This window comes from Rossellomorea vietnamensis (genome assembly GCF_008180415.1).
In the GTDB taxonomy this organism is placed as follows: domain Bacteria; phylum Bacillota; class Bacilli; order Bacillales; family Bacillaceae_B; genus Rossellomorea; species Rossellomorea vietnamensis_C.
In genome coordinates this window covers 459,082-574,424 of sequence record NZ_VTEI01000003.1, presented here as the reverse complement: position 1 = coordinate 574,424, position 115,343 = coordinate 459,082, and the positions used below count along the sequence as shown (strand labels likewise).

Genomic DNA, 115,343 nt, shown 5'->3' with positions numbered 1-115,343 from the left:
CTTCAAGAAGCCGAAGCTGGCAGGGGTGCTTGTGTCGGTGGCGGGACCGCTGAGCAATTTCCTCATAGCGTTCATCGCGTACGGAATTTTTTATTTTATCATCACTTTTGGTTTCGGCACGGTCGTTCCCCAGTTTTTCATCGACCTGTTCAATATGATTGTATACCTGAACATCCTTTTGTTCATATTTAATCTATTGCCGTTTCCTCCATTGGACGGCTATCGGATTATCGAGGACCTTGTTTCGCCCCGCCTGCGGTCACAGATGTCGCAGTATGAACAATATGGCGTTCTGCTGTTTTTGATTTTGGTCATTACCCCTCTTGACCGTTACACGATCTGGCCGGTGATCAACGGCGGGATGAGTGCTGTGGGACAGACGTTCAATACGATTTACTATGCAGTATTTTCATTATTTTCATAGGGCTCTTTTCGTGAAATTTGTTGCTATTTGATACTAATTTTGAAAAAATAATCATATTAAGAAGGGTGAAAACTGGTAAAAAGAAAAGAGCTGCTCTCCCTCGATGAAAGATAAAACCCTTAGTACCCGGGGATATCTTAAAGCAACAATATATACGAAAACAGCCTTTCAGAAAGCAGAAGGAGCGATATAGATGGATGAAAAAAAGAAGAGCAAAGTAGGCTTTAATATTATCAAAAATGACCCGACAGACGGGCACGGCGGCTTCGGAATCGGTTCATTGAGCCTGGATAATGTCTCCCCTGTATTCGTTGATGTGCAGGAAGGAGAAGCTTTTGTCGACATAGGTGCGATGCATGCCCGCAGTTCCGTGGAAAAAAGAATCAAATTCACGACTAATCGTGAAGATTCCGAAGGCGGTAAACCTTACTGGCTTGTCTGGGTGACCATCGACCGTAAAGCGGACGGCCCTTACTATGCCGGCGTGACAGCGTGTGAAATGGTCGTCAATACGGAAAAGCGAAGAGGCTATAAATCCCTGCCTGAACACGTGAACCGGATGGATAAATCAATCAAGCGCCATATCATTGTCGATGACATGGATGACCGTTCAAAAGGCATCTTAAAAGACTACCTTATCAACCATGATGAAGGAATGTGGGAGAGATCTGAAGATAAGCTGAAAGAAGGACTTTCTGTCTGAAAAAACTTACAGATTATTACAATAGTTTGAACGAAATGTGACAGTTATGAGAAAAAATCGTTCACATCTTGCTCATTGGCGAGAAAAAAAGTAAACTTAAATCACAGTTTGCACAAATCAAACTAGGACATGAAAGACCCCGGGTTCGCACAAACCCGGGGTTTTTCTTATGTTTTTTAGATGGCTTAGATTTATTGATTTACTTTTCAGCTGCGCGGCAAGGTGCCGTGCGGCCTCCCGGACAGCACCTTGCCGCTTATGAAGAATCGCGCCGGCTAATTGGCTAATTGTTGGCGGGCAGTTCGGCAGCCTCTGTTACGGTTGCATTCTCATACGGCGACCCTCATCCAGGAAACCAGCTTAGAACCACTCTGTCCATTTTTTATACCACGGTGTTTTTTCCTCTTTCGGCTCGGCCGCCGGCGGTTTAGCCGGAATCTCTTCATGAAGATGCTCATCGCAGTATTCAGTCGGTTCAGTTCCTTTTACAAAGTACGTGAAGCGCTGGACCGGACACCCTTTGGTTGCGAGCTTTCCGTTATGCGGATTGACGAGATAGCCTTTGACATTTTTGGTGGGCTTGAATGCTTTGACAGGTTCGCCTTTTAAAGCCTCTTCCATGAAGTGGACCCAGATGTTTTTGGCATAGTATTTATCCTCTACCAATGAAATTTCTTTTCCTTTATCATAACCGGTCCACACACCGGCCGTGAGCTGGGGAGCAAACCCGATCATCCAGTTATCTGAATTGGTTGTGCCTGATTTCCCGGCATAAGGCCTGGTCGCATCTTTGCGGATGGTGATTCCTGTAACCGTAGAATAATCGTTCAGCTTCGGGTCGAAGATGCCGCTGAGCATGTGTGTCATGACATATGCGGCATCCCTGTCGAGAACCTGTTCTTTTTCCCATTTGTTTTCATAGATGGTTTCCCCGCTGAAGCCTTCCACCTTTGTAATAAAGACGGGCCGGATTTTATACCCGCCATTGGCAAACATTCCATAAGCATTGACCATATCGATGACTCTTGCTCCAGAAGTTCCAAGGGCGGAGGACGGCACCTTTTTAACAGGTGTCGAAAGGCCGAATTTTTTGGCTGTATCGGTAAGCGTTTCTTCACCAAGGAAGAGGTGGGTCTTGACCGCATAGACATTATCCGAAATCGCAATTGCCTGAGCTAGTGTAATGTCATCTCCTGCATACTTGTTGTTAAAATTATGCGGGGTGTATTCGCTTTGTCCTTCATCGAATTTGAACGTAGTCAGTTCGCTCCTCATTGTTGTAGAAGGGGTGAAGCCTTTCTCGACCGCCGCATAATAAAGAAGCGGCTTGATGGTTGATCCCGGCTGCCTGACTGCCTGGACAGCTCGGTTAAAGGGACTTTCCTCATAATTCCTGCCCCCGACCATTGCGGTAACATGTCCGTTTTTCGGGTTGATGGCCGTGAACCCAACCTGGATATCAGATTCCGGGCCGATTTCTCTTTCAATTACGTCTTCTGCTGCTTGCTGATGCTGCGGATTCAGTGTTGTGTATACTTTCAGGCCGCCAAGCTCGATGGTGCGCTCATCAATACCCAGTTGGTTTCTTAGAATGTTTTTAACAACATCCTGAAAATAGGGAGCGGTTTCCAGTGACTCATGCGGGTAGTGCCCGACAATTGCCAACGTTCTTGCTTTAGCCTGAGTGGCTACCTCATCTGTAATCATTTTATCTTCCTTCATGGCCTTGAGGATGAGTCCCTGGCGTTCTTTTGCTTTTTCAAAAGAGTCAATCGGAGAGTAAAGGCTCGGTCCTTTCGGAATCCCGGCAAGCATGGCGGCTTCAGCGACAGTCAATGTGTCGGCAGCCTTTCCAAAATAAAACTGGCTGGCGGCCTCAATCCCGTATGCGCCGTGGCCATAATAAATCGTGTTCAAGTATCCTTCAAGAATCTCTTCCTTAGAATAATTCATCTCCAGACGCAAAGTGTAAAGAGCTTCTGAAATCTTCCTTTTCCATGTTTTATCATGAGTCAGAAAGAGGTTGCGGGCATACTGCTGTGAAATTGTCGAAGCGCCCTGGACTTTGGCCATTGCCTTTAAATCGGCTAATCCGGCCGCTGTGATTCGTTTGAAATCGAAGCCGTGGTGGGAGAAAAATCCCTTATCCTCAATGGCCAGCGTTGCATCGATCAAATCAGGGGAAATATCCTCAAGGGGGACCCAGTACCTCTTTTCGCCGCTGTTGCTTTCACCGATAATTGAACCATCCGCCCCGTAGAACAGAGTGGATTGGGGAACAGCAAGAGGGGGAGGCCCCTTGATTTTGGCATATGTCAATAAACCCGCTAATCCGGCCAGGATTAACAGGGTGGAGAGCAGGCCCAAGATGATGGCGGCGCGCAAATATTTTTTGGTTTTTTGTATACGGGAACTTGTGATGATTTCCAAGTGAATCCCTCATTTCCTATGAATCTGCCGTTTTTACTAGTATTCATTATGGAAAGCAGGGGTTTTTTTTAAACATATAGGAAGAAAATTAATAATTATTCTTGTATTTTCGCCAAATTAGACTATACTTTTTCTCATGTTTGTATTTATGCTGTTGGGGAAGGATATTTATGATGATGTTTGTCCCCGGCCGCGAGAATTAATTAGAAAAGGAATGAAGTAAAATGGGTGGATTCTGGTTCACAGAGAAACAAACGGAAAACTTCGGAATTACAATGAAAATTAACAAAACTTTACATACAGAGCAAACGGAATTTCAAAAGCTGGATATGGTCGAAACAGAAGAGTGGGGGAACATGCTGCTTCTTGATGAAATGGTCATGACTTCTCAAAAAGATGAGTTCGTTTACCATGAAATGGTCGCACACGTGCCATTGTTCACGCATCCTAACCCGGAAACTGTTCTAGTTGTCGGCGGCGGAGACGGAGGCGTAATCCGTGAAGTGCTGAAGCACCCGTCTGTTAAAAAAGCCGTACTTGCGGAAATCGACGGCAAAGTCATCGAGTACTCGAAAAAATATCTTCCTGAAATTGCGGGCGAGCTTGAAAATGAAAGAGTGGAAGTACAGGTAGGCGACGGCTTCATGCACATTGCAAAAAGTGAAAATGAGTATGATGTCATCATGGTGGATTCCACTGAGCCTGTTGGCCCGGCCGTGAACCTGTTCACAAAAGGATTCTACGCAGGAATCTCTAAAGCATTGAAAGAAGACGGAATCTTTGTTGCTCAATGTGACAATCCTTGGTTCAAGGCAGATTTGATCCGCCAGGTACAAAGCGATGTAAAAGAAATCTTCCCGATCACGCGCCTGTACACGGCAAACATCCCGACTTATCCAAGCGGCCTGTGGGCATTCACAGTCGGCTCCAAGAAACATGACCCGCTGGAAGTAAGCGATGACCGTTTCCATGAAATCGAAACGAAATACTATACAAAAGAGCTTCATAAAGCCAGCTTTGCACTGCCTAAGTTTGTGAAGGATTTGACAGAGTAATATAAAAAGCGGAAGCGGCCTGATCAGCCCCGACAGGCAAATGTTCCAAAGCGAAAAAAAGGCGGGCTTTCCTTTTATTCGCTTTGGGTTATTTGATCCCGAGGGGCTGGCCGCTGGAGCTGGATTGAATAAAAAGCGGAAGCGGCCGTTCAGCGCCGTACTGATTAATAGGATCTGCATTTAACCTAACAAATTTTTAAAGGAGTGAAAAAAATGCGCTTTGATGAAGCTTATTCTGGTAATGTGTTTATCGGCAGCCATCCATCCTATGAAGACTGCCAAATTGTGCTGTACGGCATGCCGATGGATTGGACGGTCAGCTACCGTCCTGGTTCCCGTTTCGGCCCAGCCCGTATCCGCGAAGTGTCGATCGGCCTGGAAGAATACAGCCCGTACCTGGACAGGGAACTTGAAGAAATCAAGTATTACGATGCCGGGGACATCCCGCTTCCTTTCGGGAATCCGCAGAAAAGCATCGATATTATTGAAGATTACATCGATGGCCTGATGAAGGATAACAAAATTCCGTTTGGCATGGGCGGCGAACATCTGGTATCATGGCCTGTCATGAAAGCTGTTTATAAAAAACACAATGATTTGGCCATCATTCATTTTGATGCCCATACAGACCTTCGAGAGAATTATGAAGGCGAGCCATTGTCACACTCTACGCCAATCAGGAAAATCGCCGAGCATATCGGACCCCATAACGTATACTCTTTCGGAATCCGTTCCGGCATGAAAGAAGAGTTTCAATGGGCGAAGGAGAACGGCATGCATATATCCAAGTTTGAAGTGCTGGAGCCGTTAAAAGAAATCTTGCCAACGCTCGCAGGACGTCCGGTATATGTAACGATTGACATCGATGTTCTTGATCCTGCGCATGCGCCAGGAACAGGCACGGTTGATGCAGGTGGAATCACCTCCCGTGAACTTCTGGCCTCCATCCATGAAATTGCCCGTTCAGAAGTGAATGTAGTAGGAGCCGACCTTGTTGAAGTGGCCCCAATCTATGACGCATCCGAACAAACAGCCAACACCGCCAGCAAGCTCATCCGTGAAATGATGCTTGGCTGGGTGAAATAATACTTTAGATTTGTAACTGCCCTGGAGAGTCATGGATTCATTGGGGCAGTTTTTTTGTTTGGGTGACAGTCACCACCCGGAGTTTGTCAGGAATTGTCGATTGGGCCGATCGGTTGATTGACGTCTGTCCAAGAGGGTAATGAAGCGGCACAGCGCTGAGGGAAAAGCCTATTCGCCGATAGGAAAGCAGATTTCGTTGATAGAAGAAGAAGACCATTTTTCGTCGATAGAATCCCTTATTTCGTTGATAGAACGCCCAAGTGGCTGATAGAACTCTAAATCGAGTCAAAGGTGAAGCAATCACGTTGGAGAAGCCAGACCCGTTTCAGAAGCGCTGCAGCCACTTGGAAAGTATCAGAAATAACCGAATTCCGCCCGTTTCATTGCAATTTTAACCGATTGTTCATATACTTAATGGGTTAAGGACGTACGTTTAGGGCGAGCCAAATTTTACAAAGGATGTGAGAGGTTTGAAAGGTGGAGGAATTGAACAGACTGAGGTCAAAATTCACTTGAAAACCCGCATACAGCATGGTGAGGAAATAGACTCTTTTGAATTGTTCTCAGATGGCAGATACTATGAAAAAGGAGATTCATTTTTCCTGAAATATGATGAAGTTCAAGAAGAAGGAACGATACATACAATCGTCAAGATGAAACAAGGCGAAGAAGCTTTGATCTTGCGCAGCGGAGCGGTGAAGATGAGGATGGTTTTCAAGGAGGACGAAGAGCTGGCCGGCTCTTATGAAAGCCAGCTTGGAACGTTGATGATCACGACAAAAACATCTAAATTGACACACACTGCGGATAGAACCCGGAACCACGGTGAAATAAGATTGGCCTATCAGTTATTTATGCAGGGAAACCCGGTTGGAAAGTATGAGATGAATATTTCGTACAAGGAGGAAGGAAGAGAGTAATGAATATCGCAGAAAAAGTACAAGAGAAATTAAAATCAGAGATCAGAGCGGCGGTCCTGAAAGCGGGACTGGCGACGGAAGATCAACTGCCTGATGTTATTTTGGAAACACCAAAGGAAAAGTCACATGGAGATTACTCGACTAACATGGCGATGCAACTTGCACGTGTCGCGAAGAAAGCTCCGCGAATGATTGCGGATGAGATTGCGGCGAATATCGATCAGGGAGAAGCATCGATTGAAAAAATCGATATTGCCGGCCCTGGATTCATCAATTTTTTCATGAGAAATGAGTATCTGACAGAATTGGTCGCAAACGTTTTGCAAGCCGGGGATGAGTACGGACGGTCAGAGGCAGGCAAAGGAGAAAGAATCAACGTCGAGTTTGTTTCGGCCAACCCGACTGGTGATTTGCACCTTGGACATGCCCGCGGAGCTTCTGTTGGTGACTCCCTGTGCAATGTGCTTGATAAGGCAGGCTATAAAGTAACCCGTGAGTACTATATCAATGATGCTGGTAATCAGATCCACAATCTGGCATTATCTGTTGAAGCGCGTTATTTCCAGGCAGTGGGCCATGACAAGGCGGTTCCTGAAGACGGCTACCAGGGTGTTGATATTGTCGGCATCGGGAAAAAGCTGGCGGAAGAATTCGGTGATAAATATATCGAATCTCCTGAAGAAGAGCGCTATACATTTTTCCGTGAGTACGGCTTGAAATATGAAATGGAGAAATTAAAAAAAGATCTAGAAGATTTTCGTGTGCCGTTTGATGTCTGGTACTCTGAAACATCGCTTTATGAAAATGGCAAAATCGATGATGCTTTAAAAGCACTCAGAGACAACAATCATGTATTTGAAGAAGGCGGTGCAACCTGGTTCCGCTCCACTGAATTGGGCGATGATAAGGACCGCGTGCTGATCAAGAATGATGGTACGTACACTTATTTGACACCGGATATCTCTTACCACCGCGATAAGTTCGAGCGTGGACATGATATTTTGATCAATATCTGGGGAGCTGACCATCACGGATACATTCCACGGATGAAGGCGGCTATTGAGGCGCTTGGCTATAACCGTGATCAATTAGAGGTTGAAGTGATTCAGCTTGTCCACTTGTTTAAAAACGGTGAAAAAATGAAGATGAGCAAACGTACAGGAAAGGCTGTGACGATGCGTGACCTGGTGGAAGAAGTAGGCCTTGATGCAGTACGTTACTTCTTTGCGATGAGAAGTGCCGATACCCATATGGATTTCGACCTTGACCTTGCTGTGTCCCAGTCGAATGAAAATCCTGTGTATTATGCGCAATACGCTCATGCCCGCATTTGCAGTATCCTGCGCCAGGCGGAAGAACAGGGAATCAGTTTTGAAGAGGGTGCGGACCACTCCCTTCTGAAAGCTGAAAAAACAATCGAGCTGCTGAAAAAACTGGGAGATTTCCCGGGAATCGTTGCGGATGCTGCTGAAAAGCGGACACCGCACCGCATCGCTAACTATATCAATGAGCTGGCATCCACATTCCACAGCTTCTACAATGCAGAGAAGGTGTTGGATATGGAGAATCCGGAATTGACGAAAGCCCGCTTGTCCTTGATCAAAGCGGTGCGCATCACAATGAAAAACGCGCTGAAACTAATAGGCGTGTCTGCTCCAGATAAGATGTAATAGCCAACATACAACTTATAAAAAAAGACGGCTGAAGAGCGTGCTTCACCGTCTTTTTTTAAAGATAGAAAGTATAAAATTTTCAATTCGAAAATTAGGAAGTGTATTTCTGAATCCAGCTCCAGCGCCCAGCCCCTCGGGGTCAAATAACCCCCGGAGAATAAAAGGAAAGCCCGCCTTTTTTTCTCCGGGGAACATTTGCCTGTCGGGGCTGATCAGGGCGCTTGCGCTTTTTATAGCACCATGAAATCACACCATGATACGGATCTGTTATATGGAAAATAGTTTGCCCTTCATTGGGTAACCTAGGAACATAGACAACGATGGAGGTTTCATGATGAAAACAGTATTATTAGCAATATTAACAGGCTTTATTGTCGGCTTCATATTTGCTCTTTTTAAACTGCCGATCCCGGCACCGCCGGCTTTTGCTGGGGTGGCAGGAATCATCGGTATTTACCTTGGCTTTAAAGTGTACGCCTGGGCACAGCCGATGATTGAGTCGATGATGAAATAAGTGGCAGGCGGGAGAAGCCTTCCTCAATAATGGGAGCAATTCCAAAAGCTGATCAGGCCAAGCCGAGATGCAGCAAAGATTTCTCCCTTGATACCAAAACCCCCCGGCAGATGATTCCGCCGGGGGGTTCGACTATATTTTTCGCTATGGAACATTTGCCTGTCGGGGCTGATCAGGGCATTTCCGCTTTTTAGTCAATCCAGCTCCAGCGGCCAGCGCCTAGCAGATTTTGGTCTCTCTCCTTGCGATAAGTCAACATCGACTCACTGCGTTCGTCGTGTTTCCTTTATCTCATGCGAGATCCCATAAATCTGTACGGCGCTGAACGGCCGCTTCCGCTTTTTAGTCAATCCAGCTCCAAGGCCCAGCCCCTCGGGGTCAAATAACCCAAAGAGAATAAAAGGAAAGCCCGCCTTTTTTTCTCTTTGGAACATTTGCCTGTCGGGGCTGATCAGGGCCTTTCCGCTTTTTATTCAACATGCAAATAATGAAACCTTTCAAACTTTTTGATGGTTTCTAGCTTGTTGAATTCGACTGGCTTCTTAAACAGCGGGCCATCATAGACAAATGTATGGAATTCGCCGTTTTCTCCGCAGGGGTCGACACTGCTTGGCAGATCACGCAGCAGGTCTTCATCGTATTCCCGGCCGAGGAAAGAGGGGTCGAGCTGGGATTCGTCCACACAGATTAAAATGGCTTTGTAGCCTTTTTCAATGAACTCCCGGCTTAAGTTTGAGGTCGTATCTCCCCATAGAGGAAAAACGGGTTCCAGCTGAGTTTGACTCATCTGACTTTCCCGGTATGCTCTAATATCTTTTAGATAGATATCGCCGAAAGCCACCGCTTGAATTACCTGGGCACTAAGTGATCCCAATGCGGAGCTCATGCCAGCTTCGTATTCTTCATTGCCGGCTCCCTGTTTCATTAATACCGGAAGCAGGGGAAGGTTCAGAGCTTCTGACTGTTTTTTTAGAAGGGGAAGCGGGATATCGTGCATCATGACCCGTTGTTCTTCTTCTGCCAGTGTGGTCAACAGCCTGGCAGGGTTCCATTCTGGGGAGTAGTGGAGACGGTCGAGCATGACCATGCTGTCGCGTCCGCCGCTCCACGATAAGCAAATATTCTTTTTCATATCGTATCCTTTCTGTTACCAATTCAAGGTGCCGCCGCCTACTCTTTTCACTCCGCGGATTTTTGCGATATCTTCGGTCAATTTCAACATGGCGATATCTTTATTCTTCGCTTCAATCATGATATCGGTGTCCTCATCCAGCTCTTTCAACATCTTCAAGTAAGACAGAACGAAGTCGATATCCACATTATCCGCATGGGAACGGAAAGCTTTTTCAGATTTAGGTGAGGACACATGGATTTTCGGGCGGAGATCCCGGTGTTTCCATGTGTCGAAAATTCTCGGTAAATACGTTTGCAGCGGCTCAGAGCTTTGATTTGCTTGATGATGATGGACATCGAGAATCATAGGGATCCCTTCTTTTTCACACACTTCGAGGGTTTCCTCGACAGTATAGGTTTTATCATCATTCTCAAGGGTCATGATTTCTTTAACATGAGAAGGAAGCTTTTGCAGGTTTTGATGAAACCGGGCCAAGGCTTCTTCCTTATTGCCATAGGTTCCGCCGATATGTATGTTGATCAGCGACTGCTCGTGAACGTCCATGGCTTCAAGCATTTTGTAGTGAAAGACCATATCCTCGACCGCATTATCCGTCACAGATTCCTTAGGGCTTGTAAACAAGGTAAATTGGTTTGGATGGTAGCTGGTCCGTATATTGAACTTCTTGATTAAGCGGCCAAGTTCCTTCCACTCTTCTTTAAAAGGAGAAACGAAATCCCATTTGACCTCAGGATGCGTGGCCAGCGGAACCATGGAGCTCGACATCCGATAAAGGGGGATTTCATGTGAAGCCAGATAATAAAGAATCCTTTTCGTGTGTTCCAAGTTTGCTGATGTCACCTCAAGGAGCTTCCTATTCCGTTCCTCTTCTGAAAGCTCCCCGTATCTCTTGAATGTCATCGTCTTGGAGGGGCTTGCATCCCATAGGGACAGGGCATTGGCAACAAATCCAAGTCGTAGCTGCATCGTTTCACTCCCGGAAAAAAATTCACCCTCACTATTGGAGGGTTATTATAATAATATCGAAACCAGAGAAGCGAGTCCTTCTTTAAATCTGGTGAATATGCTGACAGAATTAAGCTCATTCAATGAAACTTTTTTTGATCCTTCGATATCCTTCTGGACTTCACGGCGTACTTCATCAACAAAGGATTGGGTATACGTGAAGTTATTCAGCTCCAGATTTACGTAAAAGCTCCTTAGGTCAAAATTTGCGGTTCCAATGTCGCAGAATTCATCATCGAGAATAATTAATTTTGAATGATAAAAGCCGGTCTGATAGTGAAAGATATCTGCGCCTAAGGGGATTAGTTTTCGGAAATATTTAAATGAAGCTTCCTTGACCAAGGGATGATCGGGTTTTTCAGGACTTACAATCGTAATTTTTATTCCGCGGTTCAATGCCTTGATCAGCGCATCCATCACTTCCTCGGAAGGAATAAAGTAGGGAGTGCCGATGAAAATCGATTTTTTGGCTGTGCTTATGAACTCAACAAACTGGCTTTCAATCTTGAATCCTTCTGAAGGAAAGAAGCGGTGTTCCATAGCGCCTTTTTTCAAATCTGAAGGAAAATAGTCGGGCTTATTGATGATGTCCTCGCCGGTTGCCCGCTTCCAATCCACGCCAAACTCCCTTTGGAGATCAGACGTTCCTTCTCCAATGATTCTCATGTGATAATCTCTCCAGGGAGAAAGCTTGGGGTCCTCATCGATATAGGCTTTGCCGACATTATAACCCCCAAGGTATCCAATTTTTCCATCTAAAACGGTAATTTTCCGATGGTTCCTTTGCTGAGTAGAGAAGAAAAGGTAAGGAAGCTTCGGCTTTTCGGCAAAGTAAACAGCTATGCCATTATCCTGCAATTCATTTACCATTTTCTTTTTAATTTTGAAACTTCCGACCCGGTCCATCAAAAGCCGTACTTCCACGCCTTCTTTGGCTTTCTGCTTAAGCAGGTCAAAAAACTGCCGTCCCAAATGGTCATTCTCAACGATATAGAAGAGGCAGTGAATGGAGGAAGTCGCTTCTTTTATATCAGCAAACAACCTTTTAAAAAAAGCAGGCCCAGTTGATATAAGCTCCATATCACTTTGCCTCTTTTGGTAATCACGCCTATAGGCTGTCCTGACAAAAGCTTTCCTTCCAAAGTGAAAGTCCAATATGCACCACAGTACGATGGCCGCCAATATAATAAAAATGGTTAAAATCCACATAGTATCACTCTTTCATTACTGATAAGGATTAGTATGTCCAATTATCCTTTATTCATCTTTTCCCCTTTATAAGCTTGTTGCAAACGTATGTGGAAGGGAAAGCAACAATAAAGGCGAAAAAAATTTCGTTGACTTTGTAATGTAAGATAAGAGCTCGTTTCAGAATTGAGAAACATGCTAGGAGTTCTGCAGCTTTCTTGGGGAAGATTGGGTTGAGTAACATAAAAGGGGAGTGAGAACGGATTAATTTGAAAGAAAGATTTTTGTGCTTAAGCAGAGTCAATTGGGTGGAGGTATGTACGAAGAGGTGCCGGTGCTGTGTTAATGAAAATAGTAGAATTTCATAAGGTCAGGTGTTGAATCACAGATCTAGTTCTAGGGAGCTGCAAATCAGCTGTAGTAGTAAGGCTCATATGTCCTGAGGTAATAAGCTTACTTACAAAAGCTTATTTTGGGCTAATATATGCTGTGTTGATCGGAGTCGCACACCTGTAGCGGAAATCAACTTTCATATCCTCTAAGTAACAAGGTTTGCTGTACTCAGCTCGTAAATTATTGACAAAAAAACAGCAGGAAAATCATTGACTGAATGCTCATTCAGTATATAATGGGAGTAGGGAACATTCTGAATATTAATTCCTTTTAAAATTTTGCGGCAAAGGGATAAGAAATCACGAAGAAGAGGGGGAGTCTGAAAGATGGATGTTTTGTTATGGATTAACTGGATTGCATTCATTCTTGTAACCGCTTACGCTGTCGGTTTGTTTGTATATGTTGTCAAGACAAGGATCGAGTTTATTAAGCTGGGGAAAAAGACTGAGTTCGACAATAATGTGAAAGAAAGAATGAAGAATATTGCTGTTAACGTTTTTGGACAGAAAAAGCTCTTAAAGGATAAAAAGAGCGGAATTATCCACGTCATGTTTTTCTATGGCTTTATCTTGGTGCAGTTCGGGGCAATCGATTTCATTTGGAAGGGACTGGCTCCGGGATCTCATCTGCCATTAGGCCCGCTGTATCCGGGATTCACGTTCTTCCAGGAGATCGTTACATTGATGATCCTTGTTGCGGTTGTGTGGGCTTTCCACCGCCGTTACGTTGAGAAGCTTGTCAGATTGAAGAGAGGATTCAAATCCGGGCTTGTCCTGCTGTTCATCGGCGGATTGATGCTTTCTGTACTTGTCGGAAACGGTATGGGGCTGATCTGGCACGAGCATGAACTGGGATGGTCTGAACCTGTAGCGTCATTAATTGCCGGAGGACTTGGCTGGATTGGTGAAACAGCTTCCATCGTCATTTTCTATGTATCCTGGTGGATTCACTTGCTGTTCCTGCTCGCATTCCTTGTGTATGTTCCGCAGTCCAAGCATGCTCACTTGATTGCCGGTCCGGCTAATACTTATTTTCAGCGTTTGGACAATCCGGGGAAACTGCGTCCGATTGATTTTGAAGATGAATCAGCTGAAAGCTTCGGTGTAGGAAAAATTGAAGAATTCAATCAGCTGCAGATGATCGATTTCTATGCGTGTGTGGAGTGCGGCCGCTGTACGAATATGTGTCCGGCTACCGGCACAGGCAAAATGCTGTCACCGATGGATTTGATCGTTAAGCTTCGTGACCATTTAACGAACCATGGGGCGGCGGTTACATCGAAAAAACCTTGGGTTCCAACGATGGCATTCAATCATACAAAAGGAAACCAGCTGGCAATGGCTTCTGCCGGGCAGGGTGCTGAAGAAGCAGCAGCTTCACTTGAGTACAGCCCGAGCCTTATCGGAGATGTTATCACAGAAGAAGAAATCTGGGCTTGTACTACTTGCCGTAACTGTGAAGATCAATGTCCGGTAATGAACGAACATGTTGATAAAATCATTGACCTTCGCCGTTATCTTGTACTGACTGAAGGTAAAATGGATGCGGACGCCCAGCGTGCGATGCAGAATATCGAACGCCAGGGAAATCCTTGGGGACTTAACCGCAAAGAGCGTGAAAACTGGCGTGAGGGACGTGAAGATGTTCACATCCCGACTGTGAAGGAAATGAAGAAAGCCGGAGAAGAGTTTGAATACTTGTTCTGGGTGGGTTCAATGGGCTCTTTCGATAATCGAAGCCAAAAAATCGCCCTTTCATTTGCAAAACTTTTAAACGAAGCGGATGTGAAATTCGCAATCCTTGGAAATAAAGAGAAAAACTCCGGGGATACACCGCGCCGATTGGGTAACGAATTCTTATTCCAGGAACTTGCGACAAGCAACATTGCGGAATTCGAAAAGAACGAAGTGAAGAAAATCATCACGATTGACCCGCATGCTTATAACATTTTCAAAAATGAGTATCCGGACTTTGGCCTCGAAGCAGAAGTGTATCATCACACGGAGGTGCTGGCCGAGCTTGTGAGAGAAGGACGCTTGAAGCCTCAATATGAAGTTAATGAAACGATCACGTTCCATGACTCCTGCTACCTTGGCAGATACAACGAAGTCTATGACCCGCCGCGTGAAATCCTTAAAGCGATCTCAGGCGTCAGCCTCGTTGAAATGGAACGAAACAGACAAAACGGAATGTGCTGCGGTGCCGGCGGCGGCTTGATGTGGATGGAAGAAGACAAGGGCCACCGTGTCAATGTTGCTAGGACTGAACAGGCGCTTGAAACCAATCCTTCCGTTATCAGTTCAGGATGTCCTTACTGCCTGACCATGCTGTCAGATGGTACGAAAGCGAAGGAAGTTGAAGATAATGTATCAACGCTGGATGTGGCGGAACTTCTTGAAAAAGCGGTCTGCGGCAATCCGAGTGATACAACAATTGCTTCCTGATGAGCAAATAGTAATAATTTTCAGGTTAGTTGTTCCATTCATACTATTTTTAATTTAGAATAGAATGGTAAAGGCTTACAAAAGGTAGTTAGAATTTAGAATAAAAAGGGTCTGGTCCCGGATAGTATCGATTCGATGTTATGGCTGCCAGGCCCTTTCTTTACTTGCTGGCCTTGAGCGAGCGTTCAGTCGAAATTTTTGTAAGCGGTATCAATTGTGAGAAAATTATAGATTGATAGAAAAGGAGAGATAGAAATGGGGAAAACAGTCATTCTTGATGGTGCTCGTACACCTTTTGGTAAGTTTGGTGGAAGTTTGAGTTCTTTTACAGCATCTGAGCTGGGAGGATTTGCGATAAAAGAAGCGTTGAAAAGAGCTGGTGTCGAAGGAAGCGAAGTAGAAGAGCTCATTCTTGGGTCGGTTCTTCAAGGCGGACAAGGACAGCTCCCTTCCCGCCAGGCTGCACGCCATGCAGATCTTCCTTGGAATGTACGGACCGAAACGATCAATAAAGTATGTGCTTCCGGCATGAGAAGTGTGACAATGGCTGATCAAATCATCCGTGCTGGGGATGGTGAAGTGATTGTAGCCGGAGGAATGGAATCCATGTCCAATGCTCCTTACATTTTACCGAAAGCGCGCTGGGGAATGCGCATGGGTGATTCACAAGTGAAAGATTTGATGGTGCATGACGGACTGACTTGCAGTTTCAATAAGGTTCACATGGGCACATACGGAAACAGCACGGCAAAAGAGTTTGATATTTCCCGTGAAGAACAGGACCGCTGGGCTAAGCGAAGCCACGAATTTGCAGTAAAGGCTGCTGATGAGGGAAGGCTTTCCGAAGAAATAATTTCAGTTGAAGTGCCTCAGCGCAAGGGTGAGCCAGTTACGATAAGCCAGGACGAAGCACCACGAAAAGACACATCTACAGAAAAACTATCCAAACTGTCCCCTGTTTTTGGCTCAGATGGAACGATTACAGCCGGCAATGCACCAGGAGTAAATGATGGAGCTGCCGCTATGGTCCTGATGAGTGAAGAACGTGCCTCTAAAGAAGGAAAGGAACCGTTAGCTTACATCCTCGGCCATACGGCTATAGCATTGGAAGCGGAAGATTTCCCGCAGACTCCAGGATTAGTCATCAATGAATTATTGAAAAAGACAGGAAAACAACTTGAAGAAATTGATTTATTCGAGATAAATGAAGCATTTGCCGCAGTTGCCTTAACAAGCGGTAAAATCGCCAACCTTGATGAAAATAAAGTGAATGTCAACGGAGGTGCCGTTGCTATCGGCCACCCAATCGGAGCCAGTGGTGCCCGGATCATTTTGACACTTGCCTACGAACTGAAGAGACGCGGAGGCGGAATCGGGATTGCTTCCATCTGCTCCGGCGGCGGCCAAGGAGATGCCATCATGATCGAGGTGCCGAAGAAGTAGGCATAGCGGTGTGCTGGATAGGGCGATGTCGGTGTCGGATTATGTCGCTTGGCCGATAAATTCTAAAAATCGCCGATAACTGTCTGATTTTCGCCGATAAAAATAAAAAAACGCCGATAAACAGCCTGTAATCGCCGATAAACATTCAAAACCGCTGACACAAACAACAAAATCACCACTCAAGTTCCAAACAAAGGGGAGAACAAATACATGAGTATCAAAAAAGTAATGGTAGTGGGAGCGGGACAAATGGGCTCTGGAATCGCCCAAGTCTGTGCCCAGGCTGGATTCAAAGTAAAACTGAACGACTTGAAAGAGGAGTTAGTACAAAGAGGGATGGGTGTCATCACGAAGAACCTTTCCCGTTCTGTAGAAAAAGGAAGAATGACAGAAGAAGAGAAAGATAAGGTGCTGGCGAATCTTACTCAGTCAACCGATCTTAATGACGCAGGCGATGTCGACCTTGTAATAGAAGCCGCTGTTGAAAACATGGAAATCAAGACAAAGATTTTTAAACAGCTCGATGAAATTGCTCCTGAACATGCCATCCTGGCGACTAACACTTCATCACTTCCCATAACGGAGGTGGCAGCCGCGACAAGCAGACCGCAAAAAGTAATCGGAATGCATTTCATGAATCCGGTACCTGTGATGAAGTTGGTGGAGATCATCCGCGGCCTTGCTACAACGGATGAAGTATATCAAGAGATCGAGGAAATGACGAAAACATTGAATAAAGTCGGCGTCGAAGTGGAAGATTTCCCTGGATTTGTTTCTAACCGGGTATTAATGCCGATGATCAATGAAGCAATTTACACACTTTATGAAGGGGTCGCTACGAAAGAGGCCATCGATGAAGTGATGAAGCTTGGGATGAATCACCCAATGGGACCGATCACACTGGCAGATTTCATCGGCCTTGATACTTGCCTCTACATCATGGAAACCCTGCATGAAGGGTTCGGCGATGATAAATACCGTCCGTGTCCGCTGCTCCGCAAGTATGTAAAAGCAGGCTGGCTTGGCAGGAAGACAGGCAGAGGCTTCTACAGTTACAAGTAACTTTTGGAATTGAAGGCTTTGGCTACCTTATATAGCAGTAATGAATACTAAACAGGTTTTTTTAAAAAAAAGGCTCTGTTAAAGAGTGTTGTTGTTTTTCAAAGGGTATGTTGACTTCCACTCCGGGTGTACGACTCCGCGGGGCGGGCGCTGAGCCTCCTCAGCTTCGCTTCCGGGGTCTCACCTGTCCCGCTAGTCCCGCAGGAGGTCGAACACCCTCCGCTCCAGTCAACATATCTGGAGGAAATGAGAATCCATTGTAAATTGGAAGAATCAATTTTTCTATACAAACACTGGGTAGATTCACAATAGCATTAATTGGGGACCAGCAAATTGATTAACTCCCATTCTTTTGGTTCTTAATTGGTATGAAACCAAAACATCTAATAACAACAATATTAACTAACAGAGCCAAAAAAAGCCGGACTAAAAACCCGGCACCACTTGTACAAACATCGGGGAGGAAAACAGAATGGATTTACGGTTCACAGAAGAACAGCAAATGATGAGAAAGATGGTCCGCGATTTCGCGCAGACAGAAATCGCACCGTTTGTTGAAAGAATGGAAGCGGGAGAGTTTCCCAGGGAGATTCTCAAAAAAATGGCCGACCTCGGCTTGATGGGAATAACGATTCCTGAGAAATACGGCGGATCTGAAATGGATTTCACTTCGTATATCAGTGCCATCCATGAATTGTCGAAGGTAAGTGCAACGGTCGGGGTCATCCTGTCAGTGCATACATCGGTCGGAACCAACCCGATCCTTTACTTCGGGACCGAGGAGCAAAAACAGAAGTATGTGACAAAGCTGGCATCCGGAGAGTACCTCGGAGCTTTCTGCCTGACAGAACCGAGTGCGGGGTCTGATGCGGGAAGCCTGAAATCACGGGCGGTGAAAAAAGACGATCATTATGTGATCAATGGCTCTAAGGTTTTTATCACAAACGGAGGCGAGGCGGATGTATACATAGTCTTTGCTTCGACTGATCCGGATAAAGGCGGGCGCGGGGTTTCAGCGTTTATTGTTGAAAAAGATACACCTGGACTCATCATCGGAAAAGATGAAAAAAAGATGGGGCTCCACGGTTCCAGAACAGTGCAGCTTACGTTTGAAGATATGAAAGTTCCGGCGGAAAACCTTTTAGGAGAAGAAGGGAAAGGGTTCAAGATTGCGATGGCCAACCTGGATGTCGGCCGTATCGGCATCGCTGCACAAGCGTTAGGAATCGCTGAGGCAGCCCTGGAGCATTCAACCTCCTATGCGAAAGAACGAGTTCAATTTGGAAAACCGATTGCAGCCCAGCAGGGAATCGGGTTTAAGCTTGCAGACATGGCAACGAGCGTGGAAGCGGCCAAACTGCTGGTCTACCGGGCGGCCAATATGAGAAGTGAAGGTTTGAACTGCGGAAGAGAAGCATCGGTCGCAAAGCTTTTCGCCTCTAAAGCAGCTGTAGATGTAACAACCGAAGCGATCCAGGTGTACGGCGGATACGGCTACACAGAAGAGTATCCGGTAGAACGACTTTTCCGTGATGCCAAAGTAACTGAAATCTACGAGGGAACAAGCGAAATCCAACGAGTCGTCATCAGCAAACATCTCTTGAAATAAATAGCACATTAACACACTAAAGCACTAAAAGAGGCTGTCTAAGCTCCAAAACTAGAACTACTACCTAATAATCAGACAAACGGGGGAAGAGAAATGAATTTCAAACTATCAGAAGAACATGAAATGATCCGCAAAATGGTGCGTGACTTCGCAAAGAATGAAGTGGAACCGACTGCTGCAGAACGTGACGAGGAGGAGCGCTTTGACAGAGAGCTTTTCGATAAGATGGCGGAGCTTGGTCTGACAGGGATTCCCTGGCCGGAAGAGTACGGTGGAATCGGCAGTGACTACCTTGCTTATTGCATCGCGGTTGAGGAGCTTTCAAGAGTATGTGCTTCTACAGGCGTAACATTATCAGCTCATACTTCCTTGGCTGGGTGGCCGATCTTTAAATTCGGTAATGAGGAGCAGAAGCAGAAGTACCTTAAACCCATGGCGCAGGGTGAAAAAATCGGCGGCTACGGTCTGACTGAACCAGCTTCAGGATCCGATGCAGGAGGAATGAAAACGACTGCCAAGCTTGACGGTGACGATTATATTTTAAACGGATCAAAAATCTTCATTACTAATGGAGGTATCGCTGATATTTATGTGGTATTTGCATTGACGGATCCTTCTCAAAAACAAAGAGGAACATCAGCGTTCATTGTTGAAAGCGGCTTTGAAGGTTTCTCAGTAGGCAAGAAAGAAAAGAAACTCGGAATCCGTTCTTCACCAACAACGGAAATTGTGTTCGATAACTGCCGCGTGCCAAAAGAAAACCTCTTAGGACAGGAAGGAGAGGGCTTCAAAATTGCTATGATGACGCTTGATGGAGGGCGTAACGGAATCGCAGCCCAGGCAGTCGGAATCGCGCAGGGTGCACTTGATGCTTCCATCGCCTATGCCAAAGAACGTGAACAGTTCGGAAAGCCGATTGCAGCAAATCAGGGAATCTCATTCAAAATCGCGGATATGGCAACAGGCATCGAAGCTTCCCGCTTACTGACATACCAGGCAGCATGGCTTGAGTCAGAAGGACTTCCTTATGGAAAAGAATCTGCGATGTCCAAGTTGATGGCCGGAGATACGGCTATGAAGGTGACAACAGAAGCAGTTCAGATTTTCGGAGGCTACGGCTATACAAAGGATTACCCAGTTGAGCGTTATATGCGCGATGCGAAAATTACGCAGATTTATGAAGGAACCCAAGAAATCCAGCGTCTAGTCATTTCCCGTATGGTGACGAAATAATTTCTTTAATTTGCAAGATGTTGGACGTTTTCTATAGGTGCCAATGAAAATTTTTCAACTTTTTATTAATATGTGTTAATTGGAGTGGAAGGTGTGGAATCTAACGGGAAAAAATGTGACGTCTAGTTCCAGCGCCTAGCCCCTCCGGGTCAAATAACCCTGAGAGAATAAAAGGAAAACCGCCTTTTTTTCTCTCAGGAACATTTGCCTGTCGGGGCTGATCAAGGCGCTTCCACTTTTGGTATTAAGGGAGAAAAGGTGGTCAAATAAAGGCGGTCGGTTAATGTGAATAAGAAGAGGGAAGTTCATGCTTCTGTCAAAGATGAACGGCTTGTCGAAAAAAGGCGGGACGAAATGATCCGCGGAGCAGTCTCGCTTTTTAAATTAAAGGGGTTTCACCGAACAACAACCAGAGAGATTGCCAAAGCAGCCGGGTTCAGCATCGGCACACTGTACGAATATATCAGGACCAAGGAAGACGTCCTTTACCTGGTTTGTGACAGCATTTACGAGCAGGTTCGGTTACAGCTGCAGGGAATGGATACAGATCAGGGGACGCTTGTCAGCCTGAAGCTTGGCATCGATCACTATTTCCGGGTCATGGACAGTCTGCAGGATGAAGTGCTGGTCATGTACCAGGAGGCTAAATCACTGTCTAAGGACGCCCTTCCGTATGTCCTGCAAAAAGAGCTTGAAATGGTCGGGATGTTTGAGGCCCTGATCAAAAAATGCTGTGAAAATGGCGAGCTGGCACTGGATGAAGACAGGATTCACATGCTGGCACAGAATATTTTCGTCCAGGGGCAGATGTGGGGATTCCGCCGCTGGGCGCTTCAGAAAAAATATTCATTGGAAAAGTATATCGAGCTTCAGACTGATCTGCTGTTTTCGGGAATTAACGGCTTTTTAGACTAGGCTCTTTTCGTAAACTTTGGTGCTTTTCAATTTGAAATTGGCAGGTAGGATAACACCATAATTCACCTGAAATATCCTAGTAAGCAAGAAAGAAAAGAGCTACTCACTCCGATTAGGGAGAAACCTTAGTATACGGTGATATCCGAAAGCAACAATTCCTGCGAAAATAGCCTTAGACTAGTATGCGAACAGGGGGAGAACTATGAGCACTGTTGAAATTTATAAACCAAAGCATCATGTCCGTTTCGTTACGGCATCCAGTTTGTTCGACGGGCATGACGCATCCATCAATATCATGAGAAGAATCATTCAGGCGAGCGGGGCAGAGGTGATTCACCTTGGTCATAACCGTTCCGTGGAAGAGGTGGTCAATGCGGCGATCCAGGAAGATGTCCAAGGGATTGCGATTTCTTCTTATCAGGGCGGCCATGTTGAATACTTCAAATATATGTACGATCTATTACAGGAAAGAGGCGCTTCACACATCCGGATTTATGGAGGAGGAGGCGGTGTCATCATCCCGCGGGAAATTAAGGAGCTTCATGCTTATGGAATTGCGAGGATCTTCTCTCCTGAAGACGGAAGGACCAAAGGCCTTCAAGGGATGATCAACGGAATGATTGAAGAGTGTGATTTTCCAACGGTCACTTCTTCTGTTGGTGAGCAGCTGGAAAAATTGCAGGCGGGAGATATCAATACCGTTTCAAAGCTGATTTCATTGGCAGAATACCAGATCAATTCCAATGAAGAAGCAGCTGCGACGGCCCAATCCGTACTCAGTGAAGTGAAGTCGCTGGCAGCATCCGTTCCTGTTGTTGGGATTACAGGGACAGGGGGCGCGGGGAAAAGTTCACTTACAGATGAATTGATCCGCCGCTTCTTGAATGAAATTCCGGAGAAAAAGGTTGCGATTCTTTCTATCGATCCGACAAAGCAAAAAACAGGCGGAGCCCTTCTTGGCGACCGTATCCGTATGAATGCCATCTTCAATAAACGTGTATTCATGAGGAGTTTGGCGACACGCGGATCGAAGACAGAGCTTTCCTTGGCGATCAAGGATTCTATCAACGTCGTGAAAGCGGCAGGCTATGATCTTGTAATTGTCGAGACATCCGGTATCGGGCAGGGGGATGCGGAAATCGCGGAAATCTGTGACCTGTCCATGTATGTCATGACAAGCGAATTCGGTGCCCCTTCACAGCTGGAAAAAATCGATATGATTGATTTTGCCGATTTGATTGTCATCAATAAGTTTGAACGCAAAGGTTCAGAGGATGCAAGAAGACAAGTGCAGAAGCAGTATCAGCGCAGCCACATGCTGTTTGACAAGGATCTGGATGCAATGCCGGTGTACGGAACAATTGCCAGCCAGTTCAATGATCCAGGCACAAACGCGTTATTCGCCGCACTGGTTGATAAAATCAACAGTAAACTAGGCTTGGAGTGGTCAACGCCATTTTCAAAAGATGTCGATGTTGAAAAGCAAAATGTCATCATTCCGAATAACCGCCGTTATTACTTGAGAGAGATCTCCGAAACGGTGAGAAATTATCATAGAAAAGCGGAAGAGCAGGTTGGCTTCGCACGCAAAATGTTCCAGCTTCAAGGAGCAATTGAAGCAGTGAAGGAGCAGGAAGCAGATGAAGAAGTGCTGACTTCCCTTGAAAACCTTAGAAAAAATGTGGAAGAGAAGCTGACTGCTGAATCCAAAAGGATCCTTGATGGCTGGGAAGAATTCAAAGAGAAATATGGTGCAGACCAGTATATAACCAAAATCAGGGATAAAGAAATCATCACTGAATTGAAGACAAAGAGCCTTTCGGGGCTGGATATTCCAAAGGTTGCTCTTCCAAAATATAAGGACCTTGGTGAAATCCTCGGCTGGGTTTATAAAGAAAATGTTCCTGGGGCATTTCCTTATACAGGAGGGGTATTCCCGTTCAAGCGCAAAGGTGAAGATCCGAAACGACAATTCGCCGGTGAAGGGACGCCGGAAAGAACGAACCGGCGCTTTCATTATCTCTCCAAAGATGATGATGCCAAGCGCTTAAGTACGGCATTTGACTCGGTAACACTGTATGGTGAAGATCCGGATCACCGTCCTGATATTTATGGTAAAGTCGGGGAAAGCGGTGTCAGCATCTGTACACTGGATGATATGAAGAAGCTGTATGATGGCTTCGACCTATGCGCGCCTTCAACTTCTGTATCGATGACAATCAATGGCCCTGCGCCGATCATTTTGGCCATGTTCATGAATACAGCCATCGACCAGCAGGTGAAAAAGAAGGAAGAAGATCTGGGCAGAACGCTGAATCTGGAAGAATTCACAGAGGTGAAGGAAGCGACACTGAACGTAGTGCGGGGGACGGTTCAGGCAGATATTTTAAAAGAGGACCAGGGACAGAATACGTGTATCTTCTCAACTGAATTCGCTTTAAGAATGATGGGAGACATCCAGCAGTACTTCATCGATCACAAAGTAAGAAACTATTACTCTGTTTCGATTTCGGGCTACCATATTGCAGAAGCGGGAGCCAACCCGATTTCACAGCTGGCTTTCACGCTTGCCAACGGATTCACGTACGTGGAGTACTATTTGAGCAGGGGCATGGATATCAATGACTTCGCTCCGAATCTATCCTTCTTCTTCTCGAATGGACTTGATCCAGAGTATACTGTCATCGGAAGGGTGGCACGCCGTATCTGGTCGACCGTCATGAGAGATAAGTATGGTGCAAATGAACGAAGCCAGAAGCTGAAGTATCACATCCAGACTTCCGGGCGCTCCCTGCATGCACAGGAAATCGACTTCAATGATATCCGTACGACATTGCAGGCGCTGATGGCTCTGCAGGATAACTGTAACTCGCTTCATACGAATGCATATGACGAAGCGATCACGACTCCGACAGAGGAATCGGTCCGCAGGGCTATGGCGATCCAGATGATCATCACGAAAGAGCACGGATTATCAAAAAATGAAAATCCGCTGCAAGGATCCTTCATTGTGGAAGAGCTGACAGATCTTGTGGAGGAAATGGTGCTGACAGAATTTGAACGCATCAACGACCGCGGCGGTGTACTAGGGGCGATGGAGACGCAATATCAACGAGGCAAGATACAGGAAGAGTCCATGTTTTATGAAATGAAAAAACACAGCGGCGAACTTCCGATTGTCGGAGTGAACACTTACCTCAATCCAAACCCGCCGTCGGAAGATCAGATGGACAGCATGGAACTTGCGCGTGCTACGAAAGAAGAAAAAGAAACACAGATTACGAACTTGAGAAGCTTCCAGGGATGCAATCAGGACACGACAGAAGAATCATTGAAGAAGCTGAAGGAAGCGGCAGTCAATGATGGAAATATCTTCGCTGAACTGATGGAAACCGTCAAAGTCGCCAGCCTTGGCCAGATTACAAGGGCCCTGTACGAAGTGGGCGGCCAATACAGAAGAAACATGTAATTCCTCATCACCAACTGATCCAAAGGATTCCTCCTTTGGATCAGTTTTCCTCTTATCTGGAAACTTTAGTCCTTTAAAGCATAAAGAGGGACTGTCCCTCTTTATGCTTTAAAGGACTAAAGTGCCGGAGTAATTCCAATTTTTTAACACAGATTTAATATTACGGAGGGGAATTTTCTACTATAATAGGAGAAGAGTAATGTTTTGAAGCACAGGACATATGGCAGGGAGTGACATTGTGAAATATTTGCTTAGATACGGCCTGTTCTTGGCAGGGTGCGGCCTTTCATTTTATTTATATCAACACCTTTTGGGAGCAATTCCGTTGCTGCTGCTGGCTTTCTACTTCTTTTACGAAGCTTTCAGCGAAATATACGCTAATGCAATGAAACAGCGTCATACTGAACTAGAAAAAGGGGAAACGCCCTAAAGCCCGGAACCTGCGGAGTTTTTAAAGGTAATTCCCTTTTCATAACCCCTATCTTTTCCCCACCCATACTATCACCGTGAACACTTGATTTCCCTTATGATGAAACATGGAAAAAAATAAAAGAAAAATGGCATAAATCTAGCATAAACCCATTCATATTGTTTATAATGAATAATATGGTTTCAGGCAAATTCGTGAATTATGCCCTTTTATTCATTCTATCAGGCTCTTTTCGCAAAGCTGCTGCTGTGAATATCCAGATTGCTTTTTATGCTATCCATGGGAAAAAAAGCAGATGCAGCGATAACCAGAATACCCTTTTAATAGAATGTGAAATAGAGAAAGGAAGTGCGTCATATGAAATTAAAGCAATTATCGACTGAAGAATTGCGTCAAAAATCCTTCATAGAATTAGCATTTGAATTGCTTACAGAAAAAAAGCAGGCTGTGACATTTAATGATTTGCTGAAAGAAATGGGAAAATTGCAGGAATTATCACAAGAGGAAGTCCGTTCCCGCATGGTTCAGTTTTACACTGACCTTAATGTTGACGGCCGTTTTATTGCAATGGGCGAGAACCGCTGGGGAATCAGGGCATGGTATCCTGTTGACCAGATTGAAGAAGAAACGGTTCCGACAATGAAAACCCGTAAAAAGAAAGCTAAAAAGGCTGATGTTGAAGATCTTGATGAGGATTTTGAAGAAGAAGATCTGGACTTTGATGACCTCGATGACCTGGATGAAGAAGATCTGACAGCTGTTGATGATGACGACGATGATGACCTCGACGACGATGAAGATCTGGACGCGGATGATGAGGAAATCGACGAAGAATTGATCGATGAAGATGAGTATGATCTTGAAGATGACGAAGAGGATGAAGATCCCGAAGAAGAAAGTGAAACAGAAGAAGACAAATAATCAGTTCTTGACATCTCATGTCGAGGAAGGTAGTATGTTATTTGGGCTCCTTTTAAAAGGATCAGACTATTAACTCAACGCTCCCCTTACTACGGTAAGCGGGGGCGTTTTTTGTTTTTTGCACCCCTTTCATACTGTTTCATAATGAGAATGCTCCAACGTTCCCTGGTTGATCTTGGATGAAGGCCGCCGGGCAGGATGTATGAGTATTTTTATAAGGATTTTTTAAGAGATTGATGTTTTTTCAGCTCTGCCGCTAGTCCCTGGAGCGAAAATCAACTATCTTTTTTAGAATGTACACCTCCATAATGAAACAGTCCTTGGATTAATTTCATCGTAAGAGATTAATGTTCAGCCATGCTGAACATACTTTTTTTAGACACTAACTTGAAGAAGGGGGTACTTTGCATGACAAAGTATATTTTTGTAACAGGCGGTGTAGTTTCATCGTTAGGAAAAGGAATTACAGCTGCATCACTTGGAAGACTATTAAAAAACCGCGGGTTGAAAGTGACGACCCAAAAGTTTGATCCTTATATCAACGTGGACCCTGGTACAATGAGTCCTTATCAGCATGGAGAAGTTTTCGTGACAGATGATGGTGCCGAAACGGACCTTGACTTAGGACATTACGAACGTTTCATCGATATTAACCTGAATAAATACAGCTCTGTGACAACAGGTAAAATTTACTCCACTGTATTGAAAAAAGAACGCCGCGGAGACTATTTGGGCGGAACCGTTCAGGTTATTCCACATATAACAAATGAAATCAAAGAAAGAGTTTTCCGTGCGGGTAACGAAACCAATGCGGATATCGTCATCACGGAAATCGGCGGAACAGTAGGGGACATCGAATCCCTTCCATTCCTGGAAGCCATCCGCCAGATCAAAAATGATGTCGGACGCGACAATGTTATGTACATTCACTGTACGCTTGTTCCTTACATTAAGGCTGCCGGTGAAATGAAAACAAAACCGACCCAGCACAGTGTGAAAGAACTGAGAAGCCTTGGTATCCAGCCGAATGTCATCGTCGTGCGTACTGAAATGCCGATGACTCAGGATATGAAAGATAAAATTGCCTTGTTCTGTGACATCGATGAACGTGCCGTTATTGAAGCGATGGATGCGGATACTCTATATGCTGTTCCGATTGCCCTTCAGGAACAAAAACTTGATCAGCTTACCTGTGATCATTTGAAGCTTGACTGCGGTGAAGCGGATATGGCTGAGTGGAATGAACTCCTTCACAGAGTCCGTAATTTAAGCAAAAAAACAAGAATTGCCCTTGTCGGTAAATATGTCGAGCTTCAAGATGCTTATATTTCCGTTGTGGAAGCACTGAAGCATGCGGGTTATAACTTCGATACGGATGTAGAAGTGAAATGGCTGAACTCGGAGCTGGTGGATTCTGAGAATGTCGCCGAGCTGATGAGCGATGTAGATGGCATCCTGGTACCGGGTGGATTCGGTGACCGTGGTGTCGAAGGGAAAATCATCGTGACTAAATATGCACGTGAGAACAAAGTACCTTTCCTTGGCATCTGTTTGGGAATGCAGCTGGCGTCTGTTGAGTACGCCAGAAATGTTCTGGGATATGAGACAGCCCACTCCGCTGAGTTGAACGCAGAAACCCCTTATCCGATCATCGACTTGCTTCCTGAGCAAAAAGATATCGAGGACCTTGGCGGAACTCTTCGTCTTGGGTTGTATCCATGTAAACTCATTCCGGGAACAAAAGCGTATGAGGCTTATGCAGGCGAGGTAGTATACGAGCGCCACCGCCACCGTTATGAATTCAACAATCACTACAGAGAAGAAATGGAAAAGGCTGGATTCATCTTCTCAGGGACAAGCCCTGACGGCAGATTGGTGGAAATCATCGAGCTTGCGGATCACCCGTGGTTTGTGGCATCACAATTCCATCCGGAATTCACTTCACGCCCAACCCGCCCGCAGCCGTTATTCCGTGATTTCATCAATGCGGCTTTGGAGAATGCTGAATAATAATTGTGCAGATTAGAAAGAGCCGGTTCCCTGCGGGGGCCGGCTCTTTTGGTTCATAGTCCTGAAAACCACGGACCATGCCGGGGTTCCAGAGAGGTTATAAGGTGGTGTGGGAAATCTCCCTCATAATAGGATAAGCAGATTTCCCTATCATTTGGTTTCGTTCTAGCAGGAAATATTCCCTGTGGCAGCCATGAGTAGTTGTATCTATAAGCGGAATTTCCCACTTAAATACAGCAAAATCTATCTCCGCATGATTTTTAGAGAATAACGGAATTTTCTCCGCTTATTTCTAACTGTTTTTCGTGCTTTTTTCTTAAATAAGCGGAATTTCTCCCCTTATTTCGTAAAACTTTTTTACAGGGATTAAATTGCTAGAGAATACCCTTCATTGGGTCTTATAGGCCGAGTCCGGTAAGGTAGGCTTCCAGCGGCAGAACAAACCACCAGCTTACAGGTGGTCTGCCGAGTATATGAGCACTATTTTTATTAAAGGAATGCTTGGTATCAATACTCCTCCAGCATTTCTTCGAACGAAAATTTTATCAGGAAGTAGATATAAAGTGCGGCCATACTGGATGGGAACCCTACGCGCTCGCCTAATTCCTCCCCGGGAAGCATTCCCTTTATCAATTTGGTATCGATGTGGATATCGGCCAGTTCTGCAAGGCTGTCTCCCTCTGTCGAAACGGTGCCGGAAATTGCCGCGAACGGAACCCCGTTATCAACGAGCTGATTCGCAAGTGAAACGGCTTCTTCATCAGTGGAAAAACGGGAAATCAGCAGCACCCTGTCCGCTTCAGAAACATCATCCACAGTGTCCAGGGCTTTAGCTCCCTGAAGCGGTTCGCGGCCGTGAACCGCTTCGAGAGTAACACTTTCCATTTCGGCAAACCCTTTGATGAAAATATTTCCTTCACCAATGGAGGCCTGTGCAAGAAGGCGCGCGCCGTCTTCAATCGAAAATTCTTCTTTATCGGCTATCCGGTTAAAAAGTCCCGATAGCTGTGTAGTAAACATTTTGATCATGGTATGTACTCCTTTGAAATGATTGATTTTTTTCTATCCGGCAGTGAATTAACTGCTTCATATGTACTAAATTATAAAAGCGGAGGATCTGGATGTAAAATTATCAGGAGAAGAAGGATTATGCTTGTCTTTTGTAGAAGTATACTTGAGGGTTAATATACATTATACTTATCATTTTTAATAGATGCTGTTCTCTGAAAAGGTGTTTAAATCCGCCTGAGATGGCAGTGACCTGGATTCGCATGCTGATCACAAAAGTATACTGCCGGCTGGAAGCAGCAATGTTGAAGACTATAATTATAATATGAGGCATCCGGAATGGAACTAAAGACGGAAGCTTTTACCACGTTTCAGTTGTTATTAAGAGGGGAAGAGGTGGATTAGATGAAGGAGAACATCCTCATTGTAGATGATCAATTTGGTATCCGAATCTTATTGAACGAAGTATTGCAAAAAGAAGGCTACAACACTTTTCAAGCGGCCAACGGTCTTCAGGCTCTTGATATAGTTGATAAACATTCCCCTGATCTGGTCCTGCTTGATATGAAGATCCCGGGAATGGATGGCATTGAAATTTTAAAAAGGATGAAGGAAAAGGATCCTGATATCCGCGTTATCATCATGACGGCTTATGGTGAACTTGATATGATACAGGAAGCTAAGGACCTTGGGGCGATTACTCACTTCGCCAAGCCGTTTGATATTGACGATATCAGACAGGCAGTGAAACAGTACGCTACGATGTAACCCCTTCCAAAAAATTGAAAATAATGAATAATACTTCTTTTTATAAAAATAGGGCAGTCCGTTGGTAAAATGTTGACCTTTTTGGTATTATACAGATGAAATTGCAAACACTGAGAAACGGGTAACAGTTTACATACTGACTCAATAAAAGGAGGAAAAATTTCATGCCTTTAGTTTCAATGAAAGAAATGCTTATCAAAGCAAAAGATAACAGTTATGCTGTCGGACAGTTCAACCTAAATAACCTTGAGTTCACTCAAGCGATCCTTCAAGCTGCGGAAGAAGAAAAATCACCGGTAATCCTTGGTGTTTCCGAAGGTGCAGCACGCTATATGGGCGGGTTCAAGACTGTCGTCAAGATGGTGGAAGGCCTTCTGGAAGACTACAGCATTACAGTACCTGTAGCTATTCACCTTGACCATGGTTCCAGCTATGACAAGTGTAAAGAAGCGATCGATGCAGGCTTCACATCTGTCATGATCGATGCGTCACACGGTCCTTTCGAGGAAAACATCGAAATCACTTCCAAAGTGGTTGAGTATGCACACTCTAAAGGCGTTTCTGTAGAAGCTGAACTTGGAGTTGTCGGCGGTCAAGAGGACGACGTTGTAGCTGACGGCGTTATCTACGCTGACCCTAAAGAGTGCCAGGAGCTCGTTGAGCGCACTGGTATCGACACATTGGCACCTGCCCTTGGTTCTGTTCACGGACCATACAAAGGCGAGCCTAACTTAGGATTCAAGGAAATGGAAGAAATCGGCGCGGCTACAGGAGTACCACTGGTGCTTCACGGCGGTACGGGAATTCCAACGAAAGATATCCAAAGAGCGGTATCTTACGGTACAGCGAAAATCAACGTAAACACTGAAAACCAAATCGCTTCTGCGAAAAAGGTTCGTGAAGTGCTTGCTGAAGATGCTGAAGTATACGATCCACGTAAATATCTTGGGCCTGCACGCGAAGCCATCAAGCAAACGGTTATCGGCAAAATGCGTGAATTCGGTTCTTCAAACCAAGCATAATTTTATAAAAATCTATAGACTTTGCAGAATCGCATAAACAACCCTTATAGAAACCGCCTTACATCATAAGGCGGTTTCCGTTCATTTTAAAAGTTTTGAAAATTTAGTCGAAGAAAGAGGGATGGGGAAATGAAATTTTTTATTGATACGGCTAATATGGAAGAAATTCGCGAAGTTTTTGAATGGGGAATCATCTCTGGGGTGACAACAAACCCTTCATTGGTTGCGAAAGAAGAAGGGGTATCTTTTCACGACCGCTTAAAGGAAATAGCAGACCTGGTACCTGGATCGGTGTCGGGTGAAGTCATCGCACTTGATGCAGAAGGCATGATTAAAGAGGGCCGTGAACTTGCGGCTATCGCACCTAATATCACCGTAAAAGTGCCAATGACTCCAGATGGCCTGAAAGCGGTGTCTGTATTCTCTAAAGAAGGCATCACAACGAATGTAACCCTTATTTTCAGTGCCAATCAGGCATTGCTTGCAGCAAGGGCGGGTGCGACATACGTCTCTCCTTTCCTCGGAAGGCTGGATGATATCGGCCATGACGGAATGGAGCTGATTGAGAAAATCGCTGAAATCTTTGCGATCCATGCTATCGACACAGAAATCATCGCTGCTTCTATCAGACATCCTCAACATATCACTGATGCTGCTTTAAGAGGGGCGCACATTGCGACTACCCCTTATAAAGTTCTTGGGCAGTTGTTCAAACACCCGCTTACAGACAAGGGAATCCAGGCATTCCTGGATGATTGGAATAACAGAAGCTAGATATTCCCTGGATTGATTTTCGGCGGCAGTCGACACACTCAATGCAGAACTATAGTAAAAAAGGTATAATTTATAAAAAAATCTATTCTTCTATACATGTTTTGGCGAATTATGTATAAACTAGTAGACAATACTTCTTAGAATTATTTTAATTGGTAAATATAACCATTAAAACACTCATTATAAATCGTTGCTTAGTTTATGGAAAATTCATCAAGGAATTTGGAAGGGAGTCTAAAATGGAAAAGCTTAAAATAGCAGGCGGTTATCCACTGAAAGGGACTATTAAGGTAAGTGGAGCGAAGAACAGCGCTGTGGCCCTAATTCCGGCAACTATCCTTGCCGACTCTCCAGTAACAATTGAAGGTTTACCAGAGATTTCAGATGTACAGACACTGAAGGCTTTGCTTGAAGAAATCGGAGGAGAAGTTTCTTTTGGCGATGGTGAGATGAGAGTAGATCCATCCCGAATGATTTCAATGCCTCTGCCAAGCGGAAAAGTGAAAAAGCTGAGAGCGTCCTATTATTTAATGGGTGCCATGCTTGGGCGCTTCAAAAAAGCGGCAATCGGACTGCCGGGCGGGTGCCACCTTGGGCCGCGTCCAATAGACCAGCATATTAAAGGGTTTGAAGCTTTGGGTGCTGAAGTGACGAACGAACAAGGCGCCATCTATCTAAGAGCAGAGGAACTGCGCGGTGCCCGGATCTATCTTGATGTGGTCAGTGTCGGAGCAACCATTAATATTATGCTGGCAGCCGTCAGGGCAAAAGGCCAGACAATCATAGAAAACGCAGCAAAAGAGCCTGAAATTATTGATGTGGCTACATTGCTTACCAATATGGGAGCCAGAATCAAAGGTGCAGGTACAGATGTCATCCGTATTGATGGAGTCGATAACCTGAGCGGATGCCGACATACGATCATTCCCGACCGCATAGAAGCGGGCACGTTCATGATTTTAGGTGCCGCAGCAGGTGATGGTGTACTGATTGATAACGTCATCCCTCTTCACATGGAATCTTTGATCGCGAAGATGCGTGAAATGGGTGTGCCTATTGAGACCGGTGATGAGCAAATCTTCATTGGCAAGGCGGAAAATTTAAATGCTGTTGATATCAAGACTCTTGTATACCCTGGATTCCCTACGGATCTTCAGCAGCCGTTCACCTCTCTTTTAACAAGAGCTAAGGGTTCGGCAGTCGTAACGGATACCATTTATTCTGCCCGCTTCAAGCATATTGATGAGCTGCGAAGAATGAATGCCAATATCAAAGTCGAAGGGCGTTCCGCCATCGTGAACGGGCCTGTCCAGCTTCAAGGAGCGAAAGTGAAAGCGAGTGACCTGAGGGCAGGCGCTGCACTTGTTGTTGCCGGCCTGATGGCTGAGGGTATAACAGAAGTGACAGGCCTGGAGCACATTGACCGCGGCTACAGCAGCCTGGTCGAGAAGCTCGAAGGACTTGGAGCAACTATTTGGCGTGAAAAGATGTCGCCGGAAGAGCTGGAGCAGTTGAAAAGCTCTTGATTGTCATACTGAGCGGCCATTTTAGGAAGGTGGCAGTTCTATGACTATTCATTCTGCTGGAGAAAAGGTGTACAACCTCTTCAATGGGGCAGTTGAATTAAAGAAGTAGGTCTTTACCAATGTGTCATGCTTTTCCATATACTTAAGAGAATATATGGGGGCAAGAACCGTGCTAGGCTCATAATGTTGTTGGACTTCCATTGAAAAGGACATTAGAACCTAATTCGCTTACGCAAGTTGCGATGCTCCGTAAGGTTATTAAATGCATGTGTTAGCCGCTTCTACCCGAGCTTTTATAGGCAGGATTGAATGGAGCGGAAGGTGCCCGATCTCCTGTCCGCCCCCGCGGAGTCGGACACCTGCAACGGAAATCAACAACCCTTTTCAAAAAGCAATATTCAAATCAGCATTCTAAAAAAAACCTTTCCCCTCCCTTTTAATGTGTTACAATATATATATTATTATGTTATACAATTTGCACATAAAAATATATTTATGACACAGGGGGAGAAACAGATGGAAAGAAGTTTATCGATGGAACTTGTACGCGTAACAGAAGGGGCAGCGCTTGCTTCAGCCCGCTGGATGGGAAGAGGAAAGAAAGATGAAGCGGATGATGCAGCAACTTCAGCTATGAGAGATGTTTTTGATACTGTCCCGATGAAAGGGACAGTTGTGATCGGGGAAGGGGAAATGGATGAAGCCCCGATGCTCTATATCGGTGAAAAACTAGGGACAGGCTATGGCCCTCGCGTTGACGTAGCGGTCGATCCGCTGGAAGGCACAAACATTGTGGCTTCTGGAGGTTGGAATGCCCTGGCTGTACTGGCTGTCGCTGACCATGGAAACCTATTGAATGCTCCGGACATGTATATGGACAAGATAGCAGTGGGCCCGGAAGCGGTCGGACAGATTGACATCAATGCGTCTGTACTGGATAACCTGAAGGCTGTTGCCCGTGCAAAAAATAAAGATATCGAAGACGTCGTTGCGACGGTACTTAATCGTGAGCGCCATTCTCACATCATCGCTCAATTGAGAGAAGCTGGAGCAAGAATCAAGCTGATCAATGACGGTGATGTTGCGGGTGCCATGAATACAGCTTTTGATCATACCGGAGTTGATATCCTGTTTGGTTCAGGAGGTGCACCTGAAGGCGTTCTGGCTGCAGTAGCGTTGAAATGTCTTGGCGGGGAAATCCAAGGGAAGCTTCTGCCGCAGAATGATGCTGAAGCAGACCGCTGTGTAAAAATGGGTCTGGATTGCAGCAAAATCCTTCGTATGGAAGACCTGGTGACCGGAGACGATGCCATCTTTTCCGCAACAGGCGTTACAGATGGAGAGCTTTTGCGCGGTGTGCAATTAAAAGGGACCCATGGCTTGACGCATTCTGTTGTAATGAGAGCGAAGTCCGGCACGGTGCGTTTCATTGACGGCCGTCACAGCTTGCAAAAGAAACCGAATCTGGTGATGAAGTAAGTGTTTTGTAAGGCACTTTAAATTCCTTTTACAGCGACCGGTCATCCAGTACACGGGTGAACTTTGAATATCAATCAGCTTTGATGGAGAGCTCCCATTGAAGCTGACATTTCCTATATATAGAGAAAGATGAGGGTATTCCTCTGCCCATCATGACTTTTTCCTTCCTTTTCTATTCCATTGTTGATTTCAACTGAAAAATATGATTAGATAGTAGTTGTTTTATTTTCATATATACCATACTGTGTTTGGTTATATTTTTGCTTTCGAAACCCATGCACATGATATTTCAGTGAATCATGGCGATATTTTTTAAAATTCAATTAGTAACAATTTTAAGAAAGGCTCTTTTCTAAAAGATTGAGGCTGTTTTATCCTCTACCCTTTTACGAATTAGGATTGGAGCGGAAATTCATTAATATTGAAACAGCCACAATCTTAGCGAAAAGAGCCATAGATAAAAATACTTCACAAGAAATTGCTTCTACTATTTCTTCTTACTTATTATCCGGTAATTTTCCTATCATAACGATCTCCATATGGTAGATTTCAAATAATTAAAGAGTGGTGTCATTATGGAATTAACGATTAAAAGCCTAGAAAACATGAAATTAAAAGAACTATATGAACTAGCAAGAGAATACAAGATTTCCTACTATAGCAAGCTGACAAAAAAAGAACTCATATTTGCCATCCTGAAAGTGAGAGCTGAAAAAGAAGGCTTCTTTTTTATGGAAGGTGTATTGGAAATCATCCAGTCGGAAGGTTTCGGATTCCTGCGCCCGATCAATTACTCGCCGAGTGCGGAGGATATTTATATTTCCGCGTCCCAAATCCGCCGTTTTGATTTGAGGAATGGAGACAAGGTTTCCGGGAAAGTGCGTCCTCCTAAAGAGAACGAACGCTATTTTGGATTACTTCATGTAGAAATGGTCAATGGAGTGGAACCGGAAGCTTCCAAGGACCGCGTCCATTTCCCAGCTCTTACTCCTTTATATCCTGACCGTCAGATCATGCTTGAAACGACTACAAGTAAAATATCAACACGCATCATGGATTTGATCTCCCCTGTCGGATTTGGCCAGCGAGGATTGATTGTCGCTCCTCCTAAAGCAGGTAAAACGATGCTCTTGAAAGAGATTGCCAATTCAATCACGACCAATAATCCTGAAGCGGAATTGATTATCCTTCTGATCGATGAGCGTCCTGAGGAAGTAACGGATATCGAACGCTCTGTTGAAGCAGAAGTGGTAAGTTCCACATTCGACGAAGTGCCTGAAAATCATATCAAAGTGGCTGAGCTAGTATTGGAGCGAGCTATGCGTCTAGTTGAGCATAAACGAGATGTGATCATTCTAATGGATAGTATCACACGTCTGGCGCGTGCTTATAACTTGGTCATCCCGCCAAGCGGAAGAACACTTTCCGGCGGTATCGATCCGGCTGCTTTCCACCGTCCAAAACGTTTCTTCGGTGCTGCCCGTAACATAGAAGAGGGCGGAAGCTTGACTGTACTGGCAACGGCTCTTGTTGATACCGGCTCCCGTATGGATGATGTAATCTATGAAGAATTCAAAGGAACTGGAAACATGGAACTTCATCTTGACCGTGCGCTTGCAGAAAGAAGAATCTTCCCTGCGATCGATATTCGTCGTTCCGGAACACGAAAAGAGGAGCTTCTTATTCCAGCGGAAAACCTTGATAAGCTGTGGGCCATCCGAAAAGCAATGTCCGACGCGCCGGATTTTGCAGAAAAATTCCTGCGCAAGCTGAAAAAAACCAAGACAAACGAAGAATTCTTCGATATACTTCATGAAGAATCCAAAGGCAGGCGCTCATAAGCGGTTGTCCCTCTAAGTGATTTAGAGTAGTAAAGTAAATTTTATCCAGCTTGAAAACCAGTTTGCATTTCAGGGCTGGACTTGTTATAATATTGTCAGTGTGTTTTTAAAGTGGATGCGGTAAGGGGCTGGTCAAACGGCTTATGCTCATATCGCATATTTTGGAATATATAACTCTGTCTCAGATGATTCAGGGCGGAAGGAGATGAAAAAGAATGAAACAAGGAATTCATCCAGATTACAAAAAAGTGATGGTTACATGTGCTTGCGGTAACGAGTTCGAAACAGGTTCTGTTGAGAACGAAGTTAAAGTAGAGGTTTGCTCTGAGTGCCATCCTTTCTACACTGGTCGTCAAAAATTCGCTGATGCTGGCGGACGTGTTGATCGTTTCAACAAGAAATACGGCCTTAAAAACCAACAACAATAATTTTAGAAAAACAGCGGAGGGATTCCGGGTCCCTGTAAGCACTTGTGCTTAACAGCTTCCCTGGAGTCCTCCCTTTCTAAACTTTAAAGAAAACAGGCAAGGAATTATGCTTGCCTGTTTTTTATTTCTCTTTTATGAGAAAATAAGGAAGAATCAGGTGGAGGCAGTAATTGAACTGCACCCCTTTTTTTCTGAATTGGACCTTTTTAGACATTCTTTTCCGGCTGTACCAGCTGTTATTGCCTTTTTTATTCTTTTATTAGAGGTGCAGCGGAATACATAGGATGCATTTCATAAATTCATCGATCGAGGAAGGAGAGGGCTAATTTCATGTATCTCATGAAACAGACCGGATGGTTGGAAGTAATTTGCGGAAGCATGTTCTCTGGAAAATCTGAAGAGTTGATCAGACGCGTCAGAAGAGCACAATTTGCCAAGCAGGAAATCATGGTCTTCAAACCGAAATTAGATAACCGCTATAGTGAGGAAGCTGTTGTTTCCCATAATGGAACATCTGTGATCGCCAAGCCTGTTGAATCTTCAGTGGAGATTCTAGGAGAGGTGACAGCCAGTGTCGATATCGTCGCTATTGATGAAGTCCAGTTTTTTGATGAAGGTATTGTGGATGTCGTGCAGAAGCTTGCGGATGCAGGTCATCGTGTTGTCACTGCAGGACTTGATCAGGATTTCCGCGGAGAACCATTTGGTCCGATGCCCCGCTTGATGGCTGCTGCTGAACAAGTGACCAAGCTTCAGGCTGTATGTTCTGTCTGCGGATCACCCGCAAGCCGTACACAGCGCCTGATCGATGGCCGTCCTGCCGGATATGATGATCCGATTATCCTCGTCGGAGCTTCGGAAGCGTATGAACCAAGGTGCAGGCATCATCACCAGGTACCTAAGGGTATCAGTGTCAGCCAGGAATCGATCGTGAAAGAAATATAATTTTTAACCGGGAGCCCCCAAGCTGCCGGTTTTTTAGTGGCGTCCGACAGCCTGCGGGACTGGTGATCAACATTCCCTCGGGGTCAAGGGTTGAGGGCAGGTACTATAATCTTAAAAATAGAGGAAAAGATTTCCCTTAATTATTAAATAGCAGGTAAAACAGCTAAAATAGAGGAAGAAAATTCCCTTATTTGACTTAAAAAACTGAAAAAAGGTGTTTCTGGGGTAAATAAGGGAAAAAGCTTCCGTTATTTACCCTTAAAATGTGCTCTAATCTAAAATTAGCGGTAATAACTTCCCTTATTTTTACCGCTAGTCTTAACTCCGCCCCCGTTGAGTTGTGCGGCTGAAGCCGATATTCATTACTTTAACAGCCGCAATCCCAGCTTCAACACCAAGCTTTAGAACGCGGTCCTTACGCTTTTATTCCTTCCAAATTTCAACCGGTATAACCTCAATGTCCTGGGATAACCTATGCTCAGGAGGTGTTTCAGATGAGGAAGGTCTTAAGTTTAGCGGCTCTTACCATCTTACTGACAGCATGTGGAGCACAGAATGAAAATCTTTACGTGCAGGATGAAGATCAGGGTGGCAGAAGGTTCGTTAACAATGATTTAAATGATGTCGATACGAATCAAAATGTCGATCAGCCTATGGAGACGAATCAAAACCCCAATTTTATTGATTTAGCGGAAACGCAGCCAAATAAAGGTACAGATGTCAACAAGGCAAGAGAGGTCATTGAGATATACACAGACTATGAACCTGGCCAGGTCTGGTTAAACGGCCAGCAAATGTGGGTCACGGCTTATACTCATGCCGAAATGGCACAGGACAAACGCAATGAAGAGGAAGCAGATCTCCGCAAGCGTTTAACCAGAGCTTTTCCGAGATATAAAGTGAATGTACAGATCCAAGAACGGTAAAAGGGAGACTCGCCCTTTTACCGTTTCTTGTGTTTGAGGACGGCATATAATATAATTGTACTGTTATGGATTAAAATTGAGGTGAATAGCTGTGTTCGATCGTTTACAGGCAGTGGAAGATCGTTATGAAAAGCTGAATGAGCTTTTGAGCGATCCGGAAATTGTGAATGACCCAAAGAAGCTAAGAGAATATTCCAAGGAACAATCTAACATCCAGGAAACTGTTGAAGCATATCGTGAATATAAGGAAGCTACGTCCCAGTTCAAAGACGCCAAATCAATGCTTGAAGAAAAGCTTGATTCGGAAATGCGTGAAATGGTCAAAGAGGAAGTTTCCGAGCTGGAAGAACAAATTGAGAAATTGGAAGAGAGAATGAAGATTCTTCTTATTCCTAAAGATCCGAATGATGACAAGAACGTAATCATGGAGGTCCGCGGAGCAGCAGGCGGAGACGAGGCTGCCTTGTTTGCCGGCGATCTCTACCGTATGTACAGCCGTTTTGCGGAAGCGCAAGGCTGGAAGACCGAAGTCATGGAAGCGAACTCTACTGGTGTCGGCGGTTACAAGGAAATCATTTTCATGATTACTGGAAATGGCGCCTATTCCAAAATGAAATATGAAAATGGTGCACACCGCGTACAGCGTGTTCCTGAAACAGAATCAGGCGGACGGATCCATACGTCAACGGCAACCGTTGCGTGTCTTCCTGAAGCGGAAGAAGTGGAGATCGATATCCATGATAAAGATATCCGTGTCGACACTTTCGCATCCAGTGGACCGGGCGGACAGAGCGTTAACACCACGATGTCAGCTGTGCGTTTGACGCATATGCCTACTGGTGTCGTCGTTTCATGTCAGGATGAAAAATCCCAGATCAAGAATAAAGAAAAGGCGATGAAAGTCCTTCGTGCCCGTGTCTACGACAAGTTCCAAAGAGAAGTACAGGCAGAATACGATGCCAACCGTAAGTCTGCTGTCGGTACCGGCGACCGCTCCGAGCGTATCCGTACGTATAATTTCCCGCAAAACCGCGTAACGGATCACCGCATTGGTTTGACAATTCAAAAACTCGATCAGATTTTAGAAGGTAAAATGGATGACGTCATTGACGCACTCATCCTTGAAGACCAATCTAAACTGCTGGAAAGACTGGAAGAATAATGAGTAATTGCAAAACCGTTTTTGAAGCCCTTAAATGGGCTTCTTCTTTTTTGATAGAAAATAAGCGGGACGAAAATGCGGGAGAACTGTTAATGAAGCATCTTTTAGAGATGGACAGGTCCCAGCTGCTGGCTAATCAAAGAATGGTATTAAGCGACAAGGTGAAGCTTGAGTTTGTTCGTGGGATCACCGGTCATATCCAGGGAACGCCGATTCAGCATATCATCGGTCATGAAGAGTTTTACGGCCGGAGATTTCTCGTCAGTGAACATGTGCTGATTCCCCGTCCTGAAACCGAGGAGCTGGTGTATCATGCCTTGGATAAAATTAAGAAGCATTTTGCCGGGAAGGATCAACTGAAAGTAGCTGATATCGGGACAGGGAGCGGTGCAATCGCGGTGACGCTGAAATTGGAGAAGCCGGAGCTGGCTGTCTCGGCAGTGGATATTTCCTCGGAAGCTTTGACGATGGCGGAGAAAAATGCCGAGGCATTGGGTGCACAGGTTTCGTTTTTGGAAGGCGATTTGCTGCAGCCTTTCATTTCGTCTGAGGAGAAGCTGGATGTGCTTGTATCGAATCCCCCTTATATCCCTTTGAGCGACTTGGATAATTTATCGGAAGTAGTGAAGGACCATGAGCCGCACTCTGCACTTTTTGGAGGCGAAAGCGGCCTGGATTTTTACCAGCGTTTTATGGAAGAACTGCCAAAAGTGATGAAAAATAGATTTCTGGTTGGATTTGAAATTGGGGTTGGACAGGGTGAAGCGGTTGCCGGGATGCTCAGAGGTGCATTCCCTGATGCCCACACTGAAGTTATCCACGACATCAATGGCAAAGACCGGATGGTTTTCTGTACAAGTGGCTGAAGTGGGCAATCGGACTTAGCACAATAAAGTAATAAGAGGGACAGTTCCTTTTAGCCTGGCAGCGAATCAATGCGTTGCTTGGTTATGAGGGACTGTCCCTTCTGCTGCTTTAAAACAGAGAAGCAAAATCCTATGATTCTAGCAGAATTCTCTTTTTTTGGAGTTTTTCGATTTTGCTAGTTTAAGAATTGAGATTTCTGTCCACACTGTTTTACTGAAGGGACGGTGGAGGAAATGAAATCAACTAAATTAGCCTGGATGTACATAATCACTTTAAGTATTGGAACAATCTTAAGTTTATATATACCGAAACAGGAATCAATCTCAGCTCAGCAGGAGGTTCAGGTCATTCCGAATGAAGCGATACGATTGAGGATCCTGGCTGACAGCGACAAGGAAGAAGATCAGGCAGTCAAACGCTTGATCCGTGATAGAGTCAATGAAGAGATTACAGAATGGGTGGAAAGCCTTGCTTCACTAGAGGAGGCGCGTTCTACTATCAAGGCAGGTCTACCTGAACTCCAAGAAATAGCCGAACAAGTGATGGAGGAGGAAGGGGTATCACAGTCAGTCAAAGTGGAATTCGGAGAAGTCGATTTTCCTACAAAGCTTTATGGGCAGTTTTTATACCCTGCCGGTGAGTATGAAGCGATCTTGATTACGTTGGGAAGCGGCCAAGGAGCAAACTGGTGGTGCGTCCTTTACCCTCCGCTTTGCTTCCTCGATTTTTCAAGTGGAACGGCTGTAAGAAGCCCTGGATTTGAATCAACGGCTGAAGCCAGTGAATTGGAGCAGGAAGTTGATCTGCCTGTAACGGAGGAGTCCGATGTGTCAGCGGGTGCTTCGGATGAAGAGCAGCAGCCGGAAGCTTCACGTGCAAGCGAAACGCGGACAGCCAGCGAGGCGGTTATCATCGAAGAGACGGAAGTTGTGGCCGCAAGTGGACAAGTTGTGGATAAACCAGCAGATGAAAAGGGTATGGCAGATGAAGCGCCGACAGAAGAACAGCTTTTTGTAGAGGAAGAAGAAAGTGAAGTCGAGGTAAGGTTCTTCGTGATAGACCTTTTAAAAGGGCTTGTGAATTAAGGTGATAGAGAGATTCTTATCAAAAGAATCTCTTTCTTGTTCTATTCTCTCTCTCATTACATATCTATTAACTATAAAGATAAAATGAGAGAGGGGCATAAATATGTTGAAAACAATCAGGAGAGCTTTGGAGAGGGATATTGCACCAATTAAGGGGTTTCTGGAGAGTGCAGAATTGAGCACTTTGGGAGTCGATGAAAGCATTGATAACTTTTTAATCGTAGAGAATGAAGAATTCGGGATAGAAGGAACTCTGGGACTGGAAATTCTCGAAAGGGCAGGGCTGCTGAGATCACTGGTGGTCAAGCCGACAATGGATGGCGAAGATTTATTTGCTTTATTTCAGGAGATTCTTCAGTTGGGAAGGGAAAAACAGTTATCTTCCTTATATCTAGTGTCCAATAAGCAGGCATCTGTTCAATTTTTTCACTTATTAGGTTTTCAACAAGTGGATAAGTCTCATTGCTCAGAAGAATTACAACAGTTCACACACGCCAAAGCGTTATCCACAGTGGATAACTGTACAATCATGTGCTTCCAATTCTGATTATTTAGTATGTTAACGGTTTAAAGCAGTGAGAGGGACTGTCCCTTTCACTGCTGTAGTGCGTTAAAGGTAAATTTCAGATGTTCACATAGTTATACACAATTTTTCGGAGGTTATACACATTTTGTGGATAAGATTTGAATAACTGTGCCGATTCTTATATACTTGCAAAAGTAGAAATGATATAGGATAGTTAAAATTCACATAGAAATAAGCTTTTTCCTGCACTATTATGTTTGAAAAGATAAAGGTGATAATGATGAAGACGAATTACTGGATTGTGGAGAACAATGTGGATAGTGATAAAAGTTGTCCACAGATTGTGGAAGCCTCTCAATTTTTAAAGGATGATGAGGTCATTGCCTTTCCAACTGAAACAGTTTATGGACTGGGGGCGAATGCGAAATCGGATGCGGCGGTGGATAAAATTTTTTCAGCCAAGGGCAGACCGAGCGATAATCCCCTGATTGTCCACATTTCAAATAAGGAACAGTTAGCCGAGTTGGTTGAAGAGATCCCTCCTGCTGCTGAGACCTTTATGGAGAAGTTTTGGCCGGGGGCATTGACGATTATTTTCAAGAAAAAAGAGGGCGTCCTTTCGGAAAGGGTAACGGCCGGATTGGATACGGTAGCCATCAGGATGCCTGATCACCAAGTGGCGCTGGCATTGATAGAGGCGGCGGACCTGCCGATTGCCGCACCGAGCGCAAATGTATCAGGCAGGCCAAGCCCGACAACTGCACAACACGTTATCAAAGATTTGGCCGGCAAAATCAGCGGCGTCATTAACGGCGGGGAAACTGGTGTTGGAGTGGAGTCCACTGTCGTTGACTGCACATCAGAGGTTCCTGTGATTTTGAGACCGGGCGGAGTCACAAAAGAGCAGCTGGAAGAGGTGTCCGGACCCGTCCAAGTGGACCCCTCTTTGAAAAAAGGGGAGGGTGCGCCAAAATCACCTGGCATGAAATATACTCACTATGCTCCCGACGCGCCATTGGTGCTGCTGGACGGGTCTGTGGATTGGATACAATCTCTCATTGATGAAAAAAGGCAGGAAGGATTGAAGGTCGGGATGCTGACGACAGAGGAAAATAAAGATTCCTTCCAAGCGGAACATATTCTTTTCTGCGGAAGCCGGTCGGATCTCGGCACTGTTGCTCATTCGCTTTACGATGTCTTGAGGTCTTTTAATGAAAGTGATGTGGATATCATTTTTTCAGAGACCTTCCCTCAGGAGGGTGTCGGAATGGCAATTATGAACAGGCTGCAAAAAGCGGCGGGGTACCAGTTATTGAAAGAGAAGTAGCATAGAGTGGTACAGCGCATTGGCGAGATTAAAAAGAGTTATAAGAAAAAAGGCAGCTCCTCCATTAAGTGAGGGGCTGCCTTTTGAAATTTTTATCCCATTTCTTTTTGGGGACACAGGATACTTCCCGCTGCTTTTGTATTTTTAAGAAATAAATTCCTCTGGACGTGCATAGAGTGTGATGTAGGCACGTCCAAAGGGGGATATGAAATGACGACCGTTCTAGCTGAATTATTTACGTTGATGTTGATGGCATTTGCACTTGGGATGGATGCCTTTTCGATAGGAATAGGAATGGGAATGATACAGCTTCGCTTACGACAGATTTTTTACATAGGAATTACGGTGGGGCTTTTTCATGTATGGATGCCGCTGCTCGGGATGATGACAGGAAAATTTCTTTCTGAAAAATTCGGTGCATTTGCTGCCTATGCCGGCGGAGTGCTGCTGATTGTGCTGGGAATCCAAATGGTTCTAGCGAGCTTTAAAGATGATGATAGTTCAGTGATGACTCCGGTGGGCTTTGGCTTATTGCTGTTCGCGCTGAGTGTGAGCTTGGACAGCTTTTCAGTCGGCCTGACGCTGGGAATATTCGGAGCGAGAACTGCCGCCGCGGTGATTTGTTTTGGTGCGGCTGCCACCATCCTGACTTGGGCAGGGCTTCTGGTCGGCCGTCGGGTCCAAGGGTGGCTTGGGTCATACAGCGAAGCGCTTGGAGGCTTCATACTCTTCGCCTTTGGAATTAAACTTTTGCTGCCATTTTAGATTTCTATAGTTCATAAATGCGCTAAGAGGGACAGTTCCTCTTAGCGCATTTATGCGTTAATGCACAAAGAGGGACTGTCCCTTTCAGTGCGTTAAAGCGCTGATGGGGAGTTTTTTATTTTATAATATAATTTAATTCCTGTTGCTATAGAGTTGTTGGACATTGGCTTATAATAGGGGTAAGGAGATGGTAAGGATGAATATTTTATTTGTTTGTACAGGAAATACGTGCCGCAGCCCAATGGCGGAAGCGCTGCTAAGACATAAAGGGAAAGGTGCGTTCAACGTTAAATCTGCTGGAGTTTTTGCGGCAGATGGACAAGAAGCTTCCTTTCAAACTCAAGAAGTTTTAAAAGAGAACGATATAATACATGAACACCAATCCAGTTTGTTAAACCCTAAACACATTCACTGGGCAGACTATATTTTTACAATGACAGAGAGGCACAAGCAAAACATTGCTGCCATACATCCACAGGCCGCAGACAAAATGTTTACGCTTAAAGAATTCATTACAGAATCCGCAGTGGATCGTGATGTTTCGGATCCTTTCGGCCGCAGTGTGGAGGTTTACCGGACCACCTATAAAGAATTGGATGCTTTGATCGACAGGTTGATAGAGAAACTTAAGAAATCTTGAGGATTACGGAAGGGGAACTTTGGTGTGAAAACGGATGAGAAGAAAAACTACAAATTTGGGTTGAGGAAGAAATTGGTCTTATTCATTACGCTGCTGGCTGTCATCACATACTCCACCAGTGCACTTTTTATTTATTATATCCGCCCCACTTTTGCGGCCGGCATGAACGAAGCGGTCTTTACGACGGCGACATTGGCAATGGGAATCTTCTGGTCGGGTGTCCTGGCATTTTTCGTGGCGGGTTTTATCACTAAGCCCCTTCAGAACTTGGAAAAAGCTGCTATTGAGGCATCCCTTGGAAATATCCATGATGACGTAAAGCTGCCGGAGTCTGACGACGAAATCCGTTCTCTTGGTTCAGCTTTTAACAACATGCTGGCAAACCTAAGAGAAATGGTCCAAAACATCGACGAAAACTTCAATAAAACGAATAACACAGTGGTCAATATATCCAGTGCATCATCAAAGGCATCGACACAGGCTGAAGGAATTGCTGTAACCATAAGTGAAATCTCGGCAGGTGCTGAAAGTTCAGCTGCCTCTATCCAATCGACGGCTGAATCAGTCGATGATGTCATCAGGATTGCACAGGAAGTCCAACACCGTTCAAAATCCTCCGAAACGATTTCAACAGAAATGCTGAAGGATCTTCAGGAAAGCAAAAAGGTGATTAACTCTCTTGTTGAGGGAATTGCCGCTTTGGCGAAAGGAAACGAAGATTCTCTGGAGGCCGTTCGACGCTTGGAGGATAACGCGAAAAAAGTGGAGCAGATCATCCAGCTTGTAGGGGATATTGCGGCTCAGACAAATCTTCTTGCCCTCAATGCTTCCATTGAAGCGGCAAGAGCGGGTGAACACGGCAAAGGTTTTGCGGTGGTAGCGGAGGAAGTTAGGAAACTTGCGGATGAAAGCGGCAAGGCTGTTCAAGGAATCTCAGAGCTGATTAAAAATATTCAATCTGAAGTCAGCAACGTCGTAGGCAGGATTACGACCCAGGTGGAGAATGCCAATAATGAAGTACAAAAAGGCAATCAAACAAATGTGGTAATCGAGGAAATGACTGTGACAATCAACGACATGGCTCAATCCGTACAGCAAATATCAGGTCTTGTGGATGAGCAGATGGACTATATCCAATTAACCTCAAGACAGTCCCAGGAAGTAGCGGCCATTGCTGAGGAAACATCAGCAGGTGCAGTTGAAGTAGCGGCAGCCACAAAAGACCAAGCATCAGTTATGGAAAATGTAGAACAGCTTGCTCTTGACTTGCAAAAACAGGCGGAGAGCCTGAAAAGCACCATTACCCGGTTTCGATTATAAGATAGGTAAAGACCCGTCAGCTCTTGGTTGACGGGTCTATTTAAAATCCGGGTGGTGACTGTCACCACCCGGATTTTGTCTTTATTTGTCGAATGCTTTTGAGTAGCGATATTATTCAATAATTTCAGTTCAAAACCAATTATTCTTTATAATTTTCAATGGGTATGTAAAAATTAAACTATAACTCATTATGGCAGGAGGAATACGGCATGAAAGTGGCAATTGCATCAGATCATGGCGGTATGAATATTCGGGAAGAGATAAAAGATTTGCTGAATGAACTAGGAATCGAGTTTGATGATTTTGGCTGTGAATGTGATACATCCGTCGATTATCCAGACTATGCCCAGCCTGTTGCCGAAAAAGTGGCGAGCGGGGAATATGACCGGGGCATCCTGATTTGCGGGACCGGAATTGGGATGAGCATTTCAGCCAATAAGGTAAAAGGGATCCGCTGTGCGCTTGTGCACGATTTATTCAGCGCAAAAGCAACCCGCGAGCACAATAACAGTAATGTTCTCGCTATGGGTGAAAGAGTCATCGGACCGGGTCTTGCCAGAGAAATCGCAAAGGTATGGCTGGAGACTGAATATGAAGGCGGACGCCATGAGCGCCGTATCGGCAAGATTGCTGAGTATGAAGAGAGAGTCAAATAAGTTACTACAGTCTGTAAGTGGAGAGAAGGAGGCAGTAAAGATGGATGTCGAAGTTCTCAAAAACCAACTGAATTCCATATTGACAGAGTTCAAAGAGCAGTCGCCTTTAAAACAAGGAAATCTGCTGGTCATAGGCTGCTCGACCTCAGAAGTGATTGGGCAGAAAATCGGAACGGCAGGAACCTCGGAAGCGGCTGAAGTCATTTTTGATAGGGTAAAAGCGTTCGCCTGGGAACATGGGGCAGGCTTAGCCTTTCAATGCTGTGAACACCTCAACCGTGCACTGGTCATGGAAAGAGAATGGGCTGACAAAAGAGGCTATGAAGAAGTTTCGGTGATCCCGGTTCGAACAGCCGGGGGAGCTATGGCGACCTTCGCCTATGAAAAATTTGAAGACCCGGTGGTTGTCGAATTCATCAAAGCGGAAGCCGGAATTGATATCGGACAGACATTCATTGGCATGCATATGAAGCACGTGGCTGTTCCGATACGCGTCTCACAGAAAATGCTGGGTGAAGCTCATGTCTCACTCGCGAAAACAAGGCCGAAGCTTATCGGAGGAACCCGTGCTGTCTACGAACCAACCCCAGAAAATAAATCCTGCTAAGAGGGCAGTAGAGAATGGCGGACAATCGTTCCGTCATTTTTTTATGGGATGGAGTGCCCTCATGCTTTAGCACTTTAAAGCGCCATCAGGGACAGTCCCTCTTCGCGCTTTAAAGTGCTAAAGCGAAAATATTTCATTTATTTTGTAACATTCTCATCACTCATACGTTGACTAAGTAGATAGAAAAGGGGGGGAGCTGGTGCATGATGAACAGAGGCATAGTCTTGAGACATTATATCGAAAGTATGCAGAGCAGTTATTTTACTACCTGGTAAAGCTGTCAGGGAGCAAGGAATTGGCAGAGGACCTCGTTCAGGAAACGTTTATCCGTGCAACGGTGTCCCTGGAATTTTCAGAAGCGGAAAATGCAAAGGCTTGGCTTTTCAAGGTGGCCAGGAACGTATATTTAGATGAATGGCGTAAACGTAAGAGAAGGGAGAGGATCCCGTTTCTTTCAAGGTTGATGAAAGAAAAAGAGATGGTCAGTCCATATGGAATTCCTGAAGAAGAAGTGGTCAGGCAGGCTGGGATTCACGAAGTAAAGGAGCTGCTCATGCATTTGCCGGAAAAGTAGAGGACCATCCTTTATCTGAGATAATACGAGGAGTTTACATATAAAGAGCTGCAATCATCTTTAGAGTTATCAGAGGCACAGGTGAAAACGGAGCTATTCAGAGCAAGGAAAAAGTTAAAGGAAATTTATGAAAAAGCAGAAAGGAGTGAGGGTCAATGACGGAATGGGATAATAAGCTGGAAAACAAAATCATGAGAAAGTATCGTTTTAAATTTACAGCCCGCATCGTTCAGGTTATCATAGCGGTCTTTTTGCTCTATTCTTTCTATAGCATGGGCGTAAATATAGTAGCGGATTCTCTGAAATGGAATCATAAACATCTCTACAACATCAATCTCATGCTTGATTGGAAGTTTCCCAATGTTAAATCAACGATGTCACATCCCATCAGTGAAACCAATGGATTCTGGACACAAAAAATGGAGGTCCCGCTGTTCGAGCAAATTGGGAAAGAAGACTTTTCAGCAGGGACTATTCATATGAAAAAGGGACTTCTCCCATGGAGTTCTCAACTTCGGTACGAGTGGAATAATGACCAGCCCGCTGAACATTTTAGATTTTATCTGCCGGAGAATCCTAAGACGGGCGAAAAATATGCACCCGATACTTCTGACTCTGCGTGGTCCACTTTAGAAAAGGTTCACAAGGGGACTGTTTCAGAGCTTGCTTTCTCGACAACCGAATTCATGGATGCGGACGATCTTCAAAAAACCTTGGAAAAGTATGATTTGCAAGTGCTCTGGATGCCGCTGTATACAGGGGAGATGAAAGAATTCAATGCCGGCTTTAGTTCCGGCGGCAACGATATGCAGCTGATGGGAGTGTACGGGTTATCTAGCGGCCGTACTCATGATGAAGACTATATGTCTCAATCACAAATGCTAATGGACTCGAGGCATTTGGATGAATTGCAGCAAGCGATGCTGGACAGCATGGAAATATTTTTGAAAGAAGAGGATGAAGGATATTATGAGGACTTCCTTGGCCTCGACCACCTGCAAAAGAGATATGATTATCTGAAAAAAGAAGGATTCAGCGTCTATGGAGCCGTTGTGACAGGCCCTGTTAAAGAGCTGTTGAAACTAAGAGAAATCGAAGGGATCCACGGAGTGCAGGTCGGCGGAATGGAATACTGGAACTGGGATCGCTATTAATTGTGCTTTAACACGCTAAACTACTAAGAGGGACAGTCCCTCTTAGTGCATTAAAGCAATGAAGCGCTCCCTGCACGGCTCCTTTTTACAAGTTTATTCTCTGAGAGAATCATGTTAGAATATAAAAGGAATTTGAATTTTTCGAGATTGATAGAAACGGGATGTAAACGTTTCCGTAAATTGAAGGGGGATCCGTATGAGCAAGATTGCAGTGCAAGATCAAGAGCTTTATAAAGCGATTCAAGATGAGCTGCATCGCCAGCAAACCAAAATTGAGCTGATCGCTTCAGAAAACTTCGTCAGTGAAGCCGTAATGGAAGCGCAGGGGTCGGTTTTAACGAATAAGTATGCAGAAGGTTATCCTGGACGCCGTTACTATGGCGGGTGTGAATATGTCGATGTTGCCGAGAACCTTGCGCGCGACCGTGCAAAGGAAATTTTCGGTGCAGAGCATGCAAATGTTCAGCCGCATTCCGGCGCGCAGGCCAACATGGCGGTCTATTTCACTGTATTGGAGCAGGGAGATACAGTCTTGGGGATGAACTTGTCCCATGGTGGACACTTGACTCACGGAAGCCACGTGAACTTCAGCGGAATCCAATACAATTTCGTCGAGTACGGGGTGGATAAGGACAAGCATGTGATTGACTATGATGACGTCCGCCAAAAGGCAATTGAACATAAGCCGAAGATGATTGTTGCGGGTGCATCTGCTTACCCTAGGGAAATAGACTTCAGCAAGTTCCGTGAAATCGCGGATGAAGTCGGCGCATATCTCATGGTGGACATGGCTCACATCGCAGGGCTTGTAGCGGTCGGTCTGCATCCAAATCCGGTCCCGCATGCTGACTTTGTAACAACAACAACTCATAAAACCCTTCGCGGACCTCGCGGCGGCATGATTCTTTGCCGTGAAGAGTTTGCAAAGAAGATTGATAAATCCATCTTTCCTGGAATTCAGGGCGGCCCGCTTATGCATGTCATCGCAGCGAAAGCAGTGGCATTCGGTGAAGCCCTTCAAGACGATTTTAAAACATATGCACAGAACATTATCGACAATGCGAAACGCCTGGGTGAAGGCCTTGTAAAAGAAGGCATGGAGCTCGTATCAGGCGGAACCGATAATCACTTACTTCTATTGGACCTGCGTTCGTTAGGCATGACAGGAAAAGTGGCTGAAAAAGTCCTTGATGATATCGGAATTACGACAAACAAAAACACGATTCCATTCGACCCGGAAAGTCCATTTGTAACAAGCGGCATCCGTATTGGAACAGCTGCGGTTACTTCCCGCGGATTTGGCTTGGAAGAGATGGACGAAATTGCTTCGATCATTGCCTTCACGCTTAAAAACCATGAAGATGAAGAGAAGCTGGAAGAAGCACGAAATCGTGTAGAGGCATTGACTGCAAAATTCCCTTTATATGAAAATAAATAAGATGTAAGTCAAAACCGCCGGCTTAGTTGGCGGTTTTTTTGAGGGTATTGAACCCGCTATTCCCGGCAGTTCTAGAGAGTTGAGTAACAAGTTATATCTAAAGAAGCGGACATTTACCGGTTAAGCTGTAGAATAGGATTCGATTTGGGGTAGATAAGCGTACATTTTTCGCTTAAGCACAGTAAACCCTACCTTTTCAGCATCTTTTTAAGAGGATAAGGGAAATAGTTCCGCTTATTTTAGTTGTTTTTGATGCTGTTTCTTAAATAAGCGGGAATTCTCCCCTTATTTCCCGAAAACTTTTTATCACCCTGTATCCCTTCCCGCCAGCAGCTTTTAACACCGCTGTCCATGATGTACGACTATCCCAATATCTGAAAGGACATCTCCTTTTTTACGAGAAAATGACATCTTTCCACAAACGTTGCCACTCACTATACTTTTATGTAAAATAGGACGGAGTATAAATATGAAAAGCAACGTTATTTTTACATAAAAAGGAGAGATTTCAGTGGGAAAAGTATATGTATTCGACCATCCATTAATCCAGCATAAGCTGACGTTCATTAGACAAAAAGAAACGGGAACGAAAGAATTCCGTGAGCTTGTAGACGAGGTGGCTTCATTGATGGCCTTTGAAATCACTCGTGATATGCCTTTAGAGGAAATTGAAATTGAAACACCTGTAAGCAAGGCAACAACCAAAACGCTTGCCGGTAAAAAGCTTGGAATCGTGCCGATCCTGCGCGCTGGCCTTGGAATGGTAGAAGGAATCCTGAAACTGATCCCTGCTGCGAAAGTGGGACATGTAGGTTTATACCGCGACCCGGAGACACTTCAGCCTGTTGAGTACTATGTAAAACTTCCAAGTGATGTCGAAGAGCGTGATTTCATCGTCGTAGATCCAATGCTGGCTACCGGCGGGTCGGCTGTCGAAGCGATCAATTCACTGAAAAAGCGCGGAGCCAAAAACATTAAGTTCATGTGTTTAGTAGCATGTCCTGAAGGGGTAGACGCCATTAAGAGTGCCCACCCGGATGTGGACATCTACATCGCTGCCCTTGATGAGAAACTGAACGAAAAAGGATATATCGTTCCTGGCCTTGGCGATGCTGGCGACCGTTTGTACGGCACAAAATAATAGAAATGGTTCAGAATCCCGCCTCTCCACTACAAGAGGCGGGATTCATTGCTTTAAAGCAATAAATCCCCAACACCAACACCTCCCACCGACAAACTTTCCACTATGCATACTCCCGCCTCCTTCAACAAAAGCTAACGAGAAAAGGAGGAACCACACCGTATGCGAAAAATTAGTGCACTTATATTCTTTTTTTTTCTAAGTAACCTCCTGATACCCCTGGAACCTCAGCCGGCAGCAGCAAAGGCCTTTAAAATGCCGCCGCTCAAGCAGCAGCCTGACCAAGAAGAAATCCTTATCATCGAAACTCCTCAGCCTGTCGACTCAACTAGAATCCGGGAAGAGCTCAAACCCTATCCCTCGGTAAAGCTCCGGCATGTTTTCACAAAGGTCCTGTACGGCTACTCTATCAAAGGAAAACAATCGGAGATCACAGAATTCCTGGCAGCCCATCCGAAATCAACGAAACTGACCACAACTAAAGCGCAAACTTACACAATAAAACGAGACAGTACCATTCCATTTGTCGGGGCTGAGAAGACAAGGGGGTACTTCGACCAAAATGGAAACAGGTTAACCGGCAAGGGAGTTAAGGTGGGGATCATCGATACCGGCATGGACCTTCATCACAGGGACCTAGAGCGGAACTTTAAAGGAGGGAGAGATGTCGTCGACGGTGACAAAGAGCCGATGGAGACCCTGCCAGGGAACGGATATTCCACTATCCATGGAACCCATGTGGCCGGAATCATCGCAGCTAATGGAACTTTGCAGGGCATGGCGCCTAATGCGGACCTCTACATCTACCGCGCGCTTGGTCCAGGCGGGAGGGGAACGACGGATCAGGTGCTGGCCGCTATAGAAGCAGCAGTCAAAGACAAAGTCGACATCATCAACCTTTCTCTCGGGAGTGAAGTAAATGGACCGGACCTTCCACTAAGCAAGGCGTTGGATAAGGTGGCGGACAAAGGCATCCTCCCTGTCGTCGCTAGCGGAAATTCCGGTCCGGGGGACTGGACCATCGGGACGCCGGCAACTTCCGCCAAGTCACTTGCAGTAGGAGCCTCGACCCCGCCAACGGATGTTCCTTATCTCAGAATAGGCAAAGAAAAAATCCGTCTTCTTTCTATTGATAAGACTGAACAATGGAAGGAGATTAGATATACGGATGTGTATGACGGAGGCCTGGGTTCTCCTGTAGAGCTGAAGGGGAGTTTTGGAAAAATAGCATTGATTCAAAGAGGAAAGTATACTTTTGAAGAAAAGATTGAGAATGCAGAAAAAGCCGGCGCTAAAGGAGTGCTGCTTTACAACAACACAAAAGGCCTGTTTGCGGCGATGGTCTCAACCGATAAGGATATCCCGGCAGCAGTCATTTCTTTAGAAGAAGGCAAAAAGTTACTAAATACAAGAAGCAGAGTATCCATTACATTGAATAACGAACAAGACAGACTTGCTCCATTCAGTTCGAAAGGGCCTGTAACGGTGAACTGGATGATCAAGCCGGATGTGACGGCACCAGGGGTCGATATAAACAGCACCATTCCGGACGGATACATGTCCCTGCAGGGTACAAGCATGGCAGCACCGCATGTCAGCGGGGCTGCAGCCATTTTAAAACAGGCGCATCCCGGGTGGAAGGGTCCACAATTAAAGGCGGCTTTAATGCTTTCGGCAAAAGAGATATCGGATGGAAATGGTATCCCATATAAAGTCTATGAACAAGGAGCGGGAAGGATCCAAGTCGATAAAGCCCTTCAGCTCGAGACGTTCGTTTATCCAGCATCCATCTCCATGGGCGGGCTGCAGGATCAAAAGAAAAAATACTTGGAAAGAAAGATCACCATTCAAAATCAGGGAAAAGAACCCAAAACTTACTCCCTTCACCCAGCAGAGTTAAAAGATGACCTTAGGTGGGAACTGCCGATGAGCTTTGAGTTAAAGCCCGGTGAAGAAAAGTCAGTAACGGTTCGAGCCATCATCAAAAAATTCCCTGATAAACATGTCCTTTGGGAAGGAAAGCTCCTGCTGGATGAAGGAACCAATGAATATACCCTTCCTTATTTAATCGCTGCCGGTACCCCTGACTATCCACGGATTATGGGCTTCGCCGCCGTGCCGGGTGACGAGCCCGACACACTCAGGTATGAAGCTTATCTTCCTGGAGGTGCAGAAGAGTTTGCGCTCGCGTTATTTGACCAGGAAACGCTGCAGCTGCTCGCCATCCTGGATCAAAAACAGCAGGCGGCTGGGATGATAGGCAATCAGGTGGACCTTCCTTCTTCTATTAAAGGGAAGACATTTTATGCAGTGGCGTTTGCGAAGGCCAAGGGAGACGAGGATTATCAGGAAAATTTAATTGAATGGTACAGGTGAGGAGGCAGTGAAGTCTGCTTCCTTCTTTTAATCTTAATAGTGAAAGGTAGCACTGAAGAAGGACCTGTCCACTCCTATAGTTTGATTGGCAATTATTTCATCAAATCTCCCCCTTATATCTTTCCGTCTATTCTTATATAATGTAAATGGCATCTAAATTCAGCACATTTTTACAAATTTGATGATTTTGTGAACAAAACAGAAACACGTGGCAAGGTTGTGAACTTTTTCACTGTAACGCATTGACATCATTTCAGCCCTATTGTATGCTTACAAAGGATATGAAATGATAGGGTTTTCACAAACTTTATCTTGTCCAAAAAACTTTGCATTTTACAAGTGTAAAAGTTTTACCGCAAATCCCCGGAAATGTAGGGATGCCTATGCGTCATCGTACTAGACGCCCGTTACAGGCCATGGCTTTATACACGGCCATTCTCTCGCAACTTGTCKGATCCATGCTGATTGGTATCTTCGCTGGAAGATGGCTGGACAGTTATCTGGATACCGCGCCACTTTTTTTAGTAATCGGACTATTCCTTGGACTATCAACAGGAATTTATGGAATGCTCCGTACGGTCCGCTCTTACTTTTCAGGAGACTAATGATTTATGCCGGAAATTCAACAGATGTTCATCAGACATCGCAAGTACATACTCTTTCTGCTCTCTATCTATGTTCTTGGCTGGGGATTCACAGACTATCAAACAGTCTTCCTCGGACTCATTCTTGGGACAGGCATCAGTTTGTTCAACCATTGGGTCATGGTCAAAAGGACGGCCAGGTTTGGGGATAAGATTGTAGCAGGAGAAAAAGTTCGTTCTTTGGGAACGTTTTCACGGATGGCTGGTGCGGCTTTCGCTGTCATCATCGCTATGGAATACCCGGACAGATTTCATCTTCTGAGCGTTGTTATTGGATTAATGACATCATATCTTGTCATTATGATAGATTATTTGATTCAACAGCTTCAACTTCATAAATAGCGGGGAAGAGAGGTGAATTTCATTGCATCATGAAAATCCTACCGCTGAGTTTCTGGGCTTAACCTTTAACTTGGCAAATGTATTAATGATCACGGTAGCAAGTGCGATAGTGTTCCTGCTTGCCGTTGTATCAACCCGGCGACTGGCCATGAAACCAACCGGCATTCAGAACTTTATGGAATGGATCATGGACTTCGTCAAAAACATCATCAAAAGCAACATGGACTGGAAAACCGGAGGAAGGTTCCATATCCTCGGAATCACATTGATTATGTACATTTTTGTATCTAACATGCTGGGTCTTCCATTCTCAGTGGTCATTGACCACGAACTCTGGTGGAAATCACCGACAGCCGATCCTACCATCGCATTAACGATGGCGGTACTTGTTGTTGGTCTATCACACTATTATGGTATAAAGATGAAAGGTTTCGGTGAATACGGAAAAGATTTCTTTAAACCTATGTGGTTCTTATTCCCGCTGAAGGTAATCGAGGAATTTGCGAACACCCTCACATTAGGTCTTCGTCTTTACGGAAACATCTACGCTGGTGAGATCTTGCTGACACTATTGGCAGGTTTAGCCGTTACAGGCGTGGGCGGAACTCTTGCAGCAATACTGCCAATGCTGGCATGGCAAGGATTCTCGATATTTGTTGGTGCAATCCAATCATTTATCTTCGTAATGTTATCAATGGTCTACATTTCTCACAAAGTGAGCGCAGACCATTAATATATACCCTGTTCATTTTTGAACAAAAACCTATTTAAGAAAAAAATTTTTCATACATTTGAGGAGGAAATTAATAATGGGTCTAATAGCAGCAGCAATCGCAATCGGTTTGGCAGCACTTGGTGCCGGTATCGGTAACGGTCTTATCGTATCTCGTACAGTTGAAGGTATCGCACGTCAGCCAGAAGCACGTGGTATGCTTCAAACAACAATGTTCATCGGGGTAGCACTAGTTGAGGCGATTCCAATCATCGCCGTTGTTATCGCGTTCATGGTACAAGGTCAATAATCGGAAGTTACACTCGTTCCAAAATGGCGAAGATCATTCCTTGAGAACCTTCGCCATTCCTTTATGTTCATGACTTCAATCACTGATTTAGTGAGTTAAGGAATATACTAGTAAGTTAAACAAGCGTATCTATTAGAGAAGCTATGTCTCTTGAAGGGAGTGAAATCGCGTGCTAACAAACGCATTTGTCCTTGGTGCAGCTGATTTTAACGGTGGAGACATCGTATTCCAGCTTGCCATGTTCATCGTATTGCTAGCGTTGCTGAAAAAATTCGCATGGGGTCCACTCATGGGGATTATGAAGGAACGTGAAGGCCATATAGCAAGTGAAATCAACGCGGCGGAATCCAGCCGTACAGAAGCAAACAACTTGCTTGAAGAACAGCGCCAGCTTTTAAAGGAAGCTCGTCAAGAAGCTCAAACAATGATCGAGAATTCCAAGAAGCAAGGTGACCAGCAGCGTGAAGAAATCATCGCAACAGCCCGCGCTGAAGGTGAGCGCATGAAAGAAGCGGCTAAGCGTGAAATCGAGACGCAGAAAGAACAAGCTGTCACTGCGCTGCGTGAACAGGTTTCATCATTATCTGTCCTTATCGCATCCAAAGTAATTGAAAAAGAACTTAGTGTGGAAGATCAGCAGAAATTGATCAATGATTATATTCAAGAGGCAGGAGAAGAGCGATGAGTAATATTGCAGTAGCAAAACGCTATGCGATAGCTCTTTTCGAAATTGCCAAAGAACATAATCAGTTAGAATCAATTGAAGTGGAGCTTCGCATAGTCAGAACCGTATTCGAAGAAAACAAAGATCTGGATACCCTCCTTGAAACTCCGCGCATCTCCGTAGAGAAGAAAAAGGAAATCCTTAAAGAAGCGTTTTCATCTGCTTCATCTTATGTAATGAATACCCTGATGCTTCTTGTGGACCGTCACCGCGCAGACCAGATCACTGCACTTGTTGATGCATTTATCGAACTTGCCAATGACGAACGCGGGATTGCTGAAGCGAAAGTGTACTCTGTCCGTCCTTTGGATGAAGCAGAAAAAGCAGCTCTGTCTGTGTCTTTCGCGAAAAAAGTCGGAAAAAGTTCATTGCGTATTGAAAACATTACAGACCCAGGCCTTCTCGGCGGCATGAAGCTGAGAATCGGCAACCGCATTTTTGACGGAAGCCTTAAAGGCAAGCTGGAGCGCTTAGAGCGTGAATTAATCCGTAACTAAGACGGGCAGTCCTATTTTAGGACCCTGCATTCATATAAGGGAGTCTCTACATAGAGTTACCCTGACAAAATCCAATGTAACCATAGAGGGGTGAAATTCATGAGCATTAAAGCTGAAGAAATCAGTGCGCTGATAAAAAAGCAAATTGAAAACTATCAGTCAGAAATGAAAGTAAGCGACGTAGGTACGGTAATCCAGATCGGGGACGGTATCGCACGTGCTCATGGCCTCGACAACGTCATGGCTGGAGAGCTTGTTGAGTTTTCAAACGGTGTCATGGGTATGGCACAGAACCTTGAAGAAAACAACGTAGGTATCATAATCCTGGGACCTTACCGCGATATCAAGGAAGGCGATGAAGTTCGCCGTACAGGCCGTATCATGGAAGTTCCTGTAGGTGAAGAACTTATTGGCCGCGTTGTAAACTCACTTGGACAACCAGTTGATGGTCTTGGCCCAATCAATTCTACAAAAACTCGTCCAATTGAAAGTAAAGCAACTGGTGTTATGGACCGTAAATCTGTTCATGAGCCGCTTCAAACTGGTATCAAAGCGATCGATGCTCTTGTGCCAATCGGACGCGGACAGCGTGAATTGATCATCGGTGACCGCCAAACAGGTAAAACATCTGTTGCGATCGATACAATCCTTAACCAAAGAGATCAAGACATGGTATGTATCTATGTGGCTATCGGACAAAAAGAGTCCACTGTGCGTAACGCAGTAGAAACTCTCCGTAAGCATGGTGCGCTTGACTACACAATCGTCGTGACTGCATCTGCATCCCAGCCTGCTCCAATGTTATTCCTTGCGCCATACGCGGGAGTAACAATGGGTGAGGAATTCATGTTCAACGGCAAGCACGTTCTAGTTGTATATGATGATCTTTCCAAGCAAGCTGCAGCATATCGTGAACTTTCACTACTATTACGCCGTCCTCCAGGCCGTGAAGCATTCCCTGGTGACGTATTCTACTTGCACAGCCGTCTACTCGAGCGTGCAGCTAAATTAAGTGATGCGAAAGGTGCCGGTTCAATCACTGCACTTCCGTTCGTTGAAACGCAAGCAGGCGATATCTCTGCTTATATCCCGACAAACGTAATCTCCATCACGGATGGACAGATCTTCCTTCAGTCTGACCTATTCTTCTCTGGCGTACGTCCAGCAATCAATGCTGGTCTTTCAGTATCACGTGTTGGTGGTTCTGCCCAGATCAAAGCAATGAAAAAGGTATCTGGTACGCTTCGCCTTGACCTGGCGGCATACCGTGAGCTGGAAGCATTCGCCCAGTTCGGTTCTGATCTTGATAAAGCGACACAAGCGAAGCTTAACCGCGGTGCTCGTACAGTAGAAGTGCTGAAGCAGGATCTTAACAAACCGATTAAAGTTGAGAAGCAAGTAATGATTCTTTACTCTTTGACTAAAGGGTTCCTTGATGATATCCCTGTTGGAGATGTACGACGCTTCGAGGAAGAATTCCTTAGCTGGTTAGATCACAACCATACTGAGTTGTTAGACCATATCAGAACAACAAAAGGTCTTCCTGAAGATGATGCAATGAAAGCTGCCATCAACGAATTCAAGAAAACTTTTGCCAAGTCTGAATAATTCAAACCGTAATCACAACGGCAGGACGGCGGGGGACCCCGCTTGCCCTGTCGAGTGTTTTTAAGGTAAGGTCCGAACAATAAAAAGGGTGGTGAGAACCAGTGGCATCGTTACGCGACATTAAATCTCGTATAACTTCTACGAAAAAGACAAGTCAAATAACTAAAGCTATGCAAATGGTTTCTGCATCAAAGATGGCCCGTGCTGAAACGAATGCGAAAGCCTTCGTTCCTTATATGGAGAAAATCCAGGAAGTCGTTTCATCGATTGCTCTTGGAAGCACAGACGCATCCCATCCGATGCTAGTCTCCCGCCCCGTTAAAAAAACCGGCTACTTGGTCATCACGTCTGACCGCGGTTTAGCGGGAGCATATAACAGTAATGTTATACGACTTGTCCATAATCAAATCAAAGAACGTCATTCATCCAATGATGAGTTTGCTATAATCGCAATCGGCCGTATCGGCAGGGACTTCTTCCAGAAGCGCGGCTTCAATGTCATTGAAGGCATTACTGGAATCCCGGATCAGCCGAGTTTCTCTGATATAAAAGATATCGCCAACAAAGCGGTAGGCATGTTCTCTGATGGCGCTTATGATGAGTTGTACTTATACTACAACCACTACGTCAGTGCCATTCAGCAAGATGTAACTGAAAAGAAAGTTCTGCCACTGACAGATCTTGATACTTCAGCTAAAATGACATCTTACGAGTTCGAGCCTTCTGCGGAAGATATTTTAGAAGTACTGCTTCCTCAATATGCTGAGAGCTTGATCTACGGCGCATTGCTTGATGGTAAAGCCAGTGAGCACGCTGCCCGTATGTCAGCGATGAAGTCTGCAACGGATAACGCGAAGGAATTGATCAACAGCTTATCTCTTTCTTACAACCGTGCCCGCCAGGCTGCCATCACTCAGGAAATCACCGAAATCGTCGGTGGAGCAGCAGCATTAGAATAAAACTTATAGCGGCTGGAGCATATCCTGCCCAGCCTTTTCTTATAATGGTCGTCAAAAGCTAGATAGGAGGGAAAAAGATGAACAAAGGACACGTTCTTCAAGTAATGGGTCCGGTTGTTGACGTTAAGTTCGAAAACGGTCAACTGCCTGATATCTTTAACGCTCTTGTTGTCAAACAAGAAGCGAAAGCAGATGCTAAAGGCATCAATTTAACACTAGAAGTTGCCCTTCACCTAGGTGATGATACGGTCCGTACAATCGCGATGGATTCCACTGATGGATTGACTCGCGGAATCGAAGTGGCAGACACTGGGGCTCCTATCTCCGTTCCAGTTGGTGATGTCACTCTAGGACGCGTATTCAACGTACTTGGTGAAACAATTGACCTTGATGAAAACATCGACAGCAGTGCCCGCCGTGATCCAATTCACAGAGAAGCACCTAAATTCGATCAACTTTCTACAGAGGTAGAAATCCTTGAAACTGGTATTAAAGTAGTAGACCTTCTTGCTCCTTATATTAAGGGTGGTAAGATCGGACTCTTCGGTGGTGCCGGTGTAGGTAAAACCGTTTTAATCCAGGAGCTTATCAATAACATCGCCCAAGAGCACGGCGGTCTTTCCGTATTCGCCGGTGTTGGTGAGCGTACTCGTGAAGGAAATGACCTTTTCCACGAGATGAGCGACTCTGGAGTTATCAAGAAAACAGCAATGGTATTCGGTCAAATGAACGAGCCGCCGGGAGCGCGTATGCGTGTTGCCCTGACTGGTCTTACAATGGCTGAATATTTCCGTGATGAGCAAGGACAGGACGTTCTTCTGTTCGTTGACAACATCTTCCGTTTCACACAAGCAGGTTCTGAGGTTTCCGCCCTTCTAGGCCGTATGCCTTCAGCGGTTGGTTACCAGCCGACACTTGCAACGGATATGGGTCAATTGCAGGAGCGTATCACTTCCACTAACGTTGGTTCTGTTACATCGATCCAAGCGATCTATGTACCTGCCGATGACTATACGGATCCAGCTCCGGCAACAACTTTCGCTCACCTTGATGCAACAACAAACCTTGAGCGTAAGCTTTCCGAGATGGGTATCTACCCAGCAGTGGACCCTCTTGCTTCGACTTCACGTGCGCTTTCTCCTGAGATTGTTGGAGAAGAACACTACAGTGTTGCACGTCAAGTTCAGCAGACGCTTCAGCGTTATAAAGAACTTCAAGATATCATTGCAATCCTTGGTATGGATGAACTTTCAGATGAAGACAAATTGATTGTATCACGCGCACGCCGTGTTCAATTCTTCTTGTCTCAAAACTTCCACGTTGCTGAGCAGTTCACTGGCCAAAAAGGTTCTTATGTTGAAGTTAAAGATACTGTTCAAGACTTCAAACAGATTCTTGAAGGTAAGTATGACCACATTCCAGAAGATGCATTCCGTCTTGTAGGTCCAATGAGCGACGTACTGAAAGCAGCAAAAGAGATGGGTGTAGAAGTATAATCAGGGACCAGGAGGGAATAAAATGCAGACATTAAAGGTCAATATTGTCACTCCCGATGGCCCAGTGTACGAATCTGAAGTGGAAATGGTAAGCACCAAAGCTCAAAGTGGTGAGCTTGGAATCCTTCCAGGACATATTCCAATGGTTGCTCCATTGCAAATCGGTGCCGTCCGTTTGAAAAATGGCAACGACACTGAGCTTGTAGCTGTCAGCGGCGGCTTCTTGGAGGTCCGCCCTGATCAAGTGACAATTCTGGCGCAATCAGCAGAAAGATCAACAGCGATTGATGTTGAACGTGCCAAGCAAGCAAAAAATCGTGCAGAAACCCGCTTGAATGCGAGCAAGGAAGAAATCGACTTCCGCCGCGCAGAACTAGCCCTTCGTCGTGCAATGAACCGTATCGACGTGCATGAACGCAATTTCTAAAACAACAACAAACCCTAAAAACGCCTCTCCTGACCGGGAAGGCGTTTTTTAGTGCATTAAACCATTAAAAGGGACAGTCCCTCTTCGCGCTGTAAATCGTTAGTGAGCTAAAGGGACTGTGCCCTCTGCACCTTTACAGGTATTAAAGAGCACTGAAATATTTGTAAAATTTGTTTTTGAGAAGTTTAGGTGTGCTACAATAGGGTATATGTCGAAAGTTGCGATATTTTGATGTCGAATTTTTTACATAGATTTATGTGAGGAGTAATGGATATGTTAGAAGGTTTCGGGCAACAAGCCATCACAAACATGCTTGTTCATTTAACATTTATTGCCGTGAGCTTTTGGGCATTGCAAGCTTTGAATTTTGATAAGTTCTTGAGGGCGAATCGGATTTTTCAGGCGAGGCTTCTGTTCATTCTGATGTCAATTGCTTTGGGATCCATAGTGGGGAATTTCTTTCTCGATTATTTAATGTGGTCGCAGCAGCTGCCTTTTATTTTATAAACTGTCACCAATTTGTAAAAAAATAGGTCGTTGTACATGTGTTCAAATACAGCGGGATTGAGTATGCTTTCTATTGTGTGTTTCTTTTCACAAAGCGGATTCCAATATTACATTGACAGCAGAGTGAATGAAACAGTCACAAACTTCTTAGATGAGTCTAAAATATAAAGAGCTAAAGAATATAGTGAGCCTTTGAAATATGTAAAAAGATGACGACAATTCCCAAGTATGTTCCGCCCCTCACAGGAAAGACTGTGAATAAGGGGGAGAGAATATGAAGAAATATACACTTTTACTGTTGGTATTAATTTCGGGGATTTGTTTTACGATTGTAATCAGTGGTAAATACACTAATGCATCCACTCATCCTTTAGATATAGAACGGCTCGCAGATGCGGTTACTGAATCTGACGGACGTATTACTGAATGGTCTCTATATGCAAGAGAAAACTTAAATTTCTCCACGGATAAAGGTTTTACAACTTATGTAGAAAGTATGCAAAAAGAAAATCCGGACTTTCGCTGGGAGTATACCCAAAATAATGAAAGTCTAGAATTAAAAGGTTTAATTGAGCATGCATCCGGGGTAGAGATGATTAAAGTGATAACGACAAAAGATGACAACCACCAATCGTATGTGTTATACGAATTCCGCGGAAACAAATGGGATCATCTTACGAAACAGTCTATTCAAAACCATTATCTTCCTAAATTGAATAATTATTTTGCAGGGGAACCCTTTATTTTCTCTTGTATCAAAGGCGAATTCAGTGATACACTTGACGGTGTTTTATCAAAGCAATCAAACAAGTTACTTTCTATTTTAGATGCGAACGAGATGGAATCATTAAAAGAAAACGATTTTTATTCAATATCAGCTTTCTCAAATAAATTCGAACAATTTGTGCCGACTGATCATCAACACATGAACTTGCAACTAGGCCTGCGGAAAAAAGGAATGGGCACACAGACAACCTTTGTCATTGGCACACCCATCCTTATGGTTGAATATTAATATAGAGAAATTGGACGCGGAGGGGAATACTCTTGGAAAAAATTATCGTCCGCGGCGGCCAGAGTCTTAACGGTACTGTAAAAGCAGAAGGTGCTAAAAATGCTGTTTTGCCTGTGATCGCTGCTACATTGTTAGCTAGTGAAGGAAAGAGTGTCATCAAGGATGTACCTACTCTATCCGATGTATATACGATCAATGAAGTTTTACGTCATTTAAATACAGATGTTTCATTTACTAATAACGAAATCACAGTAGATGCATCCAGAGAGTTATTAGTGGAAGCACCATTCGAATACGTGCGCAAGATGCGTGCTTCTGTACTGGTAATGGGATCTTTGCTTGGCAGAACAGGCCGGGCGCGTGTAGCATTGCCTGGAGGCTGTGCAATCGGTTCAAGGCCGATCGACCAGCATCTTAAGGGTTTTGAAGCAATGGGAGCAAAAGTGAAAGTCGGTAATGGTTTCATTGAAGCTGAAGTCGATGGCGGAAGATTGAAAGGCGCGAAAGTTTATTTGGACTTCCCAAGTGTAGGAGCAACGGAGAACATCATGATGGCCGCTGTACTTGCTGAAGGTACGACCATCCTTGAAAACGTTGCTAAAGAACCTGAGATCGTAGACCTTGCTAATTTTCTGAATAAAATGGGAGGAAACGTCAAAGGTGCTGGTACAGGAACAATCCGTATCGAAGGGGTTGAACGCCTGTATGGTGTCGAGCATAGTATCATCCCTGACCGTATCGAAGCAGGCACGTTCATGGTTGCTGCGGCAATCACAAAAGGAAACGTGCTCGTTAAAGGTGCTATCGCAGAGCATATGTCCTCTTTAGTTGCGAAAATGGAAGAAATGGGCGTTACAATCATTGAAGAGGAAGATGGATTGAGAGTCATCGGGCCGGAAAAATTAAAGCCTGTTGATATCAAAACAATGCCTCACCCAGGCTTCCCGACTGATATGCAGTCACAAATGATGGCTCTATTGCTCTGTGCAGAAGGAACAAGCGTCATTTCAGAAACAGTATTCGAAAACCGCTTTATGCACGTAGAAGAATTCCGCCGTATGAATGCAGATATTAAAATTGAAGGCCGTTCTGTGATCATTAACGGACCTGTGACCCTGCAAGGTGCGGAAGTCGGAGCAACCGATTTGCGTGCAGCAGCAGCATTGACTATTGCTGGTCTTGTTGCAGAAGGATACACTCGTGTAACGGAACTGCAGCACCTTGACCGCGGATATGTTGACTTCCATAAAAAACTGGCAGGAATCGGTGCGGACATTGAGCGTGTGAAAGAAATGGAAGACGAAGTGAACCTTACGTCTGATGAACAAATCATAACAGACCTTAATGCGTAAATAGATATCTTTCAGAAGCTCTGCATCTGCAGAGCTTTTTTCAATTATCAGACTAACATACATAGCCGCTGGAATAAAATAACTTGCCTGCTTCAATGCTCTAAAGCACAAAAAGGGACTGTCCCGCTTTATGCTTTAAAGTGATAAAGCCAGCGTCCTCTTCTTCATTTTTTTCTGCATTTCGTAGTTATAATTGCTTGTCCACTGCCATAGATATGAAGTGAGGTGAAGAAGTTCAGGCTTCTTCGCTTTAATCATTGTTATGGAGGCATCGGACATGAAGCAGTTCAAACCAGTAATCATTACAGTCGCAATCCTAATGGCCGTCACTTTTCTAGTACCCACACTCGTAGTGCTTCCCTTCTCAGATAATAAAGCAAGCAGCCAGCTGGACGAGGAAAGCAAGAAGCCGAAAGAGACCACCTTATTGGAAGATTCAGTGGAGGTCGCTGTCTACAGGTCCAGCAAAGAGATCATTGAAAAGCTTCCATTAGAGGAATATGTCGTTGGAGTCGTGGCGGGAGAAATGCCTGCCGATTTTGAAATAGAGGCCTTGAAGGCACAAGCACTGGCAGCCAGGACATTTATTGTAAATCAATTGATGAATAAAAGCGGAAATGTCCCAGAAGGTGCTGATGTTACCGATACGGTTACCCATCAAGTTTTTAGTAATAATGAAGAGCTTAAGAAGCACTGGGGAGCCGACTATCAATGGAAGATGGAAAAAATCGCGAAAGCAGTACTGGAGACCAAAGGAAAGATCCTGACGTATGAAGGTAATCCGATTGATGCGGCTTTCTTTTCTACAAGCAATGGCTTTACAGAGAATTCCGAAGCCTACTGGCCAAATGCTGTACCTTATTTAAAAAGCGTAGAAAGTCCATGGGATGCAGATTCACCGAAATTCAACTCCCAGAAGGTCGTACCGGTCACTGAATTTCAGGAAAAGCTAGGCATCAGTCTTGCAGGAGATGGATCCGTGGGCACCATAACTGATAGAACACCCGGTCAGCGAGTTGGGGGTGTTGTGATCAACGGCAAGGAATTCACCGGACGGGAAATTCGTGAAAAGCTCGATTTGCGTTCTTCTGACTTCACCTGGTATCGAAAAGGCGACCATATCGTCATCACCACTAAAGGGTTCGGGCACGGAGTCGGCATGAGCCAATATGGAGCAAATGGGATGGCAAAGGAAGGCAAAAGCTTTGAGGAAATTGTCACTCATTATTATAAAGATGTTAAAGTAAGTTCTTCGGATACAATCTTAAAGCAGTTTACGGCTAAAAAGTAAGCAAGAAATAACTTTGCATTTTCAACTTGTATCCGGAGTTAGGCTTTCCGTTCCAGATGCGCGACTCCGAGGGGCTAGGCGGTGGAACTAGACGACCGCTAGTCCCGCAGGAGGTCGCACACCTTCCGATTCAATCCTGCAAAGTATGTAATTAGGTCTAACTTAAAAAATTTATATTTACCTGCAAACTTTATCTGTATCTCACATAAGGGGCCACTCACTTAAATAGTACCTGTTACTTCGATAAAACAGATAACATGTCCTAGTAATTGATGTTGTATGAATTGAGAAATAAATGTTGTGAATATAATATCAACTTGTAAAGGATAATTAATGAAAAAAGCGTGCCAGCAAAATTCGCCGGCACGCTTCTTTATTTATCTGCTAACCATTTAATTTTACCCGTACTTTCTCCATCCCCCGTGCGATCGCATGATTCTTATTTCTGAAATATGTCCGATTGACAATCAGCAAACAAACAGCTACTCCGAAAAGGTCCTTTGCTGCATCAATCAGGGTAGCGGAACGATAAGGGACAAAGGATTGATGGATTTCGTCTGTAAGGCCATAGAAGCCGGCTGCCAGGGCAGCAGCAAAGCTTGCGGCATATGTCAGACGGTCATGTGCCAGTAAGGCAAGGATGAATAAGACATACAGGATCGCAAATTCTACGAGATGAAGAGATTCTTTGAATGTACGGTCAAACCACTCATCATCCATTTTGATGACCATATCTGCAGGATTGCTCGACATAAACCAAATTAAAGCCATATATATAAATGGGGCTGCCGTCAGTGCCCATTTAACGATTCTTAACATGAGAAAATCCTTCCTGTAGAAAATATTCTTCTTGTTATTTTACCATTAACCCAGCTTTCTTCCATATCAAAAAAGAAAATGTGATAAAACATACATATTTATAAATGCTTTGTCGAATGATAAGAAGTAAAATTTTTTTTCAAGAGAATGTATATATTACTTTCAAAGTGTTCAGAATGATTGCTGAGGTGATGGAAATGAGAGAGGAAGAAAAGAAACGACCTTCTCAGAAATTCTTTAGTAAACGCTGGGCATACCCGGCAATGTATTTGGCAAGTGCAGCAATCATTATTACAGCAATCCTTTGGTATCAAGCAGCTGGAAATGATGTTGCAGAAGATCAAGAACTTGGTTATGAAGAGGATGTTCAAACGGGTAACGAGTTTGACCGTCCAGCAGTCGAAGTCAACCGGACAATGGAAAATTTCGTAATGCCAGTAGCTGATGAAAATGAAGTGGTCATCGAAAAAGGATTCTACGATGCTAACGCTTCAGAACAAGAGCAAGAAGCAGCTTTGATTGTGTATGACAATCAGTATCATCCAAACCAAGGTATCGACATTTCACTTGGCGGAAAAGACTTTGATGTACTTGCTGCAATGAGCGGCACAGTCACAAAAGTCCAAGAAGATTCTCTGCTAGGAAACATGATCGAAGTAGAGCATGACAAAGGAATTGTCACTCGTTACCAATCAGTCAAGGACTTCGCGGTTGAAGTAGGCGATACTGTAGAGCAAGGACAAAAACTTGCAGCAGCTTCCCAAAGTTTGTTCAATGAAAAAGCTGGAGTACACGTACACTTTGAAATCCGTAAAGATGAAGTTGCTGTTAATCCACAAGAATATGTTAATAAGTCTCTAGCTACACTTCAAGAAGTATCTTTTGATGAGAAGCAATCAGATGTTGATGCACAAGCTGATGATCAAGCAGAAACAGACGTTCCGGATGCTGCCGACAGTCAAAGTGAAGATGGTGCTGAAGAAGAAGGTTCAGAAAGTACTCAAAGTGAAGAAGGTTCAGATTCCGCTGAAGAAGAAAACGGAACTGAAGACACTGACGCTGAAGAAAACGCTGATCAAGGCACTGACGAAGGAACAGAAGATAGCGGTTCTGAAGAAGAATAAAATAACAAAGGGTTGCCCGATATATGGGCAATCCTTTTTTTGAGGAGGCTCTTTTCCTACTTTGCTGCTATTTATCATTAAATGCTTAGATATCGCTTAAAATCACCAGAAACAATGGGAAGAAAGAAAAGAGCTGCACTCTCTGGTAAGAGAGGAATACCTCAGTATCCAGGGAAAAATCCGACACTTGGGATTTTTCCTAAAGCATCAATATATACAAAAACAGCCTTGTTGTTTAAACCTTGCCAAGAATGACTGAGGAGGAAATTGTCTTCTTGAAAAAATTTCCGGGGAAATTCGACTTCAGAAATACTTTCTAAATAAAACGTTTTGTCCACTATGAATCATTATTACTTCTGAATAAAGATATATCAGAAAAACACCGAATGCTTTTAAAGCACCTATAAAGCAATTCATGTCACATGAAACTACTTGACCAAATTACATAAACTGTTAATAATGACTCTATGAATAAATATTCTGAAAATTTAATAATATCTTTAGGGGTGTTAAGACAAGAAGGAGGGTTTGAGTTGCTTTTATATCTTAGTTTCATTCTAATAACCGGAGTGTGCCTGGTGCTCGCTCTGAAAAAAAGAAAAGTTGTTTTCCTGGCCATCCCATTCCTCTCACTGTTTGGATATGGAGCTGCCCAAGTGATACTCGTCCCATTGCCATTCATTGATACGGTTAAATTCATTTTCAGCTTATCTTAAAAGGAGGATGGAACATGAAGAAAATTGAAAAGGCCGCAGCAGATCAATATTTCAAAGAAAAAAACCGGTATACCGCCATTTATTTAATTATTGGGTTACTCTCATCATTCGGGGTTGTGCTATTTGCTGACAGCCTGACGGACCTGACGATCAACGGCTATCCCTTCCATTACTTTATGGGGGCACAAGGCGCCATCGTCATCTTTATCATCCTGCTCTTTGTAAATGCGCGGGTCAGCGATTCCATTGATAAAAAATACGGCATCGATGAAAGCAAGAATGAGAGTCTGAGTTATGGTAAAACGCTGGATCATTGAATTATGGGCGGTTTCATTTTGAGTGCATGGCTTATATTGAACAGTGAACCCGCCTTGAGCGGTAAGTTTGAAGCAGCGAAACGGAAGGGGAATCAGATCACAGAATCGAATGGATCAGCTTTATTCTCGGCGGCTCTTTTAAAAAGGCTCTTTTCGTAAACTTTGTTGCTATTTGATACTAAATCCAAATAAATAACCCTAATTCACGAGTATAACTCGTAAACAGGAAAAGAAAAGAGCTGCGCTCCTCGTTTAGAAAGTAATACCTCAATATCCATGGGAAAAATCCGGCTCTTGGGATTTTTCCGAAAGCAACAATTTATGCGAAAACAGCCTTTAAAAAAATGTAAGCGTTTTATAGAGCGCGTTAATTTTAAAGAAAGATAAGGGGGACCAAAATGGATCTGCAGTTTATTGTGTCTACTGCCATTATTATTGCTACATTTGCTCTTTATATCGGTATTGCAGTGTATAACAAAGCAAAGGTAACTTCTGATTTTTATGTAGCGGGACGAGGGGTTCCGCCGGTATTTAACGGAATGGCCATCGGTGCCGACTGGATGAGTGCCGCTTCCTTCATTGGTTTGGCTGGCACGGTCATGATTCTTGGATATGACGGTCTCGCCTACATCATGGGATGGACAGGAGGATACCTTTTACTGACATTCCTGCTGGCACCTCAGCTCCGTAAATACGGACGCTATACGGTTCCAGAATTTATCGGGGACCGGTACAACAGCCATACGGCACGTGTTATTGCTGCTCTTTGTACCATTATCATTTCTTTCACCTATTCGATCGGCCAATTGTCGGGCTCCGGGGTCGTCATCGGGAGGCTGTTTGAAATTGATGCCAAGGTAGGTACCATGATTGGGGTCGTCTTGATTGCTTTCTACGCGGCCTTTGGCGGGATGAAGGGAATCACGTGGACACAAGTTGCTCAGTATATCATTCTGATCATCGCCTATCTTGTGCCTGTTATCTTCATGAGCTTGCAGTTGACGAATAATCCGCTTCCCTGGATTTCCTATGGAGAGCTTATCGGCAAAATGGGGGAGCTTGACCGGGAACTTGGCATTTCAGAGTATTTTGCTCCGTTTACGAATGGAACCAAGTGGCAGTTCATGGCCCTTATGTTCACATTGATGGCTGGTACAGCGGGGCTTCCGCATGTTATTGTCCGATTTTACACGGTATCAACAATGAAAGCAGCACGCTGGTCCGGGGCATGGGCTTTATTGTTCATCGGTCTTCTTTATCTTTCAGCTCCAGCTTATGCGGCGTTCTCACGTTTCATTTTGATGACAAAGGTAGCCGGACAAAGAATCAGTGAGCTTCCGAGCTGGACAACATCGTGGGTGGATACGGGTAAACTCCAGATTGCCGATGGTAACGGAGATGGAATCCTTCAGTGGTCGGAACTTGTGATTTCCAACGATATTGTTGTTATGGCTACTCCGGAAATTGCGAATCTGGGTGTCTTTGTCATCGGACTTGTGGCTGCTGGTGCCATGGCTGCAGCATTATCGACAGCAGGCGGATTGATGATGGCGATTTCTTCATCGTTTGCTCATGATATTTATTACAGAGTTTTCAAGCCGGAATCAACAGACAAGAACAGGCTGGCGGTTGCGCGATGGACGATTGTCATTGCTACCGTGCTTGCCGGCTTGGTGGCGTTGAACCCGCCGGGAGTGATCACGCAAATCGTTGCCTGGGCCTTCGCGCTGGCTTCAGGAACCTTCTTCCCTGCTCTGGTCCTTGGGGTCTGGTGGAAGCGTTCGAATGCCGCAGGGGTCATCTCAGGGCTTCTGGTCGGCCTGGGAGTCACACTAACTTATATCTTCTTAGCAAGAGAAGGAATGACCTTGTTTGGCATAATCGATACGGGAGCAGGTGTATTCGGTGCACTTGCCGGATTCCTAACGAACATTATCGTCTCTCTATCTACTAAAGCACCATCGCAAAAACTCCAGGAAGAAGTGATCGATCTCCGTTACCCTGAACAGATGACATTCAAGGACGGCGAAGTCTGGATCAATGACGATGCAACCTTCAATAAATAAGAAAAGTGAAGCAGGCTGTACTCCTTCATCCCCTATTTGCCGGGATGGAAAGGGGTGCAGCCCTTTCGCTTATAAAACGGGAAATTTATTGAAGGCCAAGAAGGGAGAAACATTTTTAAAAAAAGTGGAGAAAAGCGCTGCGGCATTCATCTGGTCATAGAAGGCAAAGCAAAAGTGTATGTAGAGAGGGAGAGCGGCAGGCAGGAAGTCCTTGAAATGATCGAATCAGGTGAGGCAGTGGGCCTTTCAAGTATCGATCAGCTGCTTTCGGAAAAAGAAATGCTTTCCATTGCATACCATTATCAAGGGTGCCAAGTAACCAATCAAGATCATGTATCTTTGACTGTCAGCATTTGAAGGGCAAGGTTTTTTCGTTTGTGTTCACTTGTTGAGAACAGCCCAGGAGCTCGAAACAAGGATCTACCCCCCGGCACAGGGCGGTCAATGAGCATTGACAACCGCCTATCTGGACGACAGCAAGGAAGCGTAATGGCAAATGATTGAATGGCCTTACAGACAGATGGTGAAGCCTTTGTGTCCTCTTCAGAAATTCCATTAAGCTCCATTATTTCCCGAGAAATTTGTCGATGCGGAATGATCAGTGTTTGAAAAGTGTATTCCTTTAATACTTTATATCCTTTTACTTTAACGGCTCCAATTCCAGCAGCCGGTCCATCCCATTAATATAAAAGTGTTTAATTCTGGGATTCAATAAATAAAGCCAGCAAGTCTCTGCTGCTTTGACCTCCACAATAAGAGCTGCTGATCTTAAGGAAAGACAGAGGAATATCCACTTGGGGAGACCTCAGTGAAGTCTCTTCTTAATGAAAATTCTGAAAATAAAGAGTAAACCCTTGTCCTTATTCACTTTTTCGTGCATATATCTTGACCACGCTTAATAAAATGATACAAACCTGACAAAAAAGAGAGTGTTTGAGGTGAAGAGTCGTTAATCCATACAGAGGAAATGCCACCATCATGTTCAGTTGTGCCAATATATAGAAAGCCGAAGAGCAACAAATAAAAGCTTTCTACCGCAAATAACCTGCCAATGCGGTTATCCAGTAGTCAAAAAATCAAAAGCGAGTCTCATTTCACACTTCTCCATCCAATTTAGGGAGGTAGAGTGGTGTGCACGATTACATCAAAGAGAGAACAGTAAAGATTGGGAAATATATCGTGGAGACAAAGAAAACCGTTCGAGTCATCGCGAAGGAGTTTGGCGTATCGAAGAGTACCGTTCATAAAGACCTGACAGAGCGATTACCGGAAATCAATCCTGACTTAGCCAACGAAGTAAAAGATATACTCGATTACCATAAATCAATCCGCCATCTCCGCGGAGGCGAAGCAACCAAGAAGAAATACAAAAAAGATGAGCTCGAAATCAATTAAAAAGTACCAGGTATCAAGAGGCATATGATACCTGGTACTTTTTATTGTTTTAAAGCACTAAAAGGGACAGTCCCTCTTAGTACTTTAATGTGTTAAAGTGCGCCGTCAAGCTTGTGGTTGCAGGATTACATGTCCTTATGATGGGTTGAATGAAGCAGAAGGTTTGGGGATCGCCTTTCGCCCCGCTGAGTCGGCACACTTGGAGCGGAAATCAACATACTATTCATCGAAGAAATATTTTTAAATAAGCATTTTTTAATCTGTTTTCTTGACATTTTTTAGACAATTAGTACCTATTTTCGACACGTATATGGTAAAATATTAAATTAGGTGAAGTTTTTTCTATACCCTGATTTTTAATTATTAAACTGACAACGATACTTCTTTGAAAATAAATGTTATGACGAAATGAAAGCGTTGAAATGAAGAAGGGAGAAACGAAAACAGATGTTTGCGAAAGATATTGGAATTGACCTAGGAACGGCGAATGTATTGATTCATGTAAAAGGAAAAGGGATTGTCTTGAACGAGCCATCAGTAGTGGCAATTGACCGAAATAACAATAAAGTCCTGGCTGTCGGAGAAGAAGCAAGACGCATGGTTGGACGTACACCGGGAAATATTGCGGCAATGCGCCCGCTTAAAGACGGAGTCATCGCAGATTTCGATGTAACCGAGTCCATGCTGAAGCATTTTATCAACAAGTTGAACGTGAAGGGCTTCCTTTCCAAACCACGCATCCTGATCTGCTGTCCCACGAATATCACAAGCGTTGAGCAGAAGGCCATCAGAGAAGCGGCAGAGAAAAGCGGCGGTAAGAAAGTTTACCTTGAAGAAGAGCCGAAAGTCGCGGCTATCGGGGCCGGGATGGACATCTTCCAGCCTTATGGAAACATGGTCGTCGATATCGGAGGCGGAACGACAGATGTCGCTGTTCTTTCCATGGGAGACATTGTTACGGCTTCTTCCATCAAGATGGCAGGAGATAAATTTGACGCTGAAATTCTCAGCTATATTAAAAAAGAATACAAGCTTCTGATCGGTGAACGCACAGCCGAGGACATCAAAATCAATATCGGTACCGTTTTCCCTGGATCTCGTGACGAATCAATGGAAATCCGCGGACGTGACATGGTTTCGGGGCTTCCTAGAACCATCACGGTCAAGTCTGCTGAAATCGAAGGGGCACTGCGTGAATCGGTAGCCGTCATCGTCCAGGCTGCGAAAAATGTTCTTGAGAGAACACCGCCAGAGCTTTCTGCCGATATCATCGACAGAGGAGTCATCCTGACAGGCGGCGGAGCACTTTTACATGGAATCGACCAGCTGCTGGCAGAAGAACTGAAAGTACCGGTACTTGTTGCGGAAAACCCAATGGACTGTGTGGCCATCGGTACAGGAATCATGCTTGAAAACATTGATAAAATCAGCAGAAGAAAAATCGGCTGAATGCCAATAACAGCCAATTAGAAGAAACTCATAACATTCTAAAAAATTTTCCGATATAATGTGAGTAAGCTATCTTATTTGGGATGCTGTTTTCCGAAAAATCCCAAAAGATGAATTTCCCCCGGATACTAAGGGTGTTCTCTATATACGGAGAAAGCAGCTCTTTTCTTTCTGCCTCACCAAGGTGTCCGATGAACATTAACAAATTTTTTTAAGAGTAATATTAAATAGCAACAAGGTATACGAAAAGAGCCTGAAGTAAGACAAACTGAACGTAAAAAGAGGTGCCTAACATGCTGCGCGGATTTTATACTGTTGCTTCCGGAATGCTGTCACAGCAGCGGAAAACGGAAATGCTGTCCAATAACCTGACCAACGCCAATACTCCTGGATATAAAGAGGACCGCTCGTCCATGAAGTCTTTTCCTGAAATGATGCTTTCCCTGCAAGGCCAGAATCCGCAAACCGGATCCATGTCCCGCCGTGTAGGTGCTTTGAATACGGGTGTATATATGCAGGAAACCATGCCTGCATTTCTACAGGGAGACCTGCAGGAAACAGAGAGAAATACGGATATCGCTTTAATGGATGGAAATATCCCGGTCGATCCTGAGACAGGCCAAAGAGGCGGAGTGTTTTTCACTCTTCAAGGCGGCGACGGAATCCCCCGGTATACCCGAAATGGCAACTTCACGCTTGATGGGCAGGGCTATCTTACATCAGCCAGCGGCTTGTATGTGCTTGACCAGGAAGGACAGAGGATTCAGCTGCCGGCAGACAATTTTAAGGTCACTGAAGATGGACGTGTCCTGGTTGATGAAGTGGAAACAGCACGACTTGGAATCGGTTTTTCAGTGAATTCAAACAGGCTCACCAAAGAAGGGGACAGCCTTTTCACTACAGAAAACAACGAACCCCTGCCTGATGCTTATGACAGTGACGCCACTTTTAATTTTCAACAAGGTTTTATTGAGCGGTCCAACGTGGATACCTCGAGAACCATGACGGATATGATGACAGCTTACAGGTCCTTTGAAGCGAATCAAAAAGTCCTGCAGGCTTATGATAGAAGCATGGAAAAAGCGGTTAACGAAGTAGGCCGGGTCAATGGCTGATGAAATGAAAAGAGAGGGGACTGACCGATGAATCGCACTATGATAGGCGCAACCAATACACTGAATCAGCTTCAAAAACAAATGGATGTAATCGGCCACAACCTCGCGAACAGTGAAACAAATGGATATAAGCGGAGAGAAGCCATGTTCTCAGAGCTGCTGGTGCAGTCAGTGAACAATCAAAGGGACGAACGGGACCTCAATGGCCGCCTGACACCTGCGGGAATCCGCCAAGGTGCAGGAGCCAAATTAGGCCAGTCTGAAATCAACCTGACACAAGGTGCTTTAAAGTCAACTGGCAGAAACCTCGACTTTGCTTTGACAGCAGGGAATCAATTCTTCAAAGTGCTGGTTCAGGGAGAAGACGGTGCAGAAGTGCGTTATACCAGGGATGGCGCCTTCTATGCCAACCCAATCGGCAACGGAGAAGTGATGCTGGTCAATGGCCAGGGACATGCCGTACTTGACGAGAATGACAACTTCATCACATTTAATGAGAATGCTAAGGGAGAAGACATCATCCTGCGCGATAGCGGCCAGTTGACTATTGGCGGATTGCCCTTTAATCTGGGGGTAGTATCTTTGGAGAAACCTCAATTCATGGAGCAGATCGGACAAAATCTTTTAGGGCTTCCACAAAACCTTGAGGGCCTGGGGGTTAACCAGGACGAAATTCTTACCAATATGAATGGTGCACTGCGAAATAACATTGGGCTTTCTCAAAGCAGTTTGGAAGGCTCGAATGTGGATATAGGTAAAGAAATGACCGATATGATGAACGTGCAGCGGGCGTATCAATTCCAAAGCCGTTCCATCTCCATGGCAGACCAAATGATGGGACTTGTGAACGGAATCCGTTAAAAGGAGTAATCGACAATGACTGAAAAAGACATTCTGCAAGAAGGACAAACAAGAGAAGAAATCAAAGCCGAAAAAAAGAATAAAAAGAAAAACAGCGGCGAAGAAAAACCGGGCAAATGGATCCGGATACGCCTTCTTCCAATCTGGCTGCGAGTCCTTCTCTTCATCATCCTCCTTGCCGGAAGTCTCATTGGAGGAGCCATGATCGGCTACGGAGTCATCGGAGACGGCAAGCCGACGGATGTACTCGAGAAATCGACTTGGCAGCATATCATTGATATTGTAAAGAAAGAGAAATGATTATTCGACCGGGCTTCCCTTTTAAGGGAGGGCTGGTTTTTTTATTGTTTTTTCTCTTATGTCTTAAATGCTTTGTGTGGATGTTGAGTTGAAGAAAAAGGGGTCACTCATGTGCTCACCCGCTCTGCTTGGATACAGGAGTGGAGCGAAAAAGGGTGACATATGTAYCCASAAGAGCRGAGTGRATACATGAGTTGAAGAAAAAGSRKKCACTYATGTACTCACCCGCKCYGCTTGGATACAAGAGTGGAGCGAAAAAGGGTGACATATGTACCCAGAAGAGCGGAGTGRATACATGAGTTGAAGAAAAAGGAGTCACTCATGTACTCACCCCGCGCCGCTTGGATACAWGAGTKGRGCGAAMAAGRGTGACATATGTATCYACAAGAGCAGAGTGGATACATGAGTTGAAGAAAAAGCGGACACTCATGTACCCATAACACAACTCCCAGCGAAAACATAAGTGAAGTGGGAAGGTCGCACCGCACAGGATACATCCACCATCAAAGACAAGCATCCCATCCTTAAAAGCTCCCGCCAAATAACCCACCACAAAACAACTTTTTATAAAAGAGGAATTCAGGTAGAATGAAGAGAAGAAGAATGTACATATAGATAGGGAGGCATACTCATGCTTAATATTGATGAAATCAAAGAAATCATTCCCCACCGCTACCCGTTTCTGCTAGTGGATAGAATTTTGGAAGTAGAAGAGGGAAAAAGAGCAGTGGGAATCAAAAATGTAACAGCAAACGAAGAGTACTTTAACGGCCACTTCCCGGGTTATCCAGTGATGCCAGGAGTATTGATCGTAGAAGCTCTTGCTCAAGTAGGAGCAGTCGCCATGCTGAAAAAAGAAGAGAACCGAGGACGCCTCGCTTTCTTCACAGGAATCGACAACTGCCGCTTCAAACGCCAGGTGAAACCAGGTGACCAGCTTCGCCTTGAAGTTGAAATGGTACGTTTTCGAGGCCCAATCGGAAAAGGAAAAGCAGTTGCCACAATAGACGGAGAAGTCGTCTGCGAAACCGAAATGATGTTTGCCCTAGGCGATAAACAAGAATAAGCGATAACAAAAAACCCCGAGCTGCCACTGCAGCTCGGGGTTTTTAAGCTTTACCAAGCTAAAGGGACTGTCCCTCTTCACAGCACAAAGAGGGACAGTCCCCCTTTTGTTGTTTTAAAGCGCAAAAGCTTCCCCGCCATGTCACTCCTCAATTAATTTCATTTGCCATGCAAGTTTCCAAAAAGATGGGGAATGCTATCAAAAGACCAAAAAGATAGGTCTCAAAAATTCTGTTTAAGGAAAGGAGTCATACACAATGAATAAGAAACTTTTAGCTATCCTAGGTGGATCAGCACTATCCGCAATGCTTCTTGCAGGTTGTAACGCAGATCAGGAGCCGCCGCCGGAAGATAACGAAGCTCCGGTTGAGGAAGAGGTTCCAGGAGATAACGATGGAATGAACGATGGCGGAGAAAACGGCGATATGGACATGGATATGGGTGAGGAGAATGGAAACATCTCTGAAGACGACAATGGAGATATCGACGATAACGAGAACGGTGAAGGCCCGGTTGATGAGTTGGAAGATGAAATGACAGACGACGAAGATAACAACCAGTAATACCCAGAGAGCCGGTAGATTACCGGCTTTTTACATTGTCCTTCTGTTTTTATGCATCTTGCTGCTTTCTAGAGTAGCTTTCTTCCTTTTAACCCCCATTAGCATGGTGAACTGAATGAATTCTTCTTTCGTGAGGCCTTGCCCAATCGCTTCTTTTAATAATTTTACCCAGTCATCCTCTAAATTGATATCACTGTTTTTGCTGTCCAGCAGTATATCCAATGATACCCCTAAGGCGTCTGCTATTTTATCGAGCACATTGATCGATGGGTTTTTCTGTATTCCTCTTTCAATCGAACTGATATAAGATTTTGAAATATCAGCTATATGGGCCAGTTCATTTATAGTAATTCCCTTACTTTCTCTAATAGATTTAATTCTCTCCCCTACCATTGGATAGACTCCTTCTTATACAAATTTATTAATTCATTATAACGAACAATAAGTTTTTTATAAAATGAGCATATTTAAGAAATAGTAAGAATAGAAAAGAAAAACAGAGCAAAACGTTCTTTATTAAGAATAATCGAAGGAATTTGCGGTTTAGCTATTGATGGTGAGTCTTATATACTAGGTCTATAAGGTCTTAATAACGAACAAAGTGAGGTGTGCTATGTATAAGAAAAATTGCCAGCGCTGCAGGAGATCCTCATTCAGCTCTACGGAAACCGGACAATGGACATGCCCATCATGCGGAAATGACCTCACAGACTCTCCATTCTTCACTGCATCAAGCTTCCGGCAAATCAGCAAGACTGTTATCCCTTTAGAAAAGAAATTGAGCATATACACGAAGAGCTTCTCCTATCAAGACCCCTTAATTCGACAAAAAGACCCACGATATACAGTGAAATAACTGAAAGTTCCTGAATTATTATAAAATTTGTAAAATAAACTAGGAAAAAAGATGTTAATCACAGCAAAATTTTACACAAAATAGGTTTTCCTCATTAGTATAATGGTTATAGTTATATAACTGGTTAGCCAACGGATAGTCAGACAAAGGCAAACCCATTGAAAAATGGGGACGCAAAGTCACAGATCTAAGGCAGGGTAGCAGATCTTGCTAGGATGGCTGGATTGCCTGAAATACTAAGCGTATTTTAGGAGGAGATTTTGAAGTGGTTGAAAAAGAATTGGATCTAGAGTGGATTACATTAATCAAAGAAGCGATGTCAGTAGGGGTCACCAAAGACGAAATCCTAGAATACCTACATACGAATAGAGAAGAGAGAAAAGTACTGGTAAAATGATAAAAGCTATTCCCGATAAGGGAATAGCTTTTTTACTTTTGATTTAACTTCCATTTGTTGAACTCGATAAACTCCCGGAACTGCTCTTTGCTGATACCGGAATCCATCGCCTGCTCAACGATACTGACCCAGTCGGAGTCAATATGCTTATCTTCCACTGTATCATATAGTAAAGAATCAACCGGAACATCCAATGCCTTCGAAATTTTCTCCAAAAACTGAACCGATGGATTCTTCTGCAAATTTCTCTCAATCGAACTCAAGTACGACTTGGCAACGCCCGCCTTATCTGCAAGCTCGGTCATTGACATTTTTCTCTCTTGTCTAAGCTTCTTGACTCTTTCCCCGATCATTACCGTTCACATCCTGTACGCATAATCATCCTAATCATAGTGTTATTATACCACAAAGGAAACTCAAACTTTATATTTACATGTCATATTTTGTCTAAAAATTTAATTTGTTGTCTTGGAGGTGGCTGCCAGCCTAGGCTTAGAACGCATCTTGTCCTTAAATTCCTGTACAAGCCCTGACCCTTCAAACCCTTTATCCACCAAGTCATCAAGAAGCAGCTCGGCATACTCATTTCGCATCTTCTTCAATTTTCCTTCAAAAAGAACACTCAAATGAAGATCCATCGTTTTAATGCAGCTGATCCTCGTCATAAAAGCAGCCGGATCATTCTCAGGATGGGAAATGACCACCTGAACCTCAATGTCCTCGGCACTCTGCTGGGCATCACGGAAAAAATCATAAAATTCCTTCCTCATGCAGCCCTCAATCAGCCAAGTCCCTTTTTGATCTTCTTTATTAATAATTAAACCGTCCACAATTTCAATGTCTTTAAGATCATCGTTTTCAACAACTTGAAGAGTGATTACTTTAAAGGTTTTCATGAACGATCCTCCATCTCATAGTTTGTACAAATTATAACATATTGAAGATTCAAAACATAATAGGGGATTTTGAATAATTTTAGTTAACTAATGATTGTAAAAGTGGGATGGTGGGTGATTTCCGCTCCAGGTGCTCGACTCCGCGGGGCGTGCGGTGAAGCAAAAGTATATGCGGCCGTTCAGCGACGTACAGATTTTAGGGCTCTCGCATGAGATAAAGGAATCACGAAGAGCGTTAGCGATTCGATGATGACTTATCGCAAGGAGAGAGACCGAAATCTGCTAGTCGCTGGCCGCTGAAGCTGGATGAGCCTCCTCGGTTTTACCTGCGGGGTCTCACCTGTCCCGCTAGTCCCGCAGGAGGTCGTACCCCTTCCGCTCCAATCAACGTGTTTTGTAATACATTCAAAATTATTAATAACTACATCTTAAGGGAAGCGTTCCTTATTTAGTTGTGTCCAGCACAGAAAAAAGCCAGCTAGGTGCTGGCGATTAGTCTATTCGTTTTGCATTGATGATGTATCTTTCTTCTGTGCTAGATAGGTATTCAAAGGGGTAGCATGTTGATAATGTCAGGATCTCATCAGGGGTTGTTGATTGGACTACGGACATGTCGTCTTCTTTTACGATAAACATTTCGTATATTTCATAGGTGTAGGTTCCGTTGCTCATTTCAATTTTTAGCTGGTCGCCTTCTTTTAGTTCGCCCATTTTTTTGAAGACTGTGTCCCGGTGGCCGGCGAGGAAGATGCGGTCTTGCTGGTTCGGGAGCTTGGTGGAAGAGTAGTGGCCGACGCCTTTTTCCAGCTCCTCTTCGTCTGTACCTTCTATAATAGGTAATTCTCTATTGAGGGCAGGGATATTAAGGATGCCAACTACGTCTCCTTTTTCGAATGAGTAGGAGGAGAGTTCCTCTTCCTCTTTTGGCTGGGATTTTTTCGTAACGACTTGAGCCTTCGCTTCCTGCATAGCACTATCCTGCTCAGCTTTTTGCTTAAAAATATGATAACCAGCATAACCGATCAGCCCGATACCGGCGGTTAGCATGAGGATGCTTACATACTTTATTAATTTGTTAAACAAGAGGATACCTCCTAAGTTGGCTTGATAATTCTATTTTCTCTTAGTTGAATGAATTTGTCATTGCTTGAAGGCTAGTTTTTATAGAAATTTACATAGGGGTTGAAATATAAATAAGTTGTTCTTTATAAAAATTAAAATGTTCATTATAAATTACAAAATAGTAAGAAAACGAGAGATATTACCAGGAAATACATGTTTAATGTTCGTTTTAGCGAATATCTGACTGTTTTTCAGGTTTTTCAACCCGTAACTTCTGTCATATACTTACATTGTAAGTTCGCTAAAGAGAACAAAAGCTCACTAGGGCGAACAAAAAACAAAACACTAGGAGGAATTATAAGATGGGTATTAAGCAAAAATTAGGTTTGGGAATTGCGTCAGCAGCACTTGGTTTGTCATTAGTTGGTGGAGGTACATATGCTTACTTTAGTGATACAGAGACATCAACTAACACATTTGCTGCTGGGACATTGGATATCAAAGTGAAGGGCAATGATGCAGCTAATGCTATTATAGATGTTTCTAACATTAAGCCTGGAGATACTATGCAAAGGAATTTTAAATTGAATAACACAGGTTCATTGGATGTTTCTAAAGTTATTTTAACTACTGATTATACAGTTGGTGACACAAATGGAAATAATGGCACAGATGATCTTGGTGATCATATTAAGGTTCAGTTCTTAATTAACAAAGATAAGAAAACAGAAGTTGTTCATGAAACCACTTTATCGGCACTTAGAAATAAGGATGTAGTAGATAGAGATGTTTTAGGTTGGTTATTAGACGGAGAAAAAGATGGTTTAAAGGCTAATACTTCTGATGATTTTATTGTAAAGTTTGAATTTGTCGATAATAAGCAGGATCAAAACAAATTCCAGGGTGACTCCTTAAAATTAGATTGGACTTTCAATGCTAAGCAAACAGCTGGAGAAAGAAGATAAATTACAGCTACCAAGTAGGGAAGGTAAGCAAAATGCTTACCTTTCCTCTAATTTATTTTATCTCGTGTAGATAGAATGCATTTTAATTAGACGAGATAAAATAAATGTTCATTTTCTATCAAGTATTGATGGAAATGGGGAGGGCTTTTATTGAGGTACTTAAGAATAAAAAAATATGCCAAGCACAACAAAAAACTAATATTGTGCAGTAAAGTTTTGCTGACTTGTTACATATTAATCTTCACTCTATCATATTTGAACTCCAACACCACTGCTTATTTCAGCGACTCTAATGCAGATAGCTTCACTATCCAAGCTGGAAATTGGTTTGACAATAGTGAACTTATGTTTGTACAAAGTAATACAGAAAATCTAAGAGGATGTCCGCCAACTGAAATTAGTGCAGAAATTAAAAATCAAGGCTTTACAATGATTGGTCCAGCAAAATATGAAGTTTTTTACGATGAAGAGGGTAACCCTAAAAACAATGGCGGAAAAATTAGTGATGGAGAAATCAAGCCCATAAAGCAAAATGAAACTATTACACTATCTTTTCCGGGAGAGTTAGAAGGGGCTTTCATATTTAAAGTCTATCAGAGAGATGGATATGAAGGGGAGAATGGAGTCATCTGGAGTCATAAAATCATGGTGAAGTGTCAAGATAAAAATGATAACGAGCAAAAGGAATCTAAAGAAGAGCAAAAAATTAAAACAGAAGGAAAGGATGAAAGTCAAGAACAACCAGACACAGAACCTGCCACCGATAAAAATGAAGAAGAAGTAAAAGATGAAGAATCTCAAGAAAAAGCAGAGGAACCTGTCAAAGAAGAACCAGAGCAGCCAAAAGAAGAAAAACAGCCTGAAGAACCTGTAACACCTCCTGCACCAGAAGAACCGCAAGTACCTGTTGAAGAACCAAAAGCTAAAGCAGCCGAGACTCCAACAATTCCTGATCCAGATAAAAAAGATGAAAAGCAAACAGAGGAAGGTTGATAGTTATGAATGGTAAAAAACTTATGAAGTGGGGCAGCAATATAGTAACCACAATATTATTTCTTGTATTGATTTTTATGGTATTTGTCGTAGTTTCCTCGAAGGCATCCGGCGGCGAACCGCAAGTATTCGGTCATCAGTTAAAAACCGTACTTTCCGGCTCGATGGAACCAGGTATCAAAACGGGCTCGATTATTGCTGTAAAACCAGGCGGAGATATGAGCCGTTTTGAAAAAGGGGATGTCATAACCTTCCAGAAAGAAAAAGACATGTTGGTTACCCATAGAGTGACAGAAGTAATCAAAAGCGGAGACAACATTATGTATAAGACAAAAGGGGACAACAATAACGCAGAAGACATGAATCCTGTTCTCTCAGAAAATGTGGTGGCAGAATACAGCGGTTTTACCATTCCGTACCTAGGCTACTTTATGAATTTTACAAACTCTAAGAACGGTGCGTTTCTGTTACTGGTCCCTGGAATCCTATTACTAATTTACTCTGGTTTCACAATTTGGAAAGCTATATCTGAGATAGAGATTAAAACGAAAAAGAACGACACCATTGAAAACAATGCTTCCTGATGAATGTCCAAATGGATAAGGACGTGAGAAGTGATGAATAAAACAAGAAGGTTTCTCGGTATACTCAGTCTGTTGATATGCATGTTTTTTTCAGCAATCAATTTGGCAACGGCTGCACCTGATGATTCAATTCCCGAAGTAGATATTGCCACTACGCCAACGAAGGTACTATTCGATGTAGATAATATGAAACCCGGTGACTGGGCAGACAGGACAATTAAAATCAGCAACAATGGAAAACAAGGATTTACTTACACGATGTCTTCACATTTAAAATCAGGCTCCAAAAAGCTTTATAACGAATTAATAATGAAAGTGTCTGATTCCAAAGGTGAGCTATATAGCGGGAAAATCTCGGACTTTAGTGGGTTGGATTCTAGGGAACTTGCTAAATCGGCAACAGAGGATTTAATTTTCACAGTAGAATTTCCTACTCACCTTGGGAATGAATTTCAAGGTCTTACAACAGAAGTGGAGTTCAAATTCTATGTGGCGGGTACACTTGGCGGATTGCTGCCAGTCGATGGCCCGAAACTGCCAGAAACAGGTACAAACACCTTTGCCTTCTTGGTCCTGGGAACAATATTATCTCTAACCAGTTTAGTAATGTTCGGCATTCAGAGATACCGTAGAAAAAGACTGGAACCTACAAGATAATGAATTGCCACTACGGTAATTCATTTTTTTCTTAATAAACTATGGTCAGCAGGTGAAATGATGAAGCAACTATTCTCGTTGGTTCTTTCAGGTTTAATTATTTTTATGGGGTTTACTCAGAAAGAAATCATGCTCGATTTGATACAAGAGGGTGGAGGGATAGCTGGCGTTGTCAGCATTTTATTTGTCGCCGTTCTCGTATTTTTTCCTTTCATTCCTTACCCAGTGCTTGCAGGCATACTGGGATCAGTGGCAGGCGTGGTCAATGGTACGTTAATCTCCTTAATAGGTATTTTGATTGGAACAACCCTGATGTTCTACCTGTCAAGGTACGGCTTCCAGTCATGGTCACAGCGCATGCTTACAAAATATCCAAAAGCCATAGAATACGAAAGGTACTTTGAGAAGAATGCCTTCTTAGGAATTTTATTTGTGCGGTTATTGCCTGTTGTTCCTTCTCCGGTTGTAAATGTTCTTTCTGGTATAAGTAAAGTGAATTTTCTTGTCTTTGTATTTGCCACTCTGTTAGGGAAACTCCCTGCGATCTTTACGTTCACTATTGCTGGAAGTATCTTCGAAGGTAATCGATTGTTATCAATATCCATTTACGGGGTATACTTTCTAATAATAGCTGCGGCAGCGTCCATGCACTTTTATAAAAAGAAATCATCATTAATTATTCCATCAGAGAAGCAGGTGAATACATGAAACTGGCACTTCATATATTAGCCGCACTTAATCTATTCGATGCAATTATAACAGCAGTCGGAATCAAAAATGATTTGATTAAAGAAGCCAACCCTCTCATGGACTCCCTATACTCTACCCATCCGATTCTATTTGTCTCCGTGAAAATAATCTTATCTATGTTTATATATGCCTTAATCATATACGATAAGGTTCCTGCAAAAAAATGGTTTGCTCCAATCGCTTATACTGCTATCGCTTTATATTCATTCACATTTGTTTTACATGGATTCTGGATTTATCATTTGGTTTTAAACTAGGATGCTAAAAAAGATTGAAATTCTTTATAAATGAGTTTTGAATATGTTCTTCTATGAAAAACCCTGTTTTACTTTTAGAGAAAACGGGGTTTTTAGCATTTTTTTTGAATAAAAGAACAGCTTTCTTGATTTTACAACAGGGCTTTCTCCCTATATCCTATACTTACCAACGAAAGAAAAGAGGTGAGACAAAATGATAAATCAAGTCACGTTGGTAGGAAGACTGACAAAGGATCCAGAGATGCGTTACACATCCGAGGGGAAGGCGGTGTTGAATGTCACTCTTGCGGTCAATCGTCAGTATAAGAGTCAGGGTGGTGATTATGAAGCTGACTTTGTGCTGTGTACGATGTGGAGGAAGGCTGCAGAGAACACGGCAAAGTATTGTAATAAAGGCTCTGTGCTGGGCGTGGTAGGACGCATCCAGACGAGGAATTACGATAATGAACACGGCAAGCGGATCTATGTGACGGAGGTTGTAGCAGAACAGGTGAGATTCCTGGATGGAAAGCCGACACAGCCGGCCAAACCGCAGCCGAGGAATCCGGAGGTAGAAAAGGCACTGCCGGTATTCTAAAAGAAAGCAATTTGGTTAATGACTAACACTGGAGGAAGTTCCCTTTATGAACAATAGTGAATCTATGGAAAAATTGATTGAAGATCTGATAAGGAAACTGGCAAGGGCAAATGTGGAATTATACTACCTGTCACAGCGTGTCGCACTCCTCGAGAAAAAAGCTTCCGAAGACAAGCCTCAAGCTGCTGCATCTAATCGCATCTCTTTCATGACCACCAAACAAAATTAATTTTCAATGACTTGTTTTTTTCATAACCTGGTAACGAACCACGCAACAAACTTCCGTCTCACCTCATAGATAGAAAATTCAATAAAATACTTCTATTAGCCCCACTGTTGCCGGTTCTCTTGAGAGCCGGCTTTTTCTAATCGAACAATTTAAATGCAAATTGATCTTCTGGTTTAATATCCTTCCACTAATGCGCTCAGAAGTATCGCGTGGAGACATAACTCAACTGTTCAGCTCACCAATGTATTCAGAATGCTGAAGTAGTTACATACATTACCCTATTTTAGTTCAGTTGTGTGTCCGTTGGAGATGAGTGGGTACTTTACTTGGCTGAAATATCGTCACTTATGTCTGCATAGAAGTGTAGTGGATACATGTCTCAGTATGTTTCTTGTCACTCATGTACCCAGAGGAGAGGAGTGGATACATATCACAGCTCAAACCGAGCCATTCATGTACCCAGAAGCGAGGAGTGGATACATATCACAGCTCAAACCGAGCCACTCATGTACCCAGAAGCGAGTAGTGGATACATATCTAAGCTAAAATCGAGTCATTCATGTACCCAGAAGCGAGTAGTGGATACATATCTAAGCTAAAATCGAGCTACTCATGTACCCAGAAGCGAATGGTGGGTACATATCTCAGCTCAAATCGAGCGACTCATGTACCCAGAGGAGAGTAGTGGATACATATCACAGCTAAAATCGAGCGACTCATGTATCCAGAGACGAGCAGTAGATACATATCTCGCTTTAAATCGCGTCACTCATGTACCCAGAAGCGAGTAGTGGATACATATCTAAGCTAGAATCGAGCGACTCATGTACCCAGAGGAAAGGAGTGGATACATATCACAGCTAAAATCGAGCGACTCATGTATCCAGAGACGAGTAGTAGATACATATCTCGCTTTAAATTGCGTCACTCATGTACCCAGAGGAGAGTGGTGGATACATATCTAAGCTAAAATCGAGCGACTCATGTACCCAGAAGCGAATGGTGGGTACATATCTCAGCTCAAAAGGTGTCACTCATGTACCTAGAGGCGAGTGGTGGATACATATCTCAGCTCATAAGGAGTCATTCATGTACCCGGAAGCGAGTAGTGGATACATATCTAAGCTAAAATCGAGCGACTCATGTACCCAGAAGCGAGTAGTAGATACATATCTCGGCTAAAATCCGTCGACTCATGTACCCAGAAGCGAATGGTGGGTACATATCTCAGCTCAAAAGGAGTCACTCATGTACCTAGAGGCGAGTAGCGGGTAAATATCCAATCCCATTTCGCCACACTCATACACCCAAAAGCCCAAGTTCATCAAATCCCCTCCATCTCAACCCACGTAACCTAAACACCCCCCACCACAAAAAGCGGAAGGGGGGTATTCTATCCATAAGATTAAACCTACTCCAAAGACAACAAACTATGCAAATCCTGATCGGACAACTCAGTCATCCACTGGTCACTCTGGATAATCTCATCATTCAATGCCTGCTTTTTCTCAAGCATCATATCAATTTTTTCCTCAAGTGTTCCAGACGCAATCATCTTATGAACGTGAACAAAGCGGTTCTGTCCTATACGGTACGCTCGGTCGGTGGCCTGGTTTTCGACGGCCGGGTTCCACCAGCGGTCGTAGTGGACGACGTGGTTGGCAGCGGTCAAGTTCAGTCCGGTTCCGCCGGCTTTCAGAGACAGCAGGAACACAGGGAATTCGCCGTTTTGGAATCTTTCCACGAGGTTGTCACGCTGTGTTTTGGCCATGCTGCCATTCAAGAACGGCACGTCGACGCCGAACTTTTCTTTCATGACGTTTTGGATCATCTCACCCATGGAGATGTACTGCGTGAAGATCAAGCACGCTTCGCCTGAATCGAGTACATTTTCTACAATATCAACGAGCTTCCGCATTTTTTCAGAACGCTTTTCAATGTTCTCGGGCTGCGGTTCTTTGAGATAAAGAGCAGGGTGATTGCAGAGCTGTTTCAGGCGGTTCAGCATTTGCAGGACAAGACCTTTTCGCTCGAATCCGCTCAGAGCTTCCAGCTGTGCGAAGGTATCTTTTATGAGCTGCTCGTATAGGGATGCCTGCTCACTGGTCAAGGCACAGTACTCTTTCTGCTCAATTTTATCCGGCAGATTCAGCTCGACTTCGGGATCTTTTTTGGTCCGGCGCAGCAGGAACGGCCTGATTTTTGCCTGTAGTTCTTTGACCCGGGATTCATTTTCTTCTTTTTCAATCGGCACGATGAACTTCTTCTGAAATTGCGTGAAGCCGCCAAGGTAGCCATGGTTCAAGAAGTCGAAAATCGCCCAAAGCTCGGACAAGCGGTTTTCCATCGGAGTTCCGGTCAATGCGATATGGTGTTTTCCTTCCAATTTACGGATGGCACGGGACTGCTTCGTGTTGGCATTCTTGATGTTCTGTGCTTCATCGAGAGCAATCGCATTCCATTCGACGGTCTCCAGCTCTTCAAAATCTAGGTGAGACAAGCCGTAGGAAGTCAGGACAACATCCATATCGAGGATGCCGCGTCCGAATTCAATTCCTTTGTCACGGTTGGCTCCATAGTGAAGCTTCACTTTTAAGTCAGGAGCAAATTTTTCAAGCTCACGCTGCCAGTTTCCAAGGACAGATGTCGGCGCGATGATCAACGCGGGTGCCTTCGGGGTTTCGACCCTCTTCACTTCCTGCAGGTATGTGATCAGCTGTACTGTTTTTCCAAGACCCATGTCATCGGCAAGACAGGCGCCAAACCCATATCGGCGCAGGAACAGCAGCCAGCTCATTCCCTGTTGCTGGTAAGGGCGCAGTTCTCCCTGGAAAGTGTCCGGTGTCGGAACGATTGGCACCTCGGCAGAATTGTTCAATGTGTCGATCATTTTTTTCATCGAACGGTTGAGATCTATTTGAATTTTGGCGAACTCATAAGGATCATAATCGTCTTCCTGGAGAAGTTCTTCCTCCTCATCACGCGGAACAAGCTGTTGCTCCAGCATATGCTGAATCGAGATTCCTTCCGCTTTTGCCTTGCTCATCAAGTCTTGAATGCGGCGGATCATTGCGGGATCAAGCTTCATCCACTGTCCGCGTATTTTGATCAATCGGCGCTGATCGTTCACGAGATTTTGAAAATCCTCTTCCGACAGGTCCACGCCGTTCATCGACAGGCGCCAGTCAAAATCGAGCATGGCATTCAGTCCGACAAAAGAAGGACGGTAAGAGCTGTCCGTGTTTTTCACTTTGGCTTTCACTGTCATCTGGGCATCCTTCATCGCCTGCCACCAAGCAGGAAGCAGGATTTCGATGTCGAGATCAAGAAATTTTTCGCTGAGTACAGTCAGGAAATCCCAGGCGTCGTGTTCATCCAGTGAATTGCGGATTTCCCCGCCTTGATCGAGCAGCGGCAGCATTTTAGTCCAGCGATTTTGTTCTTCTTTTACCGTATCAAGATGCTTTTTATAAGAAGGAGGCAGTCTGTCTTCTCCCAGAGAATAAACTTTATCCGTTCGCTTTTTATCCCGGAGGATGGTTTCAAGCTCCCACGGATCATGCTCTTCCAGCGGTTCTGTCAGGCGCAGTCCCAGGGTAAAGGGAGTCTCATCTTCCGTAAGGCCGACCCATTCGCTCCATTTTTCTTCATCAAAATAAGCATGAAGTTCTTCCGGAGTGAGCGTGCTGTCCTCGAGTTTTTTCAAGCGGGTAAAAATTTGGTCACTGCTCCCTGCAGAAAGTGACTGGCGGACAGAGCGCTGATACCAGTCGGAAACGAATTTCTCAGCCGATTCTTCGCCGATATCCTCCTGCCAGAATTCCTCGGGAAAGTTGTCCCAAAGCTCATCCGGAACCTGGAAGGAGAGCCCGTTTTCCGCCATGTCTTCAAAGCGGGGAATCCATTTTCCTTCCTGGATGGAATCGTACATGATCGGGGCAACGGCTAGGCACTTCTGCCCGAGTTCATCCCAATGCCAGTCAATCATGCCGCTGAAGGATTCGTCGGCAAACAGTAGAAGAAGATCCCAGCTGTTGACCTCGATTCCTTTTCTGGTCCCGAGCTCTTTTGGCTGCAGCGTTGTGCCGTAAAAGCTGGCTTCATGCCAAAGAAACAACTGGCCCTTCCAGTCATCCGGCCCGACATCAAAGCCGCTGTCGTTTTCACAGTAAAGGAAGAAGCGGCCATTCTCCAGAGGCTCTATGTACACATGCAGCAAACGTGTTTTAAGCATCGATCAGCTTCCCCTTTCTGCATTCTTCATGGAACGCACGAAGACGCTTGGTTTTTTCTAACATAAAATTCAAATAGATATCCCATTGATCGGTTTTCTTTAGTTTTTTATAAAGAGTACGCAATCTTTTCAGGTATTTGACCGCCTGCTTGTAATTGTCGCGGTTCCGGCCGGCCAAATAGAACTCGATTCCTTCATGATAAAGGGGAAGGACGAGCTGAGGCGCTTCTTTAGCCGCATCCCGGAGGCCCATGTTATCCATCTCCCTGAGCTCATATCCGACAAAACGCTGCAGCTCCACCCAATCCCGGAAGGACTTCGAACTCAGCAGGAATTCGTTGTACCAGGAGTAACTGTAGGGTAAAAGGGCGACAAGCAGTTTCCGGAGAAGACCATGCTCATTTTCTGTCATCCAGTCAATCGGCAGTGTCCGCAAAAACCAGCGTGAAAAAGCTGCGCTGTCATAAGGAGGCAGGGAATTGACGTATGACGGGACCTTCGGCATGATGCTCTTCAGGAAAGCGACACCTTGTTCATATTTTTTATTTTGAAAAAGCTGCTCCAGCCAGAAATCGGAGTACGGAACAATCTCAGTGCCCAGCTTCTCAATTTCTGTCGCTGCCAACTCATGTTCTTCAAGCAGAATGTATTGATGCAGCAGGGCAAGGGCGTAAAAGAGGTCTTCAGGGGCACGCTCTTCCTGCAGCCGTTGAACCTCCGCCTGGCGCCAAGCCTTTTTCTTAAAAAGAAAGTACCATAGGAACCGGTAGATTTCTGCCTTTGCCAACGTACTGTTTTCATTGGAACTTGTCAGCTCTTCCGTCTTTGTTTTTAAAAATTCAATGAAAGGATCGAACCTGAACGGCATAGCGTGGACGGACAACTGCTTCACACTGTCAAACATTTCATCAACTAAAAATTCATAGTGTGAGGTCTCCGCCGTCTTGCCCCGGAAAAAGACCATCATCCGGTCGAAGTTCTGGAAAAGGAAAAAGGAAACATAAAGCTTATACAGCGGCTTCCATTCCCGCTCGTACGGCGCATCCTTCATCAGCTTACGGAAAAAGTTCTGTATGTGCAGGTCCAGCAGATGCGACTGGCGGTGAAAAGCCTCTTTGTCCCATTCCCTGTACTGATACTGAAGATAGTCCCACAATTCTTCCGGTGAGTTCCCGCGCTGTTTTCGGTCTTTTAAAAGGTCACTGGCCTTTTTAATACTGCCTTCATGCTTCTTTAATATATCCTGCAGATCTACCTTTTTTTCAGGAGATGTAATCGCAGCTTGCTCAGGCCGTGTCGTGCGCCATTTGTGAATCCAGTTGGTCACAGGGGCAGCTTTGCTGAATACGGCAAAAAAAGCAGCCATGCGGTGGCGGCACCATTCATCAGAAGGGCAGGAACATTTGCTCAAACGCGGGAATTCCAATTCAAGAGTCACCTTAACAGGCGTGACATCTTGGACATCCGCGGTGATGCTGTCATCGTGGTACTTTATATTGCCAACAAGATTCTGCCGGTACAGCAGCAATCCCTTCTGGACGATGCTTTGTCTCTCGCTGCCATACGGAAGTTCTTCCAACAGATAATTGCTCAAAGGTTTCAACTTTTCCTGTAATTCTTGTGCATTCATAAGGATTTGCCGCCTCCTGACTGATTCCGTTCAAAATTAACCATTCTTTTATTATAACGCAAATCAGTAAGAAAATGGAGCGGAGGAGATATCTAAAAGAGAAACTGGTTGCGGGGGGAAGGAGGGAGACGATTTTAAGAGACACTTCAGAAGAGAACCGCAGCTCAAGTGTCTCATAGGAAAGTTCTAAGAGATCAAGTGTCCCATAGGTAAGAGCTAAGAGTCACTTCAGAAGATAACCCAGCCCAAAGTGTCTCATAGGAAAGTTCTAAGAGATACTTCAGAAGAAAACTGCAGCTCAAGTGTCTCATAGGAAAGTTCTAAGAGACACTTTAGAAGAGAACCCCAGCCCAAGTGTCTCATAGGTAAGAGCTAAGAGACACTTCACGAGAAAATCGCAGCCGAAGTGTCCCATAGGAAAGCTTTAGAGCATCAAAGCGACCGGCCGCAAGCCCGCTACTCAACATGAACAAAAAAAGTCTCCCCATTGTAAACATTGACCGCCTGAAGCTCAACCTCATAACCATTGCGAATCATGATATTCTTGTTTTCAGGAAACACCAATTCCTCCTGTTCATTTCGTGCGACAAATTTCGGGTTGTGACTGTCACTCATGTCGATTTTTGTCTCATACCCTCGCGCTTCATAATACTCCCGTGCATCGACATACCAGTCACTTAAGCCCGCTAAATCCAGCCCGAGGAAGTCGGATATAGAAGTGGCAAGGTCACTATTTTCATGCAGTCCCACCGGTTTTTCAGGTCCGTAGGCATAGAGGAACACATCTTCACCGGTATGACCGTGTGTTGTGAAGCCGAGGGAAGCACGCTTGCTGAGCATCGCGGCCATTTCACTCTCCTGTTCTGTAACCGACCCTGCTTTCTCTACTCTGCAGAACTCATCTTCTGTATGATCCTCGAGCCCATAGGAGGCAAGCACTTCTTTTAAATTGGAGCGGTCCTTCTCTAACTGAGAGGATGCTCCTTTCACTGTCAATCGGGCTTTTTTCAACGGCTCAATAATCTGCTTCACCGGCTGGTCAAAGTAGTCTTTATCAGTGGAACCATTTCCAATCGTCAGGCCGCTGTTTCCGTGGTCTGTCACGGCGATGACCATTGTATGGCCGTCACGCTTTGCGAACTCGACTGCTTCACCAACCGCCTCATCAAACGCGAGCACCTCGCTGATCATCCCGACAGGATCGTTTTTATGGGCAGCCCAATCAATCTTGCTGCCTTCAACAAAAAGGAAAAAGCCATTTCCGGACCGGTCCAGCCGCTCAATCGCAGTAGAGGTCATCTCACCCAAAGAAGGCTGTTCCGGCAAAAGTGCGGCACGGTCAAAGTCATACGCCATATCCTCATCGGCAAAACTGCCCCAGAGCCTTCCCGAAGAACGCTCGTCCAAGTCTGCTTTGGTTTCTAAAATTTGATAGTCCTTCTCCTCAATAATTTCAAGAAGATTCTCTTTATCTTTTCGGGCGGACTCTTTCGTTTTTAACATGCCGTCATCATTTGCACGTCTTTTATCTTCTCCTGAATGAAGCCAGGCGAGCCCGCCGCCCAAAACTACGTCCATTCCTTGATATACCTGCTGTTCGGCAATGTCGCTGAACTCATCGCGGTTTTTTACATGAGCGGAAAAAGCAGCTGGGGTGGCGTGCTGGACAGGGGAAGTGGAGACGATCCCTGTTCCATACCCTTTTATCCTTGCCGCCTCCAGCAGGTTGACTGCTGGCTTGGAACTTTCTCCATCGGGAATCATGCCAATGTAATCGGCATTTGTTTTAAAGCCAGTGGCCATCGCTGTCCCGCCTGCTGCAGAATCGGTAATGGCCGACTGAGCTGAATACGTCCGGACACCCCCTGTCAAAATGCTGTCCAAGTGAAGCGGTGAGCCCTTATACCAGCGGGCCAAAGTCACGACATCTGAATTCGTCCCGTCCATCACCATAAAAATCACCTTTTTCTCAGGGGTCTCAGCGAACAGGCAGGAGGGAGGGATGGCTATAAAAATGATAGAAAATATCAGGATGGGAATGATGGCTAATTTATATTTTTTCATGAAATCCTCCTTTGCGGATTTTCTTCATGGTTAGTATGAGGGAGCCTGCCCATTCTATACCCAAAAAAGCGCCGAACCTGTGTCAGGTACGGCGCTGCATGTTATTTTCTTTCCAGAATTCCGAGAAGGAGGTTCTCTAAAATGGTGTGTCTGTCAGCGTTTTTAATGCTGTTTAATGTAAGTTTGTCAATTTTTAAAGGTGTGACAAAGGTAGAGCCGGGTAAATCCATAGAATCGGGATCCTGGATATAGATTTCGCCTTTTTCTATGCCGGACCGCACTTCCACACGGCCTTCCGAGGTCATTCCGACAGTGACTTCGCGTTTTTCAACGGTGCCTTTGTCCGTAATGACAAGAAGATAATTCTTGATTCCTTCTGTTAAAAGACTCTCAGAAGGAACATTCAGAACATCCAGAGCTTCTTCGGTGATAACGGATAAAGAAACATGAAACCCGGGACGCAGAGCATCGAGGTTTTCTTCACCTTCCTCAAATTCTACTTGGAAAGGATAAGTGCTGGATCCGTCTTCTGTTAATGTTTCAGAAGGAAGCACTGCTACGTCTGTCACAAACCCTTTTATCCGGTCCTGGACAGCCGTTGAATAAATGACAGCCTCCTGTCCTTCTGTGATTTTCAATGTTTCCTGCTCACTTAACTCTCCCTGCACAAGAGAAGATTTAGAAGAGATGACAATCAAGGGATTATCCAGTTCCCTTGCCATTTTTTTTACGATGCCTTCAGTGGTGCTGCTGACCGTGATATCAGTCTCATTTAGCTGAAGCTGTGTGATCTGTCGTTCTAAATTCTCTATTTTACTGTTCAATTGCTCAATTTCAAGTTCTTTTCTTGCAATTTCCTGCTCAACATAATAGTTGATTTCCTTATTGGCCGCCTCAATCGAGTAATCCTGCTGCTCTTCAGTATTGACAGGGGCGCCATAGCGGTCATCAAAAGTATTTGTTCTTCTAGTGGTGGTAGAGGAGCTTGGACGAAGTGTACGTAGATCGACAATATGGTCTTTAATACTGTCTATTTCATCTTCGAATTGCTGGATTTCGCTTTCCAGATACACTTCCTGGTTTACAGTATCCTCCACTTGATAAGTAAAGAGATCCGTTCCGACTGAAATGTCATCCCCCTCTTGAACAAGAAATTCCTTGAAGGTTCCGCGGCTTTCATCATAATAAACATATTCCTCCTGCGAGGAAGAAAGGACGGCTTCTTTTTCAATGGAGTTGCGGAGGCTAGCAGAAGAAACAGGTTTCCATTCATCTATAAAGGAGCTTCTGTCTACCTTGCTGTCCGCTTTTTCTATTAAATATAGGTTTCCCGCTACCAACGTTATTCCCAATATCACAGCAGGATACAAAATTTTTCTTCTCAATAACATCACACCCTTACACCAGAATCGAAAAGTCTATGTAGGCTAAAAAAGCAGTAATGCTCCAAAATAACAGGTTGATGAACAGCACCCAAAGGAGGACCACAAGTCTCGTTTTGTTGCTGAGCCATCTTAACCCCATGTATTGCAGGACCATAGCCCACACTTTAAAAAGAGAAATACTTCCAAGGAAATATTTAAGCCACTCACTGTTTGAAAGGGTTTGGCTTATGGCTCCCAAAGCAAAGGGAGAGGAATACCAGTTAATAGAAAGAAAAGTGAGGAGCGGCAAATAAGTCAGCTTTTCTATTAACAAAATAATAAGTGTGATTCCCTGCAGGACCACCAGCTTTTTAAACTCTGCATCCGAAAGTGTCCAGAACAGCAGGGCGGGAATAAATAAAATAAAAGCTGCATACAGGATCCCTAAAAGGAGTCTGCCTAACAAAAAGTAAAATTTGTGAATTTCAATATCTACTGGAGACAGCTCGATAAATTCTTTGGAAAGAGGAACGGTGCCCCAGCCAAAGCTGCTATTCAGACCAAAGACCAGTATAGAGATGAGAAATAAAAGCGTTAGTTTTTTATAATAGTCTTTAAGAATTTCTGATTCTCTTAATTGATAAAAATATGTAGAAGGATGCACTAATCCCTTGAAAAGTTGAACTTTATTGAACATAGATTTAATTCCTCCAATGGTTTCTAATCCCACCATCTATTTTATCGGAAAACCTCGAACATTTCCATAAATTGTAGAAACATATTCAACAAATAAAAAAGGCTTCCAATTGGAAAGCCTCTATAGTCCGTATGTTAAAAATGTAATCGCAGTGAATACCAGAACGAGTGCAAGAACAGTAAAAATAGACATTACTAATTTTTGTCTTGCTTTTTTAGCCTTGATTTCCTCAGGTGTTAAAAAATACACACATTTTCCCCCTTTTCGATAGCTGGCTGGCATGGATATCGTCTGTCACGGTACCGAAGCCCCTCTAGCTTTGCGTCATTATCTTTCAATAATTTTGCCTTTTTCGTATGGTGACAATATGTTTATCGACCAAACTTTCACTAGTTTAATAGTAGTTTAGTCGTATTTTGTCGAAAAAACAATATAATTCTTCTATAGCTTTCATAATAGAAACGAATTTATGGATTACTTTTTCTTGTTTTTTTGAATCATAATAGGAAGCGGAGATGATTAAACTTCTTAACTGCGGAAACTTCTTAAGGAGCTCAATTGCCCGTTCTGTTTCTGTATCCTCAAATCTCTCCCTTAAGACCATCGTACTCTCAGAATGCTCTTCAGGATAAGCCTTTCCGGAAATGATATTATATAAGTCCATTGGAGAAAGCTGATATAAATTCACCAGTTTTCTTAGAATATCGTCAGGAAATTGGCTTTTTCCATTTTCGTATTTATTCAGCAGTTGTTTGCTGATATTTAAGCGTTTCGCCACTTCGACCTGGCTCAACTGAACAATTTCTTCCCTGTATCTTTTAAATCCATCAGAAAAAATCATACTTTCACCTGCAGTCTTCATTAGATGTTATTAACATAACTCCTTAATGAAAAAAGAAATGAAAAGTTAATATATAGTTGACTATTTATAGTAAATTAATTGTTTATTTTTAAAAAGTAGTTGTCTAAATACATATTTTTCCTTTAATATAAAAATAAGGGTGAAAAAAGTACTATATTGTCTAAAATTGAATAGCGGGAGGAAACGATGAATAAGAAGGTAATGCTGTTAAATTGTCTATATGGTGTTGGGAGATTGAAAGGTCTTAACGACTGTTATTTGATATTCAGGGGCAGGTATAAAGAAGAGTCTTTCTTGCTTACCTCAATAGGAAATTATACCTTGGCAATGAACAGCTTAAACTTGGAGGATCTGACTTCTGAAAAAAGGTTTATTAGCTTCCTGCCAATTCCACTGACAAGCTCTACAAAGTTCTTGTTAAGAGCGGACATCCAGGGAGTGAAAAGTATACTGATTCTCTCAGTGGATTCAAAAAAAATTCAGGTACAGCCTGCGACTCCTTTTGATGAACTTACAGAAGAAACATTTTTACACATTGCTCAATGTTTCACTCTGAAGAAAAATGACACATATTTATCTTTTTTGTTACAACCACCCAAAGACACAGCATTTTAAGCAAGAAAATTCCTCGTATGACTCGACAATAATCTCGTAAACTTTGTAAAAATAGCGCGATTCTCCTAAAACATTCACACAAAATCCAAAAATTGTATTTACGGAACTTGTAGATTTCTGGTAGAGTATGTATATTCATAAAGTTTAACATTTCGCCAGACAGGTAAATACACTACTATAGAAAAGTATTTTAGGAGGTAATCTTTTGCAACAAGATCCAACCAATGAACAGCTGCAGTTACTCACCCTCATGAAAAAAGCCTTTGACAAAGCAAATCATGGAAACATGGATGCTTCCAAAATGGTAACATGGCTTCAAAAAGAACTTCAAAATGAATATACATTCGTAAAAGAAAAAGCTCTTTAGACCAAAAAGTCCAGAGCGCTTTTTTTGATTATTAATGTAAGCGCTTAATTATGTTTAGAGTATTAAATAGGAAAGCACCCGACAGGCTGACTGCAGGTCCACCCTCTTATATAATCCTCATGTATCCAGAAGAGGCATATCTCCCCTAAAATTGGTCCACTCATGTATCCAGGAGCCCGGTGTGAGTACATATCTCCCATAAAAATGAGCGACTCATGTATCCAGAAGCTTGGTGTGAGTACATATCTCCCCAGAAAAAGAGCCACTCATGTACCCAGAAGCCTGGTGTGAGTACATATCTCCCCAGAAAAAGAGCGACTCATGTATCCAGAAGCTTGGTGTGAGTACATGTCTCCTTTAAAATTGGTCCACTCATGTACCCAGAAGCCTGGTGTGAGTACATATCTCCCCAGAAAAAGAGCGACTCATGTACCCAGAAACCCTGGGTGAGTACATATCTCCTTTAAAATTGGTCCACTCATGTACCCAGAAGCCTGGTGTGAGTACATATCTCCTTTAAAATTGGTCCCCTCATGTATCCAGGAGCCCGGTGTGAGTACTTATCTCTCATAAAAATGAGCGACTCTTGTATCCAGAAGCTTGGTGTGAGTACATATCTCCTTTAAAATTGGTCCCCTCATGTATCCAAGAGCTTAGTGTGAGTACAAATCTCCCTTTAAACCGGGTGACTCATGTATCCAAAAGCTTGGTGTGAGTACATATCTCCTCAGAAAAAGAACGACTCATGTATCCGGAAGCTCGGTTGAGGACATATCTCCTTTAAAATTGATCCACTCATGTACCCAGAAGCTTAGTGTGAGTACATATCTCCCCAGACAAAGAGTGACTCATGTACCCAGAAGCCTGGTGTGAATACATATCTCCTCAGAAAAAGAGCGACTCATGTACCCAGAAGCTTAGTGTGAGTACATATCTCCCCAGAAAAAGAGCGACTCATGTACTCAGAAGCGCGGTGTGAGGACATATCTCCTCAGAAAAAGAGCGATTCATGTACCCAGAAGCTTAGTGTGAGTACATATCTCCCCAGAAAAAGAGCGACTCTTGTATCCAGAAGCCCGGTGTGAGTACATATCTCCATCAAAACTGAGCCCCTCATGTACCCAGAAGCCCGGCGTGATGACACCCCCCACCAAATCACTCACCCAAAAGACAAAAACCAACTCATCTCACCGCTTTAACGCGTTACCAATCTAAGTTTCTAAAATCTTCCTATATGACATTGACCACTTATAGAAAAACCCATACAATGAAAATAAGTTATTAGTAAATTCAGAAATTAAAAGGTGCGGAAGCCATGAAAATAGTCGATCAACACCGCATAGGCAAGAGTGCGCTTCTTCTTCTCCTAATGGACGGATCGGAAGAAGAGTACAGCGAGCAATTCAAGCAATTGAACTGGCAGTATTGCACAGGCAAAGTCGGTTCGATGAACGTCCAGAAAATTGTGGCTGCGATTGAAACCGCAGCGAAGCGGAATGAGATTGTCAGGGAAGATCTCTACAGGGAGATGCACTCGCTTTACCATGCGACCATGGAAGCCATCTCGGGAGTCACCCGCGGACAGACCCAGCTGGGCGAAATCCTTAGGACGGTCGGTCTAAGGTTCGCTGTAGTCAGGGGAACACCCTATAAAAATGCCGAAGAAGGCGAATGGATCGCCGTGGCGCTGTACGGAACCATAGGTGCACCCATCAAAGGCCTGGAGCACGAAACCATCGGCCTTGGAATCAACCATATTTAATAAGCAAGAGCCTATAGTGATTAGAAATCAGGAGGCTCGACGACAAAGCTTTATTTGTCGTCGAGCCTCTTTTTGTTTTTCTGCATACAGATATCAGATTCTTTAACACTTTAAAGCGCGAAGATGGACTGTCCCTTTCAGTGCTTTAAACCACTAAAGCACCACCGAACACCATCTAATAAAAAATCAAAGGGTGAACATGAATGATTGAACTGACAGGACATACATTGACAGTGGAAGAAGCGAAGAAGGTTATTTATGACAAGGAGAAGGTGACGTTATCGCCGGTGAATTTGGTCAAGGTCAACAAAAGCAGGGAAGCGGTGGAGAGGATTGTCAAAGAACAAAGAATCGTTTACGGAATCAACACCGGCTTCGGCAAGTTCAGCGACGTTCTCATCGACCAGGAACATGTCGAGGAGCTGCAGCTAAACCTCATCCATTCCCATGCCTGCGGAGTCGGAGATCACTTCCCGGAAAAAGTGTCACGGGCGATGCTTCTCCTCAGGGCAAATGCGCTCCTGAAAGGCTATTCAGGGGTGAGACCTGTCGTTATTGAAACCCTTATTGCGCTGCTCAACAAAGGCATCCACCCGGTCATCCCGCAGCAGGGGTCCCTCGGAGCCAGCGGGGACCTAGCACCGCTTTCCCACCTGGCCCTTGCGCTGATGGGAGAAGGAGACGTTTTTTACAAAGGAGAAATACAGCCGACCCTGCCCGTCCTATCCAAGGAAGACATCATGCCGATCACCTTGCAGGCAAAGGAAGGTCTTGCCCTTATCAACGGAACGCAGGCGATGACGGCTATGGGTCTCATTAATTACATTGAAGCCGAACAGCTCGCCTATCAGTCGGAAATGATTGCTGCCATAACGATTGAAGGCCTCCAGGGAATCATGGACGCTTTCGACGAAGATATCCATATCGTCAGGGGCTACCCTCAGCAGATCGCAACGGCAGAAAGAATCCGGAACCATCTTGACGGCAGCCTCCTCACCACCTCCCAAGGCGAGCTGCGAGTGCAGGATGCCTACTCACTAAGGTGCATTCCGCAGGTTCACGGTGCATCCTGGCAGGCGCTTGATTATGTAAAAGAAAAACTGGAAATCGAAATGAATGCCGCGACAGACAACCCGCTCATCTTTGACAATGGAAGAAAAGTGATCTCCGGAGGCAACTTCCATGGTCAGCCGATTGCCCTTGCAATGGACTTCATGAAAATAGCCATTGCTGAACTGGCGAACATCTCTGAACGAAGGGTAGAAAGGCTGGTCAACCCGCAGCTCAATGACCTGCCGCCATTCCTGAGTCCGGCACCGGGCCTTCAATCAGGCGCCATGATCATGCAGTACTGTGCAGCGTCTCTCGTTTCCGAAAATAAAACCCTTGCGCATCCGGCAAGTGTGGATTCTATCCCGTCCTCCGCCAACCAGGAAGACCATGTCAGTATGGGAACCATCGGAGCACGTCACGCGTATCAAATTTTACAAAACGCAAGAAGGGTCCTGGCAGTCGAACTCATCTGCGGCCTGCAGGCGGTGGAGTTCCGCGGCCCCGAAAAAATGGCAGGAGCTACTCACCAATTTTACACGGCAGCAAGAAAGCAGATTCCTTCCATCACGAAAGACCGCGTGTTTTCAAAGGATATAGAAAAAACACAGCTCTGGCTGCTGGACATGAACTGGCAGGACTTTAACTCAAACAAAAAAATCACCCAATAAGGGAGGAACTATTAATGGAAAAAACACGCATAGTCAGAGCCAAAAAAGGGCTGGAAATCGAATGCAAAGGATGGGAGCAGGAAGCGGTCTTGAGGATGCTTTATAACAACCTTGATCCGGAGGTGGCGGAAAAGCCGGAGGACCTCGTCGTGTATGGAGGCATCGGAAAAGCGGCCCGGAACTGGGAATCCTTTGATGCGATTGTCAACACGCTGAGAACCCTTGAAAACAATGAAACGATGCTGGTGCAGTCAGGAAAGCCGGTCGGCGTTTTTAAGACCCATGAAGCGGCACCGCGTGTGCTTCTGTCCAACTCGGTGCTTGTACCAAAGTGGGCGGACTGGGAGCATTTCCACGAGCTCGACCAGAAAGGATTGATGATGTACGGACAGATGACCGCAGGAAGCTGGATCTACATCGGAACGCAGGGGATTTTACAAGGAACCTATGAAACGTTCGCTGCAGTAGGCCGGAAACATTTTAATGGATCACTGAAAGGCACGATTACATTGACAGCTGGCCTCGGGGGCATGGGCGGGGCGCAGCCGTTAGCGGTCACCATGAATGGCGGGGTATGCATAGCGGTTGACGTCGATCCGGAGAGAATTCAAAAACGCATCGACACAAAATACCTCGATGTTCAAACGGATTCCCTTGAGGAGGCGATGATGATGGCATCCGAAGCGAAGGAAGCGGGCAAGCCTCTTTCCATCGGCCTCTTGGGAAATGCGGCGGAAGTTCATCATGAACTTTTAAAAATCTCTGCCAAAATAGACATTGTGACCGACCAGACATCGGCCCATGATCCGCTGAACGGCTATATTCCGGAACATTATACCTTGAAAGAAGCGGATGCTTTAAGAAAAGAAAATCCAAGTCTGTACACAAAACTTTCGAAAAACAGCATGGCCAACCACGTCGAGGCGATGCTCGAATTCCAGCGAAGGGGCAGTATCGTATTCGATTATGGAAACAACATCCGTCAGGTCGCCAAGGATGAAGGGGTGGAGGAAGCGTTCGGCTTTCCGGGATTTGTCCCTGCTTACATCAGGCCCCTGTTCTGCGAAGGAAAAGGCCCGTTCCGCTGGGCTGCACTATCCGGCGACCCGGAGGATATTCACCGCACCGACCGGCTCATCAAAGAACTGTTCCCGGAAAACACGGAACTGCTGAGATGGATTGACATGGCTCAGGAAAAAGTTGCTTTCCAGGGGCTGCCGTCAAGAATTTGCTGGCTGGGATATGGCGAGCGGGTGAAAATGGGTCTTGCTATCAATGAGCTCGTCAAAAATGGCGAGTTAAAAGCACCGATCGTCATCGGCCGTGATCACCTTGACTGCGGATCTGTCGCATCGCCAAACCGTGAAACAGAATCCATGAAGGACGGAAGCGATGCGGTGGGCGACTGGGCGATCCTGAATGCGCTAATCAATACAGCGGCGGGCGGTTCCTGGATCAGCTTCCATCACGGAGGCGGAGTGGGAATGGGCTACTCGCTCCATGCAGGACTGGTCGTTGTCGCAGACGGTTCGGACCTTGCGCATGAGCGCCTCGAACGCGTCCTGACGACAGACCCGGGAATGGGCGTGATCCGCCATGTGGATGCCGGCTATGAAAAAGCGGAAGAAACCGCTGATAAATGGGGAATCAAAGTTCCAATGAAAGGAGACAAATAATGACCGGACAATACGATGTACTGATAAAAAATATTGGACAGCTGCTAACGATGGATCATGGAGACGGGCCCATCAGAGGTGAAAAGATGGCACAAGCGCCAATGATCGAAAAGGCAGCCCTGGCAATTAAAGACGGAAAGATTGCCTGGATGGGAAAAACCACAGAAGCGGTCTCCCTAACAGCAGACAAAACGATTGATGCGGAAGGAAAACTGGTAACCCCGGGACTCGTCGACCCGCACACACACCTCGTCTTCGGCGGTTCGCGCGAGCAGGAAATGGCCCTGAAACAGCAGGGTGTCCCGTATCTCGAAATTTTGAAAAGGGGAGGCGGGATCCTGTCGACGGTGAAGGCAACCAGGGAGGCAACGGAGGAACAGCTTTTAGAAAAAGCCAGCTTCCACCTCGACCGCATCCTATCCTATGGAGTCACTACCATGGAAGCGAAAAGCGGCTACGGGCTGGAAAAAGAAACAGAACTGAAGCAATTAAGGGTGGTGAAAAAATTAAACGAACAGCATCCAATCGATTTAGTTTCCACCTTTTTAGGAGCCCATGCGATACCACCCGAGTACAAAGAGAATCCGGATGCTTTTTTACAGGAAATGCTGGACCTGCTTCCTCTTATTGAAAAAGAAGGGCTCGCGGAATTCGTCGATATTTTCAGTGAAACAGGAGTCTTCACAGTAGAGCAGGCCCGCGGCTATCTTTTAAAGGCAAAGGAAATGGGCTTCGATGTGAAAATTCATGCCGATGAAATCAATCCGCTGGGCGGCACGGAAATGGCGGTCGAAGTGGGAGCGAGAAGCGGGGAGCACTTGGTGGGTGCCTCGGATAAAGGGATAGGAATGCTCGGCACATCGGAAACCATTGCGGTTCTGCTTCCCGGCACTTGTTTTTACCTCAATAAAGACAGCTATGCAAAGGCCAGGGAAATGATCGAGGCAGGAGCTGCGGTTGCTCTCTCGACAGACTTCAATCCCGGCAGTTCACCGACGGAAAACCTTCAGCTCATCATGAATCTGGCAGCGCTGAAAATGAAGATGACGCCCGAAGAAATCTGGAATAGCGTCACGGTGAATGCCGCATATGCCATCAACCGAGGAGAAAGTGCTGGTAAAATTGCCCCTGGCCGCCAAGCGGATATTGTTCTATGGGACGTTCCCAACTATCATTACGTACCGTACCACTATGGCGTGAATCATGTGAACACGGTGTGGAAGGCAGGCAAGCTAGTTTATGGAAAGGAGCGGGAGGATGAACAGGTTTACACATCTTAGGGGAGCAGGCAAGGCGCAGTTCCAGGACCGCTTTACAAAAAAAGCCCACGAACTGCTCATGCCTTGGACGGAAGGTAAGAAAGGGGATATCGCCCTCGTCGGCGCACCCCTTTCCAAGTCTTCGATCAGCCATTCAGGTGCTGGCTTTGCTCCTGAAGCCATCCGCCGCTGCCTCAGCTCCTATTCAACCTTTGCCATTGAGGAAGAACGAGAGCTCGCAGACCACGGGTTTGTCGATTTTGGCGATATCCTGATGCACCCGACCTCCATCGTCGAGTCACAAAACAGAATCTATGAATCTCTTACGCAAGTTTGGGGAGAGGATGCAGCGCCATTCACCATCATTTTGGGCGGCGACCACTCCATCACCACTTCTTCCTTAGAAGCATTCACAGAACATAAAGGAAGAATCGGGGTCATCCAGTTCGATGCGCATCATGACCTGCGGAATGTTGAGGACGGGGGTCCCACAAACGGAACACCATTCCGCAGGCTGCTGGAGAGAGGCATACTTAAAGGAGAAGACCTCGTGCAAATCGGAATCCGCAACTACTCCAATGCCGAAGCCTACTATCAATACGCCATGAAAAATGACGTGAGCGTGTATACAATGAAGGAAGTCCGAGAGAGGAACATCAGCGATATCATGCAGGAATCCCTGAAGATGCTGGCCGAGAAAGTCGACACCATCTACCTTTCTGTGGACATGGACGTGCTCGATCAAGCCTTTGCGCCGGGATGTCCGGCCATCGGGCCAGGCGGGATGGACAGCGGCACCTTAATGGAAGCCGTCAGTATCGGATGCCGGCATACCAAAACAGCCGCCATGGATATCGTCGAAATCGACCCGACCCTCGACATCCGGGACATGACCAGCCGGATTGCTGCGCATCTGCTGCTCAATACATTGAAGGATCGCACATCACCACACTAAGGCGCTAAAAGGGACAGTCCCTCTATTCGGAGGTAACCACGTGCTCATTCTTTTTAGTTTGTTAGTAATCGGCGCCGCTGTCCTCGGCATGCCGCGAGTGAAGGGGAGAATTGGAGAAGGCTGGGTAAAGTTTTTCTTAAGCAAGCTCGATCCCGAACGCTATTTCATTCTGCATGATATCCTGCTGCCTGGTCAGAACGGAAAAACAACTCAGGTCGATCATATCGTCGTGTCACCGTATGGAATTTTTGTAATAGAAACCAAGAATTATAAGGGCTGGATCTTTGGCAGCGAAAAGAGCAAAAAATGGACACAGCAGATTTATAAAAACAAGCAGCAGTTCCAAAATCCAATTCATCAGAACTACGGCCACATCGAAGCAATCAAAAATGTTTTGGGCGAGCAGGTCAAGCTGCCCTATATCTCCATCATCGCCTTTAATTCCAAGGCAGACCTGAAAAAAATAAACATCTCGTCGCCAGACATTTATGTCACCTATGACACGAGAATAAAGAAAACAATAGAATCATACGGAGATAAAAGAAATGTCATACCCTACGCAAAAGCAGTCCATGACCGTTTGAAGTCATCGGCTATTGCAGGCAAAGAGGCAGTCAAAAGCCACGTCACCCAGATAAAAACAGACCAGAAACAAGTCAAACGAAAGGTACATAATAATGTCTGTCCAAAGTGTGATGGAAGACTTCTAGAAAGAAGAGGAAAGCATGGCCATTTCAAGGGATGTTCTAATTATCCCAAGTGCCGTTATACTGCTTAACATGAAGGATCATCCAAGTGGGTGGTCCTCTATTTATTATAAGGCACTTTCCTGCAAATAGAGGAAACAAATTCCCTTATTTACTATGTAGCAGTGAAAATAGGTGAAATAAAGGAATCATATTCCCTTATTTGTCTCAGAACACTAAAATTTGGCGCCTTTTCTTTGTATAAGGGAAAAAGATTCCTCTATTTAGTCCGAAATACGGTTCGGATTTAAAATAGCGGAAAAAACTTCCCTTATTTTTTCCTGAAAGATACTTAATTAAGGGAGTGCCTTTTTAATTCGCATTTTCTAAAAGATTGTTACTTATTTTTAAAAGCCATTTTCCTACTTCTGCTTTAAGGAGAAGTAGACTTCGCTGCAGACATGCTCCTGCAAGATTACCAGTGATCTAGTTCCTGGTGCCAGCCATTAGTGGTCATTTAATTCTCATCGAAACCCTCTTTCGCCTGTCGGACTGGAAAGGTACCTTCCAAACTAGCCGATGAAAAGAGGCTGATCTAAGCATCTGGAACAGTAAACGGTCGTGCTTAACGGTCGGGGGCTGATTTTAGTACTCCGGCTAACAAATAGAGGGAAAAATTCCCCCTATTCACCTAAATAGCACTTAAATAAGCTTAAATAGAGGGAGAAACTCCCCTTATTCACTCAAAATACTGGAAAATAGGTGCCTTTTCTTTAGATAAGGGGAAAAACTCCCCTTATATTTTCATGGAAGAGACTTGATTAAGGACATTGGCTTTTTATTTCGCTTTGGAACACAAGAGCCCATAACCATTAGAACGGACAAAGCGGCAAGCATGCTTCGGTCTCTTTCATAAAGTCAGAATCACACACTCATATGGGATTTTTTGAGACACACTACCCACCATCACCGTCTAAACCATGAATACATACACAACACCACAGAAAAAGGGGGGATCAGCGGGTTTGGAAGATAGAATTAAAGTCTTGGAGGACTTGATTGATGAGCATGAAGCATCAGTCACAAAGCTGGCTTTTACCTATGTAAAAGATTGGTCAACAGCTCAAGACATTGCACAGGAAGTATTTATCAGCGTGTTCAATGCGCTGGATACCTTCTAACATCAATCAGCCTATAAAACGTGGATTTATAGAATTACCGTCAATAAATGTAAGGATATGCTAGGGTCTGCCTACTTCAGAAGAAACATTCTGACAGAATCGGTGGCGCGGATCTTTAAGGAAAGCGAAGGGGACACGGCCGACAAAGTCATTCGGATGGAAGAGATGAAGGGGATTTCTAAGGATGTCTTTTCACTCCCGGAAAAATATAGGGAAATCATCATTCTTTATTATTATGAGGAACTGACAACAGAGGAAATCGGTGAATTGCTGGATATCGGTTCCTCCACCATCAGGACACGGCTGGCAAGGGCCCGCCATAAACTCCAATCGCTAAGCAAAAGGAGGGATCAGGTTGAACAGAGACCCGCTGAAAGATTTAAAAGCTGAATTGGATGAAGAAGTATTTCACAAGCACAAGCTGAAAAGCAGGAAAGATGCCATTTTAAAAGAGGCACGTGAAGGGATGACAAGTTCTCAGAAGAAAAGTCCAAAGTGGGCTCCTGTTATTGCAGCACTGGCCATTCCGGTGATCGGGTTTTTATTGATGGGGCCTATGCTTCTGGAGCAATTCCCCCAGCTATCGGACACGAACCCTGATGAAGTGACGGAACCCTCAAAGAAAAAGATTGAGGAAACACCAAAAGCCAGCGAGATCAAAAAGCTTTATTCCTCATTATGGGAGCAAGAAAAGCTGAACTTTAGGGCGATGTATTTACTTGCGGACTATAAGATAGATGGAAAGGAATATATCATCGATACAGGAGTTGAATATAGAAACGACGGAAACCTCAGTATCCATCAGCAAAACATTCACAATGACTCCCGAGTCATACTGGAAGACAATCTTTTGTATTATAAAGAAATCGACAAGCCTGCAACCGTTACAGCTATTCTTGCTCCAACAGACTATCTGAAGGCGGATCATAACTCTGACATCCTGTCTTACCCTTATTATCCCGCAAAGCTTCCAGAGGATATTGCGAGCAATCAATACACTTGGAAGATTAGCGAGGAGGGGGAACATGGGATACTAATCAATGGATTTACAGCTAACAAGAAACTCAGCTTGAAGGAGTTTTCGGCAAAAATTCATCCAGAGACCGGCATCCTGCTCAGTTTCGAAGGAAAGAATCAAAAAGGAGAGAAAACGATAGAATGGAAGGACAGAAAGTTTTACTACGATGAGGTTCCTTTGGGCATCAGGGATTCTAACCAGATGTTTATTCAGAATGACATGAACACAGAAGAAAATCTTACTCCTTTCCTAAATCAATTGCTGTCTGGAGAAAGTCATGAGTGGAAGAGTGCAATAGGGTCAATTACCCTGGACACTTCATACGAACTGAACAGGATGTTGGCAAATGTAAAATTGAATAGAAAAATCACGGAAACAGAAGAAGAACAAACAGCCCAGAAAATAGCAGTGGCTTTGAAGAATACTGAAGAATCCCGAAGAGTGCCATCCAGCCAATTTGAAGTCAATTTCTTTAATTTAAAAGCTGAGAAGGCTTATCGGAAAGCCTACACAGAATCCAGTCTGCTGCTAAACGAAGACCAATATGACGAAAACGGAAACCCGAAAATAAAATGGATGGACATCAAATAATTTCTCTTCTGAAGCAAAACCCTGTTCCAAGTTAATGGAACAGGGTTTTGCTCTGCGAATATTGAACTGCTAACCGTTTTCTAACTCTTCTAATGAAGACCTTTGCTGCCCGAGCATCAGCATGAGTACATATCTAAGCTGAAAAGGGGTCACTCATGTATCCAGAGCCGGAAAGTGAGTACATATCTAAGCTGGGAAGGGACCACTCATGTATTCAGAAGCGCAAAGTGAGTACATATCTAAGCCGAAAACGGTCCACTCATGTATCCATAAACGCAGCGTGAGTACATATCTAAGCCAGAAAGGGGCCACTCATGTATCCAGAGGGGCAGAGTGAGAACATATCTAAGCTGAAAAGGGGCCACTCATGTATTCAGAGCCGCAAAGTGAGTACATAACTAAGCCAAAAAGAGGCCACTCATGTATCCAGAGCCGCAAMGTGAGAACATATCTAAGCTGAAAAGGGGTCACTTATGTATCCAGAAGCGCAGCGTGAGGACATATCTAAGCCRAAAAGAGGCCACTCATGTATYCAGAGCCGCAAMGTGAGKACATAWCTAAGCCAAAAAGAGGCCACTCATGTATCSAGAACCGCAACGTGAGAACATATCTAAGCCAAAAAGAGGCCACTCATGTATCCAGAGCCGCAACGTGAGAACATATCTAAGCTGAAAAGGGGTCACTYATGTATCCAKAAACGCAGCGTGAGTACATATCTAAGCCAGAAAGGGGCCACTCATGTATCCAGAGGGGCAGAGTGAGTACATATCTAAGCTGAAAAGGGGCCACTCATGTATTCAGAGCCGCAAYGTGAGGACATATCWAAGCCAAAAAGAGGCCACTCATGTATCCAGARCCGCARCGTGAGRACATATCWAAGCCAAAAAGAGGCCACTCATGTATCCAKAGCCGCAACGTGAGAACATATCTAAGCTGAAAAGGGGTCACTTATGTATCCAGAAGCGCAGCGTGAGGACATATSTAAGCCAAAAAGAGGCCACTCATGTATCCAGAGCCGCARCGTGAGAACATATCTAAGCTGAAAAGGGGTCACTCATGTATCCAGAGCCGCCACCTGAGGACATATCCTCCCCGAACCGTATCCAAATCGGTGACCAGAACCCAGCACGCATCCAAAAAGCACTTACGAGACTATTAATATAGAAGAGGAAAGAATTTTAAATCCTGCAAAAGAAGAAATCCTTACCAGTATGCTTCAAACAATTAATCAGAGGAATCTGTTCACTATTGAAATCTCACTGAAACTACTGTAATATTTGTAACAAAGCTATCACAGTATAGTAACACTATTATCTCACCTGAAATATAAAAAATCCCTCGAAAACCCGCCAAATCAACGTTTTTCAGTGTATATTTACACTTTCCACCCTAAAAATATTAGTAAAATTAACCAAAAAGTATAACTTTCTGAATAATATTAATTACTAAAATCTCTCAAACTCCAGCAGTTTCTAAGGCTCATAGATTTTGACCCACTTAGAGGGTTATCTTGGAAATAGCGGCGGGATATTTTTCCATTAAAAATCTATTTTTCCTAAGTTACAATAGATTTTGTTATCAGCTTTCAAGCAAATCTGGTAGCAAAAATCTTGCAGAGAAACAAAGGAGAACTATTCTATGAAAAAAACAATTATTGCTTTGTCAACTGCCGCAATTTTATCAACGGGCTTTTCCACATATACACAAGCAGCAAGTCATACAGTACAATCAGGAGATACATTATCTCATCTGGCTAAAAGATATAGCGTATCCGTCAAAGACCTTAAAAACTGGAACAACTTGAATTCAGATCTTATCTATGTAAATCAAAGCTTGGAAGTGGGCGGAAAATCAGCTTCACCAGCAAAAGCGAGCGCAAGTGCCAAAACGTATGTAGTAAAAAGCGGAGATTACTTATCTAAGATTGGTAAAAACTACGGCGTTTCTGTCAGCAGCCTGAAAAGCTGGAATGGTTTGAGCAGCGACTTGATCTTCCCTGGGCAAAAACTGAAAGTAAGTGCGAGCGGATCAGCTCCAGCAGCGCCAGCAAAAGCAGTTAAGTCTTCATCTTCAAACGGCGGCACATATACAGTAGTATCTGGTGACACCCTTAGCCATATCGCAAAAAGATACGGTGTATCCGTACAGCAAATTAAATCAAACAACGGTTTGAGTAGCGACCTAATCCGTGTAGGTCAAAAACTATCAATCTCAGGTAAATCAACAAACGCAACAGCAGCACCTGCCAAGCAAGTTACAACGAAAGTAGCAAGCTCGTCAAACGATACTGTAGGCGTAATAAATGAAGCGAAGAGACATTTGGGAACACCTTATGTATGGGGCGGAGCAGCACCATCAGGCTTTGACTGCAGTGGTTTCATTTACTATGTTTATAAGCAAGCAGGCATGAACGTAAGCAGAACAAGTGCACTTGGACTATGGAATGAAACAACACGTGTGAGCAATCCACAGCCAGGCGACCTTGTGTTCTTCAGCAATACTTATAAGCCAGGCATTTCTCACGTAGGAATCTACTTAGGAAACAATGAATTCATTCACTCTGGAAACAGAGGCGTTGAAATCACTTCCTTGAGCAACAGCTACTGGAATCCTAAAATCACTGGTTACACTCGTTACTAAAATCCGATTCAAACCCTTCCCCGCCAGGAAGGGTTTTTTCTATTTACTTCATAACTACCCCCTCAGAATCAAGCTAAACCACTTTTTTTAAAAAAATTAAATAAAGCCTTAACTTTAGATATTGGATGTACTTACTTGTAAAATAATAGTCAATATCCTACATACAATAATGGAGTAGCATATGAAGGGGGAATAACAATTGAAGAAACTCGTATTTTTATCCGTCCTTATGTCACTGGTTTTTATTGCAGGATGCCAGGAAAAGCCTCAGCCGGATGATCGCCTGGACGCTTATATCGAGCTCTGGAACGATCAGGAATATGAAAAAATGTACAGCAGTTACTTAAGCCAAAGTACCAAAAATACCTACTCAACGGAAAATTTTACAGAAAGATATCAAAAACTGTATGAAGATCTTGAGGTGAAAAATCTCAAAGTCACCTATCAAAAGCCTGAAGAAGATAAGAAGTGGGAAGACCAAGAGTCAGCGAAGTTCCCGGTCAAAATAAAAATGACCACGCTGGCAGGAGATATCCAGTATGAAAAAGAAGTAGAACTTATCAGAGAATCAAAAGATGACCAGGAAAACTGGTATTTGAATTGGACACCTGACTTAATCCTTCCAAACCTTGATAAGGATGATAAGGTAAGGATTCAAACAGTGCCGGCCGATCGCGGGGAAATCTATGACCGCAATGACATAGCGCTTGCAATTAACGGACAAGCCTATGAAATAGGGGTAGTACCGGCAAAATTCAATGAAGAAAATGCCGGAAAAACGGCCGAACTTCTCGATATCACGCCGCAATATATAGAAGAACAGATGACCCAAAGCTGGGTACAACCTGAACATTTTGTTCCTTTAAAGAAAATCCCGATGTCCAGCCGTGATCTCGCGGTGGAATTGACATCCATAGACGGCGTATTCAATCAAAAAGTGGAAGCCCGTGAGTATCCCTATGCAGAAGCACTGGCTCATCTAATCGGATATACAGGAAAAATCACTGCCGAAGAATATGAAGAGCTGAAAGGGCAAGGCTATTCCGACCAGGCTGTTATTGGTAAAAGAGGTCTTGAGGAATTATATGAAGAGCAGTTAAAAGGCCGGGACGGCAAAGTGATTTATATTGAAAAAGAAAATGGCGCTGTTATTGACGTAGCGGCAGCAGAAGTAAAACACGGTGAAAAAATTACTCTGACCATCGATGCCGAGGTGCAAAAGAAGCTATACGAACAAATGAAGGAGGAAGCAGGCACAGCGGCTGCGGTACAGCCGAACACGGGGGAAGTGCTTTCATTGGTTAGTGTCCCTTCGTTTGATCCAAATCAATTTGCGCTGGGCATTTCATCAAAGGATTATAAAGCACTCCAGGACAATCCGAATAATCCTCTGACAAACCGCATTGTCAATACTTATTCCCCTGGATCAACCATGAAGGGGATAACTGCTGCCATCGGACTGAATTCAGGAGAGCTGGATCCGTCAAAAACCTACACAATAGAAGGGGAGCAATGGCAAAAAGATCAGTCATGGGGAGGATACAAGATTACAAGAGTGTTTGACAACGACACCAACGTAGATCTGGAAAGCGCTCTCAAGTACTCAGACAATATTTACTTTGCGCGTGCAGGGCTTGATATGGGAGCGGATACCTTCCAGCAGGGCCTGAAGAACTTCGGATTCGGCGAGGACATTCCTTTCGAATACCCAATCACACCATCGCAAATAGCCAATGAGGGTGAAATCTCTGAAGAAATCCTGCTGGCTGACTCTGCTTATGGACAGGGGCAGATTTTAATGAGTGTCCTTCATCTTGCCAATTCATACGGTGCCATCATCAATGACGGAATCATGATGAAGCCTCTCCTGTTGAATGGAGCTGRAAAGGAAGTCTGGAAAAATGACCTTCTATCAAAAGATAATGCTGAGCTGCTAAAAACAAATCTTAGAAAAGTTGTGACAGAAGGAATCGCAGGAAAAGCCGCAGTAGAAGGAAGAGCAATTGCCGGAAAAACCGGTACAGCCGAAATCAAATCCGAACAGGGTACAACAGGAACTGAAAACGGCCTCTTCGTCAGCTACGACCAGAACAACCCTGATTTCCTGCTCGCGATGATGCTTGAAAACGTAGAAGATCGGGGGGGCAGTAGGCATACCGTCGAGGTCACCAAGAAATTCTATGAAAGCTGGTGACCGTTAGACAAAGAATAAAAATGCACACTACTGACCATATCGGACCCGGTTTTTGCCGTTAACAAAAGCCGGGAAAGTGTTTTAAAAAAGTTGAGCCGCCCCGCCTCCATACGTCGTCTAACCCTAGAGGGAGGAATCTGCAACTATGCCTAAAATGTCTAAACCTAAAAAAACTGCACTATTTATATTAATCATTCTACTTTTAGGGACCGTGTCAGCTGGCTCAATTTATATTTATTTCAGTGAACAGGGAAACCAGGAGATGGCCAATGCCGAAGACGGTGAAACCGAGGAGTACAGCGAAGAAACTACTGGTCAGGAAACCAGTACAGAAAACCCGTTCGGTGAACCATTCCTGTCGCCTATTAATGAAACGGTGATGCAGCAGTATATCCATGCAATGAGCCACCAGAAGGTAGAAGCCAAGCAAAAGTGGTCTTTTTATGAAATGACCGATGAGAGAATCCTCTACTTATTAGGAGAACTTGATAAAGGAGATTACGAGCACGAGCAAGTCTATAAAGACATCCTCTTAAAATGGCAGGAAGAAGACTTCAGCGAAGTGGACCATGACCACAACGAAGTTTGGAGTCTGCGAGGAGGAACGGTCGGAGCTGCGGAAGGAATTCTTTCCCCGCAAGCAGAAGAGACTTATTTAAACAAACAGAAAAGCGAGAAACGGTAAGCATAAGACAGGTGCAGATGACCAGCACCTGTTTTTATAATGGCTCTTTTTGCTAGATTGTTCCATCAAAATATATACGAATAATAAGGTTTATCTAGATAGTTTCAAGTGAATAAAGGCGTTTTCTTCAAAATTAGATAGCAGCAAAGTTAACGGAAAGAACCCATAAAAAAAGAGCCATCCCATTGGAGGCTCATCATCAATCCTTAAAGGAACTTTACTTTTTCTTTACTGACATTCTCAGAAATAAGCTTTTTTAACTTCTCCTCTTCAGCCTTGGAACGGAAATGGTTCTTAGGAAGCAAAATGGCCTTATTTCTTGAGATATATAATTGAAACATATCCGGACGCTCATAAATAATAAGAAAGTCATGCCATTCAAAGTAGTTGCTGGATTTCCTGATCTTCTGCTGTATTTCCTCTGAAGAAAATATGTAGGTGATATCATTCTGCAGAAGCTGATCGCTTTTGTATTCTTTGCCAGCCCTAAGTCTAATGATTAATTTGGCAAGCAAAAATAACACAGAGGAAAAGAACAAAGCAAAGATCAAACCAAGAATTATGGAAAAAGCCCAATCTAATAAGTCTTCATTGAGATTCCGAGAATTTATAACGAAATAAGCCATGAAAAGGATGAAGCTTAAAAGCAGGACGCGCCGGTTGAACTTCTTAATATGATAGCGGTTATGGTTGATAAAATCCTTCTTTGTAATCGTACCGCTCACTATAAGGGGATCCTGGTATTGCATAGAGTTATCATCATGCATGTTTCACTAGCTCCTTTCCTGAAAACCTCCATCTTCAGGATACATATCAGCCATTGTGATT

At 44.4% G+C, this 115,343-nt stretch carries 108 protein-coding genes, 2 pseudogenes and 2 riboswitches (1 of these 112 running past the window's edge); of the genes and pseudogenes, 91 read left to right on the top strand and 19 right to left on the bottom strand.

The window, feature by feature from the left end; all coding sequences use genetic code 11:
- Nucleotides 1–424, top strand: the 3' portion of a protein-coding gene (locus tag FZC78_RS08870; protein ID WP_148939333.1) for a site-2 protease family protein. Its footprint begins 239 nt before the window's first position; only the last 424 of its 663 coding nucleotides appear in the window; the start codon falls outside the window, past its left edge; the stop codon is at nucleotides 422–424.
- 193 nt (nucleotides 425–617) lie between these two features.
- Nucleotides 618–1,127: a YwhD family protein gene (locus tag FZC78_RS08865; protein WP_148939332.1), complete on the top strand. Its 510-nt coding sequence runs from the start codon at nucleotides 618–620 to the stop codon at nucleotides 1,125–1,127.
- A gap of 360 nt (nucleotides 1,128–1,487) precedes the next feature.
- Here the strand turns inward: FZC78_RS08865 and FZC78_RS08860 are convergent, their stop codons facing one another.
- Nucleotides 1,488–3,557: a transglycosylase domain-containing protein gene (locus tag FZC78_RS08860; RefSeq protein WP_148939331.1), complete on the bottom strand. Its 2,070-nt coding sequence runs from the start codon at nucleotides 3,555–3,557 to the stop codon at nucleotides 1,488–1,490.
- A 224-nt stretch (nucleotides 3,558–3,781) separates the two neighbouring features.
- Between FZC78_RS08860 and speE the strand changes: the two genes are divergently transcribed.
- The 5 genes from speE (at nucleotide 3,782) to FZC78_RS08830 (ending at nucleotide 8,805) form a co-directional block, all read left to right on the top strand.
- Nucleotides 3,782–4,612, top strand: a complete 831-nt coding sequence (speE, locus tag FZC78_RS08855; RefSeq protein ID WP_113930580.1) for a polyamine aminopropyltransferase — start codon at nucleotides 3,782–3,784, stop codon at nucleotides 4,610–4,612.
- Nucleotides 4,613–4,825: 213 nt separating this feature from the next.
- Nucleotides 4,826–5,698, top strand: coding sequence for an agmatinase (gene speB / locus FZC78_RS08850; RefSeq protein ID WP_148939330.1), 873 nt, complete (start codon nucleotides 4,826–4,828; stop codon nucleotides 5,696–5,698).
- A gap of 461 nt (nucleotides 5,699–6,159) precedes the next feature.
- Nucleotides 6,160–6,618, top strand: a complete 459-nt coding sequence (locus tag FZC78_RS08845) for a DUF1934 domain-containing protein (RefSeq protein WP_148939329.1) — start codon at nucleotides 6,160–6,162, stop codon at nucleotides 6,616–6,618.
- Nucleotides 6,618–8,288 carry an arginine--tRNA ligase gene (argS, locus tag FZC78_RS08840; protein WP_148939328.1) on the top strand — a complete coding sequence of 557 codons (1,671 nt, stop codon included), beginning with the start codon at nucleotides 6,618–6,620 and terminating at the stop codon, nucleotides 8,286–8,288. Before FZC78_RS08845 ends, argS begins: the two co-directional genes overlap by 1 nt.
- Before the next feature lie 337 nt (nucleotides 8,289–8,625).
- A complete protein-coding gene (locus tag FZC78_RS08830) occupies nucleotides 8,626–8,805 on the top strand; it encodes a XapX domain-containing protein (RefSeq protein ID WP_148939523.1) in 180 nt (59 codons plus the stop codon).
- A 469-nt stretch (nucleotides 8,806–9,274) separates the two neighbouring features.
- On the opposite strand, the gene FZC78_RS08820 is transcribed toward FZC78_RS08830, so the two are convergent.
- From FZC78_RS08820 to cls, 3 genes are read right to left on the bottom strand one after another with little or no spacing between them, the layout of a single operon-like run.
- Complete coding sequence (locus tag FZC78_RS08820) at nucleotides 9,275–9,937, bottom strand: adenine nucleotide alpha hydrolase (protein WP_148939327.1); 663 nt, start codon at nucleotides 9,935–9,937, stop codon at nucleotides 9,275–9,277.
- A 15-nt stretch (nucleotides 9,938–9,952) separates the two neighbouring features.
- On the bottom strand, nucleotides 9,953–10,906 hold the full coding sequence (uvsE, locus tag FZC78_RS08815) for a UV DNA damage repair endonuclease UvsE (protein WP_148939326.1): 954 nt from the start codon (nucleotides 10,904–10,906) through the stop codon (nucleotides 9,953–9,955).
- A 45-nt stretch (nucleotides 10,907–10,951) separates the two neighbouring features.
- Nucleotides 10,952–12,154, bottom strand: coding sequence for a cardiolipin synthase (gene cls / locus FZC78_RS08810; protein WP_148939325.1), 1,203 nt, complete (start codon nucleotides 12,152–12,154; stop codon nucleotides 10,952–10,954).
- A 698-nt stretch (nucleotides 12,155–12,852) separates the two neighbouring features.
- Here cls and FZC78_RS08805 point away from each other — a divergent pair.
- The 10 genes from FZC78_RS08805 (at nucleotide 12,853) to FZC78_RS08750 (ending at nucleotide 28,062) form a co-directional block, all read left to right on the top strand.
- On the top strand, nucleotides 12,853–14,970 hold the full coding sequence (locus FZC78_RS08805) for a 4Fe-4S dicluster domain-containing protein (RefSeq protein ID WP_148939324.1): 2,118 nt from the start codon (nucleotides 12,853–12,855) through the stop codon (nucleotides 14,968–14,970).
- A 255-nt stretch (nucleotides 14,971–15,225) separates the two neighbouring features.
- Nucleotides 15,226–16,413: an acetyl-CoA C-acetyltransferase gene (locus FZC78_RS08800; RefSeq protein WP_148939323.1), complete on the top strand. Its 1,188-nt coding sequence runs from the start codon at nucleotides 15,226–15,228 to the stop codon at nucleotides 16,411–16,413.
- A 210-nt stretch (nucleotides 16,414–16,623) separates the two neighbouring features.
- Nucleotides 16,624–17,475, top strand: coding sequence for a 3-hydroxybutyryl-CoA dehydrogenase (locus FZC78_RS08795; RefSeq protein WP_148939322.1), 852 nt, complete (start codon nucleotides 16,624–16,626; stop codon nucleotides 17,473–17,475).
- Nucleotides 17,476–17,947: 472 nt separating this feature from the next.
- Nucleotides 17,948–19,084 carry an acyl-CoA dehydrogenase gene (locus tag FZC78_RS08785; RefSeq protein WP_148939320.1) on the top strand — a complete coding sequence of 379 codons (1,137 nt, stop codon included), beginning with the start codon at nucleotides 17,948–17,950 and terminating at the stop codon, nucleotides 19,082–19,084.
- Nucleotides 19,085–19,177: 93 nt separating this feature from the next.
- Nucleotides 19,178–20,317 (top strand): acyl-CoA dehydrogenase, encoded by a 1,140-nt coding sequence (locus FZC78_RS08780; protein WP_148939319.1) that lies wholly within the window; start codon nucleotides 19,178–19,180, stop codon nucleotides 20,315–20,317.
- A gap of 285 nt (nucleotides 20,318–20,602) precedes the next feature.
- A complete protein-coding gene (locus FZC78_RS08770) occupies nucleotides 20,603–21,232 on the top strand; it encodes a TetR/AcrR family transcriptional regulator (RefSeq protein WP_148939318.1) in 630 nt (209 codons plus the stop codon).
- A gap of 202 nt (nucleotides 21,233–21,434) precedes the next feature.
- Nucleotides 21,435–24,701 (top strand): fused isobutyryl-CoA mutase/GTPase IcmF, encoded by a 3,267-nt coding sequence (gene icmF / locus FZC78_RS08765; protein ID WP_148939317.1) that lies wholly within the window; start codon nucleotides 21,435–21,437, stop codon nucleotides 24,699–24,701.
- 238 nt (nucleotides 24,702–24,939) lie between these two features.
- Nucleotides 24,940–25,131: a hypothetical protein gene (locus FZC78_RS08760; RefSeq protein ID WP_148939316.1), complete on the top strand. Its 192-nt coding sequence runs from the start codon at nucleotides 24,940–24,942 to the stop codon at nucleotides 25,129–25,131.
- A gap of 357 nt (nucleotides 25,132–25,488) precedes the next feature.
- Nucleotides 25,489–26,052, top strand: a complete 564-nt coding sequence (gene rpoE, locus FZC78_RS08755; RefSeq protein WP_148939315.1) for a DNA-directed RNA polymerase subunit delta — start codon at nucleotides 25,489–25,491, stop codon at nucleotides 26,050–26,052.
- A 408-nt stretch (nucleotides 26,053–26,460) separates the two neighbouring features.
- Nucleotides 26,461–28,062 (top strand): CTP synthase, encoded by a 1,602-nt coding sequence (locus tag FZC78_RS08750; protein WP_148939314.1) that lies wholly within the window; start codon nucleotides 26,461–26,463, stop codon nucleotides 28,060–28,062.
- 507 nt (nucleotides 28,063–28,569) lie between these two features.
- Here the strand turns inward: FZC78_RS08750 and FZC78_RS08745 are convergent.
- Nucleotides 28,570–29,091, bottom strand: coding sequence for a DUF2529 domain-containing protein (locus FZC78_RS08745; RefSeq protein WP_148939313.1), 522 nt, complete (start codon nucleotides 29,089–29,091; stop codon nucleotides 28,570–28,572).
- A 384-nt stretch (nucleotides 29,092–29,475) separates the two neighbouring features.
- Between FZC78_RS08745 and FZC78_RS08740 the strand changes: the two genes are divergently transcribed.
- The 39 genes and pseudogenes from FZC78_RS08740 to spoIID all read left to right on the top strand — a co-directional run bounded on the left by FZC78_RS08740 (nucleotide 29,476) and on the right by spoIID (nucleotide 66,301).
- Nucleotides 29,476–29,838 carry a response regulator gene (locus tag FZC78_RS08740; protein ID WP_148939312.1) on the top strand — a complete coding sequence of 121 codons (363 nt, stop codon included), beginning with the start codon at nucleotides 29,476–29,478 and terminating at the stop codon, nucleotides 29,836–29,838.
- A 164-nt stretch (nucleotides 29,839–30,002) separates the two neighbouring features.
- On the top strand, nucleotides 30,003–30,860 hold the full coding sequence (locus tag FZC78_RS08735) for a class II fructose-bisphosphate aldolase (RefSeq protein WP_148939311.1): 858 nt from the start codon (nucleotides 30,003–30,005) through the stop codon (nucleotides 30,858–30,860).
- Nucleotides 30,861–30,989: 129 nt separating this feature from the next.
- Nucleotides 30,990–31,634 carry a fructose-6-phosphate aldolase gene (fsa, locus tag FZC78_RS08730; RefSeq protein ID WP_148939310.1) on the top strand — a complete coding sequence of 215 codons (645 nt, stop codon included), beginning with the start codon at nucleotides 30,990–30,992 and terminating at the stop codon, nucleotides 31,632–31,634.
- A 239-nt stretch (nucleotides 31,635–31,873) separates the two neighbouring features.
- Nucleotides 31,874–33,160, top strand: coding sequence for a UDP-N-acetylglucosamine 1-carboxyvinyltransferase (locus tag FZC78_RS08725; protein WP_148939309.1), 1,287 nt, complete (start codon nucleotides 31,874–31,876; stop codon nucleotides 33,158–33,160).
- 516 nt (nucleotides 33,161–33,676) lie between these two features.
- Nucleotides 33,677–34,639, top strand: a complete 963-nt coding sequence (gene glpX / locus FZC78_RS08720; RefSeq protein ID WP_148939308.1) for a class II fructose-bisphosphatase — start codon at nucleotides 33,677–33,679, stop codon at nucleotides 34,637–34,639.
- Between the two features lie 575 nt (nucleotides 34,640–35,214).
- Nucleotides 35,215–36,480 (top strand): transcription termination factor Rho, encoded by a 1,266-nt coding sequence (gene rho / locus FZC78_RS08715; protein ID WP_148939307.1) that lies wholly within the window; start codon nucleotides 35,215–35,217, stop codon nucleotides 36,478–36,480.
- 215 nt (nucleotides 36,481–36,695) lie between these two features.
- Nucleotides 36,696–36,908, top strand: a complete 213-nt coding sequence (rpmE, locus tag FZC78_RS08710; RefSeq protein ID WP_113930555.1) for a 50S ribosomal protein L31 — start codon at nucleotides 36,696–36,698, stop codon at nucleotides 36,906–36,908.
- A 330-nt stretch (nucleotides 36,909–37,238) separates the two neighbouring features.
- Nucleotides 37,239–37,853, top strand: a complete 615-nt coding sequence (locus FZC78_RS08705) for a thymidine kinase (protein WP_148939306.1) — start codon at nucleotides 37,239–37,241, stop codon at nucleotides 37,851–37,853.
- A gap of 494 nt (nucleotides 37,854–38,347) precedes the next feature.
- Nucleotides 38,348–38,779 carry a hypothetical protein gene (locus tag FZC78_RS08700; protein ID WP_148939305.1) on the top strand — a complete coding sequence of 144 codons (432 nt, stop codon included), beginning with the start codon at nucleotides 38,348–38,350 and terminating at the stop codon, nucleotides 38,777–38,779.
- A gap of 91 nt (nucleotides 38,780–38,870) precedes the next feature.
- On the top strand, nucleotides 38,871–39,941 hold the full coding sequence (gene prfA, locus FZC78_RS08695) for a peptide chain release factor 1 (protein WP_148939304.1): 1,071 nt from the start codon (nucleotides 38,871–38,873) through the stop codon (nucleotides 39,939–39,941).
- Nucleotides 39,941–40,807: a peptide chain release factor N(5)-glutamine methyltransferase gene (gene prmC, locus FZC78_RS08690; RefSeq protein WP_148939303.1), complete on the top strand. Its 867-nt coding sequence runs from the start codon at nucleotides 39,941–39,943 to the stop codon at nucleotides 40,805–40,807. Before prfA ends, prmC begins: the two co-directional genes overlap by 1 nt.
- A gap of 234 nt (nucleotides 40,808–41,041) precedes the next feature.
- Nucleotides 41,042–41,893 (top strand): stage II sporulation protein R, encoded by an 852-nt coding sequence (gene spoIIR, locus FZC78_RS08685; RefSeq protein ID WP_148939302.1) that lies wholly within the window; start codon nucleotides 41,042–41,044, stop codon nucleotides 41,891–41,893.
- A 103-nt stretch (nucleotides 41,894–41,996) separates the two neighbouring features.
- Entirely contained in the window at nucleotides 41,997–42,440 is a 444-nt protein-coding gene (locus FZC78_RS08680; RefSeq protein ID WP_148939301.1) for a GNAT family N-acetyltransferase, read from the top strand.
- Between the two features lie 259 nt (nucleotides 42,441–42,699).
- On the top strand, nucleotides 42,700–43,746 hold the full coding sequence (locus FZC78_RS08675) for an L-threonylcarbamoyladenylate synthase (protein ID WP_148939521.1): 1,047 nt from the start codon (nucleotides 42,700–42,702) through the stop codon (nucleotides 43,744–43,746).
- Nucleotides 43,747–43,956: 210 nt separating this feature from the next.
- Nucleotides 43,957–44,511: a manganese efflux pump MntP gene (locus tag FZC78_RS08670; protein WP_148939300.1), complete on the top strand. Its 555-nt coding sequence runs from the start codon at nucleotides 43,957–43,959 to the stop codon at nucleotides 44,509–44,511.
- A gap of 187 nt (nucleotides 44,512–44,698) precedes the next feature.
- Complete coding sequence (locus FZC78_RS08665) at nucleotides 44,699–45,151, top strand: low molecular weight protein arginine phosphatase (RefSeq protein ID WP_148939299.1); 453 nt, start codon at nucleotides 44,699–44,701, stop codon at nucleotides 45,149–45,151.
- A 24-nt stretch (nucleotides 45,152–45,175) separates the two neighbouring features.
- Complete coding sequence (locus tag FZC78_RS08660; RefSeq protein ID WP_148939298.1) at nucleotides 45,176–46,471, top strand: methyl-accepting chemotaxis protein; 1,296 nt, start codon at nucleotides 45,176–45,178, stop codon at nucleotides 46,469–46,471.
- Nucleotides 46,472–46,680: 209 nt separating this feature from the next.
- Nucleotides 46,681–47,127 carry a ribose 5-phosphate isomerase B gene (gene rpiB / locus FZC78_RS08655; RefSeq protein ID WP_148939297.1) on the top strand — a complete coding sequence of 149 codons (447 nt, stop codon included), beginning with the start codon at nucleotides 46,681–46,683 and terminating at the stop codon, nucleotides 47,125–47,127.
- Nucleotides 47,128–47,167: 40 nt separating this feature from the next.
- Nucleotides 47,168–47,734: a TIGR01440 family protein gene (locus FZC78_RS08650; RefSeq protein WP_148939296.1), complete on the top strand. Its 567-nt coding sequence runs from the start codon at nucleotides 47,168–47,170 to the stop codon at nucleotides 47,732–47,734.
- A gap of 199 nt (nucleotides 47,735–47,933) precedes the next feature.
- Nucleotides 47,934–48,308 (top strand): RNA polymerase sigma factor, encoded by a 375-nt coding sequence (locus tag FZC78_RS08645; protein WP_252183556.1) that lies wholly within the window; start codon nucleotides 47,934–47,936, stop codon nucleotides 48,306–48,308.
- Between the two features lie 36 nt (nucleotides 48,309–48,344).
- Nucleotides 48,345–48,467 (top strand): annotated as a pseudogene (locus tag FZC78_RS24245) (RNA polymerase); the annotation flags it as partial.
- Nucleotides 48,464–49,462 carry an anti-sigma factor gene (locus FZC78_RS08640; RefSeq protein ID WP_148939295.1) on the top strand — a complete coding sequence of 333 codons (999 nt, stop codon included), beginning with the start codon at nucleotides 48,464–48,466 and terminating at the stop codon, nucleotides 49,460–49,462. The pseudogene FZC78_RS24245 and the gene FZC78_RS08640, both read left to right, overlap by 4 nt.
- 196 nt (nucleotides 49,463–49,658) lie before the next feature.
- On the top strand, nucleotides 49,659–50,900 hold the full coding sequence (glyA, locus tag FZC78_RS08635) for a serine hydroxymethyltransferase (RefSeq protein ID WP_148939294.1): 1,242 nt from the start codon (nucleotides 49,659–49,661) through the stop codon (nucleotides 50,898–50,900).
- A 511-nt stretch (nucleotides 50,901–51,411) separates the two neighbouring features.
- Nucleotides 51,412–52,041 carry a uracil phosphoribosyltransferase gene (upp, locus tag FZC78_RS08630; protein WP_113928275.1) on the top strand — a complete coding sequence of 210 codons (630 nt, stop codon included), beginning with the start codon at nucleotides 51,412–51,414 and terminating at the stop codon, nucleotides 52,039–52,041.
- Nucleotides 52,042–52,203: 162 nt separating this feature from the next.
- A complete protein-coding gene (locus FZC78_RS08625; protein ID WP_148939293.1) occupies nucleotides 52,204–54,417 on the top strand; it encodes a S8 family serine peptidase in 2,214 nt (737 codons plus the stop codon).
- A 383-nt stretch (nucleotides 54,418–54,800) separates the two neighbouring features.
- Complete coding sequence (locus tag FZC78_RS08620; RefSeq protein ID WP_148939292.1) at nucleotides 54,801–55,022, top strand: AtpZ/AtpI family protein; 222 nt, start codon at nucleotides 54,801–54,803, stop codon at nucleotides 55,020–55,022.
- Between the two features lie 6 nt (nucleotides 55,023–55,028).
- Nucleotides 55,029–55,403, top strand: a complete 375-nt coding sequence (locus tag FZC78_RS08615; protein WP_148939291.1) for an ATP synthase subunit I — start codon at nucleotides 55,029–55,031, stop codon at nucleotides 55,401–55,403.
- 22 nt (nucleotides 55,404–55,425) lie between these two features.
- Entirely contained in the window at nucleotides 55,426–56,136 is a 711-nt protein-coding gene (atpB, locus tag FZC78_RS08610; protein ID WP_148939290.1) for a F0F1 ATP synthase subunit A, read from the top strand.
- Between the two features lie 76 nt (nucleotides 56,137–56,212).
- On the top strand, nucleotides 56,213–56,425 hold the full coding sequence (atpE, locus tag FZC78_RS08605; protein ID WP_071410520.1) for a F0F1 ATP synthase subunit C: 213 nt from the start codon (nucleotides 56,213–56,215) through the stop codon (nucleotides 56,423–56,425).
- 169 nt (nucleotides 56,426–56,594) lie between these two features.
- On the top strand, nucleotides 56,595–57,110 hold the full coding sequence (locus tag FZC78_RS08600) for a F0F1 ATP synthase subunit B (protein ID WP_148939289.1): 516 nt from the start codon (nucleotides 56,595–56,597) through the stop codon (nucleotides 57,108–57,110).
- On the top strand, nucleotides 57,107–57,646 hold the full coding sequence (locus FZC78_RS08595) for a F0F1 ATP synthase subunit delta (RefSeq protein WP_148939288.1): 540 nt from the start codon (nucleotides 57,107–57,109) through the stop codon (nucleotides 57,644–57,646). Before FZC78_RS08600 ends, FZC78_RS08595 begins: the two co-directional genes overlap by 4 nt.
- 99 nt (nucleotides 57,647–57,745) lie before the next feature.
- A complete protein-coding gene (gene atpA, locus FZC78_RS08590) occupies nucleotides 57,746–59,254 on the top strand; it encodes a F0F1 ATP synthase subunit alpha (RefSeq protein ID WP_148939287.1) in 1,509 nt (502 codons plus the stop codon).
- A gap of 101 nt (nucleotides 59,255–59,355) precedes the next feature.
- Nucleotides 59,356–60,213: a F0F1 ATP synthase subunit gamma gene (locus FZC78_RS08585; RefSeq protein ID WP_148939286.1), complete on the top strand. Its 858-nt coding sequence runs from the start codon at nucleotides 59,356–59,358 to the stop codon at nucleotides 60,211–60,213.
- A 77-nt stretch (nucleotides 60,214–60,290) separates the two neighbouring features.
- Nucleotides 60,291–61,709, top strand: coding sequence for a F0F1 ATP synthase subunit beta (gene atpD, locus FZC78_RS08580; protein WP_148939285.1), 1,419 nt, complete (start codon nucleotides 60,291–60,293; stop codon nucleotides 61,707–61,709).
- Nucleotides 61,710–61,731: 22 nt separating this feature from the next.
- Entirely contained in the window at nucleotides 61,732–62,136 is a 405-nt protein-coding gene (locus tag FZC78_RS08575) for a F0F1 ATP synthase subunit epsilon (RefSeq protein WP_148939284.1), read from the top strand.
- Between the two features lie 273 nt (nucleotides 62,137–62,409).
- Nucleotides 62,410–62,643, top strand: coding sequence for a DUF1146 family protein (locus tag FZC78_RS08570; RefSeq protein ID WP_148939283.1), 234 nt, complete (start codon nucleotides 62,410–62,412; stop codon nucleotides 62,641–62,643).
- A gap of 274 nt (nucleotides 62,644–62,917) precedes the next feature.
- A complete protein-coding gene (locus FZC78_RS08565) occupies nucleotides 62,918–63,658 on the top strand; it encodes a YwmB family TATA-box binding protein (protein WP_148939282.1) in 741 nt (246 codons plus the stop codon).
- A gap of 32 nt (nucleotides 63,659–63,690) precedes the next feature.
- Nucleotides 63,691–65,010 carry a UDP-N-acetylglucosamine 1-carboxyvinyltransferase gene (gene murA, locus FZC78_RS08560; protein WP_148939281.1) on the top strand — a complete coding sequence of 440 codons (1,320 nt, stop codon included), beginning with the start codon at nucleotides 63,691–63,693 and terminating at the stop codon, nucleotides 65,008–65,010.
- 277 nt (nucleotides 65,011–65,287) lie between these two features.
- On the top strand, nucleotides 65,288–66,301 hold the full coding sequence (gene spoIID / locus FZC78_RS08555; RefSeq protein ID WP_148939280.1) for a stage II sporulation protein D: 1,014 nt from the start codon (nucleotides 65,288–65,290) through the stop codon (nucleotides 66,299–66,301).
- Between the two features lie 384 nt (nucleotides 66,302–66,685).
- Here spoIID and FZC78_RS08550 read toward each other — a convergent pair whose 3' ends face one another.
- Nucleotides 66,686–67,120, bottom strand: a complete 435-nt coding sequence (locus FZC78_RS08550) for a VanZ family protein (RefSeq protein WP_148939279.1) — start codon at nucleotides 67,118–67,120, stop codon at nucleotides 66,686–66,688.
- A 197-nt stretch (nucleotides 67,121–67,317) separates the two neighbouring features.
- Between FZC78_RS08550 and FZC78_RS08545 the strand changes: the two genes are divergently transcribed.
- The 5 genes from FZC78_RS08545 to FZC78_RS08525 all read left to right on the top strand — a co-directional run bounded on the left by FZC78_RS08545 (nucleotide 67,318) and on the right by FZC78_RS08525 (nucleotide 71,700).
- Complete coding sequence (locus FZC78_RS08545; RefSeq protein WP_252183555.1) at nucleotides 67,318–68,244, top strand: peptidoglycan DD-metalloendopeptidase family protein; 927 nt, start codon at nucleotides 67,318–67,320, stop codon at nucleotides 68,242–68,244.
- 533 nt (nucleotides 68,245–68,777) lie between these two features.
- A complete protein-coding gene (locus FZC78_RS08540; RefSeq protein ID WP_148939277.1) occupies nucleotides 68,778–68,960 on the top strand; it encodes a hypothetical protein in 183 nt (60 codons plus the stop codon).
- Nucleotides 68,961–68,974: 14 nt separating this feature from the next.
- On the top strand, nucleotides 68,975–69,277 hold the full coding sequence (locus tag FZC78_RS08535; RefSeq protein WP_148939276.1) for a DUF4212 domain-containing protein: 303 nt from the start codon (nucleotides 68,975–68,977) through the stop codon (nucleotides 69,275–69,277).
- Between the two features lie 398 nt (nucleotides 69,278–69,675).
- A complete protein-coding gene (locus FZC78_RS08530) occupies nucleotides 69,676–71,343 on the top strand; it encodes a sodium:solute symporter family protein (protein ID WP_148939275.1) in 1,668 nt (555 codons plus the stop codon).
- A gap of 174 nt (nucleotides 71,344–71,517) precedes the next feature.
- On the top strand, nucleotides 71,518–71,700 hold the full coding sequence (locus FZC78_RS08525) for a hypothetical protein (protein ID WP_148939274.1): 183 nt from the start codon (nucleotides 71,518–71,520) through the stop codon (nucleotides 71,698–71,700).
- Here FZC78_RS08525 and FZC78_RS24740 read toward each other — a convergent pair.
- The gene (locus FZC78_RS24740) at nucleotides 71,673–72,002 is read right to left on the bottom strand and encodes an exonuclease domain-containing protein (RefSeq protein ID WP_148939520.1); all 330 of its coding nucleotides are present in this window, start codon (nucleotides 72,000–72,002) and stop codon (nucleotides 71,673–71,675) included. The two genes, FZC78_RS08525 and FZC78_RS24740, sit on opposite strands and share 28 nt — an antisense overlap.
- 472 nt (nucleotides 72,003–72,474) lie before the next feature.
- Here FZC78_RS24740 and spoIIID point away from each other — a divergent pair, with 472 nt between their 5' ends.
- The 7 genes from spoIIID to FZC78_RS08485 all read left to right on the top strand — a co-directional run bounded on the left by spoIIID (nucleotide 72,475) and on the right by FZC78_RS08485 (nucleotide 78,091).
- Nucleotides 72,475–72,738, top strand: a complete 264-nt coding sequence (gene spoIIID / locus FZC78_RS08515) for a sporulation transcriptional regulator SpoIIID (RefSeq protein ID WP_113928296.1) — start codon at nucleotides 72,475–72,477, stop codon at nucleotides 72,736–72,738.
- Between the two features lie 447 nt (nucleotides 72,739–73,185).
- Nucleotides 73,186–74,187, top strand: a complete 1,002-nt coding sequence (locus tag FZC78_RS08510; protein ID WP_148939273.1) for a rod shape-determining protein — start codon at nucleotides 73,186–73,188, stop codon at nucleotides 74,185–74,187.
- Between the two features lie 293 nt (nucleotides 74,188–74,480).
- Entirely contained in the window at nucleotides 74,481–75,302 is an 822-nt protein-coding gene (locus FZC78_RS08505) for a flagellar hook-basal body protein (protein WP_148939272.1), read from the top strand.
- 27 nt (nucleotides 75,303–75,329) lie between these two features.
- The gene (locus FZC78_RS08500; RefSeq protein WP_148939271.1) at nucleotides 75,330–76,163 is read left to right on the top strand and encodes a flagellar hook-basal body protein; all 834 of its coding nucleotides are present in this window, start codon (nucleotides 75,330–75,332) and stop codon (nucleotides 76,161–76,163) included.
- Nucleotides 76,164–76,178: 15 nt separating this feature from the next.
- Nucleotides 76,179–76,463: a DNA-directed RNA polymerase subunit beta gene (locus FZC78_RS08495; RefSeq protein ID WP_148939270.1), complete on the top strand. Its 285-nt coding sequence runs from the start codon at nucleotides 76,179–76,181 to the stop codon at nucleotides 76,461–76,463.
- A 631-nt stretch (nucleotides 76,464–77,094) separates the two neighbouring features.
- Nucleotides 77,095–77,529: a 3-hydroxyacyl-ACP dehydratase FabZ gene (gene fabZ / locus FZC78_RS08490; RefSeq protein ID WP_148939269.1), complete on the top strand. Its 435-nt coding sequence runs from the start codon at nucleotides 77,095–77,097 to the stop codon at nucleotides 77,527–77,529.
- Nucleotides 77,530–77,785: 256 nt separating this feature from the next.
- Nucleotides 77,786–78,091, top strand: a complete 306-nt coding sequence (locus FZC78_RS08485; protein ID WP_148939268.1) for a hypothetical protein — start codon at nucleotides 77,786–77,788, stop codon at nucleotides 78,089–78,091.
- 30 nt (nucleotides 78,092–78,121) lie between these two features.
- On the opposite strand, the gene FZC78_RS08480 is transcribed toward FZC78_RS08485, so the two are convergent.
- Entirely contained in the window at nucleotides 78,122–78,484 is a 363-nt protein-coding gene (locus tag FZC78_RS08480; RefSeq protein WP_148939267.1) for a helix-turn-helix domain-containing protein, read from the bottom strand.
- Between the two features lie 183 nt (nucleotides 78,485–78,667).
- Complete coding sequence (locus FZC78_RS08475; RefSeq protein WP_148939266.1) at nucleotides 78,668–78,883, bottom strand: hypothetical protein; 216 nt, start codon at nucleotides 78,881–78,883, stop codon at nucleotides 78,668–78,670.
- 202 nt (nucleotides 78,884–79,085) lie between these two features.
- Nucleotides 79,086–79,179, top strand: a riboswitch (cyclic di-GMP riboswitch).
- Between the two features lie 33 nt (nucleotides 79,180–79,212).
- On the opposite strand from FZC78_RS08475, the gene FZC78_RS08470 reads away from it, so the two are divergent.
- Nucleotides 79,213–79,344 carry an anti-repressor SinI family protein gene (locus tag FZC78_RS08470; protein WP_148939265.1) on the top strand — a complete coding sequence of 44 codons (132 nt, stop codon included), beginning with the start codon at nucleotides 79,213–79,215 and terminating at the stop codon, nucleotides 79,342–79,344.
- Nucleotides 79,345–79,376: 32 nt separating this feature from the next.
- On the opposite strand, the gene FZC78_RS08465 is transcribed toward FZC78_RS08470, so the two are convergent.
- The 3 genes from FZC78_RS08465 to FZC78_RS08455 all read right to left on the bottom strand — a co-directional run bounded on the left by FZC78_RS08465 (nucleotide 79,377) and on the right by FZC78_RS08455 (nucleotide 81,323).
- Nucleotides 79,377–79,697: a helix-turn-helix domain-containing protein gene (locus FZC78_RS08465; RefSeq protein WP_148939264.1), complete on the bottom strand. Its 321-nt coding sequence runs from the start codon at nucleotides 79,695–79,697 to the stop codon at nucleotides 79,377–79,379.
- 102 nt (nucleotides 79,698–79,799) lie between these two features.
- Nucleotides 79,800–80,240, bottom strand: a complete 441-nt coding sequence (locus tag FZC78_RS08460) for a YwpF family protein (protein ID WP_148939263.1) — start codon at nucleotides 80,238–80,240, stop codon at nucleotides 79,800–79,802.
- Nucleotides 80,241–80,732: 492 nt separating this feature from the next.
- A complete protein-coding gene (locus tag FZC78_RS08455) occupies nucleotides 80,733–81,323 on the bottom strand; it encodes a class D sortase (protein ID WP_252183554.1) in 591 nt (196 codons plus the stop codon).
- Between the two features lie 341 nt (nucleotides 81,324–81,664).
- On the opposite strand from FZC78_RS08455, the gene FZC78_RS08450 reads away from it, so the two are divergent.
- The 8 genes from FZC78_RS08450 (at nucleotide 81,665) to FZC78_RS08415 (ending at nucleotide 86,314) form a co-directional block, all read left to right on the top strand.
- Nucleotides 81,665–82,267 (top strand): CalY family protein, encoded by a 603-nt coding sequence (locus FZC78_RS08450; RefSeq protein ID WP_148939262.1) that lies wholly within the window; start codon nucleotides 81,665–81,667, stop codon nucleotides 82,265–82,267.
- Between the two features lie 150 nt (nucleotides 82,268–82,417).
- Nucleotides 82,418–83,260 (top strand): amyloid fiber anchoring/assembly protein TapA, encoded by an 843-nt coding sequence (tapA, locus tag FZC78_RS08445; protein WP_148939261.1) that lies wholly within the window; start codon nucleotides 82,418–82,420, stop codon nucleotides 83,258–83,260.
- Between the two features lie 5 nt (nucleotides 83,261–83,265).
- Nucleotides 83,266–83,844 carry a signal peptidase I SipW gene (sipW, locus tag FZC78_RS08440; protein WP_148939260.1) on the top strand — a complete coding sequence of 193 codons (579 nt, stop codon included), beginning with the start codon at nucleotides 83,266–83,268 and terminating at the stop codon, nucleotides 83,842–83,844.
- A 33-nt stretch (nucleotides 83,845–83,877) separates the two neighbouring features.
- Nucleotides 83,878–84,501, top strand: coding sequence for an LPXTG cell wall anchor domain-containing protein (locus FZC78_RS08435; RefSeq protein WP_252183553.1), 624 nt, complete (start codon nucleotides 83,878–83,880; stop codon nucleotides 84,499–84,501).
- A gap of 57 nt (nucleotides 84,502–84,558) precedes the next feature.
- Nucleotides 84,559–85,209, top strand: a complete 651-nt coding sequence (locus FZC78_RS08430) for a TVP38/TMEM64 family protein (protein WP_252183552.1) — start codon at nucleotides 84,559–84,561, stop codon at nucleotides 85,207–85,209.
- Complete coding sequence (locus tag FZC78_RS08425; RefSeq protein ID WP_148939258.1) at nucleotides 85,206–85,508, top strand: DUF5658 family protein; 303 nt, start codon at nucleotides 85,206–85,208, stop codon at nucleotides 85,506–85,508. The genes FZC78_RS08430 and FZC78_RS08425 overlap by 4 nt, the downstream gene beginning before the upstream one ends.
- Before the next feature lie 193 nt (nucleotides 85,509–85,701).
- Nucleotides 85,702–86,085 carry a single-stranded DNA-binding protein gene (gene ssb, locus FZC78_RS08420; protein WP_148939257.1) on the top strand — a complete coding sequence of 128 codons (384 nt, stop codon included), beginning with the start codon at nucleotides 85,702–85,704 and terminating at the stop codon, nucleotides 86,083–86,085.
- Between the two features lie 46 nt (nucleotides 86,086–86,131).
- Complete coding sequence (locus tag FZC78_RS08415) at nucleotides 86,132–86,314, top strand: hypothetical protein (protein ID WP_148939256.1); 183 nt, start codon at nucleotides 86,132–86,134, stop codon at nucleotides 86,312–86,314.
- 1,411 nt (nucleotides 86,315–87,725) lie between these two features.
- On the opposite strand, the gene FZC78_RS08410 is transcribed toward FZC78_RS08415, so the two are convergent.
- The 6 genes from FZC78_RS08410 to FZC78_RS08385 form a co-directional block, all read right to left on the bottom strand.
- Nucleotides 87,726–90,548 carry a DEAD/DEAH box helicase gene (locus FZC78_RS08410; protein WP_148939255.1) on the bottom strand — a complete coding sequence of 941 codons (2,823 nt, stop codon included), beginning with the start codon at nucleotides 90,546–90,548 and terminating at the stop codon, nucleotides 87,726–87,728.
- Nucleotides 90,541–92,178 carry an SWIM zinc finger family protein gene (locus FZC78_RS08405; RefSeq protein WP_148939254.1) on the bottom strand — a complete coding sequence of 546 codons (1,638 nt, stop codon included), beginning with the start codon at nucleotides 92,176–92,178 and terminating at the stop codon, nucleotides 90,541–90,543. Before FZC78_RS08405 ends, FZC78_RS08410 begins: the two co-directional genes overlap by 8 nt.
- Nucleotides 92,179–92,634: 456 nt before the next feature.
- Nucleotides 92,635–94,242 (bottom strand): alkaline phosphatase, encoded by a 1,608-nt coding sequence (locus FZC78_RS08400; protein WP_148939253.1) that lies wholly within the window; start codon nucleotides 94,240–94,242, stop codon nucleotides 92,635–92,637.
- 101 nt (nucleotides 94,243–94,343) lie between these two features.
- A complete protein-coding gene (locus FZC78_RS08395) occupies nucleotides 94,344–95,627 on the bottom strand; it encodes an efflux RND transporter periplasmic adaptor subunit (protein ID WP_148939252.1) in 1,284 nt (427 codons plus the stop codon).
- A 13-nt stretch (nucleotides 95,628–95,640) separates the two neighbouring features.
- Nucleotides 95,641–96,303, bottom strand: coding sequence for a hypothetical protein (locus FZC78_RS08390; RefSeq protein ID WP_148939251.1), 663 nt, complete (start codon nucleotides 96,301–96,303; stop codon nucleotides 95,641–95,643).
- A 263-nt stretch (nucleotides 96,304–96,566) separates the two neighbouring features.
- A riboswitch (cyclic di-GMP riboswitch) is annotated at nucleotides 96,567–96,661 on the bottom strand.
- Between the two features lie 36 nt (nucleotides 96,662–96,697).
- Complete coding sequence (locus FZC78_RS08385; protein WP_148939250.1) at nucleotides 96,698–97,144, bottom strand: helix-turn-helix domain-containing protein; 447 nt, start codon at nucleotides 97,142–97,144, stop codon at nucleotides 96,698–96,700.
- A gap of 207 nt (nucleotides 97,145–97,351) precedes the next feature.
- Between FZC78_RS08385 and FZC78_RS08380 the strand changes: the two genes are divergently transcribed.
- From FZC78_RS08380 to FZC78_RS08320, 14 genes and pseudogenes are all read left to right on the top strand, one after another.
- Entirely contained in the window at nucleotides 97,352–97,780 is a 429-nt protein-coding gene (locus tag FZC78_RS08380; protein WP_148939249.1) for a hypothetical protein, read from the top strand.
- 205 nt (nucleotides 97,781–97,985) lie between these two features.
- Entirely contained in the window at nucleotides 97,986–98,147 is a 162-nt protein-coding gene (locus tag FZC78_RS23575; protein WP_187444854.1) for a hypothetical protein, read from the top strand.
- A gap of 1,315 nt (nucleotides 98,148–99,462) precedes the next feature.
- A complete protein-coding gene (hutP, locus tag FZC78_RS08375) occupies nucleotides 99,463–99,909 on the top strand; it encodes a hut operon transcriptional regulator HutP (protein WP_148939248.1) in 447 nt (148 codons plus the stop codon).
- A gap of 203 nt (nucleotides 99,910–100,112) precedes the next feature.
- On the top strand, nucleotides 100,113–101,630 hold the full coding sequence (hutH, locus tag FZC78_RS08370) for a histidine ammonia-lyase (protein WP_148939247.1): 1,518 nt from the start codon (nucleotides 100,113–100,115) through the stop codon (nucleotides 101,628–101,630).
- A gap of 14 nt (nucleotides 101,631–101,644) precedes the next feature.
- Nucleotides 101,645–103,306: a urocanate hydratase gene (gene hutU / locus FZC78_RS08365; RefSeq protein WP_148939246.1), complete on the top strand. Its 1,662-nt coding sequence runs from the start codon at nucleotides 101,645–101,647 to the stop codon at nucleotides 103,304–103,306.
- Nucleotides 103,306–104,586, top strand: coding sequence for an imidazolonepropionase (gene hutI, locus FZC78_RS08360; RefSeq protein WP_148939245.1), 1,281 nt, complete (start codon nucleotides 103,306–103,308; stop codon nucleotides 104,584–104,586). The genes hutU and hutI overlap by 1 nt, the downstream gene beginning before the upstream one ends.
- Nucleotides 104,546–105,520, top strand: a complete 975-nt coding sequence (gene hutG / locus FZC78_RS08355; RefSeq protein WP_252183551.1) for a formimidoylglutamase — start codon at nucleotides 104,546–104,548, stop codon at nucleotides 105,518–105,520. Before hutI ends, hutG begins: the two co-directional genes overlap by 41 nt.
- 40 nt (nucleotides 105,521–105,560) lie before the next feature.
- Entirely contained in the window at nucleotides 105,561–106,298 is a 738-nt protein-coding gene (locus FZC78_RS24240) for an NERD domain-containing protein (protein ID WP_148939244.1), read from the top strand.
- Between the two features lie 933 nt (nucleotides 106,299–107,231).
- A complete protein-coding gene (locus tag FZC78_RS08345) occupies nucleotides 107,232–107,387 on the top strand; it encodes a sigma factor (RefSeq protein WP_187444853.1) in 156 nt (51 codons plus the stop codon).
- Between the two features lie 18 nt (nucleotides 107,388–107,405).
- Nucleotides 107,406–107,777, top strand: a pseudogene (locus tag FZC78_RS08340) (sigma-70 family RNA polymerase sigma factor); the annotation flags it as partial.
- Nucleotides 107,743–108,996, top strand: a complete 1,254-nt coding sequence (locus FZC78_RS08335; RefSeq protein ID WP_148939241.1) for a hypothetical protein — start codon at nucleotides 107,743–107,745, stop codon at nucleotides 108,994–108,996. The pseudogene FZC78_RS08340 and the gene FZC78_RS08335, both read left to right, overlap by 35 nt.
- A 1,638-nt stretch (nucleotides 108,997–110,634) precedes the next feature.
- Complete coding sequence (locus FZC78_RS08330) at nucleotides 110,635–111,636, top strand: LysM peptidoglycan-binding domain-containing protein (protein ID WP_148939240.1); 1,002 nt, start codon at nucleotides 110,635–110,637, stop codon at nucleotides 111,634–111,636.
- Nucleotides 111,637–111,835: 199 nt separating this feature from the next.
- Nucleotides 111,836–113,830: a penicillin-binding transpeptidase domain-containing protein gene (locus tag FZC78_RS08325; protein WP_252183549.1), complete on the top strand. Its 1,995-nt coding sequence runs from the start codon at nucleotides 111,836–111,838 to the stop codon at nucleotides 113,828–113,830.
- Between the two features lie 145 nt (nucleotides 113,831–113,975).
- Nucleotides 113,976–114,515, top strand: coding sequence for a DUF6241 domain-containing protein (locus tag FZC78_RS08320; RefSeq protein ID WP_148939239.1), 540 nt, complete (start codon nucleotides 113,976–113,978; stop codon nucleotides 114,513–114,515).
- Nucleotides 114,516–114,721: 206 nt separating this feature from the next.
- Here the strand turns inward: FZC78_RS08320 and FZC78_RS08315 are convergent, their stop codons facing one another.
- The gene (locus tag FZC78_RS08315; protein ID WP_148939238.1) at nucleotides 114,722–115,282 is read right to left on the bottom strand and encodes a YcxB family protein; all 561 of its coding nucleotides are present in this window, start codon (nucleotides 115,280–115,282) and stop codon (nucleotides 114,722–114,724) included.
- Nucleotides 115,283–115,343 lie beyond the last annotated feature (61 nt).

Coding starts and splice junctions, on each gene's coding strand:
- FZC78_RS08865 (WP_148939332.1), top strand. CDS start 618: ATGGATGAAAAAAAGAAGAGCAAAGTAGGCTTTAATATTATCAAAAAT.
- speE (WP_113930580.1), top strand. CDS start 3,782: ATGGGTGGATTCTGGTTCACAGAGAAACAAACGGAAAACTTCGGAATT.
- speB (WP_148939330.1), top strand. CDS start 4,826: ATGCGCTTTGATGAAGCTTATTCTGGTAATGTGTTTATCGGCAGCCAT.
- argS (WP_148939328.1), top strand. CDS start 6,618: ATGAATATCGCAGAAAAAGTACAAGAGAAATTAAAATCAGAGATCAGA.
- FZC78_RS08830 (WP_148939523.1), top strand. CDS start 8,626: ATGAAAACAGTATTATTAGCAATATTAACAGGCTTTATTGTCGGCTTC.
- FZC78_RS08820 (WP_148939327.1), bottom strand. CDS start 9,937: ATGAAAAAGAATATTTGCTTATCGTGGAGCGGCGGACGCGACAGCATG.
- uvsE (WP_148939326.1), bottom strand. CDS start 10,906: ATGCAGCTACGACTTGGATTTGTTGCCAATGCCCTGTCCCTATGGGAT.
- cls (WP_148939325.1), bottom strand. CDS start 12,154: ATGTGGATTTTAACCATTTTTATTATATTGGCGGCCATCGTACTGTGG.
- FZC78_RS08805 (WP_148939324.1), top strand. CDS start 12,853: ATGGATGTTTTGTTATGGATTAACTGGATTGCATTCATTCTTGTAACC.
- FZC78_RS08800 (WP_148939323.1), top strand. CDS start 15,226: ATGGGGAAAACAGTCATTCTTGATGGTGCTCGTACACCTTTTGGTAAG.
- FZC78_RS08795 (WP_148939322.1), top strand. CDS start 16,624: ATGAGTATCAAAAAAGTAATGGTAGTGGGAGCGGGACAAATGGGCTCT.
- FZC78_RS08785 (WP_148939320.1), top strand. CDS start 17,948: ATGGATTTACGGTTCACAGAAGAACAGCAAATGATGAGAAAGATGGTC.
- FZC78_RS08780 (WP_148939319.1), top strand. CDS start 19,178: ATGAATTTCAAACTATCAGAAGAACATGAAATGATCCGCAAAATGGTG.
- icmF (WP_148939317.1), top strand. CDS start 21,435: ATGAGCACTGTTGAAATTTATAAACCAAAGCATCATGTCCGTTTCGTT.
- rpoE (WP_148939315.1), top strand. CDS start 25,489: ATGAAATTAAAGCAATTATCGACTGAAGAATTGCGTCAAAAATCCTTC.
- FZC78_RS08750 (WP_148939314.1), top strand. CDS start 26,461: ATGACAAAGTATATTTTTGTAACAGGCGGTGTAGTTTCATCGTTAGGA.
- FZC78_RS08745 (WP_148939313.1), bottom strand. CDS start 29,091: ATGATCAAAATGTTTACTACACAGCTATCGGGACTTTTTAACCGGATA.
- FZC78_RS08740 (WP_148939312.1), top strand. CDS start 29,476: ATGAAGGAGAACATCCTCATTGTAGATGATCAATTTGGTATCCGAATC.
- FZC78_RS08735 (WP_148939311.1), top strand. CDS start 30,003: ATGCCTTTAGTTTCAATGAAAGAAATGCTTATCAAAGCAAAAGATAAC.
- fsa (WP_148939310.1), top strand. CDS start 30,990: ATGAAATTTTTTATTGATACGGCTAATATGGAAGAAATTCGCGAAGTT.
- FZC78_RS08725 (WP_148939309.1), top strand. CDS start 31,874: ATGGAAAAGCTTAAAATAGCAGGCGGTTATCCACTGAAAGGGACTATT.
- glpX (WP_148939308.1), top strand. CDS start 33,677: ATGGAAAGAAGTTTATCGATGGAACTTGTACGCGTAACAGAAGGGGCA.
- rho (WP_148939307.1), top strand. CDS start 35,215: ATGGAATTAACGATTAAAAGCCTAGAAAACATGAAATTAAAAGAACTA.
- rpmE (WP_113930555.1), top strand. CDS start 36,696: ATGAAACAAGGAATTCATCCAGATTACAAAAAAGTGATGGTTACATGT.
- FZC78_RS08705 (WP_148939306.1), top strand. CDS start 37,239: ATGTATCTCATGAAACAGACCGGATGGTTGGAAGTAATTTGCGGAAGC.
- FZC78_RS08700 (WP_148939305.1), top strand. CDS start 38,348: ATGAGGAAGGTCTTAAGTTTAGCGGCTCTTACCATCTTACTGACAGCA.
- prmC (WP_148939303.1), top strand. CDS start 39,941: ATGAGTAATTGCAAAACCGTTTTTGAAGCCCTTAAATGGGCTTCTTCT.
- spoIIR (WP_148939302.1), top strand. CDS start 41,042: ATGAAATCAACTAAATTAGCCTGGATGTACATAATCACTTTAAGTATT.
- FZC78_RS08680 (WP_148939301.1), top strand. CDS start 41,997: ATGTTGAAAACAATCAGGAGAGCTTTGGAGAGGGATATTGCACCAATT.
- FZC78_RS08675 (WP_148939521.1), top strand. CDS start 42,700: ATGAAGACGAATTACTGGATTGTGGAGAACAATGTGGATAGTGATAAA.
- FZC78_RS08670 (WP_148939300.1), top strand. CDS start 43,957: ATGACGACCGTTCTAGCTGAATTATTTACGTTGATGTTGATGGCATTT.
- FZC78_RS08665 (WP_148939299.1), top strand. CDS start 44,699: ATGGTAAGGATGAATATTTTATTTGTTTGTACAGGAAATACGTGCCGC.
- rpiB (WP_148939297.1), top strand. CDS start 46,681: ATGAAAGTGGCAATTGCATCAGATCATGGCGGTATGAATATTCGGGAA.
- FZC78_RS08650 (WP_148939296.1), top strand. CDS start 47,168: ATGGATGTCGAAGTTCTCAAAAACCAACTGAATTCCATATTGACAGAG.
- FZC78_RS08640 (WP_148939295.1), top strand. CDS start 48,464: ATGACGGAATGGGATAATAAGCTGGAAAACAAAATCATGAGAAAGTAT.
- glyA (WP_148939294.1), top strand. CDS start 49,659: ATGAGCAAGATTGCAGTGCAAGATCAAGAGCTTTATAAAGCGATTCAA.
- FZC78_RS08625 (WP_148939293.1), top strand. CDS start 52,204: ATGCGAAAAATTAGTGCACTTATATTCTTTTTTTTTCTAAGTAACCTC.
- FZC78_RS08615 (WP_148939291.1), top strand. CDS start 55,029: ATGCCGGAAATTCAACAGATGTTCATCAGACATCGCAAGTACATACTC.
- atpE (WP_071410520.1), top strand. CDS start 56,213: ATGGGTCTAATAGCAGCAGCAATCGCAATCGGTTTGGCAGCACTTGGT.
- FZC78_RS08595 (WP_148939288.1), top strand. CDS start 57,107: ATGAGTAATATTGCAGTAGCAAAACGCTATGCGATAGCTCTTTTCGAA.
- atpA (WP_148939287.1), top strand. CDS start 57,746: ATGAGCATTAAAGCTGAAGAAATCAGTGCGCTGATAAAAAAGCAAATT.
- atpD (WP_148939285.1), top strand. CDS start 60,291: ATGAACAAAGGACACGTTCTTCAAGTAATGGGTCCGGTTGTTGACGTT.
- FZC78_RS08575 (WP_148939284.1), top strand. CDS start 61,732: ATGCAGACATTAAAGGTCAATATTGTCACTCCCGATGGCCCAGTGTAC.
- FZC78_RS08570 (WP_148939283.1), top strand. CDS start 62,410: ATGTTAGAAGGTTTCGGGCAACAAGCCATCACAAACATGCTTGTTCAT.
- FZC78_RS08565 (WP_148939282.1), top strand. CDS start 62,918: ATGAAGAAATATACACTTTTACTGTTGGTATTAATTTCGGGGATTTGT.
- spoIID (WP_148939280.1), top strand. CDS start 65,288: ATGAAGCAGTTCAAACCAGTAATCATTACAGTCGCAATCCTAATGGCC.
- FZC78_RS08550 (WP_148939279.1), bottom strand. CDS start 67,120: ATGTTAAGAATCGTTAAATGGGCACTGACGGCAGCCCCATTTATATAT.
- FZC78_RS08545 (WP_252183555.1), top strand. CDS start 67,318: ATGAGAGAGGAAGAAAAGAAACGACCTTCTCAGAAATTCTTTAGTAAA.
- FZC78_RS08535 (WP_148939276.1), top strand. CDS start 68,975: ATGAAGAAAATTGAAAAGGCCGCAGCAGATCAATATTTCAAAGAAAAA.
- FZC78_RS08530 (WP_148939275.1), top strand. CDS start 69,676: ATGGATCTGCAGTTTATTGTGTCTACTGCCATTATTATTGCTACATTT.
- FZC78_RS08510 (WP_148939273.1), top strand. CDS start 73,186: ATGTTTGCGAAAGATATTGGAATTGACCTAGGAACGGCGAATGTATTG.
- FZC78_RS08505 (WP_148939272.1), top strand. CDS start 74,481: ATGCTGCGCGGATTTTATACTGTTGCTTCCGGAATGCTGTCACAGCAG.
- FZC78_RS08500 (WP_148939271.1), top strand. CDS start 75,330: ATGAATCGCACTATGATAGGCGCAACCAATACACTGAATCAGCTTCAA.
- FZC78_RS08495 (WP_148939270.1), top strand. CDS start 76,179: ATGACTGAAAAAGACATTCTGCAAGAAGGACAAACAAGAGAAGAAATC.
- fabZ (WP_148939269.1), top strand. CDS start 77,095: ATGCTTAATATTGATGAAATCAAAGAAATCATTCCCCACCGCTACCCG.
- FZC78_RS08485 (WP_148939268.1), top strand. CDS start 77,786: ATGAATAAGAAACTTTTAGCTATCCTAGGTGGATCAGCACTATCCGCA.
- FZC78_RS08480 (WP_148939267.1), bottom strand. CDS start 78,484: ATGGTAGGGGAGAGAATTAAATCTATTAGAGAAAGTAAGGGAATTACT.
- FZC78_RS08465 (WP_148939264.1), bottom strand. CDS start 79,697: ATGATCGGGGAAAGAGTCAAGAAGCTTAGACAAGAGAGAAAAATGTCA.
- FZC78_RS08460 (WP_148939263.1), bottom strand. CDS start 80,240: ATGAAAACCTTTAAAGTAATCACTCTTCAAGTTGTTGAAAACGATGAT.
- FZC78_RS08450 (WP_148939262.1), top strand. CDS start 81,665: ATGGGTATTAAGCAAAAATTAGGTTTGGGAATTGCGTCAGCAGCACTT.
- sipW (WP_148939260.1), top strand. CDS start 83,266: ATGAATGGTAAAAAACTTATGAAGTGGGGCAGCAATATAGTAACCACA.
- FZC78_RS08435 (WP_252183553.1), top strand. CDS start 83,878: ATGAATAAAACAAGAAGGTTTCTCGGTATACTCAGTCTGTTGATATGC.
- FZC78_RS08430 (WP_252183552.1), top strand. CDS start 84,559: ATGATGAAGCAACTATTCTCGTTGGTTCTTTCAGGTTTAATTATTTTT.
- FZC78_RS08425 (WP_148939258.1), top strand. CDS start 85,206: ATGAAACTGGCACTTCATATATTAGCCGCACTTAATCTATTCGATGCA.
- ssb (WP_148939257.1), top strand. CDS start 85,702: ATGATAAATCAAGTCACGTTGGTAGGAAGACTGACAAAGGATCCAGAG.
- FZC78_RS08415 (WP_148939256.1), top strand. CDS start 86,132: ATGAACAATAGTGAATCTATGGAAAAATTGATTGAAGATCTGATAAGG.
- FZC78_RS08410 (WP_148939255.1), bottom strand. CDS start 90,548: ATGCTTAAAACACGTTTGCTGCATGTGTACATAGAGCCTCTGGAGAAT.
- FZC78_RS08405 (WP_148939254.1), bottom strand. CDS start 92,178: ATGAATGCACAAGAATTACAGGAAAAGTTGAAACCTTTGAGCAATTAT.
- FZC78_RS08400 (WP_148939253.1), bottom strand. CDS start 94,242: ATGAAAAAATATAAATTAGCCATCATTCCCATCCTGATATTTTCTATC.
- FZC78_RS08390 (WP_148939251.1), bottom strand. CDS start 96,303: ATGTTCAATAAAGTTCAACTTTTCAAGGGATTAGTGCATCCTTCTACA.
- FZC78_RS08385 (WP_148939250.1), bottom strand. CDS start 97,144: ATGATTTTTTCTGATGGATTTAAAAGATACAGGGAAGAAATTGTTCAG.
- FZC78_RS08380 (WP_148939249.1), top strand. CDS start 97,352: ATGAATAAGAAGGTAATGCTGTTAAATTGTCTATATGGTGTTGGGAGA.
- hutP (WP_148939248.1), top strand. CDS start 99,463: ATGAAAATAGTCGATCAACACCGCATAGGCAAGAGTGCGCTTCTTCTT.
- hutH (WP_148939247.1), top strand. CDS start 100,113: ATGATTGAACTGACAGGACATACATTGACAGTGGAAGAAGCGAAGAAG.
- hutU (WP_148939246.1), top strand. CDS start 101,645: ATGGAAAAAACACGCATAGTCAGAGCCAAAAAAGGGCTGGAAATCGAA.
- hutI (WP_148939245.1), top strand. CDS start 103,306: ATGACCGGACAATACGATGTACTGATAAAAAATATTGGACAGCTGCTA.
- hutG (WP_252183551.1), top strand. CDS start 104,546: ATGGAAAGGAGCGGGAGGATGAACAGGTTTACACATCTTAGGGGAGCA.
- FZC78_RS08330 (WP_148939240.1), top strand. CDS start 110,635: ATGAAAAAAACAATTATTGCTTTGTCAACTGCCGCAATTTTATCAACG.
- FZC78_RS08320 (WP_148939239.1), top strand. CDS start 113,976: ATGCCTAAAATGTCTAAACCTAAAAAAACTGCACTATTTATATTAATC.
- FZC78_RS08315 (WP_148939238.1), bottom strand. CDS start 115,282: ATGCATGATGATAACTCTATGCAATACCAGGATCCCCTTATAGTGAGC.